The organism is Pseudomonas sp. 14P5.3.2, from assembly GCF_057799175.1.
Window position 1 is genome coordinate 1 of record NZ_JBYOKU010000010.1, and the last position, 112526, is coordinate 112526.

At 60.8% G+C, this 112526-nt stretch carries 109 protein-coding genes (1 of these 109 running past the window's edge); 49 read left to right on the forward strand and 60 right to left on the reverse strand.

The window, feature by feature from the left end; genetic code table 11:
- Positions 1 to 320: 320 nt before the first annotated feature.
- Complete coding sequence (locus AC27VU_RS10260) at positions 321 to 998, forward strand: type 1 glutamine amidotransferase domain-containing protein (protein ID WP_488723971.1); 678 nt, start codon at positions 321 to 323, stop codon at positions 996 to 998.
- Between the two features lie 109 nt (positions 999 to 1107).
- On the opposite strand, the gene hglS is transcribed toward AC27VU_RS10260, so the two are convergent.
- From hglS to AC27VU_RS10290, 6 genes are all read right to left on the reverse strand, one after another.
- Entirely contained in the window at positions 1108 to 2496 is a 1389-nt protein-coding gene (gene hglS / locus AC27VU_RS10265; RefSeq protein ID WP_488723972.1) for a 2-oxoadipate dioxygenase/decarboxylase HglS, read from the reverse strand.
- 88 nt (positions 2497 to 2584) lie between these two features.
- Positions 2585 to 3805: a glycolate oxidase subunit GlcF gene (gene glcF, locus AC27VU_RS10270; RefSeq protein ID WP_488723973.1), complete on the reverse strand. Its 1221-nt coding sequence runs from the start codon at positions 3803 to 3805 to the stop codon at positions 2585 to 2587.
- A gap of 2 nt (positions 3806 to 3807) precedes the next feature.
- Positions 3808 to 4857: a glycolate oxidase subunit GlcE gene (glcE, locus tag AC27VU_RS10275; protein ID WP_488723974.1), complete on the reverse strand. Its 1050-nt coding sequence runs from the start codon at positions 4855 to 4857 to the stop codon at positions 3808 to 3810.
- Positions 4857 to 6356: a glycolate oxidase subunit GlcD gene (glcD, locus tag AC27VU_RS10280; protein WP_488723975.1), complete on the reverse strand. Its 1500-nt coding sequence runs from the start codon at positions 6354 to 6356 to the stop codon at positions 4857 to 4859. Before glcD ends, glcE begins: the two co-directional genes overlap by 1 nt.
- A 184-nt stretch (positions 6357 to 6540) precedes the next feature.
- Complete coding sequence (locus tag AC27VU_RS10285) at positions 6541 to 7467, reverse strand: alpha/beta fold hydrolase (RefSeq protein ID WP_488723976.1); 927 nt, start codon at positions 7465 to 7467, stop codon at positions 6541 to 6543.
- Positions 7468 to 7488: 21 nt separating this feature from the next.
- Complete coding sequence (locus AC27VU_RS10290; RefSeq protein WP_103485089.1) at positions 7489 to 8940, reverse strand: flavin-containing monooxygenase; 1452 nt, start codon at positions 8938 to 8940, stop codon at positions 7489 to 7491.
- 169 nt (positions 8941 to 9109) lie between these two features.
- Between AC27VU_RS10290 and AC27VU_RS10295 the strand changes: the two genes are divergently transcribed.
- Positions 9110 to 10183, forward strand: a complete 1074-nt coding sequence (locus tag AC27VU_RS10295; RefSeq protein WP_201137205.1) for a diguanylate cyclase — start codon at positions 9110 to 9112, stop codon at positions 10181 to 10183.
- 208 nt (positions 10184 to 10391) lie between these two features.
- Positions 10392 to 11627: a M20/M25/M40 family metallo-hydrolase gene (locus tag AC27VU_RS10300; protein ID WP_488723977.1), complete on the forward strand. Its 1236-nt coding sequence runs from the start codon at positions 10392 to 10394 to the stop codon at positions 11625 to 11627.
- 186 nt (positions 11628 to 11813) lie between these two features.
- Here the strand turns inward: AC27VU_RS10300 and AC27VU_RS10305 are convergent, their stop codons facing one another.
- The 12 genes from AC27VU_RS10305 to AC27VU_RS10360 form a co-directional block, all read right to left on the reverse strand.
- Positions 11814 to 11990, reverse strand: coding sequence for a hypothetical protein (locus AC27VU_RS10305; protein ID WP_003226222.1), 177 nt, complete (start codon positions 11988 to 11990; stop codon positions 11814 to 11816).
- The gene (locus tag AC27VU_RS10310; RefSeq protein WP_103485092.1) at positions 11987 to 12667 is read right to left on the reverse strand and encodes a transposase; all 681 of its coding nucleotides are present in this window, start codon (positions 12665 to 12667) and stop codon (positions 11987 to 11989) included. The genes AC27VU_RS10305 and AC27VU_RS10310 overlap by 4 nt, the downstream gene beginning before the upstream one ends.
- On the reverse strand, positions 12664 to 13437 hold the full coding sequence (locus tag AC27VU_RS10315; RefSeq protein WP_488723978.1) for a hypothetical protein: 774 nt from the start codon (positions 13435 to 13437) through the stop codon (positions 12664 to 12666). Before AC27VU_RS10315 ends, AC27VU_RS10310 begins: the two co-directional genes overlap by 4 nt.
- A gap of 148 nt (positions 13438 to 13585) precedes the next feature.
- On the reverse strand, positions 13586 to 13765 hold the full coding sequence (locus tag AC27VU_RS10320) for a hypothetical protein (protein ID WP_003226216.1): 180 nt from the start codon (positions 13763 to 13765) through the stop codon (positions 13586 to 13588).
- 283 nt (positions 13766 to 14048) lie between these two features.
- Positions 14049 to 14918, reverse strand: coding sequence for an isocitrate lyase/PEP mutase family protein (locus AC27VU_RS10325; protein ID WP_003226214.1), 870 nt, complete (start codon positions 14916 to 14918; stop codon positions 14049 to 14051).
- A gap of 185 nt (positions 14919 to 15103) precedes the next feature.
- A complete protein-coding gene (gene astA / locus AC27VU_RS10330) occupies positions 15104 to 16138 on the reverse strand; it encodes an arginine N-succinyltransferase (protein ID WP_488723979.1) in 1035 nt (344 codons plus the stop codon).
- A 61-nt stretch (positions 16139 to 16199) separates the two neighbouring features.
- Entirely contained in the window at positions 16200 to 17216 is a 1017-nt protein-coding gene (locus AC27VU_RS10335; protein WP_488723980.1) for an arginine N-succinyltransferase, read from the reverse strand.
- A gap of 119 nt (positions 17217 to 17335) precedes the next feature.
- Positions 17336 to 18685 (reverse strand): APC family permease, encoded by a 1350-nt coding sequence (locus AC27VU_RS10340; protein ID WP_103485096.1) that lies wholly within the window; start codon positions 18683 to 18685, stop codon positions 17336 to 17338.
- A gap of 76 nt (positions 18686 to 18761) precedes the next feature.
- The gene (locus AC27VU_RS10345; RefSeq protein WP_488723981.1) at positions 18762 to 19514 is read right to left on the reverse strand and encodes an N-formylglutamate amidohydrolase; all 753 of its coding nucleotides are present in this window, start codon (positions 19512 to 19514) and stop codon (positions 18762 to 18764) included.
- Positions 19498 to 20829, reverse strand: a complete 1332-nt coding sequence (locus AC27VU_RS10350) for a type I glutamate--ammonia ligase (protein WP_400497689.1) — start codon at positions 20827 to 20829, stop codon at positions 19498 to 19500. The genes AC27VU_RS10345 and AC27VU_RS10350 overlap by 17 nt, the downstream gene beginning before the upstream one ends.
- The gene (locus tag AC27VU_RS10355) at positions 20826 to 21470 is read right to left on the reverse strand and encodes a cysteine hydrolase family protein (protein WP_488723982.1); all 645 of its coding nucleotides are present in this window, start codon (positions 21468 to 21470) and stop codon (positions 20826 to 20828) included. Before AC27VU_RS10355 ends, AC27VU_RS10350 begins: the two co-directional genes overlap by 4 nt.
- 2 nt (positions 21471 to 21472) lie before the next feature.
- Positions 21473 to 22327: a MurR/RpiR family transcriptional regulator gene (locus AC27VU_RS10360; protein ID WP_045122540.1), complete on the reverse strand. Its 855-nt coding sequence runs from the start codon at positions 22325 to 22327 to the stop codon at positions 21473 to 21475.
- A gap of 313 nt (positions 22328 to 22640) precedes the next feature.
- On the opposite strand from AC27VU_RS10360, the gene AC27VU_RS10365 reads away from it, so the two are divergent.
- Both AC27VU_RS10365 and cobF read left to right on the forward strand, forming a co-directional pair.
- Positions 22641 to 23231, forward strand: a complete 591-nt coding sequence (locus AC27VU_RS10365; protein WP_488723983.1) for a histidine phosphatase family protein — start codon at positions 22641 to 22643, stop codon at positions 23229 to 23231.
- Complete coding sequence (cobF, locus tag AC27VU_RS10370) at positions 23231 to 23986, forward strand: precorrin-6A synthase (deacetylating) (protein ID WP_488723984.1); 756 nt, start codon at positions 23231 to 23233, stop codon at positions 23984 to 23986. The genes AC27VU_RS10365 and cobF overlap by 1 nt, the downstream gene beginning before the upstream one ends.
- 106 nt (positions 23987 to 24092) lie before the next feature.
- Here the strand turns inward: cobF and ftrA are convergent, their stop codons facing one another.
- Positions 24093 to 25067, reverse strand: a complete 975-nt coding sequence (gene ftrA / locus AC27VU_RS10375) for a transcriptional regulator FtrA (protein WP_488723985.1) — start codon at positions 25065 to 25067, stop codon at positions 24093 to 24095.
- A 103-nt stretch (positions 25068 to 25170) separates the two neighbouring features.
- Here ftrA and AC27VU_RS10380 point away from each other — a divergent pair, with 103 nt between their 5' ends.
- The 4 genes from AC27VU_RS10380 (at position 25171) to AC27VU_RS10395 (ending at position 28914) form a co-directional block, all read left to right on the forward strand.
- Entirely contained in the window at positions 25171 to 25599 is a 429-nt protein-coding gene (locus AC27VU_RS10380; RefSeq protein ID WP_262143057.1) for a rhodanese-like domain-containing protein, read from the forward strand.
- Between the two features lie 326 nt (positions 25600 to 25925).
- Positions 25926 to 26705, forward strand: a complete 780-nt coding sequence (locus AC27VU_RS10385) for an ABC transporter substrate-binding protein (RefSeq protein WP_488723986.1) — start codon at positions 25926 to 25928, stop codon at positions 26703 to 26705.
- A gap of 204 nt (positions 26706 to 26909) precedes the next feature.
- Entirely contained in the window at positions 26910 to 28022 is a 1113-nt protein-coding gene (locus tag AC27VU_RS10390) for a succinylglutamate desuccinylase/aspartoacylase family protein (RefSeq protein ID WP_488723987.1), read from the forward strand.
- Between the two features lie 175 nt (positions 28023 to 28197).
- A complete protein-coding gene (locus AC27VU_RS10395) occupies positions 28198 to 28914 on the forward strand; it encodes an alpha/beta hydrolase (protein ID WP_488723988.1) in 717 nt (238 codons plus the stop codon).
- Positions 28915 to 28917: 3 nt separating this feature from the next.
- Here AC27VU_RS10395 and AC27VU_RS10400 read toward each other — a convergent pair whose 3' ends face one another.
- Both AC27VU_RS10400 and AC27VU_RS10405 read right to left on the reverse strand, forming a co-directional pair.
- Positions 28918 to 29484: a DcrB/PsbP domain-containing protein gene (locus tag AC27VU_RS10400; RefSeq protein WP_027611648.1), complete on the reverse strand. Its 567-nt coding sequence runs from the start codon at positions 29482 to 29484 to the stop codon at positions 28918 to 28920.
- A gap of 75 nt (positions 29485 to 29559) precedes the next feature.
- On the reverse strand, positions 29560 to 30354 hold the full coding sequence (locus tag AC27VU_RS10405) for a hypothetical protein (RefSeq protein WP_045122539.1): 795 nt from the start codon (positions 30352 to 30354) through the stop codon (positions 29560 to 29562).
- A gap of 131 nt (positions 30355 to 30485) precedes the next feature.
- Between AC27VU_RS10405 and AC27VU_RS10410 the strand changes: the two genes are divergently transcribed.
- Both AC27VU_RS10410 and AC27VU_RS10415 read left to right on the forward strand, forming a co-directional pair.
- Positions 30486 to 31022, forward strand: a complete 537-nt coding sequence (locus AC27VU_RS10410) for a chalcone isomerase family protein (RefSeq protein ID WP_103521483.1) — start codon at positions 30486 to 30488, stop codon at positions 31020 to 31022.
- A 71-nt stretch (positions 31023 to 31093) separates the two neighbouring features.
- Complete coding sequence (locus AC27VU_RS10415; protein ID WP_488723989.1) at positions 31094 to 32413, forward strand: Nramp family divalent metal transporter; 1320 nt, start codon at positions 31094 to 31096, stop codon at positions 32411 to 32413.
- 223 nt (positions 32414 to 32636) lie between these two features.
- Here AC27VU_RS10415 and AC27VU_RS10420 read toward each other — a convergent pair whose 3' ends face one another.
- From AC27VU_RS10420 to AC27VU_RS10430, 3 genes are read right to left on the reverse strand one after another with little or no spacing between them, the layout of a single operon-like run.
- On the reverse strand, positions 32637 to 33818 hold the full coding sequence (locus tag AC27VU_RS10420; RefSeq protein ID WP_488723990.1) for an acetyl-CoA C-acetyltransferase: 1182 nt from the start codon (positions 33816 to 33818) through the stop codon (positions 32637 to 32639).
- Between the two features lie 11 nt (positions 33819 to 33829).
- On the reverse strand, positions 33830 to 34495 hold the full coding sequence (locus tag AC27VU_RS10425; RefSeq protein ID WP_003226176.1) for a CoA transferase subunit B: 666 nt from the start codon (positions 34493 to 34495) through the stop codon (positions 33830 to 33832).
- A gap of 24 nt (positions 34496 to 34519) precedes the next feature.
- Positions 34520 to 35218: a CoA transferase subunit A gene (locus AC27VU_RS10430; RefSeq protein WP_003226174.1), complete on the reverse strand. Its 699-nt coding sequence runs from the start codon at positions 35216 to 35218 to the stop codon at positions 34520 to 34522.
- Positions 35219 to 35480: 262 nt separating this feature from the next.
- On the opposite strand from AC27VU_RS10430, the gene AC27VU_RS10435 reads away from it, so the two are divergent.
- A complete protein-coding gene (locus tag AC27VU_RS10435) occupies positions 35481 to 36356 on the forward strand; it encodes a LysR family transcriptional regulator (protein WP_045122537.1) in 876 nt (291 codons plus the stop codon).
- Positions 36357 to 36500: 144 nt separating this feature from the next.
- Here the strand turns inward: AC27VU_RS10435 and AC27VU_RS10440 are convergent, their stop codons facing one another.
- Both AC27VU_RS10440 and AC27VU_RS10445 read right to left on the reverse strand, forming a co-directional pair.
- Entirely contained in the window at positions 36501 to 37343 is an 843-nt protein-coding gene (locus AC27VU_RS10440; RefSeq protein WP_488723991.1) for an NAD-dependent protein deacetylase, read from the reverse strand.
- A gap of 153 nt (positions 37344 to 37496) precedes the next feature.
- Positions 37497 to 38543, reverse strand: coding sequence for a class I SAM-dependent methyltransferase (locus AC27VU_RS10445; RefSeq protein WP_488723992.1), 1047 nt, complete (start codon positions 38541 to 38543; stop codon positions 37497 to 37499).
- 557 nt (positions 38544 to 39100) lie between these two features.
- Here AC27VU_RS10445 and AC27VU_RS10450 point away from each other — a divergent pair.
- Positions 39101 to 39913, forward strand: a complete 813-nt coding sequence (locus tag AC27VU_RS10450) for a class I SAM-dependent methyltransferase (RefSeq protein ID WP_488723993.1) — start codon at positions 39101 to 39103, stop codon at positions 39911 to 39913.
- 133 nt (positions 39914 to 40046) lie between these two features.
- Here the strand turns inward: AC27VU_RS10450 and pcsA are convergent, their stop codons facing one another.
- On the reverse strand, positions 40047 to 40769 hold the full coding sequence (gene pcsA, locus AC27VU_RS10455; RefSeq protein WP_003226166.1) for a phosphatidylcholine synthase: 723 nt from the start codon (positions 40767 to 40769) through the stop codon (positions 40047 to 40049).
- A 259-nt stretch (positions 40770 to 41028) separates the two neighbouring features.
- Here pcsA and AC27VU_RS10460 point away from each other — a divergent pair, with 259 nt between their 5' ends.
- Entirely contained in the window at positions 41029 to 41796 is a 768-nt protein-coding gene (locus tag AC27VU_RS10460) for a tellurite resistance TerB family protein (protein WP_488723994.1), read from the forward strand.
- A 24-nt stretch (positions 41797 to 41820) separates the two neighbouring features.
- Here AC27VU_RS10460 and AC27VU_RS10465 read toward each other — a convergent pair whose 3' ends face one another.
- Complete coding sequence (locus AC27VU_RS10465; RefSeq protein WP_488723995.1) at positions 41821 to 42279, reverse strand: REP-associated tyrosine transposase; 459 nt, start codon at positions 42277 to 42279, stop codon at positions 41821 to 41823.
- Positions 42280 to 42593: 314 nt separating this feature from the next.
- Here AC27VU_RS10465 and AC27VU_RS10470 point away from each other — a divergent pair, with 314 nt between their 5' ends.
- From AC27VU_RS10470 to ligD, 3 genes are read left to right on the forward strand one after another with little or no spacing between them, the layout of a single operon-like run.
- Positions 42594 to 43973, forward strand: coding sequence for an iron-containing redox enzyme family protein (locus AC27VU_RS10470; protein ID WP_473020026.1), 1380 nt, complete (start codon positions 42594 to 42596; stop codon positions 43971 to 43973).
- A gap of 10 nt (positions 43974 to 43983) precedes the next feature.
- Positions 43984 to 44937: a methyltransferase gene (locus tag AC27VU_RS10475; RefSeq protein WP_488723996.1), complete on the forward strand. Its 954-nt coding sequence runs from the start codon at positions 43984 to 43986 to the stop codon at positions 44935 to 44937.
- A 17-nt stretch (positions 44938 to 44954) separates the two neighbouring features.
- Entirely contained in the window at positions 44955 to 47573 is a 2619-nt protein-coding gene (gene ligD, locus AC27VU_RS10480) for a DNA ligase D (RefSeq protein WP_488723997.1), read from the forward strand.
- Here ligD and AC27VU_RS10485 read toward each other — a convergent pair whose 3' ends face one another.
- Together AC27VU_RS10485 and AC27VU_RS10490 are read right to left on the reverse strand one after the other, a co-directional pair.
- Complete coding sequence (locus AC27VU_RS10485; RefSeq protein ID WP_103520397.1) at positions 47574 to 47975, reverse strand: hypothetical protein; 402 nt, start codon at positions 47973 to 47975, stop codon at positions 47574 to 47576.
- Between the two features lie 82 nt (positions 47976 to 48057).
- The gene (locus tag AC27VU_RS10490) at positions 48058 to 48372 is read right to left on the reverse strand and encodes a DUF2388 domain-containing protein (RefSeq protein ID WP_003226153.1); all 315 of its coding nucleotides are present in this window, start codon (positions 48370 to 48372) and stop codon (positions 48058 to 48060) included.
- Between the two features lie 562 nt (positions 48373 to 48934).
- Between AC27VU_RS10490 and mqo the strand changes: the two genes are divergently transcribed.
- Entirely contained in the window at positions 48935 to 50581 is a 1647-nt protein-coding gene (gene mqo, locus AC27VU_RS10495; protein ID WP_003226151.1) for a malate dehydrogenase (quinone), read from the forward strand.
- A gap of 82 nt (positions 50582 to 50663) precedes the next feature.
- Here mqo and AC27VU_RS10500 read toward each other — a convergent pair whose 3' ends face one another.
- Positions 50664 to 51095, reverse strand: a complete 432-nt coding sequence (locus tag AC27VU_RS10500; protein ID WP_003226150.1) for a nuclear transport factor 2 family protein — start codon at positions 51093 to 51095, stop codon at positions 50664 to 50666.
- 65 nt (positions 51096 to 51160) lie between these two features.
- Positions 51161 to 51463: a hypothetical protein gene (locus AC27VU_RS10505; RefSeq protein WP_488723998.1), complete on the reverse strand. Its 303-nt coding sequence runs from the start codon at positions 51461 to 51463 to the stop codon at positions 51161 to 51163.
- A 73-nt stretch (positions 51464 to 51536) separates the two neighbouring features.
- On the opposite strand from AC27VU_RS10505, the gene AC27VU_RS10510 reads away from it, so the two are divergent.
- The gene (locus AC27VU_RS10510) at positions 51537 to 51983 is read left to right on the forward strand and encodes an NUDIX hydrolase (RefSeq protein ID WP_488723999.1); all 447 of its coding nucleotides are present in this window, start codon (positions 51537 to 51539) and stop codon (positions 51981 to 51983) included.
- 144 nt (positions 51984 to 52127) lie between these two features.
- Here the strand turns inward: AC27VU_RS10510 and AC27VU_RS10515 are convergent, their stop codons facing one another.
- Entirely contained in the window at positions 52128 to 52901 is a 774-nt protein-coding gene (locus tag AC27VU_RS10515) for an alpha/beta hydrolase (protein ID WP_488724000.1), read from the reverse strand.
- A 112-nt stretch (positions 52902 to 53013) separates the two neighbouring features.
- Here AC27VU_RS10515 and AC27VU_RS10520 point away from each other — a divergent pair, with 112 nt between their 5' ends.
- A complete protein-coding gene (locus tag AC27VU_RS10520; RefSeq protein ID WP_488724001.1) occupies positions 53014 to 53973 on the forward strand; it encodes an aldo/keto reductase in 960 nt (319 codons plus the stop codon).
- Here AC27VU_RS10520 and AC27VU_RS10525 read toward each other — a convergent pair.
- Positions 53970 to 54866 (reverse strand): LysR family transcriptional regulator, encoded by an 897-nt coding sequence (locus tag AC27VU_RS10525; RefSeq protein ID WP_262141547.1) that lies wholly within the window; start codon positions 54864 to 54866, stop codon positions 53970 to 53972. The two genes, AC27VU_RS10520 and AC27VU_RS10525, sit on opposite strands and share 4 nt — an antisense overlap.
- 148 nt (positions 54867 to 55014) lie before the next feature.
- Between AC27VU_RS10525 and AC27VU_RS10530 the strand changes: the two genes are divergently transcribed.
- Both AC27VU_RS10530 and AC27VU_RS10535 read left to right on the forward strand, forming a co-directional pair.
- Positions 55015 to 56040, forward strand: a complete 1026-nt coding sequence (locus AC27VU_RS10530) for a zinc-dependent alcohol dehydrogenase family protein (RefSeq protein WP_488724002.1) — start codon at positions 55015 to 55017, stop codon at positions 56038 to 56040.
- Between the two features lie 145 nt (positions 56041 to 56185).
- Positions 56186 to 57382 (forward strand): MFS transporter, encoded by a 1197-nt coding sequence (locus AC27VU_RS10535; protein WP_488724003.1) that lies wholly within the window; start codon positions 56186 to 56188, stop codon positions 57380 to 57382.
- On the opposite strand, the gene AC27VU_RS10540 is transcribed toward AC27VU_RS10535, so the two are convergent.
- Positions 57379 to 58272: a LysR family transcriptional regulator gene (locus AC27VU_RS10540; RefSeq protein WP_262141544.1), complete on the reverse strand. Its 894-nt coding sequence runs from the start codon at positions 58270 to 58272 to the stop codon at positions 57379 to 57381. The two genes, AC27VU_RS10535 and AC27VU_RS10540, sit on opposite strands and share 4 nt — an antisense overlap.
- A 113-nt stretch (positions 58273 to 58385) precedes the next feature.
- Here AC27VU_RS10540 and AC27VU_RS10545 point away from each other — a divergent pair, with 113 nt between their 5' ends.
- The 3 genes from AC27VU_RS10545 to AC27VU_RS10555 all read left to right on the forward strand — a co-directional run bounded on the left by AC27VU_RS10545 (position 58386) and on the right by AC27VU_RS10555 (position 61707).
- Positions 58386 to 59786, forward strand: coding sequence for an amidohydrolase family protein (locus AC27VU_RS10545; protein WP_488724004.1), 1401 nt, complete (start codon positions 58386 to 58388; stop codon positions 59784 to 59786).
- A gap of 13 nt (positions 59787 to 59799) precedes the next feature.
- Positions 59800 to 60279 carry a DMT family transporter gene (locus tag AC27VU_RS10550; protein WP_003226134.1) on the forward strand — a complete coding sequence of 160 codons (480 nt, stop codon included), beginning with the start codon at positions 59800 to 59802 and terminating at the stop codon, positions 60277 to 60279.
- 183 nt (positions 60280 to 60462) lie between these two features.
- Entirely contained in the window at positions 60463 to 61707 is a 1245-nt protein-coding gene (locus AC27VU_RS10555; RefSeq protein WP_488724079.1) for an OprD family porin, read from the forward strand.
- A gap of 3 nt (positions 61708 to 61710) precedes the next feature.
- Here the strand turns inward: AC27VU_RS10555 and AC27VU_RS10560 are convergent, their stop codons facing one another.
- Positions 61711 to 62604, reverse strand: a complete 894-nt coding sequence (locus tag AC27VU_RS10560; protein WP_488724005.1) for a LysR family transcriptional regulator — start codon at positions 62602 to 62604, stop codon at positions 61711 to 61713.
- A 115-nt stretch (positions 62605 to 62719) separates the two neighbouring features.
- Here AC27VU_RS10560 and AC27VU_RS10565 point away from each other — a divergent pair, with 115 nt between their 5' ends.
- The 4 genes from AC27VU_RS10565 (at position 62720) to AC27VU_RS10580 (ending at position 67318) form a co-directional block, all read left to right on the forward strand.
- On the forward strand, positions 62720 to 63154 hold the full coding sequence (locus AC27VU_RS10565) for a (R)-mandelonitrile lyase (protein ID WP_488724006.1): 435 nt from the start codon (positions 62720 to 62722) through the stop codon (positions 63152 to 63154).
- A gap of 117 nt (positions 63155 to 63271) precedes the next feature.
- A complete protein-coding gene (locus AC27VU_RS10570; RefSeq protein WP_488724007.1) occupies positions 63272 to 63805 on the forward strand; it encodes a sigma-70 family RNA polymerase sigma factor in 534 nt (177 codons plus the stop codon).
- Complete coding sequence (locus AC27VU_RS10575; protein WP_400506630.1) at positions 63805 to 64767, forward strand: FecR family protein; 963 nt, start codon at positions 63805 to 63807, stop codon at positions 64765 to 64767. The genes AC27VU_RS10570 and AC27VU_RS10575 overlap by 1 nt, the downstream gene beginning before the upstream one ends.
- A 136-nt stretch (positions 64768 to 64903) precedes the next feature.
- On the forward strand, positions 64904 to 67318 hold the full coding sequence (locus tag AC27VU_RS10580; RefSeq protein ID WP_488724008.1) for a TonB-dependent siderophore receptor: 2415 nt from the start codon (positions 64904 to 64906) through the stop codon (positions 67316 to 67318).
- 49 nt (positions 67319 to 67367) lie between these two features.
- Here AC27VU_RS10580 and paoC read toward each other — a convergent pair whose 3' ends face one another.
- The 4 genes from paoC to AC27VU_RS10600 form a co-directional block, all read right to left on the reverse strand.
- Positions 67368 to 69563, reverse strand: coding sequence for an aldehyde oxidoreductase molybdenum-binding subunit PaoC (gene paoC, locus AC27VU_RS10585; RefSeq protein WP_488724009.1), 2196 nt, complete (start codon positions 69561 to 69563; stop codon positions 67368 to 67370).
- Positions 69560 to 70516 carry an FAD binding domain-containing protein gene (locus tag AC27VU_RS10590; protein WP_488724010.1) on the reverse strand — a complete coding sequence of 319 codons (957 nt, stop codon included), beginning with the start codon at positions 70514 to 70516 and terminating at the stop codon, positions 69560 to 69562. Before AC27VU_RS10590 ends, paoC begins: the two co-directional genes overlap by 4 nt.
- Entirely contained in the window at positions 70513 to 71136 is a 624-nt protein-coding gene (gene paoA, locus AC27VU_RS10595; protein ID WP_400506471.1) for an aldehyde dehydrogenase iron-sulfur subunit PaoA, read from the reverse strand. Before paoA ends, AC27VU_RS10590 begins: the two co-directional genes overlap by 4 nt.
- 203 nt (positions 71137 to 71339) lie before the next feature.
- Positions 71340 to 71612, reverse strand: a complete 273-nt coding sequence (locus AC27VU_RS10600; RefSeq protein ID WP_003226119.1) for a hypothetical protein — start codon at positions 71610 to 71612, stop codon at positions 71340 to 71342.
- A 302-nt stretch (positions 71613 to 71914) separates the two neighbouring features.
- Between AC27VU_RS10600 and AC27VU_RS10605 the strand changes: the two genes are divergently transcribed.
- Positions 71915 to 72994, forward strand: a complete 1080-nt coding sequence (locus tag AC27VU_RS10605; protein ID WP_488724011.1) for a hypothetical protein — start codon at positions 71915 to 71917, stop codon at positions 72992 to 72994.
- Positions 72995 to 72996: 2 nt separating this feature from the next.
- The gene (locus AC27VU_RS10610) at positions 72997 to 73350 is read left to right on the forward strand and encodes a DUF1428 domain-containing protein (RefSeq protein ID WP_201137242.1); all 354 of its coding nucleotides are present in this window, start codon (positions 72997 to 72999) and stop codon (positions 73348 to 73350) included.
- 186 nt (positions 73351 to 73536) lie between these two features.
- Here the strand turns inward: AC27VU_RS10610 and AC27VU_RS10615 are convergent, their stop codons facing one another.
- Positions 73537 to 73731 (reverse strand): PIN domain-containing protein, encoded by a 195-nt coding sequence (locus tag AC27VU_RS10615; RefSeq protein WP_103521551.1) that lies wholly within the window; start codon positions 73729 to 73731, stop codon positions 73537 to 73539.
- A 105-nt stretch (positions 73732 to 73836) separates the two neighbouring features.
- Here AC27VU_RS10615 and thpR point away from each other — a divergent pair, with 105 nt between their 5' ends.
- Positions 73837 to 74376: an RNA 2',3'-cyclic phosphodiesterase gene (gene thpR, locus AC27VU_RS10620; protein ID WP_488724012.1), complete on the forward strand. Its 540-nt coding sequence runs from the start codon at positions 73837 to 73839 to the stop codon at positions 74374 to 74376.
- 248 nt (positions 74377 to 74624) lie between these two features.
- Here thpR and AC27VU_RS10625 read toward each other — a convergent pair whose 3' ends face one another.
- The 5 genes from AC27VU_RS10625 to AC27VU_RS10645 form a co-directional block, all read right to left on the reverse strand.
- Positions 74625 to 75722 carry a polyamine ABC transporter substrate-binding protein gene (locus tag AC27VU_RS10625; protein ID WP_103486685.1) on the reverse strand — a complete coding sequence of 366 codons (1098 nt, stop codon included), beginning with the start codon at positions 75720 to 75722 and terminating at the stop codon, positions 74625 to 74627.
- Positions 75723 to 75888: 166 nt separating this feature from the next.
- Positions 75889 to 76764, reverse strand: a complete 876-nt coding sequence (locus AC27VU_RS10630) for an ABC transporter permease subunit (RefSeq protein ID WP_003226106.1) — start codon at positions 76762 to 76764, stop codon at positions 75889 to 75891.
- Positions 76761 to 77642: an ABC transporter permease subunit gene (locus AC27VU_RS10635; protein WP_371260449.1), complete on the reverse strand. Its 882-nt coding sequence runs from the start codon at positions 77640 to 77642 to the stop codon at positions 76761 to 76763. The genes AC27VU_RS10630 and AC27VU_RS10635 overlap by 4 nt, the downstream gene beginning before the upstream one ends.
- A gap of 29 nt (positions 77643 to 77671) precedes the next feature.
- The gene (locus tag AC27VU_RS10640) at positions 77672 to 78814 is read right to left on the reverse strand and encodes an ABC transporter ATP-binding protein (RefSeq protein ID WP_003226103.1); all 1143 of its coding nucleotides are present in this window, start codon (positions 78812 to 78814) and stop codon (positions 77672 to 77674) included.
- Positions 78815 to 79183: 369 nt separating this feature from the next.
- A complete protein-coding gene (locus AC27VU_RS10645; protein WP_488724013.1) occupies positions 79184 to 79945 on the reverse strand; it encodes a gamma-glutamyl-gamma-aminobutyrate hydrolase family protein in 762 nt (253 codons plus the stop codon).
- A 282-nt stretch (positions 79946 to 80227) separates the two neighbouring features.
- Here AC27VU_RS10645 and AC27VU_RS10650 point away from each other — a divergent pair, with 282 nt between their 5' ends.
- The 4 genes from AC27VU_RS10650 to AC27VU_RS10665 all read left to right on the forward strand — a co-directional run bounded on the left by AC27VU_RS10650 (position 80228) and on the right by AC27VU_RS10665 (position 85538).
- Positions 80228 to 81604 (forward strand): glutamine synthetase family protein, encoded by a 1377-nt coding sequence (locus AC27VU_RS10650; RefSeq protein WP_003226100.1) that lies wholly within the window; start codon positions 80228 to 80230, stop codon positions 81602 to 81604.
- A 164-nt stretch (positions 81605 to 81768) separates the two neighbouring features.
- Complete coding sequence (locus AC27VU_RS10655; RefSeq protein ID WP_488724014.1) at positions 81769 to 83259, forward strand: aldehyde dehydrogenase; 1491 nt, start codon at positions 81769 to 81771, stop codon at positions 83257 to 83259.
- A gap of 51 nt (positions 83260 to 83310) precedes the next feature.
- Positions 83311 to 84594 (forward strand): NAD(P)/FAD-dependent oxidoreductase, encoded by a 1284-nt coding sequence (locus AC27VU_RS10660; RefSeq protein WP_003226098.1) that lies wholly within the window; start codon positions 83311 to 83313, stop codon positions 84592 to 84594.
- Positions 84595 to 84989: 395 nt separating this feature from the next.
- Positions 84990 to 85538 carry a cupin domain-containing protein gene (locus AC27VU_RS10665; protein WP_095136571.1) on the forward strand — a complete coding sequence of 183 codons (549 nt, stop codon included), beginning with the start codon at positions 84990 to 84992 and terminating at the stop codon, positions 85536 to 85538.
- Between the two features lie 126 nt (positions 85539 to 85664).
- On the opposite strand, the gene AC27VU_RS10670 is transcribed toward AC27VU_RS10665, so the two are convergent.
- Both AC27VU_RS10670 and AC27VU_RS10675 read right to left on the reverse strand, forming a co-directional pair.
- Positions 85665 to 86201 carry a hypothetical protein gene (locus tag AC27VU_RS10670; RefSeq protein ID WP_488724015.1) on the reverse strand — a complete coding sequence of 179 codons (537 nt, stop codon included), beginning with the start codon at positions 86199 to 86201 and terminating at the stop codon, positions 85665 to 85667.
- 482 nt (positions 86202 to 86683) lie between these two features.
- Entirely contained in the window at positions 86684 to 86971 is a 288-nt protein-coding gene (locus tag AC27VU_RS10675) for a fructose-bisphosphate aldolase (RefSeq protein WP_488724016.1), read from the reverse strand.
- 606 nt (positions 86972 to 87577) lie between these two features.
- Between AC27VU_RS10675 and AC27VU_RS10680 the strand changes: the two genes are divergently transcribed.
- The 4 genes from AC27VU_RS10680 (at position 87578) to AC27VU_RS10695 (ending at position 90174) form a co-directional block, all read left to right on the forward strand.
- Positions 87578 to 87991, forward strand: a complete 414-nt coding sequence (locus tag AC27VU_RS10680) for a hypothetical protein (protein ID WP_064588035.1) — start codon at positions 87578 to 87580, stop codon at positions 87989 to 87991.
- 201 nt (positions 87992 to 88192) lie between these two features.
- Positions 88193 to 88573, forward strand: a complete 381-nt coding sequence (locus AC27VU_RS10685; protein ID WP_202371062.1) for a hypothetical protein — start codon at positions 88193 to 88195, stop codon at positions 88571 to 88573.
- A 15-nt stretch (positions 88574 to 88588) separates the two neighbouring features.
- Entirely contained in the window at positions 88589 to 89011 is a 423-nt protein-coding gene (locus AC27VU_RS10690; protein ID WP_003226088.1) for an HD domain-containing protein, read from the forward strand.
- 143 nt (positions 89012 to 89154) lie between these two features.
- Complete coding sequence (locus tag AC27VU_RS10695; protein WP_003226087.1) at positions 89155 to 90174, forward strand: AbrB family transcriptional regulator; 1020 nt, start codon at positions 89155 to 89157, stop codon at positions 90172 to 90174.
- Between the two features lie 57 nt (positions 90175 to 90231).
- Here AC27VU_RS10695 and AC27VU_RS10700 read toward each other — a convergent pair whose 3' ends face one another.
- The gene (locus AC27VU_RS10700; protein WP_226500147.1) at positions 90232 to 91008 is read right to left on the reverse strand and encodes an NAD(P)H-dependent oxidoreductase; all 777 of its coding nucleotides are present in this window, start codon (positions 91006 to 91008) and stop codon (positions 90232 to 90234) included.
- Positions 91009 to 91092: 84 nt separating this feature from the next.
- On the opposite strand from AC27VU_RS10700, the gene AC27VU_RS10705 reads away from it, so the two are divergent.
- Positions 91093 to 91986, forward strand: a complete 894-nt coding sequence (locus AC27VU_RS10705; RefSeq protein ID WP_488724017.1) for a LysR family transcriptional regulator — start codon at positions 91093 to 91095, stop codon at positions 91984 to 91986.
- Positions 91987 to 92238: 252 nt separating this feature from the next.
- Complete coding sequence (locus tag AC27VU_RS10710) at positions 92239 to 93024, forward strand: DeoR/GlpR family DNA-binding transcription regulator (RefSeq protein ID WP_103486402.1); 786 nt, start codon at positions 92239 to 92241, stop codon at positions 93022 to 93024.
- A 194-nt stretch (positions 93025 to 93218) separates the two neighbouring features.
- On the opposite strand, the gene AC27VU_RS10715 is transcribed toward AC27VU_RS10710, so the two are convergent.
- The 8 genes from AC27VU_RS10715 to AC27VU_RS10750 all read right to left on the reverse strand — a co-directional run bounded on the left by AC27VU_RS10715 (position 93219) and on the right by AC27VU_RS10750 (position 101403).
- Positions 93219 to 94502: an NAD(P)/FAD-dependent oxidoreductase gene (locus AC27VU_RS10715; RefSeq protein ID WP_488724018.1), complete on the reverse strand. Its 1284-nt coding sequence runs from the start codon at positions 94500 to 94502 to the stop codon at positions 93219 to 93221.
- Between the two features lie 151 nt (positions 94503 to 94653).
- The gene (locus AC27VU_RS10720) at positions 94654 to 96018 is read right to left on the reverse strand and encodes a glutamine synthetase family protein (RefSeq protein ID WP_400495644.1); all 1365 of its coding nucleotides are present in this window, start codon (positions 96016 to 96018) and stop codon (positions 94654 to 94656) included.
- Positions 96019 to 96567: 549 nt separating this feature from the next.
- A complete protein-coding gene (gene chrA, locus AC27VU_RS10725; RefSeq protein ID WP_488724019.1) occupies positions 96568 to 97911 on the reverse strand; it encodes a chromate efflux transporter in 1344 nt (447 codons plus the stop codon).
- Positions 97912 to 98241: 330 nt separating this feature from the next.
- A complete protein-coding gene (moaE, locus tag AC27VU_RS10730) occupies positions 98242 to 98703 on the reverse strand; it encodes a molybdopterin synthase catalytic subunit MoaE (protein ID WP_003226080.1) in 462 nt (153 codons plus the stop codon).
- Between the two features lie 2 nt (positions 98704 to 98705).
- A complete protein-coding gene (locus AC27VU_RS10735; RefSeq protein ID WP_003226078.1) occupies positions 98706 to 98957 on the reverse strand; it encodes a MoaD/ThiS family protein in 252 nt (83 codons plus the stop codon).
- On the reverse strand, positions 98954 to 99439 hold the full coding sequence (gene moaC / locus AC27VU_RS10740; RefSeq protein ID WP_488724020.1) for a cyclic pyranopterin monophosphate synthase MoaC: 486 nt from the start codon (positions 99437 to 99439) through the stop codon (positions 98954 to 98956). The genes AC27VU_RS10735 and moaC overlap by 4 nt, the downstream gene beginning before the upstream one ends.
- Positions 99436 to 100278, reverse strand: coding sequence for a formate dehydrogenase accessory sulfurtransferase FdhD (gene fdhD / locus AC27VU_RS10745; protein ID WP_488724021.1), 843 nt, complete (start codon positions 100276 to 100278; stop codon positions 99436 to 99438). The genes moaC and fdhD overlap by 4 nt, the downstream gene beginning before the upstream one ends.
- 231 nt (positions 100279 to 100509) lie before the next feature.
- Positions 100510 to 101403 (reverse strand): LysR family transcriptional regulator, encoded by an 894-nt coding sequence (locus tag AC27VU_RS10750; protein WP_262141523.1) that lies wholly within the window; start codon positions 101401 to 101403, stop codon positions 100510 to 100512.
- A 285-nt stretch (positions 101404 to 101688) separates the two neighbouring features.
- On the opposite strand from AC27VU_RS10750, the gene moaB reads away from it, so the two are divergent.
- On the forward strand, positions 101689 to 102228 hold the full coding sequence (moaB, locus tag AC27VU_RS10755) for a molybdenum cofactor biosynthesis protein B (RefSeq protein ID WP_027611709.1): 540 nt from the start codon (positions 101689 to 101691) through the stop codon (positions 102226 to 102228).
- Entirely contained in the window at positions 102225 to 103430 is a 1206-nt protein-coding gene (locus tag AC27VU_RS10760; RefSeq protein ID WP_488724022.1) for a molybdopterin molybdotransferase MoeA, read from the forward strand. The genes moaB and AC27VU_RS10760 overlap by 4 nt, the downstream gene beginning before the upstream one ends.
- Before the next feature lie 256 nt (positions 103431 to 103686).
- On the opposite strand, the gene AC27VU_RS10765 is transcribed toward AC27VU_RS10760, so the two are convergent.
- Positions 103687 to 104586, reverse strand: a complete 900-nt coding sequence (locus tag AC27VU_RS10765) for a bestrophin family protein (protein WP_488724023.1) — start codon at positions 104584 to 104586, stop codon at positions 103687 to 103689.
- 36 nt (positions 104587 to 104622) lie between these two features.
- Positions 104623 to 105621 (reverse strand): GTP 3',8-cyclase MoaA, encoded by a 999-nt coding sequence (gene moaA / locus AC27VU_RS10770; protein ID WP_488724024.1) that lies wholly within the window; start codon positions 105619 to 105621, stop codon positions 104623 to 104625.
- A gap of 354 nt (positions 105622 to 105975) precedes the next feature.
- Between moaA and AC27VU_RS10775 the strand changes: the two genes are divergently transcribed.
- From AC27VU_RS10775 to AC27VU_RS10795, 5 genes are all read left to right on the forward strand, one after another.
- Entirely contained in the window at positions 105976 to 108300 is a 2325-nt protein-coding gene (locus AC27VU_RS10775; RefSeq protein ID WP_488724025.1) for an FdhF/YdeP family oxidoreductase, read from the forward strand.
- A gap of 106 nt (positions 108301 to 108406) precedes the next feature.
- Entirely contained in the window at positions 108407 to 109810 is a 1404-nt protein-coding gene (locus AC27VU_RS10780) for a cytochrome ubiquinol oxidase subunit I (protein ID WP_488724080.1), read from the forward strand.
- A 3-nt stretch (positions 109811 to 109813) separates the two neighbouring features.
- A complete protein-coding gene (gene cydB, locus AC27VU_RS10785) occupies positions 109814 to 110830 on the forward strand; it encodes a cytochrome d ubiquinol oxidase subunit II (RefSeq protein WP_226500156.1) in 1017 nt (338 codons plus the stop codon).
- On the forward strand, positions 110817 to 110972 hold the full coding sequence (locus tag AC27VU_RS10790; protein WP_488724026.1) for a DUF2474 domain-containing protein: 156 nt from the start codon (positions 110817 to 110819) through the stop codon (positions 110970 to 110972). The genes cydB and AC27VU_RS10790 overlap by 14 nt, the downstream gene beginning before the upstream one ends.
- Positions 110973 to 111501: 529 nt before the next feature.
- Complete coding sequence (locus tag AC27VU_RS10795; RefSeq protein WP_488724027.1) at positions 111502 to 111960, forward strand: REP-associated tyrosine transposase; 459 nt, start codon at positions 111502 to 111504, stop codon at positions 111958 to 111960.
- A gap of 165 nt (positions 111961 to 112125) precedes the next feature.
- On the opposite strand, the gene AC27VU_RS10800 is transcribed toward AC27VU_RS10795, so the two are convergent.
- Positions 112126 to 112526: the 3' portion of a CAP domain-containing protein gene (locus tag AC27VU_RS10800; protein ID WP_488724028.1), read on the reverse strand. 451 nt of this gene lie beyond the right edge of the window; 401 of the gene's 852 nt are visible here — the last part of the coding sequence; its start codon lies beyond the right edge, outside the window; its stop codon occupies positions 112126 to 112128.

Sequence of the window (112526 nt, forward strand, 5' to 3'; positions counted from 1 at the left end):
CTTTATCGAAGGTCCCGGCAGCCGGGGGTGAAGCGGCTCCAGCCTGCGTTATGACCGATGTTTTTTGCTGAATCGAGGTGGAAAGTGCGCAACTTCTTGCGCAGTACTGCGCAAGAAGTTGCGCACTCGGCTGTAAGCCACGCCAGTCAAGGCCTACAGCGCGATGATCAGTCTTTTTCGCCGAGCGAGTGCGCAAGAAGTTGCGCAGTAAGGCCAAGTGCCAGCGTCGAGCGCTTGAAACGATTCGCCCTGCGCGACGGTCAATCACTCACGACCGCGCCAACGGCGTCCGCACCTTCCCCACAGCGAGTGAGAACGATATGAAAATCCTGATGGTTTTAACGTCCCACGATCAATTGGGTGATACCGGCAAGAAAACCGGTTTCTGGCTGGAAGAATTCGCCGCGCCGTATTACGTGTTCAAGGATGCCGGCGCGCAACTGACGCTGGCCTCGCCCAAGGGTGGCCAGCCACCGCTGGACCCGAAGAGTGACGAACCGGACGCACAGACCGCCGCGACCGAGCGCTTTCGCAAGGACTCCGCCGCCCAGTCGGCGCTGTCCTCCACGGTCAAGCTGGACACGGTGAAGGCTGCTGATTTCGATGCCGTGTTCTATCCCGGTGGCCACGGCCCGCTGTGGGATCTGGCTGAAGACCGCCATTCGATTGCGTTGATCGAAGCGTTTTACAACAGTGGCAAACCAGTTGCAGCGGTGTGTCATGCGCCTGGTGTGCTGCGCCATGTCAAAGGTGCGGACGGTCAGCCACTGGTCAAGGGCAAGCAGGTGACCGGTTTCACCAACAGCGAAGAGGAGGCGGTAGGGCTGACCAACGTGGTGCCGTTTCTGGTGGAGGATGAGCTCAAGGCCAAGGGCGGGATTTTCTCCAAGGGCGCCGATTGGTCGAGCTATACCCGTGAGGATGGATTGTTGCTGACGGGGCAGAATCCGGCGTCGTCCGAGGAGACGGCGGTCGCGTTGTTGTCGCGGTTGCGCTAGAAGCAACATTTGATTCTGTGGCGAGGGAGCTTGCTCCCGCTGGAGTGCGCAGCGCTGCCAAAACGAGGGCCGCTTCGCAGCCCAGCGGGAGCAAGCTCCCTCGCCACAGTCAGATCAGCTTCAACCCTAGTACTTGCGCACATTCTTCAATCGAGCGCCGCTGCGTCTCAGCGTACAACCCCAGCTCATCAATGGTCGCGCGGCCCAAGGCCTGTTCGAATGCCTGACGGTTTGAGTGTTCGCCATAGTGTGTCTGCGCGGCATCCCCAAGGTTCGACTGAAAAATCCCCGCCGCACTCACCGGCAGGAAATCTTCGTACACCAACGGTTCAGCTTTCACATGGCCATCGCGGAGCAAATCCTCCAGCGATGCCGACTTAAGGCTACCCGCTGCCAGGCCTTTTTCCGTAGGGAAGTAGCGAAAGTACGCCAGTCCCTGTTCACGCATGCCGTCGACGCTGTCAGGAAATTCGCCAAAGTGCTGAGTCATCAGCGCGTTGTAGCGTGCGGCGTTGCCTTCGTTGGGGAAGTCACCGAGTTCATCGCGGGCGGCATTCAGCAAACGGTCATACAGCGCTCGCCCCTTGGGAGTCAGCGCCGCACCGCGTTGTTCGATCTCGCCGAAACGCGCGCTGTGGCTGCCGTGGGTGTCACTCTGGTCGGTGAAGGCAATCGGCTCGTCCAGCGCCTTGAAACTGGTTTGGCGCAGGAGGATCGGGCAGTGCCGGCGCGGCGGGCCTTCGATCACCGCTTTCGGGGTGATGCCATGTAGCGGCATCTGCGCCTGCACGATGTCGATGTCCAGGGTGCGCGGGGTCAGGTGATTGATGTGCGGACCTTTGAACGCCACCACATCGGCGATCAAACGGTGCTGGGCGCTAAGGGTCTGGTACTGCGCGGCGGTGACGGTTGCGCTGTGATGCCAGCGAAAGGTCTCCAGTGCCTGTAGGACGAATTGCGCCGCGTCATCCTCATTCAGCCCGCCAGCTGACTCAGCCTGGTCGATCAGACGCAATGCCGTAGGGGTAAAGATCGAACGCTGGTTCAGCACCGATTCGGCAAACGCACGCAGCTCGGGATCCTCGATCAGTTCCAGGCGCAGCAACGAGGTGAACACCCGAAACGGACTGATCTGCAATGCAGCCTCATGCACCGCGCGAAACGCCGTGGAGTGCACCGGCACACCCGCCGGAGTCAGGTCGTAATAACCCACCGGTTGCATGCCCATCACCGCGAACAGCCGGGCGAGGGTCGCCAGCTCTGTAGCCGTGCCGACGCGGATGGCGCCGTGGCGTTCCATGTCTAGCCGTTCGATTTCACCGGTGCTGTCGAGCTGCCGTGCGATGTCCGGCTGAGCGGCGAGTACTTCGCGGTTGGTCTGTGCCACCAGTTCCATCAGCGCGCCGTACAACGGCACTTCTTCGCGGTACATGTCGGACATCGCTTTGGAGAAGCGTTGGCGGATCAGGTCGGGGCTGACGAAAGGCTGCACGGTCATGAAAAAAATTCCTGCCACGGTCACGTAATGGATGGAGGAAAAGATCGCAGCCTTCGCGGACGGCGGCAAACGAAGAATCCTACGAACTTCATTCTGCCAACGACTGATCCACCAATTCGATCCAGTGCAAAACCTGCGTGCGCCCGGCGCCGGCCAGATGATTCTGGCAACCGATGTTGGAGGTGACGATCAGGTCCGGGCGATCGCTCTCCAAGGCGTTGAGGCGGTTGTCGCGCAGTTGCCGGGCAAGGGCCGGTTGCGTCAGCGAATAGGTGCCGGCCGAACCACAGCACAAATGCCCGTCCGGCACCGCCGTGAGGTTGAAACCCAGCCGGGTCAACAGTGCCTCCACCGCGCCGCCGAGTTTCAGCGCATGTTGCAGAGTGCAGGGGCAATGCACGGCGATCCGGCGTTGGCTGGCGGCGCACACTTTCTCCAGAGGTTCCTGCGCGAGCATCTGCACCAGATCCAGTGTCCGTTCGCTGATCTGCCGCGCCTTGTCGGCGTAGCGCGGATCCTGCGCCAGCAAATGCCCGTAATCCTTGATGAATGCGCCGCAACCGCTGGCCGTCTGCACGATGGCTTCGGCGCCGTTTTCCAGGTGCGGCCACCAGGCATCGATGTTCTGCCGCGCGCGATCGAGGCCTTTGGCCTGGGCGTCGAGGTGATAGTCCAGTGCGCCACAGCAACCGGCCTCGGCCACCGGGGTGACGCTGATCCCCAGCCGATCGAGCACCCGCGCCGTCGCGTCGTTGGTGTTTGGCGACAGGCCCGGTTGCACGCAACCTTCGAGCAGCAACACCCGCCGCGCATGGCGCGGAGCAGGGCGTGGGCCGGATGCTGACGAGCGCTGCGGCAATTTGCTTTCGAACAGGTGCGGCAGCAAAGGCCGGAACGTCGTGCCGACCCGCAGCAGGCCCTTGAACACGCCGGGATTTGGCGCCAGTGCGCGCAAGCCCTCGCGCAACAGACGTTGGGCGGCAGGGCGCGGCACGGCCTTGTCGACCACTGCCCGGCCGATGTCGAGCAGGTTGTGATAATCGACGCCGGAAGGGCAGGTGGTTTCGCAATTGCGGCAGGACAGGCAGCGATCCAGATGCAGTTGAGTCTGCGCGGTGGCCGCGGCGCCTTCGAGCACTTGTTTGATCAGATAGATGCGCCCGCGCGGCCCGTCGAGTTCATCGCCGAGCAACTGGTAGGTCGGACAGGTGGCGTTGCAAAACCCGCAATGCACGCAGGTGCGGAGGATCTTTTCTGCCTCGGCGGCGCGCGGCAGGCGTCGGGACTGTTCGCTGAGGGTGGTTTGCATGGCTAGAACTCCGCGTACATCCGGCCGGGGTTGAACAGCCCTTGCGGGTCGAGTTGCGCCTTGAGTTGCCGGTGATAACGCATCAGCGTGCGCGGCAGCGGCTGGAACGGTGTGTCGCTGGCGCCATGAGTGAAGCAGGTGGCGTGCCCGCCGAGTTCCTGGGCGAGGATCTGGATGTGCTCGTGATCGGATTTCAGCCAGCGTTGCGCACCGGCCCAGTCGATCAACTGCTGGCCGGGCAAGTCCTGCGGCCCGAGATTGTTTGGCAGCGACAGGCGCCACAGCGGCAGGCCTTCGTCGAAAAAGCCCAGGCGTTGTTCGTTCAAGTCGCGCCAGAAAGCCGAGTCCAGCGGTTCGCCGCCGAGGCGTTGATGCGCAGCGGTTACCGAGCCTTCGCCACCCTCAAGGCGCAGATACAGGCTTTGCCCGTCATGGCAGGCGCCGCTGATCGGCAACGGTTGCTGGCCCCATTCGGCAAGCCGCGCCAGCGCCCGGGCGCAATCGAGGTCGAGGCGGATGCTCAGGCATTGACGCGGTTTCGGCAGGACTTTCAGCGACACTTCGGTGAGCACGCCAAGGCAGCCGAAACTGCCGGTCAACAGGCGCGAGAGGTCGTAGCCGGCGACGTTTTTCATCACTTCGCCACCGAAGCGCAGGTGTTGGCCGAGCCCGGTGATGACTCGGGTGCCGAGAACAAAATCGCGCACCGAACCTGACCATGGCCGCCGTGGCCCGGACAAACCGCTGGCGATCATCCCGCCCACCGTGGCGCTGTCGCCGAAGGCTGGCGGCTCGCACGGCAGCATCTGCCCGGCCGCGTCGAGCGCCGCCAGCAACTCGCGCAACGGCGTACCGGCGCGCACGCTGACCACCAGCTCCGTCGGTTCATAACGCACGATGCCGCGATGCGCGCGGACGTCGAGCACTTCACCGGCCACTTCGCGGCCGAGAAACGCCTTGCTGTTGCCGCCCTGAATCTTCAACGGCGTGGCGTTGGCCCGGGCCTCGTTGACCTGATCGAGCAGCGCGCCGCTGGCGTCGAAATCAGCCATCAGAAGCGCTCCAGTTCGGGGAATGGCAGTTGCCCGGCATGAATGTGCATGGCGCCGAATTCCGCGCAGCGATGCAGGGTCGGGATGTTCTTGCCGGGATTGAGCAGGCCTTGCGGGTCGAACGCGGCTTTTACCGCGTGGAACAGCGTCAGTTCAGCGCTGTTGAACTGCGCGCACATCTGATTGATTTTCTCGCGGCCGACCCCGTGTTCGCCGGTGATGCTGCCGCCGACCTGCACGCACAGTTCGAGAATCTTCCCGCCCAGCGCTTCAGCGCGATGCAGTTCGCCCGGTTGGTTGGCGTCGAACAGGATCAATGGGTGCATGTTGCCGTCGCCGGCATGGAACACGTTGGCCACGCGCAAGCCGTATTCGGCGCCAAGGCGGGCGATGCCTTGCAGCACGCCGGGCAACTCGCGGCGCGGGATGGTGCCGTCCATGCAGTAGTAGTCCGGCGACAAGCGACCGATCGCCGGAAAGGCGTTTTTGCGCCCGGCCCAGAAGCGCACGCGCTCGGCTTCATCGCGGGCCTGACGCACTTCGCTGGCACCGGCCCGGGTCATGACCTCGCGGACCCGCAGGCAATCGTCGTGGACATCGGCTTCGACGCCATCGAGTTCGCACAACAGGATTGCCTCGGCATCGACCGGGTAACCGGCGTGGATGAAGTCTTCGGCGGCGCGGATGGCGAGGTTGTCCATCATCTCCAGACCACCGGGAATGATCCCCGCGGCGATGATGTCAGCCACGGCGCGGCCAGCCTTTTCCACTGAGTCGAAACTGGCCAGCAGCACTTTGGCGACCTGCGGTCTGGGCAGCAGTTTGACCGTCACTTCGGTGATGATCCCCAGCAAGCCCTCGGATCCGGTGAACAGCGCCAGCAAATCGAAACCCGGCGTATCGAGGGCGTCGCTGCCCAGCGTCAGGCGTTCGCCTTCGATGGTCAGCACTTCGATTTTCAGCAGGTTGTGTACGGTCAGGCCGTATTTGAGGCAGTGCACGCCACCGGCGTTTTCCGCGACGTTGCCGCCGATCGAGCAGGCAATCTGCGAAGACGGGTCCGGCGCGTAATACAGGCCGAACGGCGCGGCTGCCTGGGAGATCGCCAGATTGCGCACCCCGGGCTGCACCCGCGCGGTGCGGGCCGCCGGGTCGATGTGCAGGATGTTGTTGAACCGCGCCATCACCAGCAGCAGGCCTTTTTCCAGCGGCAGCGCGCCGCCCGACAACCCGGTGCCGGCGCCACGGGCAACCACCGGCACGTTGTGTTGATGACAGAGCTTGAGCAGGGCTTGCACCTGATCGAGTCGCCGGGGCAGGGCCACCAGCATTGGCGTGGTGCGGTAGGCCGAGAGGCCGTCGCACTCGTACGGCTTGAGTTCGTCTTCGCGCCAGAGAAGGTCGAGGTCCGGGATGGCGTGCTGCAGGGTTTTCAGCAGTTCAGCCTTGTTCACCTCCGGTAGCGGGCCATCGAGGCGTTCGTCGTAGAGAATGTTCATTCCGACCTTCCGAATCTTTGTCGCCGGGACGTTTTTTTGTGGCGAGGGAGCTTGCTCCCGCTGGGCTGCGCAGCAGACCTGAGATTGGTGCCGTGTCGAGGCAGGCAAGTTGCTTTCGCTGGATCAGGGCCGCTTCGCGCCCCAGCGGGAGCAAGCTCCCTCGCCACAAGGACTGTGGTGGCTGTCATCGCTGATTGCCCAGAAACTCCCGATACAACCGCGCAGTATTCCCCGGCTGTTCGACCATCGGCATGTGCCCGACGCCGTCCCACACTTCGACCCGCAGATTGGCGATACCCTTGCTCCACACCGGCACGCTACTGACGTCGATCAAGCGATCCTTGCGGCCCCACAACAGCAGCGCAGGGCATTTGATCTCGGCCAGTTTCGTCTCCATCGGCGGGCTGGCGCGAAAGTCGCGGAAGATCTCTTCCAGTTCATCACGCTGACGTTCGTATCGCTGAGCGATGGCGTCCAGTACCAGCCCGGGCACCCACGGTGGCGAGGCCATGGTCATGGCATAAAACTGCCGGAACTCTTCCCTCGAATTGATCAGGAACGGGTTATGCCCACGAGCCAGATGGCGCTCCATGTCGCTGGCTTCCGGCGCCGTGACGCCGGCCGGGTCGATCAGCGCCACCGAGGCGATCCGCTCCGGGTAGGTCGCTGCCAGCCACGCCGCGATGTAGCCGCCCATCGAGTTGCCGATCACGTGGACCTTCTCCACGCCGCAGACGTCGAGCAGCTGGATCATGCGCTTGGCCTGCAGCGGAATGTCGTAGCCGCCACCGGCCTTGAAGCCGGTTTCACCGTGGCCGGCGAGGTCCGGGATGATCACCCGGTACTGGCGGACAAAGTGCCTGGCGAAGCGCAGCCACAGATTTTTCTCGGCGCTGTAGCCGTGCAGCATCAGGATCGCGCTGGCCGCTTCATAGGGGCCACCTTGCCAGGTCGACACCGTCATTTCGGCAATCGGCACCTCGATTTTGTGCAACTTGTACAACTTGGCCTCGAGCGCCGTGCTCAGGTCATACAGCCAATGCCCGACCGCCGGGTAACTCAACCAGCTCCAGGCCACGAAAACCGCGAGAGCGACAAACAGCACAAGCATCGACGTCTTCCTTTTACGTGTTCAGGACAGAATGTGGTCAGCCGGTTTCAGCGCCCGGGTCAACCGGTAGTAGCTGAAACTGAAGCCCGGAAATATCGCGATCACATGACCGCTCTTGCTCTGATACCAACTGTGACAGCCACCGGACTTCCATACCGTGCGTTCCATCTCACGGTGGATCATTGCAGTGTAGGTACGTTCCGCCTCGGGACGCACTTCGATGCTGTGCAGGCCTTTTGACTGCAAGGTGTGGATGCAGTCGAGGATGTAGTTCATCTGCGCTTCGATGATGAACAGCGCGGAGGTATGCCCGATGCCGGTGTTGGGCCCGGTGACGATAAACAGGTTGGGAAAGTCCGGCAGGCTGGTGCCCAGGTAGGCGCGCGGGTACTGCGCCCAGACATCCTTGAGTTGCACGCCGTGCTTGCCGGTCACCGGATAGGAGACCACGCCGTCGGTGGCGTCGTAGCCGGTGGACCAGACAATCAGGTCGACGTCGATGTGTTGACCGTCCTGGGTGAGGATGCCGGTTTCGTCGAGCGCGGCGATGCCTTGCTCGCGGCTGTGCAGTGTGACGTTGGGCCGGGTCAGCGCCGGATAATAGGTGCTGGAAAGCAGGATGCGCTTGCAACCGATGGTGAAGTCCGGGGTGAGTTTTGCGCGCAATACCGGGTCCGGCACCTGTTGCTTGAGAAAGCGCAGGGCTTGGCGCTGGACTAAATGAATCGCCGGTTTTGAGTATTTGAAGGCGATGACCCGGGTTTCGAATTGCCAGTAGAGCAGCCAGCGCAGCAGCTTGTAGGCCGGTTTCACCCCCAACAGCCAGCGCTGGAAACGGCCGAAGCGGCGATCGGCGCGCGGCAGCACCCAATGTGGCGTGCGCTGGAACACATGCAGTTGCTCGACCTCAAGGGCTATCGCCGGAATGACCTGCGCGGCACTGGCGCCGCTACCGACGATGGCCACGCGTTTACCCTTGTAGTCGTAGCTGTGATCCCAATTGTTTGTATGAAACGTCTTGCCCTGAAAGCGATCCAGGCCAGGGAAGGGTGGGATCACCGGTTGGCTCAACGGTCCGGAGGCGTTGATCACGAACTGCGCGTAGAAAATCCCTTGGCTGGTGTGCACCGCCCAGCGCTTTTCGGCGTCGTCCCATTCGATGCGTTCGACGTTGGTTTGCAGCTCCACGCGTTCGCGCAGACCGAAGCGCTCGATGACGTGTTCGGTGTAGCGATGCAATTCGGCTTGGGCTGCGAACATCTGCGTCCAGGGAAATGGTGCAAACGACAACGAGTAGAGCGGCGACGGCACATCCACCGCCGCGCCGGGGTAGGTATTCTGGCACCAGGTGCCGCCGAAGAAATCCCGACGTTCCAGCAGGCGAAAATCGTCGATCCCGGCCTTGAGCAAGTTGACCGCCGCACATTGGCCGCCAAATCCGCTGCCGATGATCAACACTCGGTAGGTCTGCATGGGCCTCCTTCTTATAGTCGTTTTTCCGTTTTCGTCCTTTCAGGTATAGCTAAAAATTTGCATTGTGGGAGCGGGCTGGCCGGCGATGGCTATTTAACGGCTGCCTGTTAGACTTCCAGCACATCCGTCTGACGGTGTTCGCAGGTTCCGTTGAGTGCTCGAGGCCCTTATGCGAAACAAGGGGGGAAAGGGACTTTCATTGGCCAGGAGGCTTTATACATCGCGAACCCTCGGGCTGGTGCTGGGGCTGTTGTGCGTGAGCGCGGCGATGTACCCGCTCGACCCGCCGCTGTGGGTCTGGGCGTTGATGCTGTTCAATGGCTTGGTCTGGCCGCATCTGGCGTTCCAATGGGCCCGTCGTTCCAGCGTTCCTTACCATGCGGAACACCGCAATCTGTTGGTTGACGCCTTTATGGGCGGTTTCTGGGTCGCCGCCATGCAGTTCAATCCGCTGCCCAGTGCCACCACCGTTTCGATGATGGCGATGAATAATGTCGCCATCGGCGGTTTGCGTTTTCTCGCGGCGGGCCTGGCGGCGCAGATCCTCGGGATCGGCGTCGGCCTGGTGGTTTTCGCCCCGGCGTTTATCCCGCAAACCTCACCCTTGCAGCTGTATGCATGCCTGCCGTTGCTGATGCTGTACCCGTTGGCGCTGGGCTGGATCTGCTTTCGCCAGGCCTCCACGTTGGGCCTGCACAAACGTGAGCTGCTGGCTTTGAGTCGCACTGACAGCCTAACCGGGCTGCTCAATCACGGCGCCTGGAAGGATCAACTGGAAGTCGAATTTCAGCGTTGCCGCCGACAGAAGCAAGGCGCGGCGATTGCGTTGATCGACATCGACCATTTCAAGGCGATCAACGACACCTATGGCCACGTGGCAGGTGACATCGTGTTGCGCCAGTTGAGCAAAATGCTCAAACAGAACCTGCGTGCGGCGGATGTCGCCGGGCGCTATGGCGGCGACGAGTTCTGCGTGATCCTGCCCGACCTGCCGCTGTTCAATGCTGCGCAGGCCATGGAAGCCTTGCGCGAGCGTTTCGCTACCTTGGGTTACGAGCAGAACCCGGCGCTCAAGGTCAGTTTGAGCATTGGTCTGGCGGCCTACGATCCGGCGCATGGCGACGCAACCCGTTGGCTCAATGAGGCCGATCAGGCGCTGTACGAGGCCAAGGCGACCGGGCGCAATCGGGTGATCTGCAACAGTGACGATCTGCCGAAGCAGGAACTGCTCGATTCGGTCTGATCTATCACCGCCGTCCCCTGTGGGAGCGGGCTTGCTCGCGAAGGCGTTCTGTCGGCGGCATTGATGTCGGCTGACACTCCGCTGTCGCGAGCAGGCGAAGGCCTACAGGTGTTCGGTGTCGGCCGCAGAGATGTCGCATCCGGTATAGAGCCTTGCGTCGATGTCAGGTACGGTTTGAGTCCCCCCGACGCGAAACAAGGATCGATTCATGACGTTCTCATTCCCCCGCTCCCTGCTGGCCGCCAGCCTCGGCCTGTCCCTCGCCTTCAGTGCTGCCGGCGCCTTCGCCGAACCGCACAAACAAGTGCTGGCCGACGCCGAACAGTATCAACCCGAAGCCCTGAAACTGCTGGAACGGCTGGTCAATATCGACTCCGGTTCCGGCTATGAGCCTGGGCTCAAGCAAGTCAGCGAGATCGCCATCGAGGAGTTGAAAAAACTCGGCGCCACCATCGAGCTGGTGCCCAATACCCCGGAAAAATCCAATCATGTGCTGGCCACTTTCAAAGGCACCGGCAAAGCGAAAATCCTCCTGATGGCGCACATGGACACGGTGTTCAAGGAAGGCTCCGCCGCCGAGCGCCCGTTCCGCATCAAGGACGGGCGTGCCTACGGGCCGGGGGTGATGGACGACAAGGGCGGCATCGTCGCCGGGATCTACGCTTTGAAGATTCTGAAGAATCTCGACTTCAAGGACTACGCGCAAATCACCTTCCTGCTCGATGCCAGCGAGGAAACCGGCTCGGACGTCGCCACCGACCTGATCAAGAAAACCGCCAAGGCGCATGACGTGACCCTCAACCTCGAACCGGGGCGGCCGGCCGATGGTCTGGTGGTGTGGCGCAAGGGCAGCGCGACGGCGCTGGTCGAGGTCAAGGGCAAAGCGGCGCATGCCGGGGTCGCACCGGAACTGGGGCGTAACGCGGCGATGGAAGCGGCGCACCAGATTCTGCAGTTGGGCAAACTCGGCGACGAGGCGAAGAAAACCACGATCAACTTCACTGTGCTCCAGGCCGGTGAACGCACCAACGTGATCCCGGATCACGCGACCGCCAAGGCTGACGTGCGCGCAGCCGTGCCGGAAGAATTCGACCGGATCGAGAAAGACCTGGCGCGGGTGTCGCAGGACAAGCTGATTCCGGAAACTGAAGTGACCACCAGCCTCAAGCGCGGGTTGCCACCGATGCCGCAGACGGCGGAGTCGGATCGCTTGATGGCCATGGCCCAGGGGATTTACGGCGAGATCGGCCGCAAGTTGACCGAGGAGGGCAGTGGTGGGGCGGCGGATGCCAGCCTGTCAGCCGGCGTGGGCACGCCGACGCTGGATGGTTTCGGGATTGTCGGCGGCAATATTCATACGCCGGAGGAATACGCCGAAGTGGCGAGCGTGACGCCACGGATTTATCTGTTGTCGCGGATGATCATGGAGCTGGCCAAGCGCTGACTCCCGCGGTTGGGCGGTGCTGCAACTGACGCTTTCGCGAGCAAGCCCGCTCCCGCAGAGGATCTTCAGTGAACACAGCATTGGTGTTCGACACAGATCCACTGTAGGAGTGAGCCTGCTCGCGATGGCGTCAGGCCGGCCGACGCACTACTTCTTGACCCTCATAGTGCGCCGGGCCAGCAAGAATCAAGCGGATTGCGGCATGTTCCAGAACTGCTTGATTTCGTGAATGTTGCCCACGTTGTACCGTGGAATGATGCCTGCACATGGCGATGCCGCAGCGGTTGCAACCGGTGTGTTGATGACGTTTGCGCCAGCGTGCAGCAGTGGGGTGTGGTTCCAGTTATCGAGTTGCTTGTTCATGCAGATTTCCTTTCTGATTGAGTGAGCAGTGAAGTCTGCTCACGTTGTAGCCGGGACAGCAGGCTGTCATAGAGCGCTGTCTCCTGGCGGGCGATGCCGGGATAAGTCGGCACCAGATTGTCGTCGAAGCACCAGGCTTCTTCGGTTTTGGCTGCCTGCGGAGGATGAATAAGCAAACTCAGCGAGGCGGACATCGTTTCAGGGGGTAGCTGTTTGTGTACTTCCTTTAGTGGAAGCATGTGCAGCACCTCACCCGGAATAAGTTTAAGGATTCGTTCTTCGCCGAACTCGGGCCTTCTGCCAGCCTGCAGCGGCGCCTGATTCAGAATCTCTCGCGAAACGGTGGTGTAGCCGTCACCGCTGTAACCCACGCAATAGAGTTCGAAGTCATGGCTGTGGTTGAGGTCGTAGATAAAGGTTTCCCTTTCATCCCGTGACGTGACCGGCGACCAGAAACCCAGGCGAACGGTAAACAGATCGTTGGAGTGCAGGACAAATGCATAGGCCCCGTAAAGCCTGTTTTTGGTACTGAAACCGTCCTGTTGAATCGTGGTGTAGAGGTGTTCGCTCAACAACGTGCGGTTAGTTGCCAGTTGACGCAGATCTTCCACGATCTTCGAACTGTCCGTCTGCAGGTCGTAAGTCGCCATACGCTCGATAAATGTCTGCAGTTTCATGCCGCCTCACACTGGTCGAGTAAATGGTTCAGGCGACTGTCTTGCAGGTTTCTCAACAGCGGGGCGCAATTCAGCGCGGTCTGTCGATCCGTTCTGCTGATCATCTGAAAGGCCTTCCAGGCGACAGCGGGGTGATAGTGATAAATCAACTCCTGGGCCACTTTGCAGGCTCCGGGGTCCTGTGCCGCTTCAAGCAATTCAAGACTCACCAGAAAGCGCGCGGCGCTGTCGTCATGAGGGAACCAGCCGATTTTGCGCAATGAGCGAGGGTCGAACACACTGATGTCTGCGGTTCTATCGGGCAGATTGATGCTGCCGATAAACGCCGGGTGCCCGTTTCCTTCGGGATTGCTGTCGTACAGCGTTTTGCTGCCGTCGATGAACAACGGATTTTCCGCATCCACGATCACCTGCTCTGCGCGAGTGAGATATTCACCGTCCAGCCGATAAAGCTGAATGGAATACGATTGCCCGTTGATGGCGAACAAAACGCTGTTTCCGGGTACGGAATAGAATTGCTCAGGCGCGGGTGCGTTATCAGGTGCCTTGAGGCTGATGTTTCCATCTTTGTTGCAATATAACGTCAACGTTCCAGTGTGGATGTTCGTCGCTTTCATGATCGCGGCGTGACGGGATAAATTCTCGGTATCTGTTGCAGGTTCGGATAACTGGTCGGCCAGACGCTTTACTTCATTCCCCATGTTTATTGTCTTGATGCAGGTAATAAGCTGGTCAGGCGTCAAGTCTGGGTTGAGCAGGTTTTTTATCATGGGAAGTCGCTTTGTTTTTGTGCTGTCAAATGTACGTTTGCGAATATTTGATCAGGCGCAATAATCAGGGTTTGTTATTTTGTTTTGGTCAGCAGATGTCAGCGCTGAAGTTGCCTGAACGCTGACATCTGCGGTACAGCCCCGGGGGTTAAGCCTGAGCGGGCAGCGTACGGAGTTTCTTGATCTCGTGAAGGTTGCCGACGTTAAATCGCAGGCCGTCCCAGCCCGGGCAGTTGGCCGCGTGGGCGGACTTGGTTGGCATGTTGATGACTTTGGTTTCTGCGCGCAGCAGAGGAGTTGTTTGCCAATTGGCAGTAACGGTTTTCATGACGAATCCTTGTCGTGAGTTGAGCGGAATATTGCTCGGTATATAAATTTAAGTTTGATGTTCGGGTGTTAAAGTTTTTGCTGTTTAACGGTTTGCGATTATAAGGAGGCGATAGTTAATATCAACTCACTAGTTGTTGTTAAATGTTGGTGTTTGTTTGTGGGTGTGTATCGCTGGGTAGAAGTTGACGGCGTTTAATTCGCCTGTCCTCGCAACTGGCCGGTGACATTGCGTCTACCGGCCATCTTTAGAGTTGCCCGAGGCTCTTCGGATCAGAGGGCAATCATTCCTTCACGCTCATGTATTCCTTCGCCCAGAGAATGTAATCCTCAGGCTGGGTGTAGGTGTGCGTGAGTTCCGTGGCGCTCAGGTCGGAGGCCTGAGTGAAGATCTGCCGCTGTTCGCGCAGGCTGTCGTACGTTGCCTTGATCGCCGCGAAATAGGCGCCATGGCCGTCGATGGTCACGCGTACGCCGAGTTCAGCCAGACGCTTGTCGTCGCGCAGCGCCGGGTTGCCGTAAGTGACGAGCATCAGCGGGACGCTCAGGTGCTCGGCAATTTGCTCAAGCTGATCGAAGTCCTGCACGCCGACCATGCAGATGCCATCGGCACCGGCAGCCTGGTATTGCTTGGTACGGCTGATGATTTCCTGATTTGGCAGGATCCCGGCGTTGGTGCGGGCGATGATCGCCATTTCCGAATCGACCCGGGCTTCCAGCGCCGCGCGGATCTTGCCGACGCCTTCGGCGACCGAGATCAGGTCGGTGGATTTGCGGCCGAATTGCGCCGGCAGCAGGGTGTCTTCGATGGTCAGGGCGGCGACGCCGGCGCGTTCCAGTTCGACGATGGTGCGCATCACGTTAAGGGCGTTGCCGTAGCCGTGGTCGGCGTCGGCGATCACCGGCAGTTGGGCGACGCGGCCGATGCGGGTGGCCTGTTCGGCGAACTCGCTGAGGGTGATCAGGGCAAAGTCGGGGGCGCCCAGCACCTGCAACGAGGCCACGGAGCCGCCGAGGATCCCCACCTCAAAACCCAGGTCTGCGGCAATGCGCGCGGACATCGGATCGAACACCGAGGCGGTGTGGTAGCAGGTGTCCGAAGCCAGCAATTGACGGAAGTTACGGCGCAAATCTTGATGGGAAAGCCTGGTCATACGAGTTCCACCAATACAAAGGAATGGAACGGCTTGAGCAAAGGTGTCAACGCCGAAGAATGAAAAGGCTATCACGCGAATGGGTCAAGGTTCATGACGAATTTGCGAGTGAGGCGTTGATGATGGTTCCAGCGGCTGAAAGGTTTCATCTGCAATCAGCGGATTTCCAGTGGCAGGGCCCGAGTTCAGGCCGCTACCGCCTGTTGCTGTTGCCTGGGCAGCAGCACTGCGCGCACCGAATTGCCCGGTTGCAACTGGAGGCGCTTGGCGGTGATGCGGTCGACCACCAGGGTATTGCCTACCAGACGACCGGCGGCCACGGTGATGCGGCAGTTCTCCAGGCGACGGTTGTGGATCAGCCATAAGGGGGCCTGTTCGTCCGGCGTGCCAAGGCTCAGAGTCAGCGCCAGGCTGTCGCGCACGGTACGAATGCCGCCGATTGGCGCTTCGATCACCGGGCCGCCGTCGAAGATGTCGATGTAGCCCTTATGCGTGAAGCCTTCTGCGCGCAGGATCTTCAGCGCCGGTTCGGTGTTGGGGTGCGGTTGGCCGATGACCGCTTGCGCCTGCTCGGTGAGCATGCAGGTGTACAACGGCTGGCGCGGCATCAGTTCGGCGATGAACGACTTGTTGCCCAGGCCCGACAAGTGGTCGGCGTGGCTGAAATCCATCTTGAAAAAGTGCCGGCCGAGGCTGTCCCAGAACGGCGAGCAACCGAGCTCATCGGCACTGCCGCGCAGTTCGGCGATCATCTTCTCGCCAAACAGCTGCGGGAATTCGGCGACGAACAGCAGGCGCCCCAACGACAGCAATCGACCGTTGCTGCCTTGGCGGTGTTCAGGGTGCAGGAACAGCGAACACAGTTCCGACTGGCCCGTCAGCTCATTGTTGAGAAACAGTGTAGGGATCTGCCGCGAAATGCCCAGATCCGGTGCCGAACTCACGGTCAGGCCGACCCGGTAGTTGTACCACGGCTCGCGCAGGCCGACCGCGCCGGTCAGGGCGCTGACGCCGACCACACGCAGGTCGTCGTCTTCGAGCACGAACAGATAATCGGCATCGGCGCGTTCTACCTGTTCGGCGAACGCGCGCTGGGCCCAGCGCACCCGGTGGGCGAGGCGATCCTCATTGGCCGGCAGGGTGGTGAACCCCGGGCCGGCCTGTTGCACCAGGGTCATCAGCGCTGGCAGGTCGCTGACTTTGACCGGACGGACGATCATGCGGTAACTCCTTGTACGCGCCTGTTCGGGCACTGTCGTTGGGTGAGCAGCCGGGGGCGGTTCACAGGGCTATCAGCCTGATCGTGCTGCCATCGGTGACCTTCAGTGCGGCACACAGATCCGGCGTCAGCGACAGCGGTTGCTCAGGCTGGTAATCCAGTTCGGCGACGATGGCCCGGAAGCCGTGCAGTGCGTCGTTGCTCACCAGATAACGGCCACGCGTGTCGATCGGCGCTTGCTGGCGCACAGTGGCGGACTGGCTGTGGGCGATCGAACGGATGTTCGCGGTGCGCGCATACAGGGTTGGACCCGCATCGAACAGATCGATGTAGCTGTTGGTTTCAAAGCCTTCACGTTCGAGGATGTCGAACGCTTCCTGGCCATCCGGGTGAATCCGGCCGATGCATTCCTGCGCCGCCAGGGGCAGCATCGGCACATAAATCGGGTACTGCGGCATCAGTTCGGCGAGAAACGTGCGACTTTGCAGACCGCACAGGCGCTCGGCCTCGACGTAGGGCAGGTCGAAGAAGTGCTTGCCCAGTGCATCCCAGAACGGCGAATGACCGTTCTCGTCGCTGTAGCCGACGATTTCGGTGATCACCGCATCGGCGAAACGTTGTGCGTGAGCGGCGATGAACAGCAGCCGCGCCCGCGACAGCAATTCGGAAAAGGCGCTGCGCACCAGCGCGTTGTCGATGTGAAAACCGCGCAGCAGGGTGTGGTCGTTGAGGTCGTGACACAGCGACAGCGCCGGCACCCCGTGCTCGATGTTCAGCTCCCGCGAGGCACTGGTGAAGTGGCGGTTGCGCAGGCTGTAGAACGGTTCGTTGAAACCGGCAGTGGCAAGGATCTCCGAGCAGCCGACCAGCCGCTGAGTGTCGAGGTCTTCCAGTACGAAGAAGTAGTTCTCCGGGCCTTGCGCCTGAATGTCACTGTCGAACGAGGCGCAGGAACCGGCGATTTTTTCGCGCAGGCGTTCGCTGTCGTCCGGCAGCGACGTAACGCCGACCAGACTGTCGCGGGCCAGTTGCTGCAATTGCGGCAGGTCGGTTGGCTCGACTGGGCGTAAGACCAGCATGGATGCACTCCTGTATCAAAGGGTCCGGTGATCCCCACCGAACCTGACTATCACTGTCGGTTGCCACGCTTTAAAGCGGCGGTCGCCTGATTTGTTGTCAGACGCCGCTCTTTTTCTTGTCAGCCATTGCTCGGGTCAGGCAGCGCGGTACTGGCGCCGAGTTTGTTCAGGAAGAACAGGTACACCAGACCCAGAGCGATCCAGATCAGGCCGAGTTTCTGCGCATCGACGCCCATGTTGTACATGATGGCGGCGACGATGATGAAGCCGATCACCGGGCAGATCAGGTGGCGCACGACCTGACCGGACTTCTGCCGACGCCAGTAGTAGTTGATCACTGTCAGGTGCAGCAGCATGAAACCGCTGAGGGCTCCGAAGTTGACCAGCGAGGTCAGGGTGTCCACCGAGTTGATGAACAGGTAGCAGATCACCAGCGACAGCACCGCCACCAGATAAATGCTCAGGTACGGGGTGTTGTGCTTCGGGTGCACCTTGGCCAGCACTTTCGGCAACTTGCCATCGCGGGCCATGCCAAACAGCAGGCGCGACACCGCGGCTTGCGAGGTAATCGCCACCGCAACGCCCCAGGCCAGCGCCGTGGCGACACCGGTCAGGGTTGCCAGCCAGCTGCCGGCCGCGATTTCGGCGATTTCATAGAACGCGGTGTCGGCGGATTTGAAGCCCATGCCGGCGGCCAGATCGGTGGCGATCCAGGTTTGCGCGACGAAAATCACGCCCATCACCACCAGGGTGATCAGCGCTGCACGGCCGACGCTTTTGCCCGGGTCACCCTTGATTTCTTCAGCCAGGGTCGAGATTGCATCGAAGCCGAGGAACGACAGTACGGCAATCGACACGGCCTGCATCAGCAGGGCGAAGTTGAACGTTTCCGGGTGATACAGCGGCGCCAGGGTCAGCTCGCCGTTGCCGCCGCCGTTGTGCAGGGCATTCCAGGCGTAGAACAGGAAGATCCCCAGCACCACCAACTGCGCCAGCAGGAAAATGATGTTCATCCGTGCAGTGAAGGTGATGCCGCGCAGGTTGACGAACGTCGCGCTGACCAGGAATGCCAGAATGAAACCGACCTTCGGAATGTCCGGGTACAGATGGTTGAGGGCCATTGCCGCATAGACGTACAGCAGCGGCGGAATCAGCAGGTAGTCGAGCAGCATCAGCCAGCCGGCGATGAACCCGACGTGTTGATTGAGGCCGCGTTGCGCGTAGGAATATACCGAGCCGGCGATCGGAAACGCCTTGGCCATGCTGCCGTAGCTCAGCGCGGTGAACAGCATCGCGACCATGCCGATGATATAAGCCAGCGGCACCATCCCGGGTGCCTCGGCATTGACGTAGCCATACACGCCAAACGGGGCGATGGGGATCATGAAGATCATCCCGTACACCACCAGGTCGGTCAGTGTCAGGCTACGTTTCAACTCCTGTTTGTAGCCGAACTGTTCTATTTCCATGAAGCGCAACTCCTTGTCAGCCTATCGAACGTTTTTAGTTGTTATATCGGTCCATCGTTTACAGCGTCAGCAGTCTTTACAGCAGCGGTGCCAGGCGTTCGGCCCACAGCGATACCGCTTCCGGAGTGCGCAGCAGGTCGTTGCGCACCTCGATCAACACCGATTCCAGTCCTCGGGCATCGCCATGCACCGGCACGGTCATGTCACCCAGCGGATCAATCCGGTACGGCTGGTTGCCCGCGACTTTCAGCGGGTGCTGGCCGAGGCCATCGATCACCCGCTGGGCGTACGTTTTGGCCTGACCGAACAGCACGCCGACTTCCAGCGGCCGCGGCTGGCCGTAATACACCGGGGTAAAACTGTGAATCCCTACCACCCGTACCGCTTGGCCTTGTGCGACGCGTTGGTCGATCAGGGTCTGCAGCCGGGCGTGAAACGGTTTGAACAAACTCTGGCGCCGGTACTCGCGAGTGGCTTCGTCCAGGTCGCGGTTGCCGGGCACCTGATAAATCTCGCTCTGCGCCGGAATGCTGTCGGGGGCATGCCGGGGCCGATTGAGGTCGATCAGCAGCCGTGAATAGTTGGCGCTCAACAGTGTCGCGCCGAGTCTCTCCGAGAGCTTTTCAGCCAGTTGCAGTGCGCCGATGTCCCAGGCGATGTGTTCGCGCGCGGCTGTATCGTCCAGGCCCAGATTGTTCAGGGCCTCGGGGATATAGCGGCTGGCGTGCTCACACACCAGGATCAACGGATACGATGAATCTTCGCGGCTCAGGTTGTAGACCGGGCGGGTGTACAACCCCTGCTCGGCGGATTCAGTACAGGCGTGCATAGTGCTCACACAGGTCAGCGGGCGAGAGCTGTTCCGTCAGCGCCAGTTCCTCGGTTTTAAGGGCGTGGTAAGTGTCGAGCAACGGCTTGGGCAGCCATTGATTGAAGGCGGCACTGTCACGCAGGCAATCCAGCGCCTGCGCCAGCGAGGCGGGCAGGGCAACGATGCCCCGGGCCTTGCGTTGCTCGTCGTTGAGTGAATCGGGAATGTCGTCGGTGATCGCGTTCAGCGCAAGGCGCTGTTCGATGCCCAGGCGTCCGGCAATCAGCAGCGCGGCCATCGCCAGATGCGGCGAGGCGGTAGCGTCCATGGCGCGGAATTCCAGGTTGTACTGCGCCGCCACGGATTTGCCGCCCAGGCTCACGGTCGGACAAATACGCAACGCCGCTTCACGGTTCTGCTGTCCCAGACACGCATAGGACGCGCTCCAGTGATGCGGCTGCAGGCGCTCATACGAAACCGGCGTCGGCGCGGTGAACGCACACAGCGCTGGCAGGTAATGCAGGATCCCCGCGGCCCAATGCTGGCCGAGGGTCGACAGACCGTTGCTGGTGCCGGCGTCGTAAAGCAGCGGCAGACCTTGCAGGTCGAGCAGGCTGACGTGCAGGTGCACACCGTTGCACACCGCATCGGCCTTGGTTTTCGGCGCGAAACTGACGTCGACGCCCATTTGCCGGGCAATCTCGCGAGTGATCTCGCGCACGTTGACCGCACGATCCGCCGCTGCCACACCGAGCGTCGGGCGGCAGGTGATTTCGTATTGGTGCTTGCCGTATTCGGGCAGGAACATTTCCGGTTCGACGCCACCGGCGCGCAGGGCGCTGAGCAGCCAGCCGCCGAATTCGGCGCCCTGACGCTGGGCTTCAAGGGAAAAAGCCAGATGCTCGGCAAAGCCGGCATGCAGGTTGAATTCGTGTTCGAACGCGGCGTTGACCTGCAAGCCGAGGTCGTCGCGATAGCGTTCGATTTCATCGCGCAACAACGTGCGCGGACAGGCGCTCCACGGGCGGCCATCGGTCTCGCGAATGTCGCCGTGGATGAAGTCCAGCGCTGGTGCCGCGGCGTCCGGGCCGTTGCCGACGGTGACGCGGCTGCTCAGATCCGGGATCAACCGCAAATCACCATAGGCGCCCCATGGGTTGGTCGAGGCGATGATGTCCTGGGGCGTCAGTGCACTGTTGGCCGGCACCCAGCCGCAACCGGCGGCGTGATAATGCTCCAGTTGATCGGTGGGAAACGAGCGGCCACGGGTGATGCCGATCAGGTCGGTGGTGACGATGGTGGTCATCGGCAACGGTGTCAGGCGCTCGCTCATGGCTGCATCTCCTGCAAGCGGCCGAGCACGGTTTGTGTGTCGGTGATCCAGCAGTAACCCTTGATCGCGTTGAGGCAGGCGTCATGCCGCGCCGGGGTGTAGGTGGCGCAGGCGTCTTCGACCAGCGTCACCAGATAACCGCGGTCGGCGGCATCGCGCACGGCCATGTCGACGCACTGGTCAGTGACGATGCCGGCGATGATCAGGTGGCGGGTTTCGAGGTTGCGCAGGACGTAATCGATGTTGGTCGAGTTGAACACCCCGGAGGAGGTTTTCGGCAACACGATCTCGTTTTCCACTGGCGTCAGGTCGTCGATGATCCGCGCCTGGGTGCTGCCCTTGGGCAGGTGCATGTCTGACAGCTTGTGATCCAGCGAGCGGTCGCGACCGTCGGCGGTCAGGCTCTCGATAATCGTGTGCAGCACGTTCTGCCGCGCTTCGCGAAAGGCGCTGAGCAGCCGGCGCTGGTTGGGCACCACCTGCATGTGCGCGCGGGTCAGGAAATATTCGGCTTCCGGGCCGTTCAGGTGCGGGTCGTACTGCGGTTCGAGCCAGGCACGCTGCATGTCCACCAGCAGCAACGCGGTGTGGTTGGTGACAAACGGCAAGTCCCGCGGCGAGCGGTGGGGAAGGCTGAACATCCTTATTTATCCTCCAGCAGGTGGGTGTTGAAGTCGTTGCGCAGGGCGTCGATGCCTTCCAGGCGATCGGCCAGATCGGGTGTGCGCAGGGTCAGGCAGGCAATCAGCGCCTCGACCTGGGCCAGCGCCGGCACCATGGTGTCGAACGGTGAGGCCGATTCCACCGGGGCGCTGATGATCAGGTCAGCCAGTTCACGCAGTGGCGAGGCATAGATGTCGGTGAACAGCACCACCCGCGCGTTGTTGTTCTTCGCCGCCGAGGCAACGCGCAGGGCCTGGGACTGGTAGCGCCGGTAATCAAACAGCAGCACCACGTCCTGGCGTTGCAGATCGAACAGGCGGTCGGGCAGTTGTGCGTTGTCTTCCAGGGCAAAACAGCCGGGTCGCAACAGGCGCAAGTGGTTGAGCAGATAGTTGGCCATCAGGCTGCTGAAGCGCCCGCCGAAGCAGTAGATCTGGTGCCGGGTGTCGAGCAGCCAGTCGAGCAGAATGCGCACGTCTTCGGGTTGCGTCAGGGCCTGGGTTTCCACCAGCAGACGCTGGCTGTCGGCCAGATAATGGCCCCAGGCATCGTCCTTGTTCAGGTGCGAACGCGGCTGCAGCAGGGTGCGCGGCGAACGCAGACGGTGGTCCATGTCGCTGAGCAGGGCGTCCTGAAACTCGGCGTAACCACCGAATCCGAGCTTCTTCACCAGCCGCACGATGGTCGGATCGCTGACGCCGGCGTGCTCGGCCAGACGCGCCATCGGACCCAGGCCGTTGCGTGGATACTGGTCGAGCAGGGCGCGAATCACTTTGCGCTCAGACGGCGTCAGCTCCAGGCCGGGATCGGTGATCAAGTCTCTGAGAGGGGGCATCCGGGCTCCTGCTGGATGAAGGGGGGGTGTTGAATTCGTTTCATAATCCGTTAAAACAGTATTTATGTAACTCAGGTTACATGTCTAGTGAATTTTTAACGGTAGCGATTCAGCGTTTAAATAACGTCAGACCCCTGTGCCATAAGGCCTACACGGATGACGACGGCCCTTGTAGTCCATTGCCCACTGGTGTGTCAGACATTGCCGTTTTTTCTCGTTCAGTGTGTTGGACGGCAAGCTTGCAAGGCCCCCTGAACGGCCCGGTTTGCGGCACAATTGCCGCAAGACCGGCCGCTCGCCGCCGATTTACCTGATGTTCATCGAGTGCAGTGTTGTGCTATCCACCCGTTTGACTTTGATTTGCCATGCTCGAACCGTCGCACAGAAATTGGCGCGTTTTCCTACGAACGAACCTGTTGAAAATCAGCCTTTGAAGCTCGGTGCGCTGGCGACACAATTCGCTAATCCCAGCCTTTTGTTGTGCGGGCCGGAGTTGCGCACCCGGCAGACGGCCGAATGGTTCGGTGCGGCGCCGCAAGTGGACGAAGCGCTGCGTGATTGCGATTGGGGGCGCTGGCACGGGCAAGCGATCAAGGATCTGCAAGTGCACGAGGCTGACGCCTTGCAGGCGTGGATCAGTGATCCACAGGCGGCACCCCATGGTGGCGAGTCGGTAATGCAATTGGGCGAACGTGTAGCGCGGTGGCTGACCAGCCTGCAAGGAAAGCCGGGGCATATCGTCGCCATCACTCATCCGTTCGTGGTGCGCGCTGCATTGATGCAGGTCATGCAGGGCGCCGCGTTCAACGCCGTTGATGTTGAACCGCTGTCAGTGGTTGAGCTGCGCTTCAACGGGATCTGGCGGCTACGCTTGCCGGGTATCGATCTTGCGGGAGCACTTTGATGAAACGACTGCTGGTCATCGGCATCGGCGCCGGCAATCCCGACTACATCACGATGCAGGCGGTGAAGGCGCTGAATCAGGTGGACGTGTTCTTTCTGATGGATAAAGGCCAGAGCAAGGACAAACTGATCGATCTGCGTCGCGATATTTGTGCGCGTTACATCACCGATCCTGCGTATCGCTTCGTCGAATCCCACAGCCCCGAGCGCGCGCGCGGCGACGTGGACTACACCCGCGCGGTCGATGATCTGAACCGCGCCAAGCAAGCAGCCTTCGAACGACTGATCAATGAAGAATTGGCTGACGAGCAGTGCGGCGGATTCCTCGTGTGGGGCGACCCGGCGCTGTACGACAGCACCGTTCGTATCCTGCAGGCGATTCTCGCGTCGGGCCGCTGTGCTTTCGAGTTTGAAGTAATCCCCGGGATTACCAGTGTTCAGGCGCTGGCCGCGCAGCATAAGGTGCCGTTGAACAGCATTGGCCGGTCAATTGAAATCACCACTGGCCGGCGGCTGGCGGCGGGGCAAGTCAGCGACACCGACAGTCTGGTGGTGATGCTTGATGCGGAAGATTCCTACCGCCATGTGGCGGATCAGCAGACAGAAATTTATTGGGGGGCCTACCTGGGCACACCGGATGAAATCCTGATCAGTGGCAAGCTCAAGGATGTGGCGGCCGAGATCGAGCGGGTGCGCAAGGCTGCCCGGGCTGAGCATGGGTGGATCATGGATACCTATCTGTTGCGCAAGCCCTAGATTATGTCTGTCAGGGCTGGCCCCTTCGCGAGCAGGCTCGCTCCCACAGGGAGCGCATTTCAAATGTGGGAGCGAGCCTGCTCGCGAAGGGGTCATCACAGCCAACTCAGGAAATCGCTTTGACCCCACGCCCAAACCGCTCCCGATACACCGACGGCGGCACCCCGACCACGCTGCGAAACGCCACGCGAAAACTTTCCACCGAGCGATAACCGCAGCGTTCGGCGATCTGTTCGGTGTTGTGCACGGTGCTTTCCAGCAGCTCCCGCGCCCGGGCCAGTCGCTCGTGTTGCAGCCACGCCTTGGGCGATTGCCCGCTGGCCTCGGTGAAACGCCGCAGAAAAGTGCGCTCGCTCATCGCCGCTTCGCTGGCCAGATCGCGAACTTCCAGTGGTTGGTGCAGGCGCTCGCGGGCCCACTGCATCACCCGCGACAAGTCGTTGCGTGGTGTCGGGCTGACCGGCGTGGGGATGAACTGTGCCTGACCACCAGTGCGTTGCGGCGACATCACCAGACGCCGGGCCACCGCGTTGGCGACCTGGGTACCGAAATCCCGTGTCACCAGATGCAGGCACGCATCGATCCCGGCGGCGCTGCCCGCCGAGGTAATCAACTGGCCGGAGTCGACGTAGAGCACATCCGGATCCACCGCAATCGCCGGGAAGCGCCGCGCCAGTTCATCGGTGTAGCGCCAGTGTGTGGTCGCGCCGCGGCCGTCGAGCAAGCCACTGGCGGCCAGCACAAACACCCCGGAGCAGATCGACAGCAGCCGCGCACCTTGGGTGTAGGCCTGTCGCAAGGCGTCGATCAGGGCCGGCGGCACCTCGGCATCACGGTCACGCCAACCGGGAATAATAATGGTGCGCGCCTGTGCCAGTAGTTCCAGGCCGCCGTCGGCCAGTACCTGAATCCCGCCCATGGCGCGCATCGGCCCTTGGTCGACGGCGACGATGCGATGCTCGTACCACGGGAAATCGAACTCAGGCCGGGCCAGGCCGAAAATCTCCACGGCGATGCCGAACTCGAACGTACAGAGGCCGTCGTAGGCCAGAATCGCGACCAATCCAGGTGAATTTGGCATTTGGCGGAAAATTCCCGGTGAGTGTCTTGCCCGCCACTGTAGCGCCAAGTGCTGGCCCGATAAAGTCTGTTTACACCCCCAACAGATGTAGGAGCTAAACAGCATGACCAGCCTGGTTCGCGAAATTCCTGCCGCACCGTCAGCGATTGCCTTGATGCATTTCAGCAACCGTCTGACCTTCGAGACCGATTGTTCCGACGTCTTCAGCAGCCAGGAGGCCGGCGAAGTCGATTTTGTGCTGGTCGATGTGCGCGGGCCGCTGGCGTTCGAGCGCGGTCATGTGCCGGGGGCCATCAATATCCCGACACGTTTGCTGACGAGCGAAGGTCTGGCGGAGTATTCGAAGAACACGCTGTTCGTGGTCTATTGCGCCGGCCCGCACTGCAACGGCGCCAATAAGGCAGCGGTGAAACTGGCGGCGTTGGGTTACCCGGTCAAGGAGATGATCGGCGGCGTGACCGGATGGCTGGATGAAGGCTTTTCGCTGAGCGTCGAACAAGCCGCCAAAACCCCCATCGCCTGCGAATGCTGAATGCTTTTGTAGGAGCTGCCGCAGGCTGCGATCTTTTGACTTTTTTTAAGAACAAGAGCAAAAGATCGCAGCCTTCGGCAGCTCCTACATGAGTAATAGGTACCCTTTTCGAGGGTTTGTCCTACAGCCTTTGCACCATGTCGGCGCACCGTTGATCTCAGTCAACGGTGGCGCCGATTTTCTGTAAGTATTTGTCGCTTAAACACAATTTGCCCTGTGCGCGTCGCCATAGACTGCCGGCCACTTCGGTTTTTGCTTTCAAAAAGCCATGACCGAACGTTCAATCGAAAGCTGCCAATAAAAGCCTCCGCACACAGGAGTAATAAATGAAGAAGCTAGTGATGTTCGGTGCCCTGGCACTGTCGATGTTGTCCCTGACCGCTGTGGCCGAAGACGCCAAACCGATTCGTCTGGGGATCGAAGCCGCTTACCCGCCATTTTCGATGAAAACCGCTGATGGCAAACTCGCCGGGTTCGACGTCGATATCGGCGATGCCCTGTGCAAACAGATGGACGTCAAATGCGTGTGGGTCGAGCAGGAGTTCGATGGCCTGATCCCGGCACTCAAAGTGAAGAAGATCGACGCGATTCTGTCCTCGATGACCATCACTGACGACCGCAAGAAAAACGTCGATTTCACCATCAAGTACTACCACACCCCGGCGCGCTTCGTGATGAAGGAAGGCTCCGGTGTCAAAGACCCGCTGACCGAGCTCAAGGGCAAGAAAGTCGGCGTGCTGCGCGCCAGTACCCACGACCGCTATGCCACCGACATGGCCAAGGACGCCGGGTTTGAAGTGGTGCGCTATGGCTCGCAACAGGAAGCCAACCTGGACATGAAATCCGGCCGTCTCGACGCGATGCTGGCAGACTCGGTCAACCTCAGCGACGGTTTCCTGAAGACCGACGCCGGTAAAGGCTTCGAATTCGTCGGCCCGACCTACGAAGATGCCAAATACTTCGGCGGCGGTGCCGGGATTGCCGTACGCAAGGGCGATACCGAGCTGGCCGAGAAATTCAACAAGGCCATCACCGAAATCCGCGCCAATGGCGAGTACAAGAAAGTCCAGGACAAGTACTTCGACTTTGATGTGTACGGTCATTAATACGCTGTAGAAAAAAGTGGCCCCGTGAATGCGGTGGCCACTTTTTTTGTGCTCTCCCCCTGAAGACAAAGACCCCCTGTGGGAGCGGGCTTGCTCGCGAAGGCTGTATAACATTCAACACAATCATTGATTGATACACCGCCTTCGCGAGCAAGCCCGCTCCCACAGGGGATTTTCGCCGATTCAATTTTCAGGAGTTTTCTCATGCAACGCATCGACCATGTTCTGCCCTGGAGCCATTTGGGCAGCGAACGTTCCCTCAGCGTCTTCCGTTACGGCGCGGGCAGTCGCAAGGTGTACATCCAGGCCAGTCTGCACGCCGACGAACTGCCGGGCATGCGCACCGCATGGGAACTCAAACAACGCCTCAACGAGCTGGAACAGCAGGGTCGTTTGCAAGGCGTGATCGAGCTGGTGCCGGTGGCCAATCCGATCGGCCTCGACCAGCACCTGCAGGGCAGCCACATGGGCCGCTTCGAGCTGGGCAGCGGGAAGAATTTCAACCGCTCGTTTGTCGAACTCAGCGCGCCAGTGGCGGCGCGAATCGGCGAGCAACTGGGCAGCGATGCCGTGGCCAACATCGCCTTGATCCGCCAGACCATGGGGCAGGTGCTCGATGAGCTGCCAGCCCCGGCCTCGCAACTGGAAGCACTGCACCGCTTGCTGCTGCGCCATGCCTGCGACGCCGACATCACTCTTGATCTGCATTGCGATTTTGAAGCGGCGATTCACATCTACGCGCTGCCTCAACATTGGCCGCGCTGGCAATCGCTGGCGGCGCGACTGAAGGCTGGCGTTGCGCTGTTGTGTGAAGACTCCGGTGGCAGTTCGTTCGACGAATCGTGCTCGTCGCCGTGGCTGCGCCTGGCGCGGGCGTTCCCGAACGCGGCGATTCCTCCGGCTAACCTCGCCACCACCCTGGAACTGGGCAGCATGGGCGACACGCGGGTCGATCAGGCCCAGGCCAATTGCGAAGCGATTCTCGGCTTTCTCGCCGAGCAGGGCTTCATCAGCGGCGAATGGCCGGCGGCACCGGCCGAGTGCTGCGAAGGCATGCCGTTCGAAGGCACCGAATACCTGTTTGCGCCGCACCATGGCGTGGTCAGCTTCCTGCGCAACGCCGGGGAATGGGTCGAGAAGGGCGACGCGCTGTTCGAGGTGGTGGATCCGTTGAATGACCTGCTGACTACCGTGCGCGCCGGCACCAGCGGCGTGCTGTTTGCGATTGATCGCGGGCGTTACACCCAGCCGGGGATCTGGCAGGCCAAGGTGGCGGGGCGCGAACCGATTCGGGTGGGCAAGCTGATCAACGACTGAATCCAGACCTCACCCACCCCTGTAGGAGCTGCCGAAGGCTGCGATCTTTTGATCTTGCTTTTAAAAGTCAAAGTCAAAAGATCGCAGCCTGCGGCAGCTCCTACAGGTCTGGGTGAGGCAGGTTAAGCCTGTTAGGCTCCACCGACGAACCCGACACTCTGTGAAGGAAGGCTTTATGTTGAAGGCGTTTGCCCTGTTAACCCTCCTGGCGTCCAGCGCCGTCCATGCGCAAACCACGCTGCAAAGCGACTTGCCACTGAAGTACATCGAACAGGTTCACCCGGACGCTGACACTCGGCCACTGGTTATTTTTCTGCACGGCTACGGCAGTAACGAAGCCGATCTGATCGGTATGAAGTTTCAGCTGCCGGCGCAGTACAACTACCTGTCGGTGCAGGCGCCGTTGGCGTTGGGCGAAGGGCGTTTCCAGTGGTTTCGCAAGAAAGGCGAAGGTGCCTACAACGGCGAGACCGATGATCTGCAGGCCAGCGGCCAGAAGTTGCGGGATTTTATCGCGCAGGCGGCGCAGAAATATCACGCCAGCCCGGACAAGGTGTACCTGATCGGCTTCAGCCAAGGCGCGATGATGACCTACGAAGTGGGCTTGCGTCCGCCCGTGGCGGTCGGTGGCATCGCGGCGTTGAGCGGACGGCTGTTGCCGGTATTGAAAACCGAGCTCAAGGCGCAGCAACAACCGTTGCCGCTGAAGATCTTCATCGGCCACGGCACCGCCGATGATCGGGTGCCGTACCGCGACGGCACCGCGGCCAATGCGCTGCTGCAAAAACTTGCCTACACACCCGAGTTTCACGCCTATCCCGGTGTCGGCCACAGCATCAGCGCGGCCGAGCTGCGCGACTTGAATGCCTGGCTGCAGCAGCTCAATCCGTGACGATCACTTGTCCTTGAGGATGGTTTTCACCAGCGCATCGTGACCGCTCTTGTCGCTGGCCCGGGAAATCACCTGGACCAGCGCCATGCGCTTGCCGGAGGCGGCGAGCAGCGTGGTGTTGAGTGTCTGGCCGCCGCCCTGAGTGGCGGTGCTGTCGACCTGACGCACACCGAGGCCGCTGCTTTTCTGGGTCAGGCTTTTTTCACTGAGCTTGTTGAAATCCGGCAGAGCCTTGCGTTGATCATCAATGAAACTCGCCAGGCTGCCATCGAGAAATTCGTTGTCGTTGTCCTTGACGCTGGCGCCACCGGCGATCTGGTTTTCGGCGGCGATGACCACAGTCTTGGTCGCCTGATTGGTGTACATCGTGCCCTTGGCACCGGTTGGCCCGGCCGGCAGCGGGTCGGCGGTGAAGCCTTTGGGCAGGACGAAGGTGAACTTGCCGTCGAGCATCGACACGTTGTTGGTCGAGGCTTTTTCCTTGGGCTTGGCTGCCTGGGCGTTGAGGGCGCCGAAACCGGCGACCGCCGCCAGCAACAGGACGACGGCTTTCTTGCTGAGCAATGACATGTGAATCTCCGAGGGATGGTCGCGCCAGGGCGGCGATGATCCCACGGAGCATGCCTGGCATTCCAGCGCGGTTTGTCAGGCGTTTGCGTCAGCCTTGGGGTGGTTGGCCTTTGCCGGGACCTGTCGAGCCAGCAACTTGCGAGTGACGCCGAGCATGGCCACCGACACCGCGACACCGGCGATGAATCCGCTGAGGCCCAGGCTTGGCAGGGTCAGCGCCGACACCAGGCAAAACGCCGAAAACGAGTACATGCCGATCGCCGTCGCCCGCAGCAATGCCGCGGTAAACGCCGGGCCGCGGGTCTGTTGCGAGAACACCGCCATCACACTGCCGAGCACCGGGAACACCGCGAGCAGGCCGCTCCAGCGCTCACCCACGGTACTCGCGAGCATCGTCACCAGCAGCGTCAGCGCCGCGCCGGCAATCATGCGCCAGATGAGTTTGTCCGACTTCGGCGCCGGGCCATTCAACACCGGTTGCACGTCGGGAAACAGGTGCGGCGCCGCCAACAGGGCAATCGCCGCCGCAGCGATCGAGAACGGCAGCGACGGCGGAATCAGCGACAACACCAGCGCCAGTCCCGCCCAAACCGACAGCGAAACCGTCAACGCCCACGGCCAGTTCGCCCGCTGCGCCACCTGCGCGTAGGTGATGCAGAACGCGATCATGGCGAACATCGCTGACAGCGCTGCAACCGCCGATTGCGCAGCAAACTGCGGCCCCTGTTCGATGGCGAGGAAGAACAGAATCGGCCCGACCACCACCGGCAACCCCGACAGCCAACCGGCCACGCTCGGCCCCCAGCGCTTGCCGGCGAGGGAAATCAGCAGCAGAAATCCGGGGATCAACAGTAATTTGAGAATCAGCACGCGGGAGGCCTCGGGGAAGGAAGTGGCCAAGGTAACCGATTGGCGCATTGATCGACAGTTTTTGTATACAAAGTCTGCGGGTGATATCCGCTATGCTCTGAAGATCGGGGTTTACCGGAGTCGATACCGCGATGAGCAAACCATCGAAGTTGCTGCGTGGATGCTGTGGCATCGGCTTGTGGGCGTTGTTACTCACGCCGACCTGGGCCAATTGGCAGGACGCCGTGCCCGGCGCGCAAATCATCGGCACCGGTGATTTCAGTGTGTTCGGTTTCGACGTCTACAACGCCCGGTTGTGGAGCGCGGCACGCCCGTTGTCGACCGAACAACCCTTCGCTCTGGAGCTGATCTATCGGCGCAAGATCTCCCGTGACGATCTGGTGCAGGCCAGTGTCGATGAAATCAAACGGCTGGCAGGCTCGGGAGTCAGTCCGGCACAACTGGCCGCGTGGCAAGGGCAAATGGAGCAATCGTTCGTCGATGTGCAGGCTGGCACACGGATTACAGGCGTGTATCTGCCAGGGCAGGGCGCACGGTTTTTTGTCGGTCAGCAGTTGCAGCATGAAATCGATGATCCACAGTTTGCCCGGGCGTTTTTCAACATTTGGCTTGATCCGCGTACGCGCAATCCGCAATTGCGCGAGCAACTGTTGGGCATGACCCGATAGAGTCTTTGTTCTTCAAGGCGCTGACTGAAACGTCTAAGCTGCGACTTTCCGACTTGTTTCTGGATGTGTGCGTGAAATTCAGCTTACCCAAAATTGCCACTGCGCCGTTCTGCCCGCCGGAAGTGGCCGGCAGTGTGGAAGTCGATCCCCGCGCCTCGTTTTTCAAACGTGCGCTGCGTTTTGCCGGTCCCGGATTGCTGGTGTCGATCGGTTACATGGACCCGGGCAACTGGGCGACGGCCATCGAGGCCGGTTCGCGTTTTGGTTACAGTTTGCTGTTTGTGGTGCTGCTGGCGAGTCTGGCGGGGATGGTCGTGCAGTGCTTGTGTTCGCGCCTGGGGATTGCCACCGGTCGCGATCTGGCGCAGCTGTCCCGCGAGCGCTACAGCACGCCGGCCGCACGCCTGCAATGGGTGTTGGCGGAAATCTCGATCATCGCCACCGATCTGGCCGAAGTGCTCGGTTGCGCCCTGGCATTCCACTTGTTGCTCGGCTGTTCGCTGACCTTCGGCATCGCCCTGACGGCCTTCGACACGCTGCTGGTACTGGCCCTGCAGAACCGTGGCTTCCGTCGGCTGGAGGCGATCATGCTGGTGCTGGTGGCGACCATCGGCGTGTGTTTCTTCGTTGAACTGGTACTGATCAAACCCTACTGGCCAGACGTGTTCGCTGGCTTCAAACCGTCGCTTTCGGCGATCAGCGATGCCGCGCCGCTGTATCTGGCGATCGGCATCCTCGGCGCCACGGTGATGCCGCACAACCTCTACCTGCACACCTCGATCGTGCAGACGCGGATGATCGGCCAGGACCTGGCGAGCAAGCAGGACGCGGTGAATCTGGCACGCATCGACACCATCGGTTCACTGGCGCTGGCGTTGCTGGTCAACGCGGCGATTCTGATTCTGGCGGCGGCTGCGTTTCACCAGTCCGGGCATACCGATGTGGTCGACATTCAGGACGCCTACCACCTGCTCGACCCGCTGGTCGGCGGCGCGCTGGCCAGCGTGCTGTTCGGCGTCGCATTGCTGGCGTCGGGACAGAGCTCGACGTTCACCGGGACCATCGCCGGACAGGTGATCATGGAGGGTTATCTGAACCTGCGGATTCCCTGCTGGCAGCGGCGTTTGATCACTCGCGGACTGGCACTGATCCCGGCGTTCATCGGCGTGTGGCTGATGGGGGATAACGCGGTGGGCAAGTTGCTGGTGTTGAGTCAGGTGGTGCTCAGCCTGCAACTGCCATTTGCGCTGTACCCGCTGATTCGCATGACCAGCGACAAACAGCTGATGGGGCCGTTTGTGAATAGACTGCCGACCCGGGTGCTGGCTTGGGGGCTGTTTGCGGTGATCAGTGGGGCGAATGCCTGGTTGATTTTGCAGATGGCGGTGTGAGTCTGGTTTTTCTGTAGCCTGAGCTGGCCCCTTCGCGAGCAAGCCCGCTCCCACCTTGGAATGCATTCCCCTGTGGGAGCGGGCTTGCTCGCGAAGAGGGAGGAACATTCACTGCAAATTTCAAAGGACAAAAAAACACCCGGTGCAACGCAAGTCGCACCGGGTTTTTGTTGCCAGCGAGCAGCGGATGTCGTGGATCCACCGCGCGCTGTGAACTCTTGGGTTAAGCGCGTTCCAGCGCCAGCGCCACACCCTGACCACCGCCGATGCACAGGGTCGCCAGACCTTTCTTCGCATCACGCTTGATCATTTCGTGCAGCAGTGTCACCAGCACCCGGCAACCCGACGCACCGATCGGGTGACCGAGGGCGATGGCGCCGCCGTTGACGTTGACCTTGTCCAGATCCCATTGCAGATCCTTGGCTACTCCCAGCGATTGCGCAGCGAAAGCTTCGTTGGCTTCGATCAGGTCGAGTTGGCCGATGTTCCAGCCCGCCTTGTCCAGGCAGCGGCGAGTGGCCGAGACCGGGCCGATGCCCATGATCGCCGGGTCTACACCGGCGTTGGCGTACGCGGCGATTTTTGCCAGCGCCGGTAGGCCCAGGGCCTTGGCCTTTTCGGCGCTCATCAGGATCACCGCAGCGGCGCCGTCGTTCAGCGACGAAGCGTTGCCGGCGGTGACACTGCCGTCCTTCTTGAACGCCGGACGCAGTTTCGCCAGCGATTCGGCGGTGGTGTCGCCGCGTGGTTGTTCGTCGACCTTGAACGCTACCGGGTCACCTTTGCGCTGTGGGATCAGGATCGGCGTGATCTCATCGACAAAGCGCCCGGCCTCGATGGCAGCCGCCGCTTTGCGCTGCGAAGCGGCGGCGAAGGCGTCCTGCTGCTCGCGGCTGATCTCATATTTATCGACCAGATTCTCGGCAGTGATGCCCATGTGGTAATCGTTGAACGCATCCCACAGGCCATCGCTGATCATGGTGTCGACGATTTGCGCATGCCCCATGCGCAGACCGGTGCGTGCGCCCGGCATCACGTAGTTGGACAGGCTCATATTCTCCTGACCGCCAGCGATGATCACCTCGGCATCGCCGCAACGGATCGCCTGCGCGCCCAGGTGCAGGGCTTTCAGGCCCGAGCCGCAGACCTTGTTCAGGGTCATGGCCGGCACGGCGTGGGGCAGGCCGGCCTTGATCGCGGCCTGACGCGCCGGGTTCTGGCCGGCGCCGGCAGTCAGCACCTGACCCATGATCACTTCATCGACCTGCGCACCGTCCAGACCAGTCTGTTCGAGCAACTGGCGAATCACCGCAGCGCCCAGATCCACGGCGGACACGCTGGCCAGAGAACCCTGGAAACTGCCGATCGCGGTGCGGGTGGCGGCAACAATTACGACGTCTTGCATTTTCGAATTCCTCACTGGGCAGCGAACTGCATTTCCGGTACGTGATCCGGGACGATCAGTTTACCAGCGGTTTTGGCGACGATTTCCTCGACGCTGACGCCAGGTGCGCGTTCCTTGAGGACAAAAGCGCCATTTTCGATTTCCAGATAGGCGAGGTCGGTCAGTACGCGCTTGATGCAGCCGGCGCCGGTCAGCGGCAGGCTGCACTTGGCCAACAGTTTGGACTCACCGTCCTTGGAAGCGTGGGTCATGATCACGATGATGTTGTCGGCCCCGGCCACCAGATCCATCGCGCCGCCCATGCCCTTGACCAGTTTGCCGGGAATCATCCACGAAGCGATGTTGCCTTCGACGTCGACCTCGAACGCGCCGAGCACGGTCAGGTCGACATGCCCGCCGCGAATCATCGCGAAGGATTCGGCGGAGTTGAAGATCGATGCGCCGATGCGCGCGGTCACGGTCTGTTTGCCGGCGTTGATCATGTCGGCATCGATGGTGTCTTCAGTCGGAAAAGGCCCCATGCCGAGCAGGCCGTTTTCCGATTGCAGCATGACTTCCATGCCTTCGGGAATGTAGTTGGCGACCAGGGTCGGAATGCCGATGCCGAGGTTGACGTAGTAGCCGTCCTGCATTTCGCGGGCGACGCGCTGAGCCATTTGTTCGCGGGTAAGTGCCATGTTTTTATTCTCCGTCAGCCTGAATTATTTGCGGATGGTGCGCTGTTCGATGCGCTTTTCGAACGTGCCGCAAATGACCCGGTCGACGTAGATGCCGGGGGTGTGGATCTGCGACGGATCCAGCTCGCCGGGCTCGACGATTTCTTCGACTTCGACCACAGTGATCTTGCCGGCGGTGGCGGCCAGCGGGTTGAAGTTCTGCGCAGTGTGGCGGTAGATGACGTTACCGAAATGGTCGGCTTTCCAGCCTTTGACGATGGCGAAATCGCCGGTGATGGACTCTTCCATCAGGTATTTGCGCCCGTTGAACTCGCGCACTTCCTTGCCTTCGGCGACCGGGGTGCCGACGCCGGTGGCGGTGAAGAAGGCCGGGATGCCGGCGCCGCCTGCGCGCATTTTCTCGGCGAGGGTGCCTTGCGGGGTCAGGATGACTTCGATGTCGCCCTTGAGCAGTTGCTCTTCGAACAGTTTGTTTTCGCCGACGTAGGAGGCGATCACCTTGCTGATCTGGCGGTCGGTCAGCAGCACACCGAGGCCGAAACCATCGACGCCGCAGTTGTTGGAAACCACGGTGAGGTCGCGGGTGCCCTTGCGCTTGATCTCGGCGATCAGGTTTTCCGGGATGCCGCACAGGCCAAAGCCGCCGGCGATCACGGTCATGCCGTCTTCCAGACCCGCCAGAGCTTCCTCGTAGGAACTCACGCGCTTGTCGAAACCTGCCATATGCACCTCTTTTATTGTTTGTCGGGCGGCTGGCTAGCCGAATGACTGGAGTGTCTCGCTGAGGGATATATTTGTTAAGTTGATTTTTAAGGTTGATTGATTGATAAAGCTCAATAGTTGACGCTATCCCTGTAGGAGCTGCCGCAGGCTGCGATCTTTTGATGTTGTTTTTAAGATCAAGATCAAAAGATCGCAGCCTGCGGCAGCTCCTACAGTGATTATGGCGTTTATCCGGCAATATCGCGCAAGGGCGCTATCCAGTATGACCATCAAACAGATCCGCGCCTTCCTCGCCGTGGCCCAGAGCCTGAGCTTCGCTGTGGCCTGTGAGCGCCTGCACCTGTCGCAATCGGCACTGAGCCTGACCATCAAGGCGCTGGAAGAGGGGCTGGGTGGGCGGCTGTTCAGCCGCAACACGCGCAACGTGGCGCTGACTGCCGAAGGCGAATCGCTGCTGCCGCTGGCCCGGCGCCTGATCGCCGACTGGGACAACGCCGAAGACGAAATGCGCCAGCGCTTCAGCCTGCAACGCGGACGGGTGACGCTGGCGGCGATGCCATCGTTTGCCGGCAACCTGCTGCCGCCGATCCTCAAGACGTTCCGCGCGCGCTATCCGAACGTCAACGTCACGGTCAACGACGTGATCAACGAGCAAGTGCTGGAGATGGTCCGCGACCGGCAGGTGGAGCTGGGCGTGGCATTCGAGCCGATGCAGAACACCTCGCTGACATTTACCCCGCTGTACATGGACCGCTTTGTCGCCGTGGTGCCACAGGATTCAGCGCTGGCCGGGCTTGGCGAAATCGACTGGCAGACCTTGCTGCAGGAACCGTTCATCACCCTGCAACGGCCGTCGACGGTACGGGTGATGCTCGAAGAACACTTGCAGGCTCGGGGCCTGAAACTGCCGGTGGAATTCGAAAGCCATCAACTGGCAACGGTCGGGCGTATGGTTGCCAGCGGGCTCGGGGTCAGTGCGGTACCGGCGCTGTGTGCCGAGCAGATGCAGGAACTGGGTGCGTGTTGCCTGACCCTGAATGATTCGGTGGAGCGGGCGATTGGTGTACTCACGGAACCGGGAAATGAACTGTCGGCGGCGGCGCAGGCACTGTTCGACATCCTCAAAGCTGAACACTGAACACTGAACACTGAACACTGAACACTGAACTGCGATCCCATCCCTGTAGGAGCTGCCGAAGGCTGCGATCTTTTGATCTTGCTTCTAAAAAACAAAGTCAAAAGATCGCAGCCTTCGGCAGCTCCTACAGGGGATTTTCGGCATTCAGGAAGTCAAGCGTTGCACCAGCAGCGGCAGCAGTTGCTCACATGACGCCTCGATCTTCAGATCCAGCAGATCATCGGCGCGGGTCTTGCCCAGATTGATCGCCAGCAACGGCTTGCCCCGATCAGCAATCACCCGGCACAGACGAAACGCCGAATACGCCATCAGCGACGAACCCACCACCAGCAATCCCGCAGCATTCTCTGCCGCCGCCATGGCTCGCGCCGCTGTCGGTTGCGCCACGTTCTCGCCGAAAAACACCACGTCCGGCTTCATCCGTTCACCGGCGCAATACGGGCACTGCGGAGTCTGAAAGCGTGCTTCGAAGGCCGGGTCGAGCAGGGTATCGCCGTCCGGCGCCTGCACCGCGTCGACCCCGGCCAGATACGGATTCTGCTCGACCATCCGCTGCTGAATGTCGTCACGCGCGCTGCGCTGGCCGCAATCCAGGCACAGCACCCGGTGCAGACTGCCGTGCAGTTCGATCACGTCCTGACTGCCGGCCTGATCGTGCAGGGTGTCGACGTTCTGCGTGATCAAGGCGCTTATCAGTCCCTGGCGCTGCAACTCGGCCAGTGCTTGATGCGCGGCATTGGGCCGCGCCTGACGCACCCGCGGCCAGCCAAGCATGGCCCGCGCCCAGTAGCGACGACGGGATTCCGGGGCGGCGAGAAATTCCTGATACATCATCGGTTGCCGGCCACGGCGCACACCTTCGCTGTCGCGGTAATCCGGGATGCCCGACGGCGTGCTGATACCGGCGCCGGTCAGCACCAGGAAATCGCCATCGGCCATGGCCTGGTGCAAGGTATCGAGGTGTTCGCGGGTCGGGCTGTCGAGCATGGTCAGCGCTCCGGGGAGGACGATGCCCGCAGGTTAGCATTAACCTTGTGGCGAGGGAGCTTGCTCCCGCTGGACTGCGCAGCAGGCCTGTTGTTGCGGTCGCTTCGCAACCCGACGGGAGCTAGCTCCCTCGCCACAGGTGATAGCGGTGATCTATTTGCGTGCCTCCAGAATCAGATTGAACGGCGTCTGCGTCGCCCGGCGGAAATGCTTGAACCCGGCCTCGGCAAACACCTTGCGCAAGCGCATTTCACCGGCCTGCGCACCCAGCCCCAGGCCGACTTCCTGCGACAGCGAATTCGGCGTGCAGATAAAGGTCGAGGCCGCGTAAAACAGTCGTCCAACCGGGTTGATGTTGTCGTCCAGCGCATCGTTGGCAAACGGCTCGACCAGCAGCACCGTGCCGTCATCCTTCAACGATTTAAACGCATGCCGCGCAGCGCCGACCGGGTCGCCCATGTCGTGCAGGCAGTCGAAGTAGCAGATCAGGTCGTAGTCGCTGCCGGGGTAACTTTTGGCAGTGCTCTGGAGGAATTTCGCCCGGCTGCTGACGCCACCTTCTTCGGTGCGCTGGGTGGCGACGGTGATCGACGGCGCGTGGAAGTCAAAGCCGACGAATTGCGAGTTGGGAAACGCCTGCGCCATGATCACCGTCGAGGCGCCGTGGCCGCAGCCGATGTCGGCGACTTTGGCGCCGTCTTCAAGTTTGGCGACCACACCGTCCAGCGCCGGCAGCCATTCCGCGATCAAGTGACCTTTGTAGCCGGGGCGAAAGAAGCGTTCGGTGCCGCTGAACATGCAGGGGTGATGATCGCCCCAGGGCAGGGCGCCGTTGCCGCGCATGGCTTTGACCAGTTTGTCCTTGTCGTGGAAGAACGACGCCACCACACCGAGTCCGCCGGCGACATACACCGGCGAGTCTTCGACAGCCAGGGCCAGCGCCTGCTCTTCCGGCAGACGGAACTGGCCATCGTGGTGTTCCATATAGCCGGACGCGGCGTGGGCGCTGAGCCATTCGCGCACCAGGCGCGGGTTGCAGGTGGTTTTTTCGGCGAGGGCTTGCGGGGTAATCGGCTGACTGTCGGCCATTGCCCGGTACAGCCCGAGTTCTTCGCCAACGATCACGTTCGCCAGCATTGCGGCGCCGCCCATGTCGTTGACCAGTTTGCCCATGAATGCATTGAGCCTTGATTCGTCCATCACGAGTGCTCCTGATACAGGATCACCGTCCGGTGGCAAAACGATGTCGAGGCATGGGCCGCAGGGCAGTGGTCACAGAAGTGGGCAGGGCACAGCTGACTCCGTCCTGCATTCCCCCTCGACCGGGTAATGAATCAGTCTAGCCGGGCTGGAGCAAGATGCAGCGTTTGTGGCTCACCCAATCCCCCTGTGGGAGCGGGCTTGCTCGCGAAGGCGTTGTATCAGTCAACTAATCGGCTAGCTGACACGCCGCTTTCGCGAGCAAGCCCGCTCCCACAGGGGATTTGTGATGCTCCATTCCGCCGTTTAGCGCCGGTCGCCGCCCGTTCACAGGTCGCGCACCATCAGCCATTGATCGTTGTCCCAGGCCCGAAAGCGCTCCAGCACGGTCGTGGCAATCCCACCAGTGTTTCGAGGGCTTTACAAAATCCCGCCACTCATCGGCCCGGCGACTGTTTTAGCGGCTCTTCGGACGATTGACTGGGACGCCGCTGACCCTCGGCGCGATAGTGGGGTGAGTGGGCCAGTCCCCCCCAACCTGCAGCGGAGCGCGATTGATGAGTACCCCCATTGATCTGACGGGCCTGAAAGAGCGCCAGAAAGTCGCCTGGGCCAGCGGCGATTATGCGGTGATCGGCACCACCTTGCAGATCGTCGGCGAAAACCTCGCCGAGGCCTGCGACTTGCGCTGCGATGAGGAGGTGCTGGATGTCGCCGCCGGCAATGGCAATGCGACTCTGGCGGCGGCGCGGCGCGGTTGTCAGGTGACCTCGACCGACTATGTCGCGGCGTTGCTGGAGCGTGGACAGGATCGGGCGCGGGCCGAACATCTTGATGTGATTTTTCAGGTCGCCGATGCCGAAGCATTGCCGTTCGCCGACGAGAGTTACGACGCGGTGCTCTCGACGTTTGGCGTGATGTTCGCCCCGGATCAGGCCACCGCGGCTGCGGAATTGGCGCGGGTCTGCCGACGGGGCGGGCGGATCGGCCTGGCGAACTGGACGCCGGAAGGCTTTGTCGGCCAGATGTTCAAAGTCCTCGGCCGCCACGTGCCGCCGCCCGCCGTGGCCCAGCCGCCGTCGAACTGGGGCACCGAAGCGTGGTTGCACAGCCACTTCGATGAGCGCCAGTTCCTGCTGCAGGTCACGCGGCGCACGTTCAACTTCCGCTATCGCTCGGCGGCGCATTTCATCGACATTTTCCGCCACTGGTACGGGCCGGTGCACAAGGCCTTTGCGGCACTGCCGCCGGAAAGCGGGCAGGCGCTGGAGAGTAATCTGGCGGATTTGCTCAACCGCTCGAACCGGGTGGGAGAGCGATCGCTGGTGGTGCCGAGCGAGTACCTTGAGGTGGTCATCACCAAACGCTGAAAGATCAATGAAACCTTTGTAGGAGTGAGCCTGCTCGCGATGGCGGTGTGTCAGTCGGATATTTTTCTACTGACACACCGCCATCGCGAGCAGGCTCACTCCTACAGGGGAATGGTGTTTGGCAGGTATGGCGCTATTTCAAATGCGCCCCATCCACCCACTCCAGCGCCGTACGCCAGATGCAGATCCCCAGGAAATACGCCGACGCCAGCAGCCACAAACCCATCACCAGCGGATTGATCACCGGGTGATTGAGCACCAGCGACAGGCTGCACAGCAGCCAGATCGCCGTGACCGCGATGTTGATCGGCATGAACCGGCGCACGCGGAACGGGTGGAGGAATTTCATGCGGGTGACGGTCAGCAGCGCCAGACCGATGATGGTCAAAAAGGTGATCCACGGCCCCGGATTGATGATGTACAGGCACAGGGCAACCACGTTCCACGCGGCTGGGAAGCCGACGAAGTAGTTGTCCTTGCTCTTCATGTTGACGTTGCAGAAACAGAACAGCGACGACACCAGAATCAGCGACACGCTCAGCAGCAAGGTGTAGTCGGGCAGGGGAATGTAGCGGTAGATAAACAGCGCCGGGATGAACACGTAGGTCAGGTAGTCGATCACCAGATCGAGGATCGAACCGTCGAAACTGGGCAGCACCGATTGCACGTTGACCTTGCGTGCGAGCGCCCCGTCGAGACCGTCGACGATCAATGCCACGCCCAGCCACATCAGGCAATGGGTCGGCTGGTTCTCCAGCAGGGCGAGGGTCGCCAGAAATGCAGTGACCACGCCGGTCGCGGTAAAACCATGGGCGCCCCATGCTTTGAGCCTGGCGATGTGTACGGTCGATATCACAGGGGCGTTCTCCAGATAAATGAAGCAAGCCGGTTATCACCCTTTGGCAAAGGGCGCCGGCAAACCGGGTCGGGTTGCAGCTATCGACCGGTCAGGCCGGGATAAGGTTCATCACCTTTGAATCTTAGCTGGCCGCACAAAAAATACCTCGGCGAAATCCGCCGACGGCAGCCGGTGTCAGCCAAACGGTGCTGGCGCGCCGGCGTCGGCGGTCTATCGTTGCCTGACGCAGTTATTGCCAATGCCTGAGGACGAGATCATGAACACCAGCGATTTGCTCGAACAACTGCTGCGAGGCCAGGCCTCGGCGGGACAATCTAGTGGCGCCTCGGCTGGCGCAGGTCTGGGCGGACTGGGCGGCTTGCTCGGTGGCTTGTTGGGCGGCGGCGCGAGTACAGGCGCCAGTGGCGCGCAGTCCGGTGGGCTGGGCGGTCTGGGTGGATTGCTGGGTGGTTTGCTTGGCGGCGGTGGCGGCGGTGGATTGGGCGGCGCGCTGGGCGGGGCACTCGGTGGCGGCGGTACACAAAGTCGTTCCGGCGGTACCAATTATGCGGCACTGGCCTCGCTGGGGATGATGGCGTACCAGGCGTATCAGGCCTGGCAACGCAGTCAGGCGTCGGCGGCGCCACAGCAGATTCCGCCAACCGCAAATCTGCTGGCCGGGCCCGAAGTCGAGGAACACGGGCATGCTGTGCTGCGGGCACTGATCGCGGCAGCCAAGGCTGATGGTGAGATCGACGCACGGGAACGGCAAATGATCGATGAAGAGATTGGCAATCACACCGACGATCCAGGATTGCAGCAATGGTTTAACGCTGAAGTTGCCAAACCGCTGGATGCGAACGAAGTAGCCGAGGCCGCCAACGGCGACCCGGCCATGGCCGCCGAAATGTACCTGGTCAGCGTGATCCTGGTGGACGACCAGCAAGACGCCGAACGCACCTACCTGGATGAACTGGCTGCCGCGTTGCAGATCGACCCGCAATTGCAGGTGCACCTGGAACAGCAGGCCAAGGGGACGGTTTAAAGCAGAATCAAAAGATCGCAGCCTTCAGAGCCAGACAGCATCCCACAACGGGTAATCACCCAAACGCTGCACCAGACCTGCCCACAATGGATTCATGACAATGTAGCGGGCGGCCGCTTTAAGGTCTTCATCGCGACGCAAGGCCCGGTCGTGATATCCGCGTTGCCACAGCGGCTCCGAATTGCCTTGCAGCAGGTTGACCGAGCGACTACTGCGCGATTTGACGCGGCACATTAATTGCGCAAGAGAGCCTTGTTTTAATTCGACCAGCCAATGGAGGTGGTCCGGCATCACAACCCAGGCTAGCGAATGAACCATTCCCGCTTGATCGGCAGCCCGCATCTGTCCTACCAATAGTCGTCCCGCTCTCCAATCCGAAAAAACCGGTCGACGCTCCTCAACCACCGCCGTCAGCATATAAACCCGCCCAACCTCCGAATAACGTCCCTTACGTAAACCGCAGGCTTTTGCAGCTTCAGGCATTCCATTGCCCTCCGTAAACATCGTCCTTGAACACTAGCGCTACAAAAACAACCCGCTCGGCCAAGCCATTACACGATGTAAATGTAGGAGCTGCCGAAGGCTGCGATCTTTTGATCTTGATCGTAAAAGACAAAATCAAAAGATCGCAGCCTTCGGCAGCTCCTACAGTGGTCAAGTGAAAGAGAAATGGCGCTGATCCGGCCGTCCGTCAGGGCGATTTTCATGTTGATTGAATTTTTCTCCGTAGCGGTTGCTCTGCTGATGTAGAGGCGTGAAACAACGCCCTGACCGGCCAACCGAGCGAGAACACTGACATGACTGCCCTGACCCCTCTGCATGCGCCGAGTGCGCAGCACCAGCCAATCACTGCCAACGGTGAATTGCGGCGTATTTATGAGGCACTGCTGCTCGAGGATCAGCCTGAAAATCTTGCGCAGGATTTTCTCGCCGAGCAGTTGCAACGTGCCGCGCTGTTACCCGAAGCGCTACCGCAGGATCCGTCTGCCTGGCAGGACTGGGTCGCCCGACATTGCACCGACGTTGCCCGGCAATACGCCGACTACCTGCAACAACGCAAGGCTGGCGGGCCGCGCCAGTTCTTCAGCAACAAAGCCCATGCGTTGTACTTTCTGCAAGCCGTGGCGCCGACCAAACTGGTGGATGGCGCGTGGTTGTACGGTTTGTTGCCGCAATGGCGCGACCTGCGTTTCGACGGGTTGCTGTGTACCTATCTGGAAGAGCTCGGCGACGGCAATCCTGCGCAGAATCATGTGGTGATCTACCGCAAACTGCTCGCTGAGCACGGCTTGCAGGACGCCGGCGCCATCGACGACGAACGCTACCTGCAAGGCGCGCTGCAACTGGCACTCGGCGCCTGTGGCGAAAGCTTTCTGCCCGAGGTGATCGGCTACAACCTCGGCTACGAACAATTGCCGCTGCACTTGCTGATCAGTGCCTACGAACTCAGCGAGTTGGGCATTGATCCGTACTACTTCACCCTCCACGTGACCATCGACAACGCCAGCACCGGCCATGCGCAAAAAGCCGTGCAGTCGGTGCTCGACCTGCTGCCGCTGGAAGCTGATCGTGGCGAATTCCTGCGCCGGGTGTCGCTGGGCTATCGACTCAACGACCTGGGGCAGGGCAGCCGCGCAATCATCGAAGGTTTCGACCTCGAGCAGGAAGTGCTGGCGATGCTCGAGCGCAAACGTCCGTTCGGTCAGCACATGCATTCCGACTACTGCCGCTTCGAAGGCAAAACCGTCAATCAGTGGCTGGCCACCCCCGAGCAACTGCCCGGATTTCTTCAGGCGATGCAGGACAAAGGCTGGATCAAGCGCAATCAAGATCCGCAGGCCAGCCGTTTCTGGCAGTTGATCGATGGCGACGGTGCGGCGATGTTCGGCGTGTTCAGCCCTTATGAAAAGCAGCTGCTGCACGACTGGATTGCCGGCGACTGGACGCCGTCCGAGAAAGCCCAGGCGCCAAGACGCACTCGTCAGGTCGCCACCCCGGACGCCGCCGTGCCCGAACACGATCCCGATGTGCAGCGCCTGACGGCCGCGCTGCAAGGTCAGGACGGACACGCGCAAATGGCGACGCTGATCCCATGGTTGTCACCGGCCCGGCACGCGCACCCGGCGGGTCTGCTGGCGACACGTCGCTTTATCGAACTCAAATCCAGTCTGCGCTAAGGAAATCTCCATGAATCAGGAAGAACAACTGTCCGCCAACGACCTGACACTGCTGCAACTCGGCCGGCGCTTGCAGGCTGACGGCTACCGTTTCGTCACGCCGACGCCCTTGACTCATCAGCGGGTTAATCAGCGTGACGAAGGGCAGGTCGCCGACACCCTGCGCGACGTCTTCGGCTGGTCGCGGCCGTTCGAGCCGGGGCTGTTGTCTGCCGACGAACAACGGCAGTTACAGGATGCGCAAGTGATTGACGTCTACGACGGCCGCTTGAAGAGCCGGGTGCGCTGGTCGAGTCTGGATGACTTGCTGTTCGTGCATTCGGGATTTCCCACCGACGCCGCCGACTCGGTGTTTTTCGGCCCGGACACCTACCGTTTTGCGCAACTGATTCACGCGCATCTGCAGCAGAGTTTTGCGCCGATCCAGCGTGCCGTGGACATCGGCTGCGGTGCCGGTGTCGGGGCGATTCTGATTGCCCGCGCCCGGCGTGAAGCGCAAGTGCTGGCGGTGGACATCAACCCCGCCGCGCTGCGCCTGACCGCGATCAACGCGGCACTGGCCGAGGTCGCCAATATCGAGGTGCAGGCCAGCGATGTGTTGCAGGGCACCGAAGGCAGCTTCGACCTGATTGTCGCCAACCCGCCGTACATGGCCGACCCGGCCGGGCGCGCCTATCGGCATGGCGGTGGCTCGCTCGGCGCCGGATTGTCGCTGCGTATCGTCGAGCAGGCACTCAATCGGCTGGCCCCCGGTGGTTCGTTGCTGCTCTACACCGGCGTGGCCATGGTCGATGGCCGCGATCCGTTTTTCGACACGGTGGTGCCGCGCCTGGATTCGACGCGATTCGCCTGGACCTATCGCGAACTGGACCCGGACGTGTTCGGTGAAGAGTTGTTGAACCCCGGTTACCAGCGAGTGGACCGGATCGCCGTGGTCGCGCTGACCGTGACCCGCATTGGCTGACACAAGGCAGGTGCGCCATGACCAGGAACCTCGACGACTACAACCGCATGCGCGATTTTTCGGCGACGTCCGAGCCCGCCGCCGTCAAACGCCGTGGCCGCAGCAAGGCCAGCGACCATGCGCTGCAGTTCTGCATTCAGAAGCACGACGCTTCGCACCTGCATTACGACTTTCGCCTGGAACTCGATGGCGCGCTGAAGAGCTGGGCGGTGCCGAAGGGGCCGTCGCTCGATCCCAAGGTCAAGCGCCTGGCGGTGCACGTCGAAGACCATCCGCTGGATTACGCGACGTTCGAGGGCAGCATTCCCGAGGGGCATTATGGCGCGGGCGATGTGATCGTCTGGGATCGCGGCGTGTGGATTCCGCTGGAGGATCCGGCCAAGGCCTACGCCAAGGGCAAACTCAAGTTCGAACTGCAAGGCGAAAAGCTCTCCGGCATCTGGAATCTGGTGCGCACGCACATGCCGGGCAAGAAGGAAAACTGGTTTCTGATCAAACATCAGGACAGCGCCGCCCGCCCGCAAGACGACTATGACGTGCTCAGTGCAGAGCCGGACAGTGTGCTCAGCGAGCGTACCCTGATCAGCAAACCGAGGCTCGCCGCCGAGCAAGCCAAACCTGTGAAAAAGTCTGCGGCCAAACCTCGCAAAGCGGCGTCCGGAACACTCACCGGTGCACGCAAGGCCAAACTGCCGGCGCAACTCAAGCCGGAACTGGCGACCCTGGTCGACAGCGCACCCGAGGGGCAGTGGAGCTACGAGATCAAGTTCGATGGCTATCGGATCATGGCGCGCATTGATCATGATCAGGTGCAACTGTTCACCCGCAACGGTCACGACTGGACGCACAAACTGCCGCAACAGGCGCAAGCCCTCGCTGAGCTGGGTCTTGAATCCGCATGGCTGGACGGCGAAGTGGTGGTCACCAACGAACGCGGTGTACCGGACTTTCAGGCGCTGCAAAACGCCTTCGAAGCCGGGCGCAGCGCCAGCATCATGTACTACCTGTTCGACATGCCGTACCTCAACGGTGTCGACCTGCGCGAAGTGCCGGTCGAGGAGCGCCGCGCGGCGTTGTCCACGGTGCTCGGTGGGCATGAACAGCCGTTGCTGCGCTTCTCCGAAGCCTTTGACGAAACGGCGGATGCACTGCTCAACAGCGCTTGCCAGATGCAGATGGAAGGGCTGATCGGCAAACGCCTCGGCTCGCCATACGTGTCGCGGCGCAGCAGTGACTGGATCAAGCTCAAGTGCAAGCATCGGCAGGAATTCGTGGTCGTCGGCTACACCGATCCGAAAGGTTCGCGCAGTGCGTTCGGCGCGTTGCTGCTGGGCCTGCATGATCGTGACAGCGGCGAGTTGCGCTATGCCGGCAAGGTCGGCACCGGGTTCAACGAAACCACACTGAAAAGCATCCTCGCCCAGCTCAAGCCGTTGCAGGGGAAGAAGGCGGCGGTGGTCAATCCGCCGAGCGGCTTCGAAGCCAAAGGCGTGCATTGGCTCAAACCGAATCTGTTGGCAGAAGTGGCGTTCGCTGAAATGACCAAGGACGGCTCGGTACGCCACGCCGTGTTCCATGGTCTGCGCAATGACAAACCGGCCAAGGCGATTACCGAGGAGCGAGCGAAATCCGTGAAAACTTCAGCGAAAGCCACCCCTGCGAAAAAAGCTGCCGCGTCGAAGAAAGCTAGCGAATCAAACAAAGCGGCTGAGTCAAAGAAAGCCGAACCGGCGCCGTCACAGCTGGGGCTGGCCAGCGGCAAGGTGCGTATCACTCACCCGGATCGGGTGATCGATGCGGTCAGTGGCACCACCAAGATGCAACTGGCCGAGTATTACGCCAGCGTCGCCGAGTGGATTCTGCCGCAGCTCAAGGATCGCCCGGTCGCGCTGGTGCGGGCGCCGGACGGCATCGCCGGCGAGCTGTTCTTCCAGAAAAACGCCGAGCATCTGGCGATTCCCGGGATCACCACGCTGGACAAGGATGTCACTGGCCAGCCGGTGATGCTGATCAACAACGCCGAAGCGTTGATCGGCGCGGTGCAGATGAGCACGGTCGAGTTGCACACCTGGAACGCCACCACGGTCGATCTGGACAAGCCTGACCGGTTTGTCCTCGATCTCGACCCCGACCCGGCATTGCCATGGAAAAGCATGGTGGAAGCCACGGCACTGACGCTGACCGTACTCGATGAACTGGGACTCAAGGCGTTCCTCAAGACCAGCGGCGGCAAGGGCATTCACCTGGTGGTGCCGTTGACGCGCAAACTTGGCTGGGATGAGGTCAAGGATTTCAGCCACGCGATCGTCAGCCATATGGCCAAGCTGTTGCCGGAACGGTTTTCTGCGGTTTCGGGGCCGAAGAATCGGGTTGGACGGATCTTCATCGACTATCTGCGTAACGGTCTTGGCGCGACGACGATCTGCGCTTACGCCGCGCGCACCCGTGAAGGCTTGCCGGTATCGGTGCCGATTTATCGCGAAGAGGTGGCCGAGCTGAAGGGGGCCGATCAGTGGAACGTGAGCAACGTCCACCAGCGCCTGGCGGAGGTCGGTGACAAGCCGTGGGCAGACCTGAAGAAAACCCGCCAGAGCATCACCGCAGACATGCGCAAACGGCTGGGCCTGAAAAAGTAATCAGGCGTCGCGCAGCAAGTCGTGAGCGTTGAGTAGCTCGAAAGCAATTTCCGGTCGATTTTCCAGACCTCGGCGGATCGCCGCCGGGATTGCTTGCCGGGTTTTGCGGCACAGGCCGGGCAGTTCGTCGATGACGATTGCAATGCCGCGCATGGTGCGCACCTCATTGAAGCCCGGTGCGACGTCCACGCGAATGCCCAACTGCTCGAACATCTTGCGCTGCAGGCGTTCGAGATCGGCCAGACTCTGCAGGTTTTCCAGACGTTCGAGCAGGCGCTTTTCTTCCTGCCGGGTCAGCAGCAAGATGCGCACATCCGCGCCGGGCGTTTCCAGCAACGGATCGCGCCCGCAAATGCAGGCGCCGGGTGGGCAAGGCGAGCGAATGGGCAAAGGAGTCGTCATGGCCTCCATCATAATAGAGGCCGTTCGGCCAGTTTGCCCATGGTCGCTCAGTTCCATCCATCGGCGGTGCTATACGGGCTTGTTACTGATTCAGGCCTTCGTAATGCGCCAGTATCGCGTTGGCCAGCTCTTCATCACTGGCGTTGATGCCGGGATTGTCCTGCCGCACCTGTTGCAATACAGACTCCAGATAGACCCCTCGGATCGCACCGTCGCTGGCGACAAATGCCGTCAGGTCGTCACGGGCGGGGATGACCATCTTGTGGTCCTTGAAGGTTGAATAAAGCGAAGCGGATACCCCGGCCGAGGTAGCGACGTCCTTGGCATCCACACGGGCCATGGCCGAGCCGAATGGCAGGCATAAGATTAACGACGAAACGAGCAATAACTTGCGCATGACGGTGTTCCTCCACAAGCGCGAAGCAAAAGGGAAGTACTACATAGCGTGAGAGGTGTGCGAAAGGAGGGAGTTCCATCGAAGCACAGGACTCAGTGAGCGCCTGGTGAGCAAGGCACCTGCTATTAACTGTAGACCCGATTTGCCTGCCAGCCCTGCGCGAATCGCTGAAAGACTTCAGCCAGAGCGGCCGCAGGGTCATGTTCCGCCCAGGCCGGCCGATAAAGCCCAGAGCGGAAAAAGACTCTCAAGTCGGGAACAGACGCGCGGGTTTGCCCTGACGTGATATTCTTCGCGCCAACTTGGTTTGACCTAATTCAGTCTGCCTGCCCTTGGGGCGGGCTGACGGAATCCCTGTCGCTCAAGTAGCTGAAGCCAATAATGATAAGAAGTCAGTTCAGAAGGGACATTAACTGAGGTCGATGCAGTCCGTCGGCCTTGTGTGCCCACCCGTCAAAATTGCAGTGTGAAGGTGCTCGCGACCCTGGCCTGAGTGTCGCGAAAAAGGCTCCCACACGTACAACAGCGGCGGGCGGAAGGCGTTTTATCATAGGTGCAACAGATGTTTAAGAAAGTGAACACGGCCTTGCTGGGGCTGGCTTTGGCGATGGGGATGTCTTCCGCCAATGCTGCAGAAGCGAAGAAAGTAGATGTACTGCTGATCGGCGGCGGCATCATGAGCACCACCCTGGGTGTGTGGATCAATGAGCTGGAGCCAAGCTGGTCGATGGAAATGGTCGAGCGTCTGGATGGCGTCGCCCTGGAAAGCTCCAACGGCTGGAACAACGCCGGTACCGGTCACTCCGCCCTGGCTGAGCTGAACTACACCCCGGAAGACGACAAAGGCAACGTGACGATCCCGAAAGCCGTCGAGATCAACGAAGCGTTCCAGGTGTCCCGTCAGTTCTGGGCCTGGCAGGTTCAGCAAGGCGTTCTGAAGAACCCTCGCTCGTTCATCAACACCACTCCGCACATGAGCTTTGTGTGGGGCGATGACAACATCAAGTTCCTGAAAAAGCGCTACGAAGCCCTGCAAGCGAGCCCGCTGTTCGCCGGCATGCAGTACTCCGAAGACCCGGCTGTGATCAAGAAGTGGGTCCCGCTGATGATGGAAGGGCGTGACCCGAACCAGAAAATCGCGGCCACCTGGAGCCCGCTGGGTACCGACATGAACTTCGGCGAAATCACCCGCCAGTTCGCCGGTTACCTGCAGACCAAGCCTAACTTCGATCTGAAGCTGTCGAGTGAAGTCGAAGACATCACCAAGAACGCCGACGGCACCTGGCGCGTCAGCTACAAAAACCTGAAAGACGGCACCAAGACCGAAACCGACGCCAAGTTCGTGTTCATCGGCGCCGGTGGCGGCGCTCTGCATCTGCTGCAGAAGTCGGGCATTCCTGAAGCCAAGGAATACGCTGGCTTCCCGGTCGGCGGCTCGTTCCTGGTGACCGATAACCCGGCCATCGCCGAGCAGCACCTGGCCAAGGCCTACGGTAAAGCTTCGGTTGGCGCACCGCCGATGTCGGTTCCGCACCTGGACACTCGTGTTCTGGACGGCAAGCGCGTCATCCTGTTTGGCCCATTCGCGACCTTCAGCACCAAGTTCCTCAAAGAAGGCTCGTACCTGGACCTGCTGACCAGCACCACCACCCACAACATCTGGCCTATGACCAAGGTCGGCATCAAGGAATACCCGCTGGTCGAGTACCTGGCCGGTCAACTGATGCTGTCGGATGAAGACCGCATGAACGCGCTGAAGGAATACTTCCCGAACGCCAAAGCCGAAGACTGGCGCCTGTGGCAGGCCGGCCAACGCGTGCAAATCATCAAGCGTGATGAAGCCGCTGGCGGCGTGCTGAAACTGGGCACCGAAATCGTTGCTGCACAAGACGGCTCCATCGCCGGCCTGCTGGGCGCATCGCCAGGCGCGTCGACCGCTGCGCCGATCATGCTGAGCGTGCTGCAGAAAGTCTTCAAAGACAAAGTCGCCACCCCTGAGTGGCAAGCCAAGCTGCACCAGATCGTGCCAAGCTACGGCACCCAGCTGAACAGCGATCCGGCCAAAGTGGCACAAGAGTGGGCGTACACCGCCAAGATCCTCGAACTGCCAACGCCTCCGGTAATCGGTCAGGCGGCTGCTCCGGCTGCACCTGCCGCTGAAAAAGCTGCGGCGCCGAAGGAAAATGCTGCACGTGACATGGCTCTGTAACTAGACGCCAGATACGCAAAGGCCCACTGCACCGGTAACGGTCAGTGGGCTTTTTTATGCCACAAACCTCCTGCGGCAGCTCCTACACAGGTTTCGCTTTTGCCAGATAGGCGCCAAGCCGCCGCCCCATTTCTTCCCCCAGCGCCTGCAACCCGCTCAACGGCCGCACCATCACCTCGAACTCGACAATCTTCCCGCTCTCATCAAAGCGAATCATGTCGATGCCCTTCAGCTCTTTCGCCCCCACTTTGGCGCTGAACTCCAAAACCACATTCAAACCATCGGCAGTCGCCAGTTCGCGGTGGTATTTGAAATCTTCAAAGACGTTGAACACGGTGTTGAGGATCATCGTCACCACTTGCGCGCCGGGGTAGGGCGAGTGGGCCATGGGCGAACGGAACACGGCATTGGCATCGAGCAGTTCGGGCAACGCCTTGAGGTTGCCGGTGCGGATCATCTCGTGCCAGTGCTTCAGGGATTCGGCGGCGTTGGGGTGCAGGTTCAGTTCGGACATTGACCACTCCTGGGATTGTTGTTGTTCTTCGCGCGACGGCACTCACTCTAGTTCAAAGCGGCGGGTCACGAACCGTTGTGTGCCGATCTGAATACCAGACCATGGCCGGAGCGGATCAGATGGGTATCTGATCCGTATTTTTCTGTTGGATCTGCCTCTGTAACCGGTTCAGTCAGACGCTCAGAATAGCCCGGCAGTTCGGTCACTCGCGGCAGTCCTTCATCCCGAAGCGCCCGGTGCACCGCCAGCTCAGTATTGAGGAGAGCAGCATGAACAAGATGGCGATTTTCCTGGGTGGGTTTCTGACGTTGACCATTCTGATCGGAATGCTTGCGACGATTTCTCCGGTCTGAGGTGGCCTGTTGCAATAGACGTCCACCGATGTGCAGCGCGAATCGTGGTTAAATTCCGCGCCTCACATCCGTAAATGGACTTCATCCTATGGCCGAACGACGTATTCGCCCGCTCGCAATCTGTGTTTTTCACCATAACGGCAAAATTCTGGTTAATGAATTTCGTGACCCGGTCAGCCAGCAAATCTGTTTTCGGCCTGTTGGCGGTGGTATCGAGTTCGGCGAGACCAGTGCGGAGGCTGTCGTGCGTGAAGTACAGGAGGAGCTGGGCCTGTCCGTGACCGACTTACGACTGCTCGGCACACTTGAAAGTCTGTTCGTCTACAACGGCAAACCGGGGCATGAAATTGTCCAGGTCTACGATGCGACGTTTGCTGATCCTGACGCGTATGAACTTGCACAAATCCATGGCCATGAAAGTGACGGGGCTCCCTTCACCATCCGCTGGCATGACAGCTCAAGTTTCAGCGAGCACGAGCCATTGGTTCCAAAGGGATTGCATGAGCTGCTGAAGAGCGCAGGATTGCTCGTTTGAGATCCGGCGAAGATCTCGATTTCAGTCTCTTCTGGCCTCTTCGCGAGCAAGCCCGCTCCCACATTTTGTCCGGTTGACGCTGAACCACTGTGGGAGCGGGCTTGCTCGCGAAGGGGCCAGAAGAGACAACGCAATAACCGGCTATCAGCGATCAAGCACATCCTCCATCCACTGCAGATACTGCGCCCGCTCGGAAATCGAGTTGTGCCCCGTATCCGGCACCTCCCGCAGCGTCGCCACGCCTTTGGGGAAACTCTGTAGCAGTCGCTGCGTGCTGTCCCGTGGTATCACCTCGTCATCGCTGGCCGCCAACAGCAAGGTCGCCACGCGAATGTGCGCGGCATAGCGACCCGACTCGAAGCGATCCTTCAGCAGCCACTTCACCGGCATCCACGGATATTGGCGGACGGCGATGTCTTCAAGGCTGTTGTACGGCGTCACCAGAATCAGTTGTTTCGCCGGGCGCTGACTCGCCAGGCGCACCGCCACCCCCGAACCCAGGCTGCGGCCGATCACGGCAATCTGCGGATGGCTGGCGTACACCTGATCGAATAGTGCCAACGCATCTTCGGCGATCGCTTCCTCCGAGGGCGAGCCGCCGCTGCCACCGAAACCCCGATAGTTCAGCAAAAACAGCGCGTAGTCGGGAAAGGCCTCGCTGAACGACGGCAGATTGCGCGACACGTCCTCGGCATTGCCGCCAAAGTAGATCAGCGCCTTCGGCCCGACGTGTGCGCGCGTGGCTACCCACACATCGGCATCCGGCATCGTCAGTTTCAACCGCGAATCCGTCGTGGCGACGGCGCTGTCAGGCTGGGGGAAATAGATCAGCGAACGCTGAAATACGAACAGCGCCCCGCACAGCAGCAGGTAGAGGGCGATAAGCAAGGCGACGAGTGACATCAGTTTTCTGGACATTCGACTAACTTTAACCGGGCGCGGGTGTTCGCTGTCGCAGTGTAGTCCAGCGCAGTAGACGGGCAGCCGTCGCACACAACGTGCAACAGCTTCACGCAGCAGGGGAACCAGCATGAGCCACACTGAGGGTTGCTCCCGTCGCCGGTTGCTCACACTGGCTGCCGGGGTTTCGGCGGTCTTCACCTTTGACCGGGCGTTGGCCGCCGCCACGCCGCCGCCGGCCACTTCGCCCAGCACGGCAGGAGACCAGACCATGCAGACCCGCGCCATCCCTTCAAGCTCCGAGCTGTTGCCAATGGTGGGCCTGGGCACGTACCGCGGCTTCGATGTTGCGCCCGGCGACCCCGCCTATAAACAACTGCCGGCGGTGCTCGATGAACTGTTCAAAAAGGGCGGCACGCTGATCGACAGCTCGCCGATGTATGGCCGCGCCGAGCAAACCACTGGCGAGCTGTTGTCGATCCACGAACCACGCTCGCCGGCATTTCTGGCGACCAAGGTGTGGACCCATGGGCGGGAGGAGGGCATCGCGCAGATGGAAAGATCCTTCAGCCTGCTGCGCACCGAACGCATCGACCTGATGCAGATCCACAACCTGCTGGACTGGCAAAGCCATCTGCCGACCCTACGCGAATGGAAAGCGCAGGGACGCATCCGCTACATCGGCATCACCCATTACACGCCGTCGGCCTATGAAGAAGTCGAGGCAGTGCTCGGGGCCGAACAACTGGATTTCCTGCAAATCAACTACGCCCTCGATGACCGTGGTGTGGAGAAACGCATTCTGCCGTTGTGCCGCGAGCGCGGGGTGGCGGTGATCTGTAATCGGCCGTTCGGTGGCGGCGGCTTGCTGACACAGCTCAAGGGCAAGCCGCTGCCGGGTTGGGTGTCGGATGTGCAGGTCAACAGTTGGCCGCAACTGGCGCTGAAATATCTGCTTTCGCATCCGGCGGTGACTTGCGTGATCCCCGGCACCGGCAATCCGCGCTATATGGCCGACAACGCCGGCGCCGGATTTGGGCCGATGTTGACCGATGCGCAGCGGTATCAGTTGATAGCGTTGATTGGCTAAGCCGGCGTCTGCTGCGGAAACAGATGCTCCTTGAGGAAGTCGATGAACACCCGCAGTTTCAGCTGTGGATGCTTGCCCGAGGGCCACATGATCCGGTAGACGCCTGTCTCTGCGCAGTCGGGCAAAATCCGTTGCAAGCGCCCATCGGCCAAGGCCTCGCTGACGCAGAAGTCCGGTAGATAGGCGATGCCCAGGCCTTGCAGGGCAAAGCAGATCCGCGCTTCGAGGTTGTTGCAGACCATCGAGGTCGGCACCTGCAGATCGACTTCCTGGCCGGCTTCGCGCAACGGCCAGACCTGCAGCTTGCCGGTGTTGGGAAAGCGAAACTGAATACACGAATGACTGAGCAGATCGGTGGCTTGCTGCGGTACGCCATGGTCCTGAAAGTAGGGCGGCGCCCCCACCAGAATCATCCGGTAGCTACCGATCAGGCGCGAGGTCAGGCTGGAATCCGGGACATCTCCGGCCCGCAACACCGCGTCGTAGCCTTCCTCGATCACATCGACCCGGCGGTCATCGAACGTCAGGTCGAGATCCACCGTCGGGTAGGTTTTCTTGAACCGTGCCAGCACCGGTAAAAACGGCTCGCCCACCAGTGGCAAACTGATCTTCAGACGCCCGCGCGGGGCGGCGTTGGTCTGGGAAAACTCCATTTCCGCCGCTTCGATCTCGGCAAGGATGCGCAAACTGCGTTCGAGAAACCGCGTGCCGTCCTCGGTCAGCGTGATGCTGCGCGTGCTGCGATTGAACAGGCGCACGCCAAAGCGTTCTTCCAGGCGCACGATGCTTTTGCCAATTGCCGAAGCCGACACGCCAAGCAGGCGCCCACTGGCGACAAAGCTGCGAGTTTCCGCCACCGACACAAACACATTCAACGCATTAAGGCTGTCCATCACGATTCTCGATTTCACCGGTGGGGTTCAATTTACCTTAGTCATTGCGGAACAAAACGTCCGTATATAACGGAGTGGCGACCCACTTAATCAGCCGGGGGCATGGCTTCTATCATCGGCGCCACAGTCCTCTACCGAGATTATCGCCATGTCCGACATTATGCAGCGCTGGGAAATTTCCGCGTTTGGCCTCGCCAACCTCAGCCAGGTCCAGGCCCCGCGACCAACCCCGAAAGCCGGAGAAATCCTGGTCAAGATCGATGCGGTTTCGCTTAATTACCGTGATACCCAAGTCGCGGAAAACGGCATGACCGCGGCGTTGAAATTCCCCTTCACGCCAGCCTCGGACATGGCCGGTACCGTGGTCGCGGTCGGCGAGGGCGTCACGCGCTTTCAGAGTAGCGACAAAGTCATCTCCACCTACATTACCAACTGGATCGACGGCAATCCGAAAACCTGGGCCGAGATGCCGACCCAGGGTGGGCCGATTCCCGGCATGTTGGCGCAGTACGTTGCCACGCCGGCCGACTGGTGCGTGCGCGCGCCGAAAAACCTCAGTGCAGTCGAGGCCAGCACACTGCCGATTGCCGCACTGACTGCGTGGATGGCGTTGATCGAACTGGGTCATCTGCACGCCGGGCAAACCGTGGTGGTGCAAGGCACTGGCGGGGTTTCGCTGTTTGCCGTGCAACTGGCGGCGGCCAGTGGCGCCAACGTCATCGTCACCAGCAGCAGCGACGACAAGATCGCCCAGGCCATCGCCCTGGGCGCCACTCATGGCATCAACCGCAGCACCACACCGGACTGGCACACCGCTGTGCTGGAACTGACCGACGGGCGCGGCGCCGATCACATTCTGGAGATGGCCGGCGGCGACAACCTCGGGCGCTCTCTGCAGGCAGTGGTGCCTGGAGGTCGGGTGTCGATCATCGGCCTGCTCGATTCTGACGAGTTGCGCACGCCGATCATGCCGCTGCTCGGCAGCCGCGCTTCAATCGTTGCGGTGGCCGTCGGCCCGCGTCGGGCGCTGGAGGACATGGTGCGGATGATCGATCACCACGGGATCAAACCGGTGATCCATGCGACCTATGCCTTCGATCAGGTGACTGAAGCGTTCGCCCATCTCAATCGCGGGGCGTTCGGCAAGGTTGTGGTCGATTTCAACAAGGCCTGAAACCACCTGTAGGAGTGAGCCTGCTCGCGATGGCGTTGAATCAGTCACCGATGATGCCGAATGACACACCGCCATCGCGAGCAGGCTCACTCCTACAAGGGGCCGTGTTGTCTGGGTAATTTTTCTTTTTTTTTGATGAGAGTCTATGAACCGTTCCCCCCATCCCATGTCCGTCATGCCCTTCATCATTCTGGGCCTGTTCGGGCTGTACACCCTGGAACTCGGCGTGGTCGGCATTCTGCCGCTGATCGTCGAGCGTTTCGGTGTCAGTGTCGCCCAGGCCGGTTTGCTGATGAGCCTGTTCGCGTTCATCGTCGCGCTGTCCGGGCCGTTTCTGGTGCTGGTGTTCTCGCGGTTCGACCGCAAGAAAGTGCTGGTCGGTGCGTTGCTGTGTTTTTCCGTCAGCAGCGTGCTGTCGGCCTATGCACCGAACTATTCGACGTTGATGGCGCTGCGTATTGTTCCGGCGATGTTGCACCCGGTGTTTTTCTCGGCGGCGTTTGCTGCGGCGATTTCGCTGTACCCCAGGGAGCGGGCGACCCACGCGACCACGGTCGCCTTCATCGGTACCACCCTCGGACTGGTGTTCGGTGTGCCGATTACCGCATGGGTCGCCGGGCGGTTTTCTTATGAGGCGTCGATTCTGTTCTGCGCCGTCGCGACCTTGCTCGCCGGGCTCGGATTGCTGCTCAGGCTGCCTCGGCAGAATGCTGCGCCGGAGAGCTTCGCAAGTCAGCTGTCGATCCTGAAAAAGCCGCCGGTGTGGCTGGCGATCATCGCCACGGTGCTGGTGTTCACCACCAAGTTTGCGGTGTACAGCTACGCCGCCGAATACCTGAAAAACCAGACCGGCCTGGACGGTGAAACCATCAGTTTCCTGTTGGTGATCTTCGGTGTCGGCGGGGTGCTGGGCAACCTGTTGGCCGGGCGCGCACTGGCCACACATCTGGTGGCGACTGCGTTGCTGTTTCCGATTCTGTTGAGCATCGCCTACCTGATTCTGGCGGTGTTCGGCAGTGCTTCGCTGGGCTCGATGTTGCTTATCGTGCTGCTGTGGGGCGCGATTCACACCAGCGGCATGATCATCACCCAGATGTGGCTGACCAGCGCCGCGCCCGAGGCGCATTCGTTCGCCACCAGCCTGTATGTGTCGGCGGCCAATGCCGGGATCGCCCTCGGTTCGTGGATCGGTGGGGTGTTTATCGACACCTGGGGCCTGCCGGGCACGATCTGGTGCGGGTTGCTGTTTGCGCTGCTGTCGTTGCTGACGATTGGCGCCAAGGCCATGTTCTATGGCGGTCGTGAAGAGCGCCCGAACCTGAGCGGGGCAAGCGTCGCCTAGTGCGCCTTGCGCAGAGCGCCGATAAAGGCTTGCAACGCTGACGACATCTGGCGATTGCTCGGGTAATACAGGTAGAACGCGGGGAAGGGTGTCGACCACTCTTCCAGCAGCGCCACCAGTGCACCGCTGTCGAGTTCGTCCTTGATCCACTCACGGATCCATACCGTGATACCCAGCCCATCCAGCGCCGATTGCATGGCAACGGCGCAGTCACTGACCACCAGAGAACCTTTCACGCTCAATTCGAACGGCATGCCATCGCGGAAAAACCGCCACTTGTACAGCCCGGACTCCCCGGAACGCCGCCAGTTTACGCAGCGGTGATCCAGCAAGTCGGCCGGCTCGTGCGGGCGACGTTTGCCTTGCAGGTAGTCGGGCGAGGCGATGGCGATCTGCGTCAGCGGTTCGCTGAGTTTGAGCGCGACCATGTCTTGTTCGATGAACTCACCCAGACGAATCGCCGCGTCGTAGCCTTGGGCAACGATGTCGGCGGTGCTGTCGTCGGTGGTCAGTTCGAGCTTGATGTCCGGGTAGGTCGCTTGAAATGCCGGCAGGATCGGTTGGATGAAGTGCAGCATCGCTACCTGCGGCGCGCAGATGCGCAGGGTGCCGACCGGTGTGTCGCGGTAGTCGTTGAGTTGTTCCAGCGCTGCGTCCAGATCGGCAAAGATCTCGCCCAGGCGTTCGAACAATTTACTCCCGGCCTCGGTGGTCGACACGCTGCGCGTGGTGCGATTGAGGAGGCGTACCCCCAGACGCTCTTCCAGACCCTTGATGGTCTGGCTCAGTGCCGACGCTGAAACCCCCAGCGCTTGGGCGGCGCGGGAGAAATTGCGCTCGCGGGCAACGGCAAAAAATGCCCTGAGATGGCCAAACTCTTGGTCGCGCATTATGTATGCCCAGCTTCACAATGTTTGTAGATGTTTTGGCATTCTAAATAAAGCTTCCGGGTCAGACAATGCGGCTACAGGCCAATGCGCCGACCGTCACCCTGGAGCCCACCATGTCTTTCAATGCTCATTTCGATGTTTTGACTTCCGCGCTAAAACCGTTGCCCGATGCTCAACGCTTGCTACTGATCAAGGGCGGAACCCTGGTCACCCAGGACGAACGCCTGGGCAATTTCATCGAAGGCGATGTGCTGATTCGTGGCACGGAAATCGTCGAGGTCGGCGTAGGACTCAATGCTCACGACGCTGAAGTCATCGATGCCAAAGGCATGATCGTGATTCCCGGCATGGTCGATACCCATCGCCACGCGTGGGAAGGTCAGTTGCGCCGGATCAACCCGAACTCGCCGACGCTTGAAGACTACTGCAACGCCACGCATTTTTCCTTTGCCAAATACTACCGTCCGCAAGATATGTACGTCGGCAACCTGCTGACGGCGCTGGGTGCGATCAACGCCGGCATCACCACCATCATCGATAACTCACACAACGCCCGCAGCGGCGCGCATTCCGATGCGGCCATCGACGCTTTGCACGACGCCGGCATCCGCGCGGTGCATGCGCCGGGTGCGCCGTTGTCCGGTGAGTGGGAGTCCACGCAGTGGCCGGGCGATCTGCGCCGTATCAAAGACAAGTACGCCGGTTCGCCCGACTCGCTGGTGACCCTGGCGATGATGGCGCAACTCGACCGCGAACAATGGGCAGTTGCCCGCGAATTGGGCCTGAATATCGTCACCGAATTCTTCGGCGCCGGTATGGCGGCGGAGCTGGATGCGCTGCACGAAGAGGGCCTGCTGGGCCCGGACAATATTTTCAACCACTGCACCTGCCTGCCGGATCACGGTTGGTCGATCCTGCGCCACGCCGGGGTCAAGGTGAACGTCTGCCCGCGCTCCGACGCGCACTACGGGCTCGAAGACGGCGTGTTCGCCTGGCAGAAAGCTGTCGATCACGGCCTGCATCCGGGCCTGAGCGTCGACAACGAAAGCTCTTACGGCGGCGACATGTTCGGTGAAATGCGCGTGGCGTTTTACCTGCAACGGGCGGCTGCGCACAGTGCGCGTTTCCATGGTCAGCCTGCGCCGGAACTGGTCAGCGCCGCGCAACTGCTCAAAGCCGCCACCCTTGATGGCGCGGCGTGTGCGGGACTCGAGACGCGCATCGGCAGCATCACTCCGGGCAAGCAGGCCGACATTGTGTTGATCCGCACCGACAACCTCAGCGTCTACCCGTCGAACAACGCGCTAGGCACGGTGGTGCATGCCGCCGAACGTGGCGATATCGACACCGTGATCATTGCCGGGCGCATCCGCAAACAGGCCGGTGTGGTGCTGGGCGTGGATCGCGAACAACTGAACCGGGCCACGGAAGAGTCGTGCAGCTACCTGTTCAATGCCGCCGGTTACAGCCCTGATCCTTTCGCGGAGCATTTCGCCCCGCTACATGCCCACTGAGAGGTGCACGGTCATGATCCTGATTTCCTTTGTGCTGGCCTTGCTGGCCGGTGTGGCGATTGCCGTGCAAGCGGCGGTTAACAGTCAGTTGGCCGGGGCCATGACCGGCAACACGCTGGCAGCGGCGTTCTACTCGTTTCTCAGCGGCATGCTGGTGCTGGGTGCACTGGCATGGATGCGCGGTGGTCTGGGCGATGCCTTGAGTGTGATCCCGGCGCAACCCGGCTGGCGTCTGGTCGGTGGCGTGCTCGGTGCCGGGGCGATTTTCTGCACCGTGTGGCTGGCGCCGCGTATCGGTCTGGCGAATCTGCTGGTGCTGGTCATCGCCGGGCAGTTGCTGTCGTCGGTGGCGATCGATCACTTCGGCTGGCTGGGCGCAGTGGTCCGTCCGGCGGCATCGATCAAGATCGCGGGCGCAGTGGTGGTGCTGCTGGGCGTGGCGCTGACGCTATTTGGTGAGCGACTGATCGCGATGCTCGCCCGGTCTTTCTGAACCGCGAATCTGCCACATGTGGAAGCGGGCTTGCTCGCGACAGCGGTGTATCAGGCAATGAAGGTGCTGGATGTACTGACGCTTTCGCGAGCAAGCCCGCTCCCACAGGGGGATACGGGTTTGCCTGAGTCTTCTACGAACAACTTCATAGGTGTCGCCGTGACTGCATTCATTCATTCGGGGATGCGCAATGGATTGTCGACCCTGGCCGGCGCATTGCTGCTGGCAAGTTTGAGCAACGGAGCTCACGCGGATTTTTTCGCCGACTCTCATGCGTCGTTCGAAACCCGCAACGTCTACTTCAATCGGGATTTCCGTGACGGCCCATCAACCCTGCAATCAAAACGCGAGGAGTGGGCACAGGGCCTGATGCTCAAGTTCGAGTCCGGGTATACGCCGGGGTTGGTGGGGTTTGGGGTCGACCTGCTGGGCATGGTTGGTGTGCGTCTGGATTCCAGTCCCGATCGCGCCGGCAGCGGTTTGTTGCCGGTGCGCAGCGATGGGCGCGCAGCCAGCGAGTACGGCAAATTGGGGGTGACGGCCAAGGTCAAAATCGCCAAAACCGAGCTGAAGGCCGGGTCGTTGATCCCGGTCCTGCCGACACTGCGCCCGCAGGACGGGATGATCCTGCCGCAGTCGTTTCGGGGTGCGATGGTGATCTCGCAGGATCTGCCGGGTGTGGTGCTGACGGCGGGGCAACTGGATCGGGTCAAGGGGCGCAATGACACCAGCTACGAGCCGATTGCGCTGAACAACAAGAACAACCGCTTCGTCACCAATGCCCAGGGCGCGCACCTGAATCTGGTCGGCGTGGATCGGCAGGTGAACGACAACCTCAAGGTCAGTTATCACTACGCGTCGCTGAGCGATGTCTACGATCAACACTTCGTCGGTCTCACCGATACGCGGCCCATGGCCGGCGGCACGGTGAGCAGCGATCTGCGGTTTTTCTCCAGTGAAAGCCAGGGCGCGGCGAAGGCCGGGAAGATCCGCAATCAGGCGCTCAACGGTATGTTCGGTTACGCTGCGGGCGGGCACAAGGTCAGCGTCGGCTATCAGGCGATGCTCGGCGACAGCGCATTTCCCTACGTCGAGGGCAGCGATGCCTATCTGGTCAACTATGCGCAGATCGGCGATTTCGCCGAAGCGAAGGAGCGCTCGTGGCAAGTGCGTTATGACTTCGATTTCGAGCGCTTGGGCATTCCCGGCCTGACTTTCATGAGCCGCTACATCGATGCCGATCATGCGCAAGTGGCCGGCAAGACCAGCCAGGAATGGGAACGCAATACCGAGGTCAAGTACGTGATCCAGAGCGGCACGTTCAAGGACGTTGCCTTGCGTTTGCGCAACGCGACTTATCGCTCGTCGTTCAGCCGCGATGCCGATGAAACACGGATCCTCATCACCTACACCAAAGCGCTGTGGTGAAGTTCATCCGCGATACCGCAGCACCTCCACCAACAACGCAAACGCCGGCGCCGCCTGCCGTCGGCTCGGGTAGTACAGGTGATAACCGGCGAAGGTCGGGCACCAGTCTGCCAGCACTTGCAGCAGACGCCCGTCGGCGAGATACGGAGCGACGATGTTTTCCGGGATGTAGCTCAGACCAAAACCGTCCAGTGCGGCGTCGAGCAGCGGGTAGACGCCGTTCAGGGTGACCTGCCCGGATACCCGCACCTTGAGGCTTTCGCCGTCCTTCTCGAACTCCCAGGTGTACAGCCCGCCGTTGGTCGGCAGGCGCAGGTTGTTGCAGGCGTGGGTGGTCAGGTCCCGCGGTGTTTGCGGCTTTTCACGTTTGGCGAAATAGGCCGGCGAGCCGACCACCGCCATGCGCATGTCGGGGCCGATGCGGGTGGCGATCATGCCTTGTGCCACGTCTTCGCCCAGGCGCACGCCGGCGTCAAAGCCTTGCCCGGCGATGTCGACAAAGCCATAGTCGCAGCACACCTCGACGGAGATGTCCGGGTACTTGGGCAGAAATTCCTTGAGCACCGGACGCAGCAGCCAGTTAAGCGAATGGTCGGTGGCGCTGATACGGATCCGGCCTGCCGGGGTTTCGCGCAGGTTGCTCAGGGCGGCCAGTTCCAGTTCGATCTCTTCGAAGCGCGGACCGATGGTCTGCAGCAGATGTTCGCCGGCCTCGGTCGGGGAGACGCTGCGCGTGGTGCGGGTCAGCAGGCGCAGGCCCAGGCGCGCTTCGAGGGCGCGGATGGTATGGCTGAGCGCCGATTGCGAGACGCCGAGTCTGGCCGCGGCTTTGGTGAAACTGCGCTCGCGGGCCACGGCGAGGAAGGCGAGCAGGTCACTGGCGTTTTCTCGAAGCATTGATGAGTGTCCTGCATAAGTTTTTTCGAATTCTAGTCGATTATCTGAAGAGTCTGGCTCGTTAAAGTGACGCAAGTTCCCTGTAGGAGCTCTCGTACAACTTTGGAGTCTTGTGATGAATTCAATTGCAACTGCGCAGGTCCCACGTGTAATCGTCACCGCCAACGGTTCTCAGCCCTCGGCCAAGGGCCCGGCAGACTGGTTCACGGGCACGGTGCGTGTCGATGCGCCATTCAAGGGCAGCGATGCCGCCCGCGTCAGCGGCGCCACGGTGACCTTCGAGCCGGGCGCGCGCACGGCGTGGCACACCCATCCATTGGGGCAGACGTTGATCGTCACCGCCGGCGCCGGTTTTGTACAGGAGTGGGGCCAGCCGATTCGGCAGATTCGCCCTGGCGATACCGTATGGATCGCTCCCGGTGCCAAGCATTGGCACGGCGCTGCGGCGAATACCGCGATGACCCATATAGCGATCGCCGAAGTGCTCGATGGCAAGGTGGTGGACTGGATGGAGCAGGTCACTGATGCGCAGTATCAGAAAGCGGAATGACGCCCTGAGCCCTTGTACCCCATGTAAGTGCGCTAGCGTTTTTCGTGCGTAGTGACACTTGTTACCAAATGAAATATATTCGCATTCATGTAGGTTGCCCCCCTCCAGGATGCCGCTGTGCCCGCTGATTTTCCTTCCGCCCAATCCCCGCGCAATCAGTTGCTGTCGTTGCTTTACAGCGACCATCACGGCTGGTTGCAGAACTGGCTGCGCAAAAAGCTTGGTTGTTCGCAACGGGCGGCGGATCTGGCGCAGGACACCTTTATCCGCGTGCTGACTCTCGCCGAGCCCGAGCGTTTGCAGGAGCCACGGGCCTTCCTGACGACCACGGCAATTCGTCTGCTGATCGATGGCGAGCGCCGGCGCAAGCTGGAGCGGGCGTATCTGGCGGTGCTCGCGCATGAAAGCGTAGACGCGGCGGCGATCAGCCCGGAAGATTTCCATCAGATCATCGAATTGCTCGAATCCATCGCGCGTCTGCTCGAAGGTCTGGCGGAGAAACCGCGCCGGGCGTTTCTGCTCAATCGTCTGGATGGCTGGAGCCACGCCGAAATTGCCGAACATCTCGGCGTATCAAAAAGCATGATCAAGCAGTACATCGCTCAGGTCATGGTGCATTGCTATGTCGCGTTGTATGGCGGTGCGCCGTGATCAGCGGGTCGGAGCCGAGTCATGAAACGGTGGTCGCAGCGGCGCAATGGCTGTCGCTGCTGCATTCCGGCGAGGCCAGTGAGCAGCAGCGTCAGGCGTTCGCCCAATGGCGTGAGGCCGACCCGAGTCATGCGCTGGCGGCGTCACGTCTGGCGTTGCTATGGGGGCGTTTTGACGGCTTGCCCAACAGCCGCGCGCGCAAGACCCTTGACCGGGTGCTGACATCGAAACGCGGCAGCACCCTGCGCCGCACCGGCACGTGCCTGGCTGTGCTGATCGCCGCAAGCGTGGCGTGGCAAGGCGTGCAGCAGGGGCCGGTGTGGCTGGCCGACCAACGTACTGCCGTGGGCGAGCGGCGCGATTTGATGCTGGCCGATCACAGTCATTTGAAGCTTAACAGCGACTCGGCGGTGGACCTGCATTTCGACGGCCAGCAACGGCTGATCGATCTCAAGCGCGGCGAACTGTGGGTCGAGGTGGCGAAGGACCCGCAGCGGCCATTCGTGGTGCGCACCGAGCACGGCACCGTGACAGCACTTGGCACGCAGTTTCTGGTGCGTCGCGAAGCCGGGCAGACCCGGGTTACCGTACTGGAATCAGCGATTGCCGCACGCCCGGTCGAGCATCCGGAGAACGCTGTGCGTGTCGCGGCCGGTCAGCAGGCCACGGTGTTTGCCGACCATGTCGACAGCCCGACGTCACTGGGCCATAGCGACCCGGCGAGCTGGACACGCGGCGTGCTCAAGGTTGACGACCGTCCGTTGGTGGAAGTGCTTGATGAGCTGGCGCGATATCGCTCGGGCGTCATGCATTTTGATCGGCAGGCGCTGGCCGGACTGCGAGTGTCGGGTTCGTTTCCGCTCGGCGACAGCAACGCGGCGCTGGCGGCCTTGCAGACCAACCTGCCGATCCGCGTGCAGCGTTTTACCGATTGGCTGGTGTTGATCAAACCCGAATCCTGAACCCGATACAAAACCTGCAGGCTCACTCCTACAGTGGATTTCAGTGGTTTAAAAAATAAATCAACGGTCCACTGTCCCTTTCCCGAACTCACCCGTCATGGCCTGAGAAACCAAAACAACTTCCAGGAATCCACCCATGACCCGCCCCGTTGTCCGGCTGCATCCACTCGCTGCCGCGCTGTTTCCGATCTTTCTCGCCGGTGCCGCGCTGCCGGCGGTCGCTGACGACACCAGTGTCGCCCAGAGCCGCGTGCAAACCTTCGCGGTGCCGGCCGGTGACCTGAGCGTGGCTCTGAGTACGTTGGCCGAGCAGGCTGGGGTGGCGCAGGCGTTCGATCCGGCGCTGACCCGTGGCAAGCAGACCCCGGGCCTGAACGGTCGCTACACCCTGGAAATGGCGCTGGCGCGGCTGCTCAGTGGCAGCGGTCTGGAAGCCGTGCAGGTCGGTTCGACTTACCGCTTGCAGGCATTGCCGTCGGGGGCCGGCCAGGTGCAACTCGACAGTCTGTCGATCAGTGCGCCGGAAGTGGTCGATGGACCGTTCGGGCCGGTTGACGGCTACGTCGCGCAGAACAGCATCAGCGCGACCAAGACAGGCACACCGATCCACGAAACCCCGCAATCGATTTCGGTCATCACCCGCGAGCGAATGGAAGCGCAAGGCGTGCAGTCGGTGAACGAAGCGTTGCGTTACACCCCGGGCGTGTCGAGCTATGGCGCCAACAATCGTTCGGACTGGTACACAGTGATTCGCGGTTTCTCGCCGACCACTTACCTCGACAGCCTGCAACTGCCGACCACCATCAACCTGGCGAGCTGGATGGTCGATCCGTACATGCTTGAACGCGTTGAAGTGCTGCGTGGCCCGGCCGGCGTGCTCTACGGGCAAGGTGATCCTGGTGGCGTGATCAACCAGGTGTCCAAGCGTCCGAGCGCGGTGGCAGCCAACGAAGTCGGCGTGCAGTACGGCACCGATGCGCGCAAGCAGATCAACTTCGACAGCACCGGCCCGCTCGACGATCAGGGCGTGTGGTCGTACCGCATGGTCGGCGTGCTGCGCGATCAGGACATCAAGGACACCCCGTGGCAGGACAAACGCCAGGCGCTGGCGCCGTCGATTACCTTCGCGCCGGACGACGACACCCGCTTCACCTTGCTGGCCAGTTATCTGTACGACGACAGCAACTCCGGAGACGGTTTCTATCCGTCGGCTGGCACCATCGACTACAACCCCAACGGCCACATCAAGCGCAACATCTTCGAGGCCGACAAAGACTTCCAGAAGTACGAAAAGCGCCAGTACTCATTCGGTTATGAATTCTCCAAACGCCTGAGCGACACCTGGCAAGTGCGGCAGAATCTGCGTTATTCGCACCTCGATCTGAACGACAACATGATCTACGGCGGCGGCTTCCAGGAAGGCTCGCTGACGACCATCGACCGTTGGGCCGGCATCGCCGACTTCACCTACAAACGCTGGACCGTGGACAATCAGGCGCAGGCCGATTTCAGCGTTGGCGGCATCGATCACACGGTGCTGCTGGGTCTGGATTACCAGCATCAGGATGCCACCGACAAAGAGGTCTATGCCCTCGCGGCACCGGTCAATGCGTATAACCCGGTATTCGTGCCGTTCGACCGTTCGGTGTTCAACGACCCGGACAAAAGTTACCCGAGCAACATCGATTCGACTTTGAATCAGACCGGTCTGTACCTGCAGGATCAGTTGAAATTCGACGACCACTGGCGCCTGACCCTCAGCGGTCGCTATGACTGGGCCACCAGCGAAACCCAGGATCATCTGGCACACACCACGACCAACCAGAAAGATGAAGCCTTCAGCGGCCGTGCCGGTCTGGTGTATCTGGCGGACAACGGCCTGGCGCCGTACGTCAGTTACTCCACCGCGTTCACCCCGAACGCCGGTCTGGATGCCAACGGCAAACCGTTCGACCCCACCGAGGCCAGGCAGTACGAAGCCGGGATCAAGTTCGCGCCCAAGGACACCAACGCTTCGGTGACCGCCGCAGTGTTCCAGATCACCCAGACCAACGTGCTGACGCCCGGCCCGGTCAACCCGAATTACTCGGTGCAGACCGGTGAAATCCGCTCCCGAGGTTTCGAGCTGGAAGGCACGGCCAGCATGAGCCGTGAGCTGGACGTGATCGCCAGTTACACCTATCAGGACGTGAAGATCACCAAGGCCAATGACGTCAGCGAAGGCAAGACCCCGACGTTCATCCCGATCCCGCGCAACATGGCGTCGCTGTGGGGCGACTACACCTTCCATGACGGCTGGTTGAAGAACTTCGGTCTTGGCGCTGGGGTACGTTATGTCGGACGCAATCCGGGAGCGGCGGACAACTCGCTGAACATCCCGTCGTACACCGTGTTCGATGCCTCGGCGCACTATGTGACCGGGCCGTGGAAACTGGCGCTGAACGTCACCAACCTGACCAACGACGACTACATCTCCGGTTGCTACGACGCGACCCGTTGCCTGTATGGCAATCCGCGCACCGCCGTGGCATCGGCGACGTATCGCTGGTGATGGAGAACGCCCCTCTCTGCGCAGGGAGGGGCGATTCTGTGCAGCTGCTTCAGATCATCGGCGGCAACGAAGAGAGGATCTTGTCCAGCGTAATCGGATACTCGCGCACCCGCGCCCCGGTGGCGTTGTAGATCGCATTCGCCACCGCCGCGCTCACACCACAAATCCCCAGTTCCCCCACGCCCTTGGCTTTCATCGGTGAAGAAATCGGGTCGGTCTCGTCGAGGAAAATAACCTCCTGATGCGGGATGTCGGCATGCACCGGCACCTCGTATCCGGCGAGGTCATGATTGACGAAAAAGCCCAGCCGCTTGTCCACCGCCAGCTCTTCCATCAACGCCGCGCCGACGCCCATGGTCATCGCGCCAATCACCTGGCTGCGCGCGGCTTTCGGGTTGAGAATCCGTCCCGCCGCGCACACCGCAAGCATGCGCCGCACGCGGACTTCGCCGGTCGCTGCATCCACTGCCACTTCGACGAAATGCGCACCGAAAGTCGACTGTTGATACTGCTTGGCAAGGTCGGCGAACTCGATGCTGTCCTCAGCCTCGACGGCACCATTTTTTGCGGCGTCACGCAGCGGCAGGGTCTTGCCGGCGGCGCGTACCTGACCGTCGGCGAACTCGACGTCACCCCCGGTCATGCCCAGCTTCGTCGCCACTGCTTCGCGCAGTTTCATGCACGCGGCGTAGACCCCGGCGGTCGAGCAGTTGGCGCCGAACTGGCCGCCGGAGCCGGACGACACCGGGAAGGTTGAATCGCCCAGACGCACGGTCACATCCGCCAGAGGCACGCCCATCATCTCGGCGGCCGTCTGGGCGATGATGGTGTAGCTGCCGGTGCCGATATCGGTCATGTCGGTTTCCACCGAGACCTTGCCATCGTGCTCCAGCCGCACCCGTGCGCCGGACTTGAGCAACAGGTTATTGCGGATCGCTGCCGCGACGCCCATGCCGATCAGCCAGCGACCTTCGCGACGGCTGCCGGGTGTGGCGTTGCGCTGGTTCCAGGCGAATTTTTCCGCGCCGGTCTGCAGGCATTCGATCAGTCGCCGCTGGGAGAACGGGCGCTCGGTTTTCACTGGATCGACCTGCGTGTCGTTGAGGATGCGGAACTGAATCGGGTCGAGCTTGAGCTGCTCGGCCATCTCGTCCATGGCGATTTCCAGCGCCATCAACCCCGGCGCTTCACCCGGCGCGCGCATGGAATTGCCCTCGGGCAGATCCAGTGGCGCCCGGCGCATGGTCACCCGGCGATTTTCCCCGGCATAAAGCAACTGGCTCGGCTGCGCGGCGACTTCGACCTTGCCGTCCTTGAGGTTGCCCGACCAGCCTTCGTGGGCGATGGCGCTGAGCTTGCCGTCCGCCGTCGCGCCCAGGCGAATGCGCTGGATCGTGGCCGGGCGGTGGGTGGTGTTGTTGGCCATTTGCGGGCGAGCGAGGGCGACTTTCACCGGGCGATTGGCCAGGCGCGCACCGAGGGCGGCGAGAATCGCGTCCGCACGAATGAACAGTTTGCCGCCGAAGCCACCGCCAATGTACGGCGAGATCAGGCGCACGTTTTCCTTGGGCAGGCCAAGGGTGGTGGCGATGTCGCCGACGCTCCAGGCAATCATCTGGTTGGAGGTCCACAGGGTCAGATGATCACCTTTCCACGCGGCCAGGGTCGCGTGCGGTTCCATCATCGCGTGGGACTGGTCGGGTGTGGTGTAGGTCTGGTCGAACTGCACCGGCGCGGCGGCGAAAGCCGAGTCGAAATCGCCGTGGGTGACGTCGGGTAACTCGTCGTCTTCGACACCCTGGTCGCGCACGTTGGCCAGCTCGAATTCGCCTTTGGCTGTGACATAGTCGACCTTGACCAGTTGCGCCGCGGCGCGGGCCTGTTCGAACGTCTCGGCGACCACCAGTGCCACAGCCTGGTGATAGTGCTGCACCTCGGAATCGGCGAGCAGCGGCGCCGAGTTGTATTTGCCTTTGCCGAGCTTGCCGGCATTGGCGGCGGTGACGATAGCCAGCACGCCGGGCGCCGCTTCGGCAGCGTCGAGATCGATGTGGCTGATGCGGCCCTTGGCGATGGCCGAGCCGACCATGAAACCGTAAGCCTGATTCGCCACGGCCTGATGCTGCTCGTAGGCATATGGCGCCTGACCGCTGGTTTTGAGCGGGCCTTCAACGCGGTCGGTGGGTTTGCCGATCACCTTCAACTGGTCGATCGGATTGGTGGTGGCGGGCGTGTCGAATTTCATGCCTCGTCCCTCGCTTGCGCCAACACCGAGCCGAGCGTGCGCTCGACCAGGGTCAGTTTGAATTGGTTGTCGTGGGTCGGCGTGGCGCCGTCGAGCAGGCGTTGGCTGACGGCTTTTGCGCCTTGGGGCAGCAATGCTTCGGCGGCTTCGACCCGCCACGGTTTCGGCGCGATGCCACCCACCGCCACACGGCCGCTGCCGTCCTTTTGCAGGATCAGACCGACCGACACCAGCGCAAAGGCATAGGAGGAGCGATCGCGCACCTTGTGATAAATGTGCGTGCCGCCAACCGGGGCGGGCAGGGTTACCGAAGTGATGAACTCGCCGGGCGTGAGGCTGGTTTCGATGTTCGGCGTGTTGCCCGGCAACTGATGAAAATCGGCGATGGCGATGCTGCGCGTGCTGCCGTCGGGTTTGACCGTTTCAATCTGCGCATCGAGGGCGCGCATCGCAATCGCCATGTCGCTCGGGTGGGTGGCGATGCAGGCGTCGCTGACGCCGATCAGCCCCAGTTGCCGACTGACCCCGCCAATCGCCGCGCAGCCACTGCCGGGCTGGCGTTTGTTGCAGGCCTGATTGACGTCATAAAAGTACGGGCAACGGGTGCGTTGCAGCAGGTTGCCGGCGGTGCTCGCCATGTTGCGCAACTGGCCAGAGGCCCCGGCGAGCAAGGCGCGAGAGAGCAGGGCGTAGTCCTTGCGCACGCGGGTGTCGGCGGCCAGATCGGTGTTGCGCACCAGCGCGCCAATGCGCAAGCCGCCCTCGGCGGTGGCTTCGATCTGGTCGAGACCGAGGTGGTTGATGTCGATCAGGTGCGGCGGAGTTTCGATGTCGAGTTTCATCAGGTCCAGCAGGTTGGTGCCGCCGGCGATGAACTTCGCGCCTTCGACCTGTGCCGCCAGTGCAGCGGCTGCGGCGGGGGAGTCGGCGCGGCTGTAATTGAACGCTCTCATGCCGGCACCTGCGCGACTTCAGTGATCGCTTCGATGATGTTCGAGTAGGCACCGCAACGGCAGATGTTGCCGCTCATGCGCTCCTGGAATTCGCTGGCGATCAGTTGTGGAGCTTCGGTCAGGCTCGGGCTGACGTGGCTGGGAATGCCATCGCGAATTTCCTTGAGCACTGCCACCGCCGAACAGATCTGCCCCGGCGTGCAATAGCCGCACTGGTAACCGTCGTGCTTGATGAACGCGGCCTGCATCGGATGCAGTGCGTCGGGCATGCCGAGGCCTTCTATGGTGGTGATTTCGCTGCCGTCTTGCATCACCGCCAGGGTCAGGCAGGCATTGATCCGGCGCCCATCGGCGATCACCGTGCAGGCGCCACACTGGCCGTGATCGCAGCCTTTTTTGCTGCCGGTCAAATGCAGGTGCTCGCGCAGGGCGTCGAGCAGGGTGGTGCGGTTGTCGACTTCCAGGGATTGCGGTTTACCGTTGACTTGAATCGTCACTTTACTCATGGCCGATTGCTCCAGATTGGCCGCATAGGCCTTGAGGCTGATGAAGGGCGGCATGGCAAACGCCACGGCCGTTACGGCGCCCAGGATCAGAAATTTGCGTCTGGAAAGCGTCATGCTTCAATTCCTCTCTATCAGGCGGCAGGGTATTGAATGACCCAAACGGGCGCGCCGGCATGTTTGCCAGTCTCATTTCAAGACTGACCCATGATCAGAGGAAAAGGTTTTTGCGGATTTTCGCTATAGAGTTATGCGAAGGGCTCATGAATTAAAAGCCCCTGCAGAAGCAGCCTTCGGCATTTTCTGCAGGGGAAGGGCAATTAAAAATGAGCGCTCGCCCGGACGCTGGAATGCGCAGGCGCGGTGGCCTCGAGATCCAGCAAATGGGTGGCGAGTATGTCGCTCAGAAAGCGGAACTGATCGTTGATGCCAACCACTTCATTGCTGAAGTGATTGCTCGCGGCGGGCATCAGCACATCGTCGAAATCTTCGTTGAACAGCAGCGCTTGGGTCTTGCGCGAGACGACCTGCTGGTCGTAGTAGTTGCTGCCGAACACCGGGAAGCTCACGGAGAGGGTGATGGTGCGAATCATGATGGGTACTCCTCGTTGCGTCTCGGATGGGTGAATCGTGCCTCTGCCGGCTGGTGGGCGGAAGGCAATCGTGGCGATGGTGAATATCGACGGCGTTGATGGTTGAGAGAGGGGGTGGATTGACTGGCCTCTTCGCTGGCAAGCCAGCTCCCACAGGTTTTCGGGTGTTCATTGGCTTCATGTTCACTGAAGGACTCTGTGGGAGCTGGCTTGCCAGCGATGGCGGCGGTACAGCCAACATCCCCGGAAACTGACACACCTATACTCAATGCTGTCTCCCTCCATTCAAGGACTCCACCACCGTGAACCTGCGTGCGCTGAGCGTCGCCGCACTGTTGCTGCTGGCGGGCTGCGCCTCCTCGGCGCGGGTCCCGGTGACGCCGCCTGCCGTGGTGGTTTCACCCGCCACCTGGCAGCAAATCGACCGCGACATTGTCAGCGCCTCGCAGCAGTCCACCGAGCAGGTCAGGGTGTTTGCCCAAGGTTCGATGGAACATTGGCGTATTCGCGTCTATGAGCAAACTGAAGAAAATTTCATTCCGTGGTTCAGCAGCTACTGGACCCAGGAATGGCTGTCGATGAAAGTCAGTTGGTACACCATCAGCGCCAGCGGCGAGCAGGATGCGTCGACCAAGCGCCTGGCGACCTATCTGCTTGAGCAATATCAGAAAAGAGTGCTGGCGCCGGTGGCGGTAGAGATCGATCCGGACGCGATCCTCGGTCAGGCTACGGCGTTTTATGCGCAGTTGATGGCCAAGCAAATGCCACTCATCGCCCAGCGTTACGGTGTGCCGGTGGCCCAGCTCTACGGGCACCTGCAGAAAGTCCCGGCCATTGCCCTGGGGCCGCCGCCCGCACGGGATGCTTCGCTGTATCAGATCGTCAGCACCGAACCGCTGAACACGCTGCCGGCGTATGCCGCACTGATCGACAAGATTCACACCGAGGGCGGCAGCAAGGGCATCGCTGGAACCGACGCCGGCATGGCGCCGGTCGCCAAGCGTGCCAGCCAGCGGATGGAAGCGGAGATGGCCCCGCGCGGGGCGGCCAGTGCCGTGGCGGCTGCGGCGGGCAAGCTGGTCGGCGGGGTGATCTCGATCGGTGTGGCGGGCATCCGCGCGATCATCCAGGCCAGTGACCGGCCCGACAGCGAAGCGCTGATTCGCAGCAGTCTGGGCAGCACGTTCGACAAGGCTTGGCTGAAACTGCTGCAGAACCCGACCACCGGGGTCATGGCCGGTACGCTGCATATCGCCGGGCAGGTCGAAGGCAGCCTCGGCGGGGCAGAGCAACCGTCGGTCGGACTGGGCATCAACCGTGTCGAATGGCGGCCGCCGGAATCGACTACCCAGCAGATCGAACCCAACGTGCAAGGAGAGTGATCATGGCTTACATCGATATTTTTGTAGCACCCGTGCCGACTGCCAATCGCGAACAGTACAAAAAACACTGTGAGATCGCCGCGAAACTGTTCAAGGAATACGGAGCGAAGGAGGTGGTTCAGTGCTGGGGCGATGACGTGCCGGAGGGCAAAGTCACGTCATTCCCGATGGCGGTGAAACTCAAGGAAGGCGAGACGGTGTCGTCCGGCTGGCTGATCTGGCCAGACAAAGCCACCCGCGATGCCGGCATGGCAAAAATGATGGAAGATCCGCGCATGCAACCGGACGTCAACCCGATGGGGTTTGATGGCCAGCGCATGATCTTTGGTGGCTTCAAGAACATTCTTGAATCCTGAAACTCACCAGATTCCGTGCAGGAGTGAGCCTGCTCGCGATGGCGGTGTGTCAGTCAGCGGGTTTGCAAAATGTGCCGGCCTCTTCGCGGGCAAGCCACGCTCCCACAGGGTTTTGCGGATGGCGACGATCATGGGCACGCCACAAATCCAGTGTGGGAGCAGGCTCGCTCCCACATGGGAGGGTGATCACTCTGGGGAGGGGGTGATCCGGCAGCTTTTGCGGTTGCGGATTTGCTCTTCCGTTGGCCGCTCGTGGACGAATTCGAAACGCGGTTCACCCTCGCTGTAATGCACCAGCCAGCCCCACTCGAGCTCGCTTTCATCCTGCCCGGGGGAGGGTGGCCTGGCCCACCACGGTTCTTTGCTGAGGATCTCGCGCATGGCGACCTCCGGTTCGATGGCAATCCTTGAACTATAGCCGGGTGTCGCCAGTCGTCAGAGAAGGCTGTGTAGAATCGGCCGATCGACGAGCGAAGGAGCAGGGCCATGACCGATGATGCGCGCAGGGATGAACCGTTCAAGCGACTGTTTTTCGCCCTCGACTGCCCGCCGCCACAACGCATGGCCATCGCTCAGTGGCGCGCCGATCTGGGGTTGCGCACCGGCAAAGCGGTGCCTGCGGACAACTTCCACCTGACGCTGCTGTTTCTCGGGGCGGTGCCGTTGGCGCAGATAGGTGAGGTGTGTGAGGCCGCAGACAAAGTGCGCACTCCAGGCGAAGCGCTACGGATTGCGCTGGATCGGCTGCAGGTCTGGCACAAGGCGGGGGTGTTGTCGCTGGCGCCTGAACAGGCTCCGCAAGCGTTGTTGCGGTTGGTCTATGCGCTGGAGCAGGCCATGTTGCCGTTCGGCTTTGAAGAGGCGAATCGCGAGTATAGGCCCCACATGACATTGGCTCGGGATTTTCGCGCGCCGGCGCCGGAATCCCTAACGCCGCCGGAATTTTTCCTGCGTGCCGAGCGATTTGCCCTGTTCGAATCGCACAAGGGCCGCTACCGGATTCTGCAGGATTGGCCGCTGATCTGAGCCACAAAAAAAGGCGCCCGAGGGCGCCTGAAATTCACCTGAGCCGAGGGAGCCAGGTGAGGCCGTTCATTGCAGGGTGCAGCGGTGGTAAGGCGCTGCGTGAACGGGAAATCAATGATTCTGCGAGTGAACACCGACCCTGTGGGAGCGAGCTTGCTCGCGAAGGCGTCGGCTCATTCAACATCTGTATGGCTTGATCCACCGCTTTCGCGAGCAAGCTCGCTCCCACATTTGGATCTGCGCTTGGCCTATTTACCGAGCTTCACCCGGGTCCAGCCGCGAGTCATGATTCGCTGGGTGGCAATCGGCTGATCCGGCACCGCATACAACGTCGCCATCACCGCCTGCGACGGATACGAACCCGGGTCGTTGCGGATCGCTTCGTCCACCAGCGGCGTCGCCGCCGAGTTGGCGTTGCTGTAGCCGTTGCTGTTGGTGATCTCGGCGATGATGTCCGGGCGCATCAGGAAGTTCATGAACAGGTAGGCATTGTCGACGTTCGCTGCATCGCGCGGGATCGCGACCATGTCGTAGAAACTGCCGGCGCCTTCCTTCGGAATGCTGTAGTCGATCTGCACCTTGTTGCCGGCTTCCACCGCGCGGGCCTTGGCCTGCAGCACGTCACCGGAGTAACCGACCGCCACGCAGATATTGCCGTTGGCCAGGTCCGAGATGTACTTCGAGGAATGGAAGTACGCCACGTACGGGCGGATCTTCATGAACAGTGCTTCGGCTTCGAGGATGTGCGCCTTGTCCTTGTCGTTCACCGGGTAGCCCAGGTAGTGCAGGGCGGCCGGGATCATCTCGGTCGGCGAGTCGAGGAAGCTGATGCCGCACGCCTTCAGTTTCTCTGCATTTTCCGGTTTGAACAGCAAGTCCCAGGAGTTGGTCGGGGCATTGGCGCCAAGCACTTCCTTGACCTTGGCCGGGTTGAAACCGATGCCGATAGAGCCCCACATGTACGGGAACGCGTGGGCGTTGTCCGGATCACTGGCGGCAGCGTTTTTAAGCAGCACCGGGTTGAGATTTTTCCAGTTCGACAGTTTCGATTTGTCGAGCGGCTGGTAGACCCCGGCCTTGATCTGCTTGGCCAGGAAGCTGTTGGACGGCACGACGATGTCGTAGCCGGATTTGCCCGCCAGCAAACGCGCCTCAAGGGTTTCGTTGCTGTCGAACACGTCGTAGGTCACCTGGATACCGGTCTCGTCTTCAAACTTCTTGACGGTGTCCGGCGCGATGTAATCGGACCAGTTGTAAACACGCAGCACCTTGTCGTTGGCCTGGACGCCCGTGGCGATTGCGCCCATTAAGGACAGTGTCAGCAGAGTCCTGCCAAACATTTTCATCGGTACAACTCCATTCTTTTTATTCAAAAACACACATCGGGTGTATATAAAGCCTGTGGCGAGGGAGCTTGCTCCCGCTTGAGTGCGCAGCGCTCACAAGCTTTTGGGTCTGCTGCGCAGCCCAGCGGGAGCAAGCTCCCTCGCCACAGTTGTTCATCGGTGCTGCTTAGGCAGTGGCGGCGCGTTGCGGCTGCTGCCACGACTCATTCGCTGTCTGATCCATCGCTTCCTGAATCGCCTTCTTGCGGTTGGCTTCTGCCTTGCGGCCGAAGTACCAGACCAGGAAGGTCACCAGCGACACCGCCAGCAGAATCAGGCTCGCCACCGCGTTGATCTCAGGCTTCACGCCCAGGCGCACCGCCGAGAACACTTCCATCGGCAGCGTGGTCGAGCCCGGGCCGGAGACGAAGCTTGCCAGCACCAGATCGTCCAGCGACAGGGCGAACGACATCATCCCGCCCGCTGCCAGCGACGGCGCGATCATTGGAATGGTGATCAGGAAAAACACCTTGAACGGCTTGGCCCCCAGATCCATCGCGGCTTCTTCGATCGACAGATCCAGTTCACGCAGGCGGGCGGAGACTACCACCGCTACATAGGCGGCACAAAACGTGGTGTGGGCGATCCAGATCGTGACGATGCCACGCTCCTGCGGCCAGCCGATCAACTGCGCCATCGCCACGAACAGCAGCAACAGCGACAGACCGGTGATCACCTCAGGCATCACCAGTGGCGCCGTCACCAGACCGCCAAACAGCGTGCGACCCTTGAAGCGCGTCACTCGCGTCAGGACGAAGGCGGCGAGGGTGCCCAGTGCGACGGCGGCAATCGCGGTGTAGCAGGCGATTTCCAGCGAGCGCACCACCGAGCCCATCAGTTGCGTGTTGTCGAGCAGGCCGACGTACCACTTCACTGACCAGCCTCCCCATACCGTCACCAGTTTCGAGGCGTTGAACGAGTAGATCACCAGAATCAGCATCGGCAGATAGATGAACATCAAGCCGAAGATCAACATGAACTTGGAAAAACCGAAGCGTTTCATCCCCGTGCCTCCATCTCTTTGGCCTGGCTGCGGTTGAACAGCAGAATCGGCACAATCAGGATCAACAGCATCACCACCGCCAGGGCAGACGCCACCGGCCAGTCGCGGTTATTGAAGAACTCTTGCCACAGCACGCGACCGATCATCAGCGTCTCCGGGCCACCCAGCAGTTCCGGGATCACGAACTCACCGACCACCGGAATGAACACCAGCATGCAGCCGGCAATAATCCCGTTCTTGGCCAGCGGCACGGTGATTTTCCAGAAGTTGTTGAAGTTGCTCGAACCCAGATCCGACGCGGCTTCCAACAGACTGCCATCGTGCTTCACCAGGTTGGCGTACAGCGGCAGCACCATGAATGGCAGGTACGCATACACCACGCCGATATACACCGCGGTGTTGGTGTTGAGGATCTCGATCGGGTGATCGGTCAGCCCGGTCCACATCAGAAACGCGTTGAGCAGACCGTTGTTGCTGAGGATGCCCATCCACGCGTAAACGCGGATCAGGATCGCGGTCCAGGTCGGCATCATGATCAACAGCAGCAGGACGTTTTGCGCTTCCTTGCTCGCCTTGGTGATCGCATAGGCCATCGGGAAACCGATCACCAGGCACATCATCGTGCTCAGCGCCGCGACTTTCAGCGAACCGAGGTAGGCCGACAGGTACAGCTCGTCTTCGCCGAGCATGGTGTAGTTGCCGATGTTCAGCATCAGCTGAAATTTCTGTTCGGCGTAGGTGTAGATCTCCGAGTACGGCGGGATCGACAGCGCGGCTTCCGAGAAGCTGATCTTCATCACCAGGAAAAACGGCAACATGAAGAACAGGAACAGCCAGATGAACGGGATACCGATGACGAACTTTCGCCCGCTGGGCACCAGGCGCAGGAATTGCTGATTGAAGGTTCTCATGAGCGCAGTACCACGCCGCTGTCGTCTTCCCACCACACGTAGACCTTGTCGTCCCAGGTCGGACGCGCGCCACGGCGTTCGGCGTTGGCCATGAACGACTGGACGATCTTGCCGCCCGGCAGCTCGACGTAGAACACCGAGTGGCCGCCGAGGTAGGCGATGTCATGCACCTTGCCTTCGGACCAGTTGTAGCGGACTTCGGGTTTGATGGTGCTGACGAGCATTTTTTCCGGACGGATCGCGTAGGTGATCGACTTGTCCTGCACCGAGGTGCTGACGCCGTGGCCGACGTAGATCTTCTGTTGCAGGTCCGGGCTGTGGATGATCGCGTGACCTTCAAGGTCTTCCACCACGGTGCCGTCGAAGGCGTTCACGTTACCGATGAATTCGCAGACCATTCTGCTGACCGGCGCTTCATAGATGTCGACCGGGCTGCCGATCTGAGCGATCCAGCCGAGGTGCATGATCGCGATGCGCTCGGCCATGGTCATGGCCTCTTCCTGGTCGTGGGTCACCATCACGCAGGTCACGCCGACGCGCTCGATGATTTGCACCAGTTCCAGCTGCATCTGCGAACGCAGTTTTTTATCCAGTGCACCCATCGGCTCGTCGAGCAGCAACAGCTTCGGACGCTTGGCCAACGAGCGGGCGAGGGCAACGCGCTGGCGCTGGCCGCCGGACAGCTGATGGGGTTTGCGTTTGGCGTATTGGGTCATGTGCACCAGGCGCAGCATCTCTTCGACGCGGGCGTCGATTTCGCTTGCCGGCAAACGGTCCTGCTTGAGGCCGAAGGCAATGTTCTGCGCCACGGTCATGTGCGGGAACAGCGCGTATGACTGGAACATCATATTGATCGGCCGCTCGTACGGCGGCATGTCGGTGATGTCCACACCGTCGAGCAGAATCCGCCCTTCGGTCGGGCGCTCGAAACCGGCGAGCATGCGCAGCAGGGTCGATTTGCCCGAACCGGAGCCACCGAGCAGGGCAAAGATTTCGCCCTGATGGATCTCCAGGGACACATCGTCCACTGCCGTGGTTTCGTCGAACTTCTTGGTGACACGATCGACTTTCACCAGAACCTTTTTCGGTTGCTGGTGGCCTTCAAGTGCCTTCCGGTAAGTGCTGGAGGCGTTTGCCATGTGAAACTCCCAACAGGTTTCGTTCGCTCGGCCAACGTGGCCGGGCTTAAGTGGATTGCAAGCCTGTAAGCGCATTTCCTGTCGGATCACATTCCCCTGTGGGAGCGGGCTTGCTCGCGAAGACGTCGTGTCAGTCGACATCGTTGTTACCTGACACAGCGCTTTCGCGAGCAAGCACGCTCCCACAGGGTTTTGCGTTGTCCTGACGGGCACTGCTCCTACGATCCGGCTTGGTCGGCGCCGCCGTCCTGGCTGCCTGGGTCGTACTTGTTGTTATTACGGTTTGTTGTTTTCACGGATGACGGATGCGCACACGCGCAACCGCCGACCCCGTGGGGGCAGTAAACAGTTTTGAAATCCTGGGTTGAGTCAGCGCTGGTTGCGTCGCGCCGCCCGTTGCCGGCAAGCCTCGCCGAACGCCTGGAAAATCCGCAGGTAGTTCGGGTTGTCCAGCACCTGCCATTCCGGGTGCCACTGCACGCCGAGGGCGAAGGTCGGGCTGTGCTCGACCGAGATCGCCTCGATCAGGCCATCCGGCGCCACCGCTTCGGCACGCAGGCCGGGCGCGAGGCGGTCGATGCCCTGACTGTGAATCGAGTTGACCTGGAACTCGCGGGGCAACTCCAGCGCCTCGAACACACCGCCAGCGAGCACGCTCACGGCATGCGCCGGTGCGTACTGCACTGCCACGCCCGGGCTGTCGGCTTCGCGGTGATCGAGCATGCCCGGCAGCTCATGCACTTTCTGGTGCAGGCTGCCGCCGAAGGCCACGTTCATTTCCTGGAAGCCACGGCAGATGCCGAGTACCGGAACGCCCGCCGCAATGGCTGCACGCAATAGAGGAAGGGTGGTGGCGTCCCGCGCCGGATCGTGATCCGTGCCGGGTTCGCTGGCCGGGCCTTGATAGTGGAAGGGTTCCACGTTCGAGGGCGAGCCGGTCAGCAACAGACCGTCGAGTTGACCGAGCAGGTCTTCGATTTCAGTCAGTTTGCCAAGGGAAGGAATGACCACCGGCAACCCCAGCGCCGCAACGCTGACAGCGCGAACGTATTTGTCGCCGCTGATGTGATAGGGGTGCAGGCCAATCTGTTTGACGCACGCAGTAACGCCGATCAATGGCTTGAATGCCATTTTTATTCACCTCGAAGTTTGACACTTGAACGAGCTTTTCCGGAGCTTAGCCTCGTTGATTTTAATTAACAACTGCCATGTAAAAAATTCTAAACGCCGTTCATCAAATCTTCATGATTCCCGGCCTTGTGGCGCCTGCATTGGCACGTGAGTGTTAAAAAAAGCCCGAAAAATAAACGCTGAGCGGCCAGGTGTTCGCTATTGACTTCACTTTGCCTTTCGGATTGACTGGCTCGGCGAAACAGCAGTGAACATAATAATTAACAGCTAAATAGGTGCATCATGTCGGTCCCTCTGCGTACCGTTCAACTCAACGAAGCAAACGCATTCCTTAAGAAATATCCTGAGGTTTTGTACGTCGACCTTCTGATTGCGGATATGAACGGTGTGGTGCGCGGCAAGCGCATCGAACGCACCAGCCTCCACAAGGTTTACGAGAAAGGCATCAACCTGCCGGCCTCTCTTTTTGCTCTGGATATCAATGGCTCCACGGTGGAAAGCACCGGCCTGGGTCTGGACATCGGCGACGCCGACCGCATCTGCTACCCGATCCCGGGCACCCTGAGCATCGAGCCGTGGCAGAAGCGTCCAACCGCACAACTGCTGATGACCATGCACGAGATCGAAGGCGAGCCGTTCTTCGCCGATCCGCGTGAAGTGCTGGCCAACGTCGTGCGCAAGTTCGATGAACTGGGCCTGACCATTTGCGCCGCGTTCGAACTGGAGTTCTACCTGATCGACCAGGACAACGTGAACGGCCGTCCGCAGTCGCCACGTTCGCCGGTCTCCGGCAAGCGCCCGGTGTCGACTCAGGTGTATCTGATCGACGATCTCGACGAATACGTCGACTGCCTGCAAGACATCCTCGAAGGCGCGAAAGAGCAGGGCATTCCGGCTGACGCCATCGTCAAGGAAAGCGCCCCGGCGCAATTCGAAGTCAACCTGCATCACGTCTCCGACCCGATCAAGGCCTGCGACTACGCGGTGTTGCTCAAGCGTCTGGTGAAGAACATCGCCTACGACCACGAGATGGACACCACCTTCATGGCCAAGCCGTATCCGGGCCAGGCGGGCAACGGTCTGCACGTGCACATTTCGATCCTGGACAAAGAAGGCAACAACATCTTCGCCAGCGAGGATCCCGAGCAGAACGCCGCACTGCGACACGCGATCGGCGGTGTGCTGGAGACCCTGCCTGCGCAAATGGCCTTCCTTTGCCCGAACGTCAACTCTTACCGCCGCTTTGGCGCGCAGTTCTACGTGCCGAACTCGCCGAGCTGGGGCATCGACAACCGCACCGTTGCAGTCCGTGTGCCAACCGGTTCGGCCGACGCCGTGCGCATCGAGCATCGTGTTGCCGGCGCCGACGCCAACCCGTACCTGCTGATGGCCTCGGTGCTGGCCGGTATCCACCACGGCCTGACCAACCAGATCGAGCCAGGCGCGCCCGTTGAAGGCAACAGCTACGAGCAGAACGAACAGAGCCTGCCGAACAACCTGCGCGACGCGTTGCGTGAGCTGGACGACAGCGAAGTCATGGCCCGCTACATCGACCCGATGTACATCGACGTGTTCGTCGCGTGCAAGGAAAGCGAGCTGGCCGAGTTCGAGAACTCGATCTCTGACCTTGAGTACAACTGGTATCTGCATACGGTCTGACGCTCAAGCGCGATCCCGTTAACACCGCAAAACCCTGTGGGAGCGGGCTTGCCCGCGAAGAGGCCATCACCTTCAACATTGAAGGTGACTGACCCACCGTATTCGCGAGCAAGCTCGCTCCCACAGGGATATCGGTCACCAATTCTCCTGTGTGAGTCACCCCCATGACCATGACCCGCAACGACTGGGAACAACGCTTCCAGTCCCTGACCATCGAATCCCGCGCGTTCATCAACGGTGAATACCGCCCGGCAATCAGCGGCGCCACCTTCGAATGCCTGAGCCCCGTCGACGGCCGTTTCCTCGCCTCCGTGGCCAGCACCGATGAAGCCGACGCCAACCTCGCCGTCGAAGTCGCGCGCCAATCGTTCAACTCCGGCGTGTGGGCCAACAAAGCTCCGGCCGAGCGCAAGCGCATCCTGATACGCTTCGCCGATCTGATCCTGCAACACCAGGAAGAACTGGCGTTGCTGGAAACCCTCGACATGGGCAAACCGATCAGCGACTCGATGAGCATCGATATCCCGGCGACCGCCAACGCGATCCGCTGGAGCGCCGAAGCGATCGACAAGATCTACGATGAAGTTGCCGCCACGCCGCACGATCAACTCGGTCTAGTGACCCGCGAGCCATCCGGCGTAGTCGCCGCCATCGTGCCGTGGAACTTCCCGCTGATCATGGCCAGCTGGAAATTCGCCCCGGCCCTGGCCGCCGGCAACTCGTTCATCCTCAAACCTTCGGAAAAGTCGCCACTGACCGCAATCCGCATCGCGCAACTTGCGCTGGAGGCGGGCATCCCGAAAGGCGTGTTCAACGTGCTGCCGGGCTTCGGCCACACCGTCGGCAAGGCGCTGGCGCTGCACATGGACGTCGACGTGCTGGCCTTCACCGGCTCCACGGCGATTGCCAAGCAGCTGATGATTTATGCCGGGCAAAGCAACATGAAACGCGTCTGGCTCGAAGCCGGTGGCAAGAGCCCGAACGTGGTGTTCGCCGACGCCCCGGACTTGCGCGCGGCAGCCCAGGCTGCGGCCGGCGCCATCGCTTTCAACCAGGGCGAAGTGTGCACCGCCGGTTCGCGTCTGCTGGTCGAACGTTCGATCCGCGAGCAATTCATTCCGCTGCTGGTGGAAGCGCTGCAAGCGTGGAAACCGGGGCACGCACTGGATCCTGCGACCACCGTCGGCGCGGTGGTTGATCAGCGTCAACTGGACAACGTGCTGCGCTACATCAGCATCGGTCGCGAGCAGGGCGCCGAGTTGATCGCCGGCGGCCAGCGCACCCTCGAAGAAACCGGCGGCCTCTACGTGCAACCGGCGATCTTCGATGGCGTGACCAATGCGATGACCATCGCCCGCGAAGAAATCTTCGGCCCGGTGCTGTCGCTGATTACCTTCGACAGCGTTGAAGAAGCGCTGCAGATCGCCAACGACAGCATCTTCGGTCTCGCCGCCGGCGTCTGGACCAGCAACCTGAGCAAGGCGCACACCTTCGCCCGTGGCCTGCGCGCCGGCAGCGTGTGGATCAATCAGTACGACGGCGGCGACATGACCGCGCCGTTCGGTGGCTTCAAACAGTCGGGCAACGGTCGCGACAAATCGCTGCACGCGTTCGACAAGTACACCGAGCTGAAAGCGACCTGGATCAAGCTCTAACTCTTTTACAACGGTGGTCGCTCCTACGGGCGACCCTCGGAGAACAATAAAATGAAGCAACAACACGTCAACAGCTACTACGCCGCCACCCGCAACGAAGTCATCGACTTCCCGACCCTTGAAGAGTCGGTCGAGTGCGATGTCTGCATCATCGGCGCCGGCTACACCGGCCTGTCCTCGGCGCTGTTCCTCACCGAGGCCGGCTACAAAGTGACGGTGCTGGAAGCGGCGAAAGTCGGCTATGGCGCCAGCGGTCGCAACGGCGGGCAACTGGTCAACTCTTACAGCCGCGACGTCGATGTGATCGAAGAACGCTATGGCGACAAGACGGCAGAAATCCTCGGCAGCATGATCTTCGAAGGCGCCGACATCATCCGTTCGCGCATCAAGGAATACGACATCAAATGCGACTACCGCCCGGGCGGCATTTTCGCAGCGATGAACAAGAAACAACTCAACGGTCTGGCCGAGCAGAAGCGCAGCTGGGAACGTTACGGCAACAAGAACCTGAAGATGCTCGACGCCGCTGACATCCGTCGCGAAGTCGGCTCCGACGCCTATGTTGGCGGCCTGCTGGACATGCAGGGCGGTCACGTGCATCCGCTGAACCTGGCCCTCGGTGAAGCCGCGGCCATCGTGCGCCTGGGCGGCAAGATCTACGAGCAATCGGCTGCCGTGGAGATCAAATACGGCGAGCCGAACGTCGTGCGTACCGCCAAAGGCCAGGTGCGTGCCAAGTACCTGCTGATCGCCGGCAACGCCTACCTGCCGCAAGGTCTGGACAACCGCGTGACCGCGAAAAGCATGCCGTGCGGCTCGCAGATCGTCGTCACCGAGCCACTGACCGAGAAGCAGGCGCGCAGCCTGATCACCAACAACTACTGCGTCGAAGACTGCAACTACCTGCTGGATTACTACCGCCTCACGGCCGACAACCGTCTGCTGTACGGCGGCGGTGTGGTCTACGGCGCGCGCGAACCGGATGACATCGAACAGTTGATCCGCCCGAAGATCCTCAAGACCTTCCCGCAGCTCAAGGATGTGAAAATCGATTACCGCTGGACCGGCAACTTCCTGCTGACCATGTCGCGCATGCCGCAATTCGGCCGCATCGAGAAAAACGCCTACTACATGCAGGGCTACAGCGGCCACGGCGTCACCTGCTCGCACCTGGCCGGCAAACTGATCTCGGAGATGATCCGCGGCGACGCCGAACGCTTCGACGCGTTCGCCTCGCTGCCGCACATGCCAATGATCGGCGGCCGCACCTTCTCCGCCCCATTGACCGCCCTCGGCGCCGTCTACTACTCGCTGCGCGACCGCTTCGGCATCTAGTTACCTCCCCGGCGGCGGCCCCCAAGACCCCGCCGGTTTTTTAATGCTGTAGCAACACCGCCGATGGCGGCCTGACGACCGCTACCCAGCCAAATGACACAAAACAGATCCAACTGTGGGAGCGGGCTTGCTCGCGAAGGGGCCAGTTCAGCCAACGCACATGTCGTCTGACACAGCGCTTTCGCGAGCAGGCTCGCTCCCACAGTGACTGTATTACCAAGGCCAGAAGGACTTTTATCCCACCGTCCATCGAACCTGCTGAGCAACACCGGCAAACGTGATTTAATAGCCGCCTTTCACGGTTCCGGGACACGGGAGCAACGTGATCCGCGCGCCTTGCGCGGCACCCGCCACCCACCCCCATTGCCCTTAAGTACTACTCACATAAGGCTGTCATGGATACGGGTTCTCGACTCAAACTAGTACGCGAAAGCTACAAACTCTCCCAGCGCGAGCTGGCCCGGCGTAGCGGCGTGACCAATGCCACCATCTCCCTGATCGAACAGAATCGCGTCAGCCCCTCCGTCAGCTCCCTGAAAAAGCTGCTCGAAGGCATCCCCATGTCCCTGGCCGACTTCTTCACCTTCGACCAGCCCCCGCGCGAACACCAATACGTGTTCCGCGCCAACGAACAACCCGACCTCGGCCGCCACGGCCTGCGCCTGCTCCTGATCGGCGCCTCCGTCCCAAGCCGCCAGATGCGCCTGCTGCGCGAGCAATACGCCCCGGGTGCGAGTTCCGGCGAAGAGCCGATTGTTCACTCGGAAGGCGAGGAGTGTGGGTTGGTGACGCGGGGCACGGTGGAGTTGACCGTGGATGGGCAGGTGAGCGTGTTAAATGCGGGGGATGGGTATTACTTCCCTACGACGTTGCCGCATAAATTCCGGAATATCGGGGCGGATGAGGCGGAAATCATTAGTGCGAATACGCCGGCGAATTTCTAATGATAGAATTCTGCCAAGTTGTCATTGCCGATATTGATAACTAATGTAGAAACGGGTGATGTTTCCCTGGAGATTCATGACCCGTTTTTTTTGGGGAGGTGCGCTTTAAGTGGTTTAATATGTGAACTATTTGCTGTTCCAGTAGATATAAGTGTGAAAGTCTGGATTGAATTTTAAGTTGCATGATCCCCATGTGTTGTCTGCGAAGTTTCCGATCTCTCCGTCAGGGAAATTTATTTCGTGTTGAAAGTTAGCGGATTGAGGGGTTTCCAAATCGATTTCGATAGATTTTTCCTCTTTTGACTCCCATCGGTTTCTCACATCATTCTGATAATCTTCGGATACGTCCTCAATGGCGAATGAATGGTACATGGGGAAACGTCCAATCCAATGCGTTAAGCAAAAGCTAGCACAGCTTCGAATTTCACTGTTTTTTGCTTCAAGAATGACTTCTGAAGTTAAGTTTGATGATTTGTTATTCCTAAATTCTTTTAGTAATAGTACATCCCCGGCTTTGCAGTTAAGGGTATACGTAATGTTTGGGTTGTTTAAGGTGGCGACAAATTTTTCTGGTTCAAGGCGAGTCGCAATGTACAGTTGATAACCCTCGTTGGTCATGAATGGTGCTGAGGGTTGCGATTTTAGTCTAATGTTGAATTCCATTTTTTAATCCTCAGTTTGTCTTGGTTATTTGCGAGATCTCGAAGCGAAATCAAGAAGGTGATAGCGTTTACGAACCTTTGGTGTTTGAGGGTTGAGTAATATCTAAGAAAATATCCAATTGTTGCGTCAGGTGTCGTGATGATCCACGGTGCGTATCAATGATGCACCTGTCAGTGTTGACAGTTTTTTAAACGATTTGGCAATAGAGTATATGCGAAATAGTTGCAGGCTTTCTGGAGGCCGTGCGTAATTGGCGGTTTATACCTTTTTTATTTTTGGTTGTTTAAAAGGGCATTGCTGCTTGGTCATTCGACACCCGCTCACCGGTATAAACGGCTTAATCGGCGTAAATCTGGTTGCGCGCAGTGGCTGGGAAAATGAATTATGCGGTTTTTGGGGCGTTTTGCAGTCCATCGGGAATGAGTCCCCTCCAGCAGAGAAGGTGACAGATCTATTTATGTGTGTCTGTCACCTTCAATTTTCTAGCCTGCGACATTAAATCCTCGTTGCTCTATAACTCGAAACATATCACTTACGTCCTGAATTAAAATTCTGGCGATGGTGGTAACTGTGTTGATGTCGTGTTCGGCGTAGTCGGGGAGGCGGGTGCAGGCGATGAGGTCGAGGTATTTGAGGACAGCATTGAGGCGTTCGCCGGGGCAGGCGTGCAGGTCGCGTAGTGGGGCGTTAGCGTCGATGAAGAGGACGGGGTGGTCGGTTGCGAGGTACGACATTTTTGCGTAGTGGTGGAGCGGTTTATCCATCGGCATAAGTAGAACTTCCTCGTATCTGGGAGAGAAGCTACTGCCATTCGCTGCGAGTCGAAGGGTGGTAGCTATGTGCGGGTTCGCAGACCGAGGATACGAGGAACCCGGCAGACCCGAAGGTCTCCCACACACAGCCACCATTGAACGGATTTTCGGACGCTGATGCGACCGCCACCGTTTTTTGGGGGCGCTAGGTTACTACACGTATCGTCGGGGCTGCGAAACCCTGTCTCTGAAAAGTCAGCGACGACACCACTCTAGTCATCCATTTCAGCCACAACAACCGACCTGTAGGACGCCAACCCAACCCTGTGGCGAGGGAGCTTGCTCCCGCTCGGCGACGCAGTCGGCGTATTCCGGCGTATGCGGTGGACCTGGAGAAAAGGACTGGCCGCTGTTGGGTCTGCTTCGCAGTCCAGCGGGAGCAAGCTCCCTCGCCACAGGTGGTGTTTTCCTACGCGTTTTTCAGACTTAAAAATCTGCGCGGATCTCATTTGCCTGTTTGAACTTTCCTAAAAAGCGATGTCAATTTGATGGCGTGTCGTGACGCTCATTGAGAATGGATCAAGCAGTGCCAGGCTGATTCCTGGCAACCCAGGGAAGTGTGAGATGAAACTGATTTTTGCGATGTTGTTGATGTTCAGCGGTTACACGTTTGCCAGTTGTTCCAGCATCAGTGACAGCGATCAACGCAACTATTGCCAGGCCACGCAGGAAGGCAGTACCTGCTCCTCGATCCGGGATAGTGATTTGCGTGCGTCCTGTGAAGCCGAGAAGGGCAGTACCTGTTCGAGCATTCACGACAGCGACCAGCGTGCTTACTGCGAGGCGAAAAAGGGCAGCACGTGTTCGAGCATTCATGATTCGGATTTGCGCGCAATGTGTGAGGCTGAGAAAGGCAGTACCTGCTCCAGCATCCATGACAGCGATCAGCGTGCATTTTGTGAGGCGAAGAAGGGCAGCACGTGTTCGAGCATCCATGATTCCGACCTGCGCAATCAGTGTGAAGCGATGAAGCGCTGATTGATCCGCTTCCCTCCATACGCAAAAAGGGACACCCAGCGGTGTCCCTTTTTTCTGGGCGACTGAAACGCAATTCCCGGACTGCCCAGTCAAACTTTTCACTTGCCACAACCCGGTTCATCGCCAAAGGTTCCCCCCATCGACACCACGTCGTAGACTGCGAAACAAGTTGTAACGCCTCACCCACGGACGGAACCGCGCATGATCGAAATCGGCAGCCGCAACAACGCCCCCACGCCGCAGCACCCCACTCAAGACATCTACATCTTCAGCATTGACTTGTCCCGACCGGCGACGCCGTTCTGTTTCGAGCAATCGATTGGCGGCGGGCATGCCAATCAGGGCGGGGCGCGGTGGTTGGCGCTGGATGAGCTGGACGCGTGGCCCGGCGAGTGGCGTGAGCATCTGCAGAAAGCCGATTGTGCGTGGGTGGCGCAGGTGATCGATGCGCATCCGGGGGCGGATCAGGCGATATTGGTTTCCGTGATTCTTGAACAACATTCCCAGCCAGTGGGGCGCTTGAAAACAATCGGCAACTGGCTCAAACGCAACATTCATGTCGGCGGCCGTTACGGCGTTTAAACCACGGAGACTCGCATGACTCAAACCCTCGAACGCGCTATCGCCATCGCCGCCACCGCCCACACCGGGCAGGTGGACAAGGGCGGTGCGCCGTACATTCTGCATCCGCTGAAAGTCATGTTGCGCATGAACTCGCTGGAAGAACGCATCGTCGCCGTGTTGCACGATGTGGTCGAGGATTGCGGCGTCAGCCTCGATGACTTGCGCAAGGAAGGTTTCAGCGAAGAGGTGCTGACGGCGATTGAATCAGTGACCAAAGTGCCCGGCGAATCCTACGAGGATTTCGTCGAGCGTGCTGCGCAGAACCCGATTGGCCGGGTGGTGAAACTGGCGGATCTGGAAGAGAACAGCGACCTGTCGCGGATTGCCTCGCCGAGTTGGGAGGATCTGGAGCGGGTCGAAAAGTATCGGCGGGCGATTGGACGGTTGCGCGCGTAAGAAGGGATACCCCCCTGTAGGAGCTGCCGAAGGCTGCGATCTTTTGATCTTGCTTCTAAAAATCAAAGTCAAAAGATCGCAGCCTGCGGCAGCTCCTACAGGGGAGTGGAATACCTCAGGGAAATAGCCAGGAAGGCCAAAATATGAAATCGATTCTGTGTTTGTTGATCGCGGCCGCCGTTGGCGCTGCGTTGCAGGTCAGCGGTGTCCCTCATGGCTTGTTGCTGGGGGCGATTCTTGTTACCGCATTGGTCGCCACCAGGTTCGGGTTTGCCCCCGCGACGCCTTATGGCCTGGGCTACATCCAGGTCACGCTGGGTATCGCTACCGGGCTGATGTTCGAGGCGTGGGACAGTGCGACGGCTTCGGCGATGTTGCCGAGTCTCGGCGTTCTGCTGATATGCCTGACCGTGCAGATTGCCCTCGCCGGATGGTGGCTGACCCGTGGCGCAGGATGGAATCGCACCGATGCGCTGTTGGCGGTGTACCCCGGCGCACTGGCGGCGGTGTTTGATTTGCTCGAATCGGAAAAGGCTTCGAGCAAAGTCATCATCGTCCACCTGATGCGCTTGCTGTTGATCACCGTGTTGGTGAGCTTCTTGATTCCCGGGCAGGCCTCGGTGGCCGTGATGGAAAGCGCTCCATTGAGCACGGGCATGGCGTTGACGGTGCTGGCGCTGATCGGCTTGAGCATCGTCATCGGGCGCTTGCTGTTGGTGATCGGCGTGCCGGCGCCGTTCATGTTGACGGCGATTCTGCTCACTGCGGTGTTTGTGAAATCGGGATGGCTGCACGGCTTCCACATGCCGGACTGGAGCCTGAATCTGGCGGCGCTGATTCTTGGCGTGCGGATCGGTTCGCGCTTTCAGGGGCTCGGCCTTGCGGAATTGGGGCGGCACGGGCGGACGGCGTTGGTGTCGGTCGGCCTGATGATCGTGGTGGCGGCGGTTTTCGCCGAAGTGGCGGCGCGGTGGCTGGGCAGTGATCCGCTGTCGCTGTGGCTGGCGTACATGCCGGGGGCGATCGAGACGATTGCGATTGTCGCGTTTGCCGGTGGCCTGAATGTAGTGTTTATCCTCACGCACCACCTGGCGCGGATGGTGCTGCTGCACTTTGCGCCGGCGTTGCTGGTGCAGGCGCGGCGGGCGCGGGAGGAAGTCTGAAGCACACCCCCCTGTGGGGAGAGAGCAAGCTCCCTCCCCACAAAGGTTCAGTTATGTTTACCGAATGTGGGCGGCAAAGCCCTCAAGCCCTGGTGCAATACCTTCCTTCAGCGTCAACGCCGGAATCTCGTAATCCCCGCCGTTCTGCTGTCGATACGCAATCGGCCGCGTGCTCCACAATTCATCCAGCCGCGTGCCCAGTTCCTCGCAAGTCGCGGCAAATGTCGCCTCGTCCATTCGACCGACGCGATAGGCCACGAACGGCGGCACCACCTCAAAACCGGGGTAGTAGAGGATTCCATGATTGATCGGGAACAGCACGTCATCAATCGGCCCGTTGATCCCGCGCGGACTGTAGTGCGAGTCCCAGCCGCCGGTGGTGACCATCAACATCGCCCGCTTGCCTTTCATTTTCCCTTCGCCATAGCGCTCGCCCCAACGCGAATCGGAGTGTTCGCCAACGCCGTAGGCAAAACCGCAGGCGTACACGCGCTCGACCCAGCCCTTGAGAATCGCCGGCATGGAAAACCACCACAGTGGGAATTGCAGGATCAGTGCGTCGGCCCAGAGCAGTTTTGCTTGCTCGGCGGCGATATCGGCGGCCTGGGTGCCCTGGGCGTAGGCCAGTTTCGAATCGCCTGAGGCGTCAAACGGGCGGCTGCGGTCGCGTTCAGGGGCGTCGTCGGCGTCGAGGGTGGTCTTCCAGTTCATCGCGTAGAGATCGGAGACCTGCACGGTGTGGCCGGCGGCTTGCAGGCGCTGGACGGTGAAATCCTTGAGCGAGCCATTGAGCGAGGTGGGTTCAGGGTGGGCGTAGACCAGTAGCACATTCATGTTGCAGCTCCTTGGTTGAATGCAGGCAGGATCAATCCTTGATCGGTATATTGGAAATGAATGTCTGATATGTCAGGTATAGCCATGAATAATTTACGACGTCTGGATATCAACTTGCTGTTGACCCTAGACGTGTTATTGGCAGAACACAACGTAACCCGCGCCGCAGAGCGGCTGAGCCTGTCGCAGCCGTCAGTGAGCGTACACCTGGCCAAGCTGCGCGAGATCTTCGGCGACCCGCTGTTGCTGCCCGGGCCACGCGGGATGCGGCCGACGGCGCGGGCCGATGAGTTGCGTGAGCCGTTGCGTGAAGCGCTGGAGGCATTGGAGCGAGCGGTGGCGCCGGCCAGTGCCTTCGATCCGGCGCAGGCCCGCCACATCTGGAAAGTCGCGGCGACCGATTACGGCGAATCGACGGTGGTGCTGCCGGCCCTCCGCGGTTTGCGCACTCAGGCGCCGGGCACGCGGCTGGCGGTGCTCGATCTGGTGCCGGCGCAATTGGTCAAGCAGGCGGAGCAGGGCGTGTTTGACCTGGCGCTGCACATCACCGAAGAGGCGCCGCTGGATCTGCATCAGCGGGTGCTGTTCACCGAGCATTACGTGTTGGCCGGTCGCGTCGGGCATCCGGGGTTGACGCGTAAACCGAACCGCGAACAGTTCTGCGCGCTGGAACATGTAATGGTGTCGCGTGAAGGCGGGGGCTTTTTCGGGGTGACCGACAAGGCGCTGGCCGAGGTCGGTCTGGCGCGGAAAGTGGTGCTGTCGGTGCCGCACTTTCTGATGGTGATGTCGGTGCTGGCGAGTACCGATCTGGTGGCGATGCTGCCGTCACGGCTGGTGCGCGGCAACCCGGCGTTGCAAGTTGTCGACGCACCCCTGCAGGTGCCGGGCTACGAAATGGCGATGTTCTGGGGCGAGCGCGCGCACCGCGATCCGGCACACAAATGGTTGCGAGAGCACCTGGCGGCGTCGGTGTAGTGGGTCAGGCGTGGCCCAGGGCAATCGCAAAAGACACCACGATCATGCACGCAAACGCAAAATTGAGATTCATCAGCTGTTCATCCTGAGTCTTTTTCGAGTGGGGCCATTCTGAACAGACGCACGGCAAAGAAAAAATTCGGCATGTTGATTCCAATGATCGAAACAATTGATAGCAGCTGGTTTGTGTTTGCCCGAGGCTTTCGCTAATCTCGGCAAAACCTGCAACTACAAGCATAAACAGGCATAACCATGCACGATCATTCGGTCACCGAACTGCCCTCCCTGCGCCGGCAGAAAATCCTCCTGATCCTCGAACGCGACGGCAAGGTCATGGCGTCCGAGTTGAGCCAGCACTTCGCCGTGTCCGAAGACACCATCCGCCGTGACCTCGCCGAACTGGACAACGCCGGCCTGGTGCAGCGCGTCCATGGCGGGGCGCTGCCAAGGCCCAAGGACTCCGGTAAGGATTTCTTCACCCGACTGGATGAGACTGACGAGGTGAAAGTGCGGTTGGCGCAATGGGCGGCGCAGAAAGTCGAGGACGGGCAGATCGTGCTGTTCGATTCCGGCTCAACCACGTTGCAGGTGGCGCGCTCGCTGCGGGCGGATATCCAGATCACCGCGGTGACCGCCGCGCCGATGACGGCGATTGCCCTGTCCGAATACAAGGGCGTGAAAGTGATTCTGGCCGGTGGGCAATTGAACCCGCGCACGATGTCGGCCGGCGGGCATGAGGCGGTGCGGTTGTTGGCCGGGATCAAGGCCGATCTGGCGTTTACCGGCGTCTGCGCGATTCATCCGGAGGTGGGCATCACCTCGCTGCATTTTGATGAAGTGCCGGTGAAGCAGGCGCTGCTCGACAGCGCGGCGCGGGTGATTGCGGTGACCACCGCGGATAAATTGGGCGCGGTGGAGCCGTTTGTGGTGGCTTCGTGTACGCGCCTGCATACGCTGATTACCGAGCGGCATGTGGCGTCGGGGAGTATCGAGGATTATCGGCGGTTGGGGATTGTGGTGGAGCAGTTGCCGGACTGAGGTTTTGTGCTGAGGCTGCTGGCCTCTTCGCGAGCAAGCCCGCTCCCACATTTGGAATGCATTTCAATGTGGGAGCAGTTGCCGGACTGAGGTTTGTAGTGAGGCTGCTGGCCTCTTCGCGAGCAGGCTCGCTCCCACATTTGGAATGCAATCAACCTGTGGGAGCGGGCTTGCTCGCGAAAGGGCCAGTGCGATCAACGCAGTTTTTCAAGCATCTGGTAATACCACATCCCCGCCGCCAACAACGGATTGCCCAGCAAATCCCCCATCGGCACCCGAATGTGCTGGCACTGCGCAAAGGTGTCGAACTGTTCCATCTGCCCGGTGATCGCGCGGCTCATGATTTCACCCATGATGTGCGTCGTCGCGATGCCGTGTCCGGAATAACCCTGGCAATACCAGACGTTGTCCGAGAGCTTGCCCAGTTGTGGGATGCGGTTGATCACGATGCCCATCGCGCAGCTCCACTGGTAGTCGATCTGCACCCCTTTGAGCGCCGGGAACGTCTGCTCGATGCACGGGCGCAGCTCGGCGGCGATGTCCCGTGAATCCTTGCCACTGTAATTGGCGCCGCCACCGAACAGCAGGCGCCCGTCGGCCGTGAGGCGGTAGTAGTCGAGGACGAAACGGCAGTCGTACACCGCCAGGTCTTCGGGGTTGATCTGCCGCGCCAGATCACCCAGCGGCGCGGTGGTGACGATGCCGCCCATGGCCGGGAAAATCTTGCCCTTGAGCTGACCCGGTTCGAGCTTGTGATAGACGTCGCCGGCGAGCATCACCTGATTCGCGTCGATCTGGCCATGGGCGGTGCGCACCCCTGGGGTTTTGCCGTGAATGATCTCCAACACTTCACTGTTCTCGAAGATCAATGCACCAAGACTCTCCGCCGCCCGCGCTTCGCCGATGCACAGGTTGAGCGGGTGCAGGTGCATGTTGCGGGTGTTCTTGATTGCGCCGTGGTAGAGGTCGCTTTGCAGCAGGTCGCGCACCTGGCTGCGGTCGAGCAGGCTGACTTGATCACCCAGGCCGCGACGCACGGCTTCTTCGTAATCGTTGCGCAAATCAGTCATGTGACTGGGCTTGTAGGCAGCGTGCAAATGGCCGTGTTTGAGGTCGCACTGAATGCCATATTTCGCCACGCGCTGCTGGATGATTTCATGCCCGCGCCAGCGCAGGTGCCAGATGAAATCGTCGACCTCATCACCGAGTTTCGGGCGCATCTGTTTGCGCATCGCGCCGTCGCCGGAGAGGCTGCCGGTGACTTGCCCGCCATTGCGCCCGGTGGCGCCCCAGCCGATCTTGTGGCTCTCGACGATGGCGACTTTCAGGCCTTTTTCGGCGAGTTCGACGGCGGTGGCAACGCCGGTGAAACCGCCGCCGATGATCACCACATCCACCTGGTGCCGGCCCTGCAGGGTCGGGTAGTCGGTGTCCTGGTTGAGGGTGGCGGTGTAGTAGGAATTGCAGCGTTGGGTCATGTCAGTGTCCACACAAAATTCGGAATTCGGAGTGCAATCCCCTGTGGGAGCGGGCTTGCTCGCGAATGCGGTGGGTCAGTCACTGAAATATTGAATGTGACGACGCCTTCGCGAGCAAGCCCGCTCCTACAGGGGGGATTGATGCTGTGGCTCAGGCTTCGGTCAGGTACCAACGCCAATCCTGTTCACCCACCTCGGCCATGAACTGCCGGTACTCGGCGCGTTTCACCGCCAGGTACACGCCGAGAAATTCCTGGCCCAGGGCATCCCGTGCCCACGCGGAATTCTCCAGCGCCTGCAGCGAAGTCAGCCAGTCGGTCGGCAGCAATTCCTTGGCTTGCGCATAGCCGTTGCCCTCGACCGGCGCCCCCGGATCAAGATTTTCGCGGATGCCACGATGGATCCCGGCGAGGATCGCGGCCGCCGCCAGATACGGGTTGGCGTCGGCGCCGCAGATGCGGTGTTCGATGTGCCGGGTGTTGGCCGGGCCGCCCGGTACGCGCAGGCTGACGGTGCGGTTGTCGACGCCCCAGGTCGGCGCCAATGGCGCATAGCTGTTGGCCTGGAAGCGCCGGTAGGAGTTGGCATTGGGGCAGAACAGCAGCAGCGAATCGAGCAGCGAGGCGAGCATGCCGCCAATCGCGGTGCGCAGCAGCGGGGTACCGGCCGGGTCCTCGGAAGCAAACAGATTGCGCCCTTCGGCATCGGCGAGGCTGACGTGCATGTGCATGCCAGTACCGGCCAGATCATCGAACGGCTTGGCCATGAACGTCGCCCGCATGCCGTGCTTGTGCGCCACCGCTTTGACCAGGCGTTTGTAGCGCACCGCCTGATCCATCGCGAGCAAGGCGTCACCATGTTCGAGGGTGATTTCCACCTGGCCCGGGGCGTATTCGGAGATCGCTGTACGCGCCGGAATGCCGTGCAGTTTGCAGGCGCTGTAGAGGTCGGCGAGGAACGGTTCGATCTGCTCCAGTTCACGCAAACCGTAAACCTGGGTGTGTCGCGGTCGGCCACCGTCGGCGTCCAGCGCCGGTTGCGGGCGACCGTTGTGATCGCGTTTGGCGTCGAGCAGATAGAACTCCAGCTCGCACGCCATCACCGGGTGAAAACCCTCGGCCTTGAGGCCGTCGATCACCTTGATCAGTAGATGACGCGGGTCGGCGATGCTCGCCGGCATGCCCTCGGTCGGGTGCATGCTGACCTGCACCGCCGCAGTTGGAATCTGCCGCCATGGCAGGCGCACCAGACTGCCTTCGAGCGGGTAGGCGCGGCAGTCGATGTCGCCGACGTCCCACACCAGACCTGAGTTTTCCACGTCCTCGCCCTGTACGGTCAGACCGAGGATGGTGCTGGGCAGCGGGCGACCGCTTTCGTAGACCGCCAGCAGCTCCTCGCGGTGCAACAACTTGCCGCGCGGTACACCGTTGGCGTCGAGGATGAACAGCTCGATCATGTCGATATCGGGGTTCTGTTCAAGGAACAGGCGTGCGTCTTCGATGGCTGCGAATTTCATGGTCAATCACTCACGATGGCGCCGCACAGGCGCGCAGAATCGGGCCGGACACGACGCGGTAAATGGGCGTGGGTGTCCTGGCAGGGAAATCAAAAAGAAAAAAGTATTTCGCTAATGCCCGGCAGTCGGAAGTGACACTGAACCTGTGGTGAGGGGATTTATCCCCGACGGCGCGCGTAGCGGGCCAAAAAGATAGGGACTGCTGCGCAGTCCATCGGGGATGAATCCCCTCACCACAATGGATCTTTACTGACTGACAGAAATCAGCAGGCGATATCCGGCGGGCGTGCGGAGTGACGCAGCTTGGAACGGCGCAGGGCCATGGGGAGATTGACGATACGATTCATACGCCGCCCCTGTGGGAGAGGGCGCGCAAGCGAGAGACGTTCAACGTTTCTGGTTGTTGTGGTGACGTACTCATAACGCGTGTTTCCGTTGGCGGAAAACGTCGGTGGCGGGATGGCCCCGCCGACCGGTGTGCCCGGATAGTAAGGGGCAATCCGCGGGCCTGTAAACCGATGATTGTGCCCCTGCTTCTTTGGCCGCTGCTCAGCGCAGCAGATGAAAGCCCAGCCCGGCGAGGGCGCAAACGATCAACACTGCAATCACACCGCGCTTGAAAATGAACAGCGCCAGTGCGGCCAGCAGCGCCAGCCCGATGGAAAACAGGTCTGTGTGCCCGGCAAAACCGTTGGGCCAGAACACGTGATAGGCGAAGAAACATGCCAGGTTCAGAATCACCCCGACCACCGCCGCGGTGATAGCGGTCAACGGTGCGGTGAATTTCAATTCATTGTGGGTCGATTCCACCAGCGGTCCGCCGGCGAGGATGAACAGGAACGAGGGCAGGAAGGTGAACCAGGTCACCAGTGTCGCCGCCAGCGCGCCAGCGGCGAACGCATGTTCCGCGCCGAACGCCGGTTGTACGTAACCGCCGATGAAGCCGACAAACGCCACCACCATGATCAGCGGCCCGGGCGTACTTTCGCCAAGGGCGAGGCCGTCGATCATCTGCGTTGGCGTCAGCCAGCCGTAGTGCCCGACTGCGCCCTGATAGACATAGGGCAACACCGCGTAAGCGCCGCCAAAGGTCAGCAGCGCGGCTTTGGTAAAGAACCAGCCCATTTGCGTGAAGGTGCCGTCCCAGCCGAACAGTGCGGTCAGCAGCGCCATCGGCAAACACCACAGCACCGCGCCGACCAACAGCAGACGCCACAGCTTCGGCAGGCTGAATCGGGCATGTTCGGGCGTTGGCGTGTCGTCATCGATCAACGCCGGGCCGAAGGATTGGGCACTGCCGCGCTGGCTGCCATTGTCGAACCGTTGTGGCGCCAGTCGCCCGCCGAAATAGCCGAGCAACGCCGCACTGAGGACGATCAGCGGGAACGGCAGGTTGAAGGCAAAGATCGCCACGAACGACGCCCCGGCGATTGCCCACAGCCAACTGTTTTTCAGCGCCCGCGAACCGATGCGATGCGCCGCGTGCAGCACAATCGCAGTCACCGCCGGTTTGATTCCGTAAAAGATCCCGGCCACCACCGGCACGTCACCGAACGCGATGTACAGCCACGACAGAGCAATCAGGATGAACAGCGACGGCAGCACGAACAGCGCCCCGGCAATCACTCCGCCCCAGGTGCGATGCAACAGCCAGCCAATGTAGGTCGCCAGTTGCTGGGCCTCGGGGCCAGGCAGCAACATGCAGTAGTTGAGCGCATGCAGGAACCGCCGTTCGGAAATCCAGCGCCGGCGCTCGACCAGTTCCTGATGCATGATCGCGATCTGCCCGGCCGGGCCGCCGAAACCGATGCAGCCGAGCTTGAGCCAGAAGTGCCAAGCCTGGCGCAGGGTGACGGGAGCGGGGCGGGGCAGGTTGTTGGGTGCTGTGCTCAAACGAGACTCCGGAGTTTAATCCTGGCGGAGTGGCTATCTAATCAGACTTTCAACCCTCACCCCAGCCCTCTCCCAGAGGGAGAGGGGGCCGACCGAGGTGTCTGGCGTCATCCATCGACCTGAGAGATCGAGTCGATTATGAATTTGATCTTCAGCCATACGCCTGCGCGTGAAGGGGCCGACCGAGGTGTCTGGCGTTATCCATCGACCTGAAAGATCGAGTCGATTATGGATTCAGAACCAATCTTTCAATTCGGTGAATTTCTTCAATATCCCCCAATCAGTCCCCTCTCCCTCGGGGAGAGGGCTAGGGTGAGGGGCTCTTGATCTTCAGGCATGCGCCAGACTCCAGCGCAGCGCCGCATTCTGGTCGCTCTCCCGCGCCTCGACCCAATGCGAACCCTGCGCCGTGGTCTCGCGCTTCCAGAACGGCGCGCGGGTCTTGAGCACGTCCATGATGAACGCGCAGGCTTCGAACGCCATGTGCCGGTGCTTGCTGCTGACGCCGACAAACACGATCGGTTCGCTGACCGCCAGCGCGCCGACCCGATGCACAATCTCCACTCCCAGCAGCGGCCAGCGCTCGCGAGCCTCGTCGGCGATCTGTTCGAGGGCTTTTTCGGTCATGCCCGGATAGTGCTCGAGGAACAGCTCGTTCACGCTCTGGCCAATGTTCAGATCGCGCACATAGCCAATGAAATTCACCACCGCGCCGACCCGTGGATTGCGCGCATGCAGGTCGGCGGTCAACTGGCCGACGTCGAAACTTTTGTACTGAACTCGAACCGTCATGCTCAGCCCCCGGTGACTGGTGGGAAAAACGCGATCTCGTCGAAGTCCTCAATGGCCGCACTCGGCTGGCACAGTTCCTGATTCAACGCGCACATCAGGTTGCCGGCGCCGAGCACTTCGCGCCATTCCTCGCCGCGGGCCATGAGCAATTGCCGCACGTCTTCGATGCAGGTCAGGTTGTCGCTCAAAGGGATTTTTTCACCGCCCAGATTGAGGCGATCACGGTAGCTGGCGAAGTAGTTGATCAGGATCATTGCGCGTCCTCCCATTGAAAATGCCCGGAGCGTCCGCCCTGTTTGCTCAGCAGGCGGATGTCGCCGATGACCATCGCCCGGTCCACCGCTTTGCACATGTCATAGATCGTCAATGCGGCGACGCTGGCGGCGGTCAGCGCTTCGAGTTCGACGCCGGTCTGGCCGGTGAGGCGGCAGGTGCTGGTGATCTGTACGCGGTCCGGCTCGCAGGCCTTGAGTTCGACATGAATCGAGCTGAGCAGCAGCGCATGGCACAGCGGGATCAGCTCGTGGGTGCGCTTGGCTGCCTGAATTCCGGCGATGCGTGCCACGGCGAAAACGTCGCCCTTGGGGTGCCCGTTGGCCTGGATCATCTGCAGCGTTTCCGGGCGCATCTGCACCCAGGCTTGCGCCATCGCTTCGCGGCGAGTCGCGGCTTTGTCGCTGACATCGACCATGTTGGCGCGGCCCTGATCGTCGAGGTGGGTGAGGGTGTTGCTCATGGCGAAAGCTCCTGGATCGGGCTGTAGATTCGGGGGGCGTTACGGTGCGGAACGTGGATCAGATTCAGGTGATGCTTGAGCGCCCAGCGCACGGTCAATGCGGTGGGGGCGGACAGGCTGACGAGGGTGCCGAGGCGGGCGCGCACGGCTTTGTGGATCAGTTCGAGGCTGCAACGGCTGGTGACCACCACAAAGCCCTTGCGCGCATCGACCTCGGCGCTGTGCATGGCGCCGATCAGCTTGTCGAGGGCGTTGTGCCGGCCGATGTCTTCGCGGCACAGCAGCGCCTCACCACGGGCATCGAAGTACAGCGCCGCGTGCAGGGCGCCGCTGCTGCGGGCCAGTTGCTGAGCCTGTTCGATACGCTGGCGGATGCCATCGAAATGCGCGGCCAGCGGCAGTGCGCAGGGTTGCAGGATCTGCAGTTGCGGCAGCGCCTGCTCCAGCGCTTCGACGCCACAAATGCCGCAACCGCTGGTGCCGGTCATCTGCCGACGATGATCTTTCAGCGCCCAGAAGGCACGACTGGAAATCTGCACGTCGGCCTGGCAGGCCTGATCGAAATGCGTCAGATGGATATCGTAGATCTCGTCGACGCTGTCGATGATCGCGTTGCTCAGGCTGAAGCCACGGATGAAGTCTTCGAGGTTGCCGGGCGAGACCATCATCACCGCCTGACTCAGGCCATTGAAGGTGATCGCCAGAGCAATTTCCGCGGCCAGGGCGGCGTGCGAGAGCGGGGCGTCTTGCAGGTATTCGCGAAACGCCACCTGTGACGGTTGCGGTGCGGGGGCATTGCCATCCCCCGGTTCGGCGGTTGTTGCAACTTGGCACTGCATCTTGAAAAGTCCCGAAGCGCTGAAGTGAGTTCAGGCTACGGGGGAGTCAAAAGTGCGTCCAATCGCTTGTTCTGATGCGGTGATCGGGCTGATCTATCACCACTGTCATGGCCAACACCCACCCTGTAGGAGCTGCCGAAGGCTGCGATCTTTTGATCTTGATTTTGGTTTTTAAGATCAAGATCAAAAGATCGCAGCCTTCGGCAGCTCCTACAGGGTTTTGTGTCTGGTTTAAATTGCCTCACCCCCAAACATTTTCCGCGCCTCGGCAAAGCACTTTTCGGCAATCGCCGAACGCGGCTCGGTCTTGCGCATCACCAGACCCAGCGGCGCCAGCACGCTGGCATCCGGCAGTTGCATGAACGACAGGTGTTCGATCGGCTCTTCCAGCCCGCTGTCCAGCGGCATGATCGAGCAGCAGAATCCTTGGTGGATTGCCTGCAGCAGCTGATAGGTCGAATCACTTTCCATGATCGGCTGCGGATTCAGCCCGCGACTGCGGAAACTCAGGTCGATGGATTTACGGTAATGCATGCCGGTGGTGATCATCCCCAATGGCAGTTCGGCGGCGTCTTCCCAGCTCATTTCCGAGCCTTCGAAATGGAAGTGACGGTTGTCGTAAAGCAGCCCGACGCGGGTTTCACCGATCTCGAAAAAATCGAAATAGTTCGGGTTGACGTGGTCGAGGTAGCACACGCCCAGGTCCAGTTGATTGTTGCCAAGGCCGGCGATGATCTCGTCGGAACTGCCCGACGACAGACTGAATTTCAGCTCGGGATAGGTCCCGGACAAGCCCTGAATGTAATTGACCGGATTGAAGTTGCTCAGCGGCACCAGCCCCAGGCGCAGGCTGCCGACCAGTTGCCCGCGGCACGCCGCCGCTTCGGCGAACAGACCGTCATGCGCGGCCAGCAGCGTGCGCGCCCAGGCCAGCACTCGCTCGCCGGCCTGAGTGAAACCTTCAAAGCGCTGACCGCGATTGACCAGCACCAGATCCAGCTCGTCTTCCAGATTGCGCAGACGCATCGACAGGGTCGGCTGGGTGATGTGGCAGCGTGCGGCGGCCTGGCCGAAGTGTCGGGTTTCGTCCAGTGCGATCAGGAACTTGAGTTGTTTGATGTCCACGAAGGCACCTGCTCGTTGAGAAATTGAATGGAGTATTGACGCAGATGCGCGCAGCGCACGGAAAACGCGAGGTGCGACGATCTCATTTGCCTGTGTTTGCGTCCAATCGGAAGCATTGAAAAGGCTATCGATCAGCTCTATCGCCCATGGTTTCAAAGGCTTTGGCCGAGGTCAACGGCACCGATAGAGCAGGTCGATAATGTGGTTGGTCAGAGTGATTAGACAGTACTCATAAGTGGCACTTAGGCTGCTCGGCAATCTGATTGACTACTGCCGGAGAGTCCCATGAGCGCGAAAGCGGATGCCCTGTTTGTCCCCCTGAACATTGCCGTACTGACCGTCAGCGATACTCGCGATTATGCGAGCGACACGTCCGGCCAATTGCTGGTCAGCCGATTGCTGGAGGCCGGTCATACCTTGAGCGAACGCAACCTGCTCAAGGATGACCTGTACAAGATCCGCGCCCAGGTCGCGCACTGGATTGCCGACGACAGCATTCAGGTGGTGCTGATCACCGGCGGCACTGGCTTCACCGGGCGCGACAGCACGCCGGAAGCGGTGGCCTGTCTGCTCGACAAGCAGATCGATGGGTTTGGCGAGTTGTTCCGCGCGATTTCGATTCTCGACATCGGCACCTCCACCGTGCAAAGCCGTGCGCTGGCCGGCTTGTCCAACGGCACGCTGGTGTGCTGCCTGCCGGGTTCGACCGGTGCCTGTCGCACAGCGTGGGAAGGCATCCTCGCCGAACAACTGGATAACCGCCATCGCCCGTGCAACTTCGTGCCGCACCTCAAATCAGTAGCCGCCTGTGGGCCGCGCGGATGAGCAAGGCAGCGTTGATGCCGGTCGAGGACGCCCTCGATCAGTTGCTCGGCATGGCCAATGAGCAACGTCTGGCCGACAGCGAAATTCTGCCGCTCGACGAGGCGCGTGGCCGAGTGTTGGCCAGTGACCTGGTGGCGACACTCGACCTGCCGCCGTGGCCGAACAGTGCCATGGACGGTTATGCGTTGAACCTGGCCGATCTGCATCGCCAGCCGTTGAAGGTCTCGCAAAAGGTCTACGCCGGCCAGGCGCCGGACGCGCTATTGCCCGGTACCTGCGCGCGGATCTTTACCGGCGCACCGCTGCCACCCGGCGCCACCTGCGTCGAAATGCAGGAGAACGTCGAAGTGCTCGAAGACGGTCGCGTGCGCTTCCTGCAGGCGCTGAAAGCGGGGCAGAACATTCGCGCGCAAGGTCAGGAAAATCGCGTCGGCGACATCCTGCTGCGTGCCGGCAAACGCCTCGGGCCGTTCGAACTGGCGGTCGCCGCCGGGCAGGGGCTGGCGCAGTTGCACCTGGTGCGTCGCCCGCGTGTGGCGCTGCTGTCCACCGGTGACGAACTGGTCGAGCCGGGCCTGCCGCTGCGTCCCGGCAGCATCTACAACAGCAACCGCGTGTTGCTCGGCCACTGGCTGAAGGAACTGGGCTGCGAGGTGATCGACGCCGGGATTCTGCCGGATCGTCCGGCACAGACGCGGCTCAAACTTGAGCAACTGCAAGTGGCGGCCGACCTGATCCTGACCACGGGTGGCGTATCTGCCGGCGATGCCGATTGCCTTGGTCAGGTGCTGCGCGACAACGGCAAGCCGCTGCTGTGGAAACTCGCGATCAAGCCTGGCAAACCGCTGACCGTGGGGCATTTCGGTACGGTGCCGGTGATAGGCCTGCCGGGCAATCCGACCTCGGCGCTGGTGACCTTCGGCCTGCTGGCGCGGCCGTATCTGCTGCGCATTCAGGGCGTGGAAGAGGTCATGCCGTTGCGCTTTACGGTGAATGCCGGATTTGAATGGAGTAAAGCTGGCAGCCGTCGAGAATATCTGCGTGTGCGGCTGGAGGCGGGGCGCGCGGTGTTGTATCCGAACCAGAGTTCCGGTGTTTTGCTCGGTGCGACCTGGGCTGACGGGTTGGTGGAAGTGCCGGAAAACAGTACTCACGGCATTGGCGATGAGCTGCGCTTCATTCCCTTCAGTGAACTGTTCTGACCCCAACACGAATCAGAACTGTGGGAGCGAGCCTGCTCGCGAAGGCGGCGTGTCATACAACATCAATGTTGACTGACAGGCACTCTTCGCGAGCAGGCTCGCTCCCACATTTGGATGTGTGATGTTCATCCATTCTGCGGGTGTACCTCAAACCTGTAGGAGTGAGCCTGCTCGCGATGACGGCGGCACAGTCAATATCTTCACTGACCGGTCGACCGCTATCGCGAGCAGGCTCACTCCTACAGAGGGAACGAGCTCAGCTCAGCACATAGTCCACCGGCAGCAGCATCGGTGGCAGGTCGGTCACGCCCAGTTCGCTGAGGATGTCGCGCTCGATGGTGCGTACCAGCGAGTCGGTCGCCAGGTCGTTTTCATCGCGGCCGAACGGGTCTTCCAATTCATCGGCAATCGCATCCAGGCCAAAGAACGTGTAGCTCACGATCGCCGTGAACAATGGGGTCAGCCAGCCCAGTGGTTCGGCCATGGCGAAGGGCAGCAGGATGCAGAACAGGTAGATCGTGCGATGCAGCAGCAAGGTGTAGGGGAAGGGCAGCGGGGTGTTCTTGATCCGCTCGCACACCGCTTGCGCCTGGGTCAGGCTGGTCAGGTGATTGGCCAGCAGCATGTAGCGCCACTCGCTCAGTTCACCGCTTTGATGCAGGTCGGAACACTGCTGGCCGACCTGCTGCAGAATCCGCCCGCTGTAGTCCGGCACCTGCGGATCGTGTTGCGGGGTGATCCACGCACGGCTGGCTGCCGCTTCGCTTTCCCGGCGCAATCGCGCATTCAGCGAGTGGGCAAAACCGCAGAGGTTGAGCAGCAACGGCTTGCGTTGTACCGACTCATGGATGACATGGGTCTCGCGAATCACCGAACGGATGTGCACCAGCACATCGCCCCAGGCCTTGCGCGCTTCGTACCAACGGTCATAGCAGGCGTTGTTGCGAAAATTCATGAAGATCGACAGCGACAGCCCGAGCAAGGTGAACGGCGTGGCGTTGACCTTGGTGAAGTTGCTCGGGTGGAGGATTTCAATCAGGACGATGGCCGAAGCCAGCAGGGTGACCATCAAGGTGCGCAGGGCGATACGTTTGGCAATCGAACCCTTGAGGGTGAAGAGGATGGCGAATTGGTTGACCTTGGGTCTGATGATCATGCTGGGCGATCCCGATTACGCAGGGTGAGGGCGGTTTCAACCGCCGGTCATGTTCATGAAGCGCACGACCTGCATGTCGTCGTTCACTTCGAAATTGTGCCTGTACGGCTTGAGTTTCATTGCCTCGATAATGGCTTTCTCCAGCCGCTGCGGTTGCCCCGGATGAGCGCGCAGCACGGCTTTCAGATCCACCGCATGCTCGTTACCCAGACACAGTAGCAGGCGCCCTTCGACGGTCAGCCGCACCCGGTTGCAGGTGCCGCAAAAATTGTGGCTGTGCGGTGAGATGAAACCCAGACGAATGTCCGGTGCTTCGGCCAGCCGCCAGTAGCGCGACGGGCCCTGGGTCGACTCGGCGGAGTCGATCAGGGTGTAGCGCTCGGCGATCTTCGCGCGCACCTGGGCGCTGGAGAAAAACGACTCCGCGCGGCTGTGTTCGCTGATGACCCCCAGCGGCATTTCCTCGATGAAGGAGACGTCTAGCTGGCGGTCGATGGCGAAGCTCACCAGATCGTTGATCTCCTGATCGTTGCGCCCCTGCATCACCACCACGTTGAGTTTAGTGCGGGTGAAACCGGCCTTGCACGCCGCATCGATGCCGCTGATCACCTGCGCCAGATCACCGGTGCGGGTCATCTGTCTGAAGCGCTCGGGGTCGAGGCTGTCGAGGCTGATGTTCAGGCGCTTGACCCCGGCGTCGAACAGCGGCGCGGCGAGTTTGCCCAGCTGCGAGCCATTGGTGGTCATGCACAGTTCACGCAGGCCGGGCAGGGCGGCGATCTGCTCGCACAGCTTGACCACGCCCGGGCGGATCAGCGGCTCGCCGCCGGTCAGGCGAATCTTGCGCGTGCCCAGCGCCACGAAGCTCTGCGCCAGTTGATAGATCTCCTCCAGCGTCAGCACTTGCTGGCGTGGCAGAAACTGCATGTCCTCGGCCATGCAATACACGCAGCGGAAGTCGCAGCGGTCGGTGACCGACATGCGCAGATAGTCGACGCGGCGGTTGTAACCATCGATCAAGACACGCTCTGACATGACAGCCTCGCAGGAGTGAGAAGTCCGCATTAACGGACCAGGTTGACGCAGGTTATGGGCAACTTCACAGGACGTCCAATCACTGTTTATGAACGCTTGATTGAGCGCGTCGATGATCAATTGTTCTTTCTTGAAAGTTGCCGCTTTAGTTTCGCAAGTCACGGTAAATAAAGGGTTTTTCAACGTGATAGAGGGTTTCGATAATGTGGTCATAAATAGCGATTAGACAATATTTTGTATCGGTTCATATCCTTGCCCCGGCAAATGAAACGACCGCTTTTTACTGTTGAAATACGGTCGGATATTTAACCGAGATCAGGTTCACGCCTGTGTGCATCGTCATGGAGATGTCCCATGTCACAAGTCGACCGTTACAAACCTTACAAGGGTGCCGCTGCCGGTTGGGGGGCTGTGATCAGCCTGACCAAGAGCTGGCTGGGCAGTGAAAACGCCCTGAAAAACATCCGCGCCATGCTCAAGACCAACCAGAACGGCGGCTTCGACTGCCCGGGCTGTGCCTGGGGTGAGGCGCCCGGTGCGAGCATGCTCAAGTTCTGCGAGAACGGCGCCAAAGCGGTGAACTGGGAGGCTACCGGGCGTTTGGTCGCCCCGGCGTTCTTCAACAAATACACGGTGTCGAGCCTGGCCGAACAGAGCGACTACTGGCTGGAATATCAGGGGCGTCTGACCCACCCGATGCGCTACGACGCGCGGGTCGATCGCTACGTGGAAATCAGTTGGGAAGACGCGTTCGCGCTGATCGCCGAACACCTCAAGGGCCTGAAATCGCCGCACGAGGCCGAGTTCTACACCTCGGGCCGGGCCAGCAACGAAGCGGCGTTTCTCTATCAGTTGTTCGTCCGTGCCTACGGCACCAACAATTTCCCGGACTGCTCGAACATGTGCCACGAAGCCAGTGCGGTGAGCATGGGCGAGACGCTGGGCGTGGGTAAGGGCACTGTGGTCTATGAGGATCTGCACCACGCCGACGCGATTTTCGTCATCGGCCAGAACCCCGGCACCAACCACCCGCGCATGCTCGAACCGCTGCGCGAAGCGGTGAAACGTGGCGCGCAAGTGGTCTGCATCAACCCGCTGAAAGAGCGTGGCCTGGAACGTTTCCAGAACCCGCAGAACCCGCTCGAGATGCTCAGCAACGGCTGGGAAGCGACGAACACCGCGTACTTCCGCCCGGCGCTGGGTGGCGACATGGCGATGATCCGCGGCATGGTCAAATTCCTCCTGCAGTGGGAGCGTGAAGCCCAGGCCTCGGGCGGCGAGCCGGTGTTCGATCACGCCTTTATTGCCGAACACACCTCGGGTCTGGACAGCTACCTGGCAGAAGTCGACGCCACGACCTGGGAGCACATCCTCGAGCAGTCCGGCGTGCCGTTGCACGACATCGAACTGGCCGCGCGCATGTATGGCCGCGCCAAGAGCGTGATCATGTGCTGGGCCATGGGCCTGACCCAACACGTGCACTCGGTGCCGACCCTGCAGGAGGTCATCAACCTGCAACTGTTGCGCGGCAACGTTGGCCGTCCGGGCGCCGGCCTGTCGCCGGTGCGCGGTCATAGTAACGTGCAGGGCGACCGCACCATGGGCATCAACGAACTGGCGCCGAAGGAACTGATGGATGCGCTGGAAAAACGCTTCAACTTCAAAGTGCCGCGCATGCACGGGCACAACACGGTGATGGCGATCGGTGCCATGGAACGTGGCGAAGCCAAGGTGTTTATCGGTCTGGGCGGCAACTTCGTCCAAGCCACGCCGGACACCCCGCGCACCCACGAAGCGATGCGCAAACTCGACCTGACCGTGCACATCTCGACCAAGCTCAACCGCAGCCATCTGGTCACCGGTCGCGACGCGTTGATCCTGCCGTGCCTCGGCCGTACCGACATCGACATCCAGGCCGAAGGCCCGCAAGGCGTGACGGTGGAGGACACCTTCAGCATGGTGCATTTGTCGTTCGGTCAGTTGAAACCGAAGTCGGCGCATTTGAAATCCGAGCCGGCGATCATTGCCGGAATCGCCGCCGCGACATTGGGCAAACACCCGATCGACTGGGAATGGGCGGTGGGCGACTACGGGCGCATCCGCAACCTGATCGCCGACGTGATTCCGGGCTTCGAGAACTTCAACGAGAAACTGTTGATCCCGGGTGGTTTCCACCTCGGCAACGATGCCTCGGACCGTGTCTGGAACACCGAGTCCGGCAAAGCCCAGTTCACCCCGTGCGTGCTGCCGGAGCACCTAATCAGCGAAGGCGTGCGCAACCTGGCGGTCAAACCGGATCTGATCCTGCAGACCATGCGTTCCCACGATCAGTACAACACCACGCTGTACGGCCTCGACGATCGTTATCGCGGGGTTTACGGCATGCGCGACGTGATCTTCGCCAACGAACAGGACATCCAGCGCCTCGGTTTCGAACCGGGGCAGAAGGTCGATCTGGTGGCGCTGTGGGATGACGAGCGCGAGCGTCGGGTCAGCGGGTTCACCCTGATCGCCTACGACATTCCGCCCGGTCAGGCCGCGGCGTACTACCCGGAAACCAATCCGCTGGTGCCGCTGGAAAGCTACGGCGACCGGACCTACACGCCGACCTCGAAATTCGTCGCGATTCGCCTCGAAGCGGCCAAGGTCAGCAACCTGATCCCGTCATCGGTGGCGTAACCCGCTACCGATAGAAACACTGGCAATTTGACTGGCTGCAGGCGTTCGCGCCTGGCGGTGGCCCGGGTTCGTGCTGCCGCTTTTCAGCCTGGATGAGGACATCATCATGCTCAACATGGAGGCACTGGACCTGGCGCGAATTCAATTCGCGTTCACGGTTTCGTTCCACATTATCTTCCCGGCGATCACCATCGGCCTGGCGAGTTTCCTCGCGGTACTCGAAGGCCTGTGGCTGAAAACCCGTAACGACACCTACCGTGATCTCTACCATTTCTGGTCGAAGATCTTTGCCGTCAACTTCGGCATGGGCGTGGTCTCGGGGCTGGTCATGGCCTACCAGTTCGGTACCAACTGGAGCGGCTTTTCCGACTTTGCCGGGAGCATCACCGGGCCGTTGCTGACCTACGAAGTGCTGACCGCATTTTTCCTTGAAGCCGGTTTCCTCGGGGTCATGCTGTTCGGCTGGAACCGCGTCGGCCGTGGCTTGCACTTCTTTGCCACGGTGATGGTCGCCATCGGCACGCTGATTTCAACGTTCTGGATTCTTGCTTCCAACAGCTGGATGCAGACGCCGCAGGGCTTTGAAATCGTCGACGGGCGGGTGATGCCGCTGGACTGGCTGGCGATCGTGTTCAACCCGTCGTTCCCGTTCCGACTGGCGCACATGGCGATTGCCGCGTTTGTCGCAACGTCGTTCTTCGTCGGTGCGTCGGCGGCCTGGCATTTGCTGCGCGGCAACAACACCGCGCCGGTGCGCAAGATGTTTTCCATGGCGTTGTGGATGGCACTGATCGTGGCGCCAATTCAGGCCGTGGTCGGTGACGCCCATGGCTTGAACACCCTGGAACATCAACCGGCGAAAATCGCCGCCATCGAAGGCCACTGGGAAAACGCCGACAGCGGCCCGACGCCGCTGGTGCTGTTCGGTATCCCCGACATGCAGGCGGAGAAGACAAAATATGCGCTGGAGATTCCGTACCTCGGCAGCCTGATCCTGACCCACAGCCTCGACAAGCAGATCCCGGCGCTCAAGAGCTTCCCGAAAGAGGATCGGCCGAACTCGACCGTCATCTTCTGGAGCTTCCGTGTCATGGCCGGGCTGGGCATGTTGATGATCCTCGTCGGTCTGCTGGGGCTGGCGCTGCGCCGTGGCGGCAAGCTCTATCAGCATCGTGGTTTTCAGCGTCTGGTGTTGCTGATGGGACCGAGCGGGTTGATCGCGTTGCTGGCTGGCTGGATCACCACCGAAGTCGGGCGTCAGCCGTGGGTGGTTTACGGCTTGATGCGCACCCATGATGCCGCGTCGCACCACTCGGTGGCGCAGATGAGCACCTCGCTGCTGCTGTTCGTGGTGATCTACTGCTCGGTGTTCAGCGTGGGCATCGGCTACATGATGAAACTGGTGCGCAAAGGTCCGCAGCCACATCACGAACATCCAGCGGAGGGCGATCAGTTGCAGACTCCGCGCCGACCCATTTCGGCGGCTACCGCCCCGATGAAGGAGCATTGAGTCATGGGAATTCAAGGTATCGATCTCTCGTTGATCTGGGGTGTGATCATCGCCTTCGGGGTGATGATGTACGTGATCATGGACGGCTTCGATCTGGGCTTGGGGATCCTGTTCCCGCTGATCCCGGATGAGCAGGAGCGCGACGTGATGATGAACACCGTCGCCCCGGTGTGGGACGGCAACGAAACCTGGCTGGTGCTTGGTGGCGCGGCGCTGTATGGCGCGTTTCCGCTGGCCTACGGAGTGATTCTGGAGGCGTTGTACTTGCCACTGATCCTGATGCTCTGCGGGCTGATTTTCCGTGGTGTGGCGTTCGAGTTTCGCTTCAAGTCGTCGCCGCAAAAGCGTCACTGGTGGGACAAGGCGTTCATCGGTGGTTCGCTATTGGCGACGTTCTCCCAGGGGGTGGTGATCGGCGCGTACGTGTCGGGCATTCCCGTGGTGGATCGGCAGTTTGCCGGTGGCGGTCTGGACTGGCTGGCGCCGTTCCCGCTGGTGTGCGGCGTCGGTCTGGTGGTGGCTTATGCGCTGCTGGGCAGCACCTGGTTGTTGGTCAAGACCGAAGGCATGCTCGAGTCGCGGATGCGTCTGTTCACCCGGCCATTGGCGTGGTTGCTGCTGGCGATGGTCGTGGTGATTGGCGTCTGGACCCTGCAGTTGCACCCGGAACTGGCTACGCGCTGGTCCAGTCATGGGCACTTGATGGTGTTCGCCGGGTTGGTGGGGTTGGCGCTGCTGGCATTATTCGGGCTGCTGCGCACCTTGCGTCAGCGTCACACCCACTGGCCGTTCGTGTTCACTCTGGTGCTGATGCTGCTCGGCTACATCGGCCTGGCGCTGAGCATCTGGCCGAACATCATCCCGCCGTCGGTGAGTTTGTGGGCTGCGGCGTCACCGCCATCGAGCCAGTTGTTCGCCCTGATCGGCGCACTGTTCATCCTGCCGGTGATCCTGATGTACACCTTCTGGAGCTACTACGTATTCCGCGGCAAAGTGAGGATTGGCGATGGCTACCATTGATTCGCATGAGGTCAGATCCAGCCGCTGGTACAAGCGCCTGGGCTGGTTGTTGCTGATTTGGCTGGGCAGCGTAGTGTCACTCGCCGTGGTGGCGAGTCTGCTGAAACTGGCAATGTATGCAGCGGGAATGAGAACCCACTGACCCTGAAAAACCGGAGCCATGGCTCCGGTTTTTTTGTGCCCGCAATTCTGAACATCACTGATGCCCCCAGTGGGAGCGGGCTTGCTCGCGAAGGCGTCAGGTCAGTCGATATTGATGCTGAATGTGCTGGCCTCTTCGTGAGCAAGCCCACTCCCACCCTTGATCGCGGCCAGCCGCAAATCCTTCATTCACCGACGATCCCCAGTGGGAGCGGGCTTGCTCGCGAAGGCGTCAGGTCAGTCGACATTGATGCTGAATGTGCCGGCCTCTTCGTGAGCAAGCCCACTCCCACACTTGATAGCGGCCAGCCGCAAACCCTTCATCACCGACGATCCCCAGTGGGAGCGGGCTCGCTCGCGAAGGCGTCAGGTCAGTCGACATTGATGCTGAATGTGCCGGCCCCTTCGTGAGCAAGCCCACTCCCACAGTTGATCCGGTGCGCAGACACATCCTGCCAACAAACATGTTCGGCGCACTGTGATGGCTGATCTAGCCTTTTTCTGAATTCAACCATGGACAAGGCAAAGGAATGCCCAAGCGTTACTCATCACATCGCCTGCGAACCGGCCGTCATTGCGAAGAAAATCAGATCTACCTACTAACCGCCAATACCTTGGGGCGTGAGCGGGTGTTCACGGATTACAGGCTCGGCCGGTTGGTTGTGCATCAGTTCAGGCAGGCGCAGGAGGAGGGGTTTGCCGAGACATTGGCATGGGTTGTCATGCCGGATCATTTTCATTGGCTGATCCAGTTGCAAAAGGGAACACTTGGACAATTGATGTGCCAGGTCAAATCCCTGAGTACTCGTTCAGTGAACACAGCGGTCGGTAGAACCGGGAGCCTTTGGCAACACGGTTTTCATGATCATGCATTACGTCGAGAGGAGGACCTGGTGAAACTGGCCCGCTATGTAGTGGCTAATCCACTGCGGGCCGGACTGGTAAAAAAATTCGGTGACTATCCGTTATGGGATGCGATCTGGGTTTGAACTCAGGATGTGCATACACCGCATTACTTCAGAATAAATGCGATCCCTGTGGGAGCGGGCTTGCTCGCGAAGGCGTCAGGTCAGTCGACATTGATGCTGAATGTGCTGGCCTCTTCGTGAGCAAGCCCACTCCCACATTGGATCTTTGGTGTTTTCTGAAGGGGGCTATTGCGCACCAAACATCGCCGTCCAGTAAATCCCGGCGCTGCTCTTTGGATCGGTCGCGTAGGCGGCGCCGAGTTCTTTGTATTGCGGGTTCATCAGGTTGGCGCAGTGGCCGGGGCTGGCGAGCCAGCCGTCGACGACCTTGCGCACGGTGTCTTGGCCGGCGGCGATGTTCTCGCCGACCAGTTGCCCGCCGTAGCCGGCCAGTTCGGCGCGGTCGCCCGGGGTGCGGCCGTCGCGGTCCTTGTGGTCGAAGTAGTTGTTGTTGGCCATGTCGCGGCTGTGATCCTGTGAGATCGTGCCCAGGCTCGCGTTCCAGGCCAATGGCCCGGCAGCAGCAAAGGCTTGCCCGCCGCATTGGCGTGGCTGGGCGCGGGCCACGTTGACCTGCTCGAGTAACT

Coding starts and splice junctions, on each gene's coding strand:
- AC27VU_RS10765 (WP_488724023.1), bottom strand. CDS start 104,586: ATGATCATCAGACCCAAGGTCAACCAATTCGCCATCCTCTTCACCCTC.
- AC27VU_RS10625 (WP_103486685.1), bottom strand. CDS start 75,722: ATGAAAATGTTTGGCAGGACTCTGCTGACACTGTCCTTAATGGGCGCA.
- AC27VU_RS10460 (WP_488723994.1), top strand. CDS start 41,029: ATGAACACCAGCGATTTGCTCGAACAACTGCTGCGAGGCCAGGCCTCG.
- AC27VU_RS10310 (WP_103485092.1), bottom strand. CDS start 12,667: ATGAAACTGCAGACATTTATCGAGCGTATGGCGACTTACGACCTGCAG.
- AC27VU_RS10305 (WP_003226222.1), bottom strand. CDS start 11,990: ATGAACAAGCAACTCGATAACTGGAACCACACCCCACTGCTGCACGCT.
- glcE (WP_488723974.1), bottom strand. CDS start 4,857: ATGGCTGATTTCGACGCCAGCGGCGCGCTGCTCGATCAGGTCAACGAG.
- paoA (WP_400506471.1), bottom strand. CDS start 71,136: ATGACGCTTTCCAGACGCAAATTTCTGATCCTGGGCGCCGTAACGGCC.
- moaC (WP_488724020.1), bottom strand. CDS start 99,439: ATGAGCAACACCCTCACCCACCTCGACGATCAGGGCCGCGCCAACATG.
- AC27VU_RS10640 (WP_003226103.1), bottom strand. CDS start 78,814: ATGGCAAACGCCTCCAGCACTTACCGGAAGGCACTTGAAGGCCACCAG.
- AC27VU_RS10470 (WP_473020026.1), top strand. CDS start 42,594: ATGACTGCCCTGACCCCTCTGCATGCGCCGAGTGCGCAGCACCAGCCA.
- fdhD (WP_488724021.1), bottom strand. CDS start 100,278: ATGCAGTGCCAAGTTGCAACAACCGCCGAACCGGGGGATGGCAATGCC.
- AC27VU_RS10650 (WP_003226100.1), top strand. CDS start 80,228: ATGTCGGTCCCTCTGCGTACCGTTCAACTCAACGAAGCAAACGCATTC.
- AC27VU_RS10660 (WP_003226098.1), top strand. CDS start 83,311: ATGAAGCAACAACACGTCAACAGCTACTACGCCGCCACCCGCAACGAA.
- AC27VU_RS10775 (WP_488724025.1), top strand. CDS start 105,976: ATGTCACAAGTCGACCGTTACAAACCTTACAAGGGTGCCGCTGCCGGT.
- AC27VU_RS10685 (WP_202371062.1), top strand. CDS start 88,193: ATGATCGAAATCGGCAGCCGCAACAACGCCCCCACGCCGCAGCACCCC.
- cobF (WP_488723984.1), top strand. CDS start 23,231: ATGAAACGACTGCTGGTCATCGGCATCGGCGCCGGCAATCCCGACTAC.
- AC27VU_RS10400 (WP_027611648.1), bottom strand. CDS start 29,484: ATGTCATTGCTCAGCAAGAAAGCCGTCGTCCTGTTGCTGGCGGCGGTC.
- AC27VU_RS10795 (WP_488724027.1), top strand. CDS start 111,502: ATGCCCAAGCGTTACTCATCACATCGCCTGCGAACCGGCCGTCATTGC.
- AC27VU_RS10550 (WP_003226134.1), top strand. CDS start 59,800: ATGATCCTGATTTCCTTTGTGCTGGCCTTGCTGGCCGGTGTGGCGATT.
- AC27VU_RS10325 (WP_003226214.1), bottom strand. CDS start 14,918: ATGACCAGGCTTTCCCATCAAGATTTGCGCCGTAACTTCCGTCAATTG.
- AC27VU_RS10425 (WP_003226176.1), bottom strand. CDS start 34,495: ATGGCACTTACCCGCGAACAAATGGCTCAGCGCGTCGCCCGCGAAATG.
- glcD (WP_488723975.1), bottom strand. CDS start 6,356: ATGAACATTCTCTACGACGAACGCCTCGATGGCCCGCTACCGGAGGTG.
- AC27VU_RS10715 (WP_488724018.1), bottom strand. CDS start 94,502: ATGACCCAACGCTGCAATTCCTACTACACCGCCACCCTCAACCAGGAC.
- AC27VU_RS10790 (WP_488724026.1), top strand. CDS start 110,817: ATGGCTACCATTGATTCGCATGAGGTCAGATCCAGCCGCTGGTACAAG.
- AC27VU_RS10610 (WP_201137242.1), top strand. CDS start 72,997: ATGGCTTACATCGATATTTTTGTAGCACCCGTGCCGACTGCCAATCGC.
- AC27VU_RS10670 (WP_488724015.1), bottom strand. CDS start 86,201: ATGGAATTCAACATTAGACTAAAATCGCAACCCTCAGCACCATTCATG.
- hglS (WP_488723972.1), bottom strand. CDS start 2,496: ATGACCGTGCAGCCTTTCGTCAGCCCCGACCTGATCCGCCAACGCTTC.
- AC27VU_RS10780 (WP_488724080.1), top strand. CDS start 108,407: ATGCTCAACATGGAGGCACTGGACCTGGCGCGAATTCAATTCGCGTTC.
- AC27VU_RS10490 (WP_003226153.1), bottom strand. CDS start 48,372: ATGCGCAAGTTATTGCTCGTTTCGTCGTTAATCTTATGCCTGCCATTC.
- AC27VU_RS10285 (WP_488723976.1), bottom strand. CDS start 7,467: ATGCTTGTGCTGTTTGTCGCTCTCGCGGTTTTCGTGGCCTGGAGCTGG.
- AC27VU_RS10665 (WP_095136571.1), top strand. CDS start 84,990: ATGGATACGGGTTCTCGACTCAAACTAGTACGCGAAAGCTACAAACTC.
- AC27VU_RS10510 (WP_488723999.1), top strand. CDS start 51,537: ATGGCCGAACGACGTATTCGCCCGCTCGCAATCTGTGTTTTTCACCAT.
- AC27VU_RS10410 (WP_103521483.1), top strand. CDS start 30,486: ATGAGCAAACCATCGAAGTTGCTGCGTGGATGCTGTGGCATCGGCTTG.
- AC27VU_RS10720 (WP_400495644.1), bottom strand. CDS start 96,018: ATGAAATTCGCAGCCATCGAAGACGCACGCCTGTTCCTTGAACAGAAC.
- ftrA (WP_488723985.1), bottom strand. CDS start 25,067: ATGCCAAATTCACCTGGATTGGTCGCGATTCTGGCCTACGACGGCCTC.
- AC27VU_RS10290 (WP_103485089.1), bottom strand. CDS start 8,940: ATGCAGACCTACCGAGTGTTGATCATCGGCAGCGGATTTGGCGGCCAA.
- AC27VU_RS10615 (WP_103521551.1), bottom strand. CDS start 73,731: ATGCGCGAGATCCTCAGCAAAGAACCGTGGTGGGCCAGGCCACCCTCC.
- moaE (WP_003226080.1), bottom strand. CDS start 98,703: ATGACGGTTCGAGTTCAGTACAAAAGTTTCGACGTCGGCCAGTTGACC.
- thpR (WP_488724012.1), top strand. CDS start 73,837: ATGACCGATGATGCGCGCAGGGATGAACCGTTCAAGCGACTGTTTTTC.
- AC27VU_RS10440 (WP_488723991.1), bottom strand. CDS start 37,343: ATGCTCGACAGCCCGACCCGCGAACACCTCGATACCTTGCACCAGGCC.
- AC27VU_RS10340 (WP_103485096.1), bottom strand. CDS start 18,685: ATGGAAATAGAACAGTTCGGCTACAAACAGGAGTTGAAACGTAGCCTG.
- AC27VU_RS10655 (WP_488724014.1), top strand. CDS start 81,769: ATGACCATGACCCGCAACGACTGGGAACAACGCTTCCAGTCCCTGACC.
- AC27VU_RS10700 (WP_226500147.1), bottom strand. CDS start 91,008: ATGAATGTGCTACTGGTCTACGCCCACCCTGAACCCACCTCGCTCAAT.
- glcF (WP_488723973.1), bottom strand. CDS start 3,805: ATGCAAACCACCCTCAGCGAACAGTCCCGACGCCTGCCGCGCGCCGCC.
- AC27VU_RS10350 (WP_400497689.1), bottom strand. CDS start 20,829: ATGAGCGAGCGCCTGACACCGTTGCCGATGACCACCATCGTCACCACC.
- AC27VU_RS10450 (WP_488723993.1), top strand. CDS start 39,101: ATGAGTACCCCCATTGATCTGACGGGCCTGAAAGAGCGCCAGAAAGTC.
- AC27VU_RS10395 (WP_488723988.1), top strand. CDS start 28,198: ATGTTGAAGGCGTTTGCCCTGTTAACCCTCCTGGCGTCCAGCGCCGTC.
- AC27VU_RS10590 (WP_488724010.1), bottom strand. CDS start 70,516: ATGAGAGCGTTCAATTACAGCCGCGCCGACTCCCCCGCCGCAGCCGCT.
- AC27VU_RS10430 (WP_003226174.1), bottom strand. CDS start 35,218: ATGGCAGGTTTCGACAAGCGCGTGAGTTCCTACGAGGAAGCTCTGGCG.
- AC27VU_RS10485 (WP_103520397.1), bottom strand. CDS start 47,975: ATGACGACTCCTTTGCCCATTCGCTCGCCTTGCCCACCCGGCGCCTGC.
- AC27VU_RS10520 (WP_488724001.1), top strand. CDS start 53,014: ATGAGCCACACTGAGGGTTGCTCCCGTCGCCGGTTGCTCACACTGGCT.
- AC27VU_RS10515 (WP_488724000.1), bottom strand. CDS start 52,901: ATGTCCAGAAAACTGATGTCACTCGTCGCCTTGCTTATCGCCCTCTAC.
- AC27VU_RS10555 (WP_488724079.1), top strand. CDS start 60,463: ATGCGCAATGGATTGTCGACCCTGGCCGGCGCATTGCTGCTGGCAAGT.
- AC27VU_RS10630 (WP_003226106.1), bottom strand. CDS start 76,764: ATGAAACGCTTCGGTTTTTCCAAGTTCATGTTGATCTTCGGCTTGATG.
- AC27VU_RS10360 (WP_045122540.1), bottom strand. CDS start 22,327: ATGCCCCCTCTCAGAGACTTGATCACCGATCCCGGCCTGGAGCTGACG.
- AC27VU_RS10545 (WP_488724004.1), top strand. CDS start 58,386: ATGTCTTTCAATGCTCATTTCGATGTTTTGACTTCCGCGCTAAAACCG.
- astA (WP_488723979.1), bottom strand. CDS start 16,138: ATGATCGTCCGTCCGGTCAAAGTCAGCGACCTGCCAGCGCTGATGACC.
- AC27VU_RS10735 (WP_003226078.1), bottom strand. CDS start 98,957: ATGATCCTGATCAACTACTTCGCCAGCTACCGTGATCGCCTCAATCTG.
- AC27VU_RS10690 (WP_003226088.1), top strand. CDS start 88,589: ATGACTCAAACCCTCGAACGCGCTATCGCCATCGCCGCCACCGCCCAC.
- AC27VU_RS10580 (WP_488724008.1), top strand. CDS start 64,904: ATGACCCGCCCCGTTGTCCGGCTGCATCCACTCGCTGCCGCGCTGTTT.
- AC27VU_RS10445 (WP_488723992.1), bottom strand. CDS start 38,543: ATGGACGAATCAAGGCTCAATGCATTCATGGGCAAACTGGTCAACGAC.
- AC27VU_RS10345 (WP_488723981.1), bottom strand. CDS start 19,514: ATGCACGCCTGTACTGAATCCGCCGAGCAGGGGTTGTACACCCGCCCG.
- AC27VU_RS10475 (WP_488723996.1), top strand. CDS start 43,984: ATGAATCAGGAAGAACAACTGTCCGCCAACGACCTGACACTGCTGCAA.
- AC27VU_RS10565 (WP_488724006.1), top strand. CDS start 62,720: ATGAATTCAATTGCAACTGCGCAGGTCCCACGTGTAATCGTCACCGCC.
- AC27VU_RS10540 (WP_262141544.1), bottom strand. CDS start 58,272: ATGCGCGACCAAGAGTTTGGCCATCTCAGGGCATTTTTTGCCGTTGCC.
- cydB (WP_226500156.1), top strand. CDS start 109,814: ATGGGAATTCAAGGTATCGATCTCTCGTTGATCTGGGGTGTGATCATC.
- AC27VU_RS10315 (WP_488723978.1), bottom strand. CDS start 13,437: ATGATAAAAAACCTGCTCAACCCAGACTTGACGCCTGACCAGCTTATT.
- AC27VU_RS10365 (WP_488723983.1), top strand. CDS start 22,641: ATGTTCATCGAGTGCAGTGTTGTGCTATCCACCCGTTTGACTTTGATT.
- paoC (WP_488724009.1), bottom strand. CDS start 69,563: ATGAAATTCGACACGCCCGCCACCACCAATCCGATCGACCAGTTGAAG.
- AC27VU_RS10355 (WP_488723982.1), bottom strand. CDS start 21,470: ATGTTCAGCCTTCCCCACCGCTCGCCGCGGGACTTGCCGTTTGTCACC.
- AC27VU_RS10320 (WP_003226216.1), bottom strand. CDS start 13,765: ATGAAAACCGTTACTGCCAATTGGCAAACAACTCCTCTGCTGCGCGCA.
- AC27VU_RS10500 (WP_003226150.1), bottom strand. CDS start 51,095: ATGTCCGAACTGAACCTGCACCCCAACGCCGCCGAATCCCTGAAGCAC.
- AC27VU_RS10300 (WP_488723977.1), top strand. CDS start 10,392: ATGACGTTCTCATTCCCCCGCTCCCTGCTGGCCGCCAGCCTCGGCCTG.
- AC27VU_RS10295 (WP_201137205.1), top strand. CDS start 9,110: ATGCGAAACAAGGGGGGAAAGGGACTTTCATTGGCCAGGAGGCTTTAT.
- AC27VU_RS10420 (WP_488723990.1), bottom strand. CDS start 33,818: ATGCAAGACGTCGTAATTGTTGCCGCCACCCGCACCGCGATCGGCAGT.
- AC27VU_RS10680 (WP_064588035.1), top strand. CDS start 87,578: ATGAAACTGATTTTTGCGATGTTGTTGATGTTCAGCGGTTACACGTTT.
- AC27VU_RS10560 (WP_488724005.1), bottom strand. CDS start 62,604: ATGCTTCGAGAAAACGCCAGTGACCTGCTCGCCTTCCTCGCCGTGGCC.
- ligD (WP_488723997.1), top strand. CDS start 44,955: ATGACCAGGAACCTCGACGACTACAACCGCATGCGCGATTTTTCGGCG.
- mqo (WP_003226151.1), top strand. CDS start 48,935: ATGTTTAAGAAAGTGAACACGGCCTTGCTGGGGCTGGCTTTGGCGATG.
- AC27VU_RS10385 (WP_488723986.1), top strand. CDS start 25,926: ATGAAGAAGCTAGTGATGTTCGGTGCCCTGGCACTGTCGATGTTGTCC.
- AC27VU_RS10675 (WP_488724016.1), bottom strand. CDS start 86,971: ATGCCGATGGATAAACCGCTCCACCACTACGCAAAAATGTCGTACCTC.
- AC27VU_RS10695 (WP_003226087.1), top strand. CDS start 89,155: ATGAAATCGATTCTGTGTTTGTTGATCGCGGCCGCCGTTGGCGCTGCG.
- AC27VU_RS10525 (WP_262141547.1), bottom strand. CDS start 54,866: ATGGACAGCCTTAATGCGTTGAATGTGTTTGTGTCGGTGGCGGAAACT.
- moaB (WP_027611709.1), top strand. CDS start 101,689: ATGAGCGCGAAAGCGGATGCCCTGTTTGTCCCCCTGAACATTGCCGTA.
- AC27VU_RS10710 (WP_103486402.1), top strand. CDS start 92,239: ATGCACGATCATTCGGTCACCGAACTGCCCTCCCTGCGCCGGCAGAAA.
- AC27VU_RS10705 (WP_488724017.1), top strand. CDS start 91,093: ATGAATAATTTACGACGTCTGGATATCAACTTGCTGTTGACCCTAGAC.
- AC27VU_RS10260 (WP_488723971.1), top strand. CDS start 321: ATGAAAATCCTGATGGTTTTAACGTCCCACGATCAATTGGGTGATACC.
- moaA (WP_488724024.1), bottom strand. CDS start 105,621: ATGTCAGAGCGTGTCTTGATCGATGGTTACAACCGCCGCGTCGACTAT.
- AC27VU_RS10760 (WP_488724022.1), top strand. CDS start 102,225: ATGAGCAAGGCAGCGTTGATGCCGGTCGAGGACGCCCTCGATCAGTTG.
- AC27VU_RS10535 (WP_488724003.1), top strand. CDS start 56,186: ATGAACCGTTCCCCCCATCCCATGTCCGTCATGCCCTTCATCATTCTG.
- AC27VU_RS10435 (WP_045122537.1), top strand. CDS start 35,481: ATGACCATCAAACAGATCCGCGCCTTCCTCGCCGTGGCCCAGAGCCTG.
- AC27VU_RS10335 (WP_488723980.1), bottom strand. CDS start 17,216: ATGCTGGTCTTACGCCCAGTCGAGCCAACCGACCTGCCGCAATTGCAG.
- AC27VU_RS10465 (WP_488723995.1), bottom strand. CDS start 42,279: ATGCCTGAAGCTGCAAAAGCCTGCGGTTTACGTAAGGGACGTTATTCG.
- AC27VU_RS10380 (WP_262143057.1), top strand. CDS start 25,171: ATGACCAGCCTGGTTCGCGAAATTCCTGCCGCACCGTCAGCGATTGCC.
- AC27VU_RS10645 (WP_488724013.1), bottom strand. CDS start 79,945: ATGGCATTCAAGCCATTGATCGGCGTTACTGCGTGCGTCAAACAGATT.
- AC27VU_RS10600 (WP_003226119.1), bottom strand. CDS start 71,612: ATGATTCGCACCATCACCCTCTCCGTGAGCTTCCCGGTGTTCGGCAGC.
- AC27VU_RS10390 (WP_488723987.1), top strand. CDS start 26,910: ATGCAACGCATCGACCATGTTCTGCCCTGGAGCCATTTGGGCAGCGAA.
- AC27VU_RS10530 (WP_488724002.1), top strand. CDS start 55,015: ATGTCCGACATTATGCAGCGCTGGGAAATTTCCGCGTTTGGCCTCGCC.